This is a genomic window from Streptomyces sp. NPDC001222 (assembly GCF_042896945.1).
Classification (GTDB): Bacteria; Actinomycetota; Actinomycetes; order Streptomycetales; family Streptomycetaceae; genus Streptomyces; species Streptomyces gibsoniae.
Genome location: NZ_JBIAXT010000024.1, coordinates 56,529 through 150,175, shown reverse-complemented (window position 1 = coordinate 150,175; position 93,647 = coordinate 56,529). Strand labels below are relative to the sequence as shown.

At 72.1% G+C, this 93,647-nt stretch carries 80 protein-coding genes and 3 pseudogenes (1 of these 83 only partly in view); 40 read left to right on the top strand and 43 right to left on the bottom strand.

Annotated elements, in window-relative coordinates:
- Positions 1–156: 156 nt before the first annotated feature.
- Both ACFY2Z_RS28410 and ACFY2Z_RS28405 read right to left on the bottom strand, forming a co-directional pair.
- Positions 157–1,179, bottom strand: coding sequence for a phosphatase PAP2 family protein (locus tag ACFY2Z_RS28410; RefSeq protein ID WP_390746929.1), 1,023 nt, complete (start codon positions 1,177–1,179; stop codon positions 157–159).
- A 239-nt stretch (positions 1,180–1,418) separates the two neighbouring features.
- The gene (locus ACFY2Z_RS28405) at positions 1,419–2,585 is read right to left on the bottom strand and encodes a hypothetical protein (protein ID WP_390746928.1); all 1,167 of its coding nucleotides are present in this window, start codon (positions 2,583–2,585) and stop codon (positions 1,419–1,421) included.
- Positions 2,586–2,841: 256 nt separating this feature from the next.
- Here ACFY2Z_RS28405 and ACFY2Z_RS28400 point away from each other — a divergent pair, with 256 nt between their 5' ends.
- Both ACFY2Z_RS28400 and ACFY2Z_RS28395 read left to right on the top strand, forming a co-directional pair.
- Positions 2,842–4,455 (top strand): MFS transporter, encoded by a 1,614-nt coding sequence (locus ACFY2Z_RS28400; protein WP_390746927.1) that lies wholly within the window; start codon positions 2,842–2,844, stop codon positions 4,453–4,455.
- 178 nt (positions 4,456–4,633) lie between these two features.
- Positions 4,634–5,824: an acyl-CoA dehydrogenase family protein gene (locus ACFY2Z_RS28395; RefSeq protein ID WP_390746926.1), complete on the top strand. Its 1,191-nt coding sequence runs from the start codon at positions 4,634–4,636 to the stop codon at positions 5,822–5,824.
- A 39-nt stretch (positions 5,825–5,863) separates the two neighbouring features.
- Here ACFY2Z_RS28395 and ACFY2Z_RS28390 read toward each other — a convergent pair whose 3' ends face one another.
- Positions 5,864–6,301, bottom strand: a complete 438-nt coding sequence (locus ACFY2Z_RS28390; protein ID WP_311696706.1) for a cell division protein SepF — start codon at positions 6,299–6,301, stop codon at positions 5,864–5,866.
- A gap of 291 nt (positions 6,302–6,592) precedes the next feature.
- Here ACFY2Z_RS28390 and ACFY2Z_RS28385 point away from each other — a divergent pair, with 291 nt between their 5' ends.
- From ACFY2Z_RS28385 to ACFY2Z_RS28350, 8 genes are all read left to right on the top strand, one after another.
- Entirely contained in the window at positions 6,593–7,765 is a 1,173-nt protein-coding gene (locus tag ACFY2Z_RS28385; protein WP_390746925.1) for a DUF5685 family protein, read from the top strand.
- 162 nt (positions 7,766–7,927) lie between these two features.
- Complete coding sequence (locus ACFY2Z_RS28380) at positions 7,928–9,166, top strand: nitrate- and nitrite sensing domain-containing protein (protein ID WP_390746924.1); 1,239 nt, start codon at positions 7,928–7,930, stop codon at positions 9,164–9,166.
- Between the two features lie 1,009 nt (positions 9,167–10,175).
- A complete protein-coding gene (locus ACFY2Z_RS28375) occupies positions 10,176–11,060 on the top strand; it encodes an amino acid ABC transporter permease (RefSeq protein WP_390746923.1) in 885 nt (294 codons plus the stop codon).
- Positions 11,057–12,820, top strand: coding sequence for an FAD/NAD(P)-binding protein (locus tag ACFY2Z_RS28370; protein ID WP_390746922.1), 1,764 nt, complete (start codon positions 11,057–11,059; stop codon positions 12,818–12,820). The genes ACFY2Z_RS28375 and ACFY2Z_RS28370 overlap by 4 nt, the downstream gene beginning before the upstream one ends.
- A 72-nt stretch (positions 12,821–12,892) precedes the next feature.
- On the top strand, positions 12,893–13,915 hold the full coding sequence (locus tag ACFY2Z_RS28365; protein ID WP_390746921.1) for an FMNH2-dependent monooxygenase: 1,023 nt from the start codon (positions 12,893–12,895) through the stop codon (positions 13,913–13,915).
- A gap of 123 nt (positions 13,916–14,038) precedes the next feature.
- Entirely contained in the window at positions 14,039–14,821 is a 783-nt protein-coding gene (locus ACFY2Z_RS28360) for a DUF1684 domain-containing protein (RefSeq protein ID WP_390746920.1), read from the top strand.
- Positions 14,822–15,069: 248 nt separating this feature from the next.
- Positions 15,070–15,975, top strand: a complete 906-nt coding sequence (locus ACFY2Z_RS28355; RefSeq protein ID WP_390746919.1) for a S1 family peptidase — start codon at positions 15,070–15,072, stop codon at positions 15,973–15,975.
- Between the two features lie 461 nt (positions 15,976–16,436).
- A complete protein-coding gene (locus ACFY2Z_RS28350) occupies positions 16,437–17,516 on the top strand; it encodes a S1 family peptidase (protein ID WP_390746918.1) in 1,080 nt (359 codons plus the stop codon).
- Positions 17,517–17,607: 91 nt separating this feature from the next.
- Here the strand turns inward: ACFY2Z_RS28350 and ACFY2Z_RS28345 are convergent, their stop codons facing one another.
- Entirely contained in the window at positions 17,608–19,989 is a 2,382-nt protein-coding gene (locus ACFY2Z_RS28345; RefSeq protein ID WP_390746917.1) for an ATP-binding cassette domain-containing protein, read from the bottom strand.
- 331 nt (positions 19,990–20,320) lie between these two features.
- Here ACFY2Z_RS28345 and ACFY2Z_RS28340 point away from each other — a divergent pair, with 331 nt between their 5' ends.
- Entirely contained in the window at positions 20,321–23,839 is a 3,519-nt protein-coding gene (locus ACFY2Z_RS28340) for a DNA polymerase III subunit alpha (RefSeq protein ID WP_390746916.1), read from the top strand.
- Positions 23,836–24,810, top strand: a complete 975-nt coding sequence (locus ACFY2Z_RS28335; protein WP_390746915.1) for a hypothetical protein — start codon at positions 23,836–23,838, stop codon at positions 24,808–24,810. The genes ACFY2Z_RS28340 and ACFY2Z_RS28335 overlap by 4 nt, the downstream gene beginning before the upstream one ends.
- 2 nt (positions 24,811–24,812) lie before the next feature.
- Here ACFY2Z_RS28335 and ACFY2Z_RS28330 read toward each other — a convergent pair whose 3' ends face one another.
- On the bottom strand, positions 24,813–25,187 hold the full coding sequence (locus tag ACFY2Z_RS28330) for a cupin domain-containing protein (protein ID WP_390746914.1): 375 nt from the start codon (positions 25,185–25,187) through the stop codon (positions 24,813–24,815).
- Between the two features lie 94 nt (positions 25,188–25,281).
- Between ACFY2Z_RS28330 and ACFY2Z_RS28325 the strand changes: the two genes are divergently transcribed.
- From ACFY2Z_RS28325 to ACFY2Z_RS28315, 3 genes are all read left to right on the top strand, one after another.
- A complete protein-coding gene (locus ACFY2Z_RS28325; protein WP_390746913.1) occupies positions 25,282–25,728 on the top strand; it encodes a MarR family winged helix-turn-helix transcriptional regulator in 447 nt (148 codons plus the stop codon).
- 191 nt (positions 25,729–25,919) lie between these two features.
- A complete protein-coding gene (locus ACFY2Z_RS28320; protein WP_390746912.1) occupies positions 25,920–26,786 on the top strand; it encodes an esterase/lipase family protein in 867 nt (288 codons plus the stop codon).
- A 277-nt stretch (positions 26,787–27,063) separates the two neighbouring features.
- A complete protein-coding gene (locus ACFY2Z_RS28315; RefSeq protein ID WP_390746911.1) occupies positions 27,064–27,537 on the top strand; it encodes a GNAT family N-acetyltransferase in 474 nt (157 codons plus the stop codon).
- 37 nt (positions 27,538–27,574) lie between these two features.
- Here the strand turns inward: ACFY2Z_RS28315 and ACFY2Z_RS28310 are convergent, their stop codons facing one another.
- Positions 27,575–27,709 carry a hypothetical protein gene (locus ACFY2Z_RS28310; RefSeq protein WP_311696723.1) on the bottom strand — a complete coding sequence of 45 codons (135 nt, stop codon included), beginning with the start codon at positions 27,707–27,709 and terminating at the stop codon, positions 27,575–27,577.
- A gap of 160 nt (positions 27,710–27,869) precedes the next feature.
- On the opposite strand from ACFY2Z_RS28310, the gene ACFY2Z_RS28305 reads away from it, so the two are divergent.
- Positions 27,870–28,496 carry a class I SAM-dependent methyltransferase gene (locus tag ACFY2Z_RS28305; protein ID WP_390746934.1) on the top strand — a complete coding sequence of 209 codons (627 nt, stop codon included), beginning with the start codon at positions 27,870–27,872 and terminating at the stop codon, positions 28,494–28,496.
- A 26-nt stretch (positions 28,497–28,522) separates the two neighbouring features.
- On the opposite strand, the gene ACFY2Z_RS28300 is transcribed toward ACFY2Z_RS28305, so the two are convergent.
- The gene (locus tag ACFY2Z_RS28300) at positions 28,523–29,023 is read right to left on the bottom strand and encodes a DUF402 domain-containing protein (protein ID WP_390746933.1); all 501 of its coding nucleotides are present in this window, start codon (positions 29,021–29,023) and stop codon (positions 28,523–28,525) included.
- A 77-nt stretch (positions 29,024–29,100) separates the two neighbouring features.
- On the opposite strand from ACFY2Z_RS28300, the gene ACFY2Z_RS28295 reads away from it, so the two are divergent.
- Positions 29,101–29,469: a GntR family transcriptional regulator gene (locus ACFY2Z_RS28295; RefSeq protein ID WP_390746910.1), complete on the top strand. Its 369-nt coding sequence runs from the start codon at positions 29,101–29,103 to the stop codon at positions 29,467–29,469.
- A 50-nt stretch (positions 29,470–29,519) separates the two neighbouring features.
- Here the strand turns inward: ACFY2Z_RS28295 and ACFY2Z_RS28290 are convergent, their stop codons facing one another.
- Together ACFY2Z_RS28290 and ACFY2Z_RS28285 are read right to left on the bottom strand one after the other, a co-directional pair.
- Positions 29,520–30,314 carry a DUF72 domain-containing protein gene (locus ACFY2Z_RS28290; protein WP_390746909.1) on the bottom strand — a complete coding sequence of 265 codons (795 nt, stop codon included), beginning with the start codon at positions 30,312–30,314 and terminating at the stop codon, positions 29,520–29,522.
- Positions 30,315–30,360: 46 nt separating this feature from the next.
- The gene (locus tag ACFY2Z_RS28285) at positions 30,361–31,455 is read right to left on the bottom strand and encodes a DUF5925 domain-containing protein (RefSeq protein WP_390746908.1); all 1,095 of its coding nucleotides are present in this window, start codon (positions 31,453–31,455) and stop codon (positions 30,361–30,363) included.
- Positions 31,456–31,620: 165 nt separating this feature from the next.
- Here ACFY2Z_RS28285 and ACFY2Z_RS28280 point away from each other — a divergent pair, with 165 nt between their 5' ends.
- Complete coding sequence (locus ACFY2Z_RS28280; RefSeq protein ID WP_390746932.1) at positions 31,621–33,042, top strand: xylan 1,4-beta-xylosidase; 1,422 nt, start codon at positions 31,621–31,623, stop codon at positions 33,040–33,042.
- Positions 33,043–33,092: 50 nt separating this feature from the next.
- Here the strand turns inward: ACFY2Z_RS28280 and ACFY2Z_RS28275 are convergent, their stop codons facing one another.
- The 6 genes from ACFY2Z_RS28275 to ACFY2Z_RS28250 all read right to left on the bottom strand — a co-directional run bounded on the left by ACFY2Z_RS28275 (position 33,093) and on the right by ACFY2Z_RS28250 (position 41,355).
- Positions 33,093–36,944 carry a lipopolysaccharide biosynthesis protein gene (locus ACFY2Z_RS28275; protein WP_390746907.1) on the bottom strand — a complete coding sequence of 1,284 codons (3,852 nt, stop codon included), beginning with the start codon at positions 36,942–36,944 and terminating at the stop codon, positions 33,093–33,095.
- On the bottom strand, positions 36,937–37,737 hold the full coding sequence (locus ACFY2Z_RS28270; RefSeq protein WP_390746906.1) for a polysaccharide deacetylase family protein: 801 nt from the start codon (positions 37,735–37,737) through the stop codon (positions 36,937–36,939). Before ACFY2Z_RS28270 ends, ACFY2Z_RS28275 begins: the two co-directional genes overlap by 8 nt.
- On the bottom strand, positions 37,734–38,738 hold the full coding sequence (locus ACFY2Z_RS28265; protein WP_390746905.1) for a glycosyltransferase: 1,005 nt from the start codon (positions 38,736–38,738) through the stop codon (positions 37,734–37,736). Before ACFY2Z_RS28265 ends, ACFY2Z_RS28270 begins: the two co-directional genes overlap by 4 nt.
- Positions 38,735–39,553 carry a glycosyltransferase family 2 protein gene (locus ACFY2Z_RS28260; RefSeq protein ID WP_390746904.1) on the bottom strand — a complete coding sequence of 273 codons (819 nt, stop codon included), beginning with the start codon at positions 39,551–39,553 and terminating at the stop codon, positions 38,735–38,737. Before ACFY2Z_RS28260 ends, ACFY2Z_RS28265 begins: the two co-directional genes overlap by 4 nt.
- Positions 39,554–39,920: 367 nt before the next feature.
- Complete coding sequence (locus ACFY2Z_RS28255; protein WP_390746903.1) at positions 39,921–41,015, bottom strand: GNAT family N-acetyltransferase; 1,095 nt, start codon at positions 41,013–41,015, stop codon at positions 39,921–39,923.
- Positions 41,016–41,019: 4 nt separating this feature from the next.
- Positions 41,020–41,355 (bottom strand): hypothetical protein, encoded by a 336-nt coding sequence (locus tag ACFY2Z_RS28250; protein ID WP_390746902.1) that lies wholly within the window; start codon positions 41,353–41,355, stop codon positions 41,020–41,022.
- 389 nt (positions 41,356–41,744) lie between these two features.
- On the opposite strand from ACFY2Z_RS28250, the gene ACFY2Z_RS28245 reads away from it, so the two are divergent.
- The gene (locus ACFY2Z_RS28245) at positions 41,745–42,551 is read left to right on the top strand and encodes an SGNH/GDSL hydrolase family protein (RefSeq protein ID WP_390746901.1); all 807 of its coding nucleotides are present in this window, start codon (positions 41,745–41,747) and stop codon (positions 42,549–42,551) included.
- 3 nt (positions 42,552–42,554) lie between these two features.
- On the opposite strand, the gene ACFY2Z_RS28240 is transcribed toward ACFY2Z_RS28245, so the two are convergent.
- The 4 genes from ACFY2Z_RS28240 to ACFY2Z_RS28225 all read right to left on the bottom strand — a co-directional run bounded on the left by ACFY2Z_RS28240 (position 42,555) and on the right by ACFY2Z_RS28225 (position 49,603).
- Positions 42,555–44,159 carry a serine/threonine-protein kinase gene (locus tag ACFY2Z_RS28240; RefSeq protein WP_390746900.1) on the bottom strand — a complete coding sequence of 535 codons (1,605 nt, stop codon included), beginning with the start codon at positions 44,157–44,159 and terminating at the stop codon, positions 42,555–42,557.
- Between the two features lie 63 nt (positions 44,160–44,222).
- Positions 44,223–46,061, bottom strand: coding sequence for a nickel transporter (locus tag ACFY2Z_RS28235; protein ID WP_390746899.1), 1,839 nt, complete (start codon positions 46,059–46,061; stop codon positions 44,223–44,225).
- The gene (locus ACFY2Z_RS28230) at positions 46,058–47,935 is read right to left on the bottom strand and encodes a tetratricopeptide repeat protein (protein ID WP_390746898.1); all 1,878 of its coding nucleotides are present in this window, start codon (positions 47,933–47,935) and stop codon (positions 46,058–46,060) included. Before ACFY2Z_RS28230 ends, ACFY2Z_RS28235 begins: the two co-directional genes overlap by 4 nt.
- Positions 47,936–48,076: 141 nt before the next feature.
- Positions 48,077–49,603: a DUF4331 domain-containing protein gene (locus tag ACFY2Z_RS28225; RefSeq protein ID WP_390746897.1), complete on the bottom strand. Its 1,527-nt coding sequence runs from the start codon at positions 49,601–49,603 to the stop codon at positions 48,077–48,079.
- A 92-nt stretch (positions 49,604–49,695) separates the two neighbouring features.
- Between ACFY2Z_RS28225 and ACFY2Z_RS28220 the strand changes: the two genes are divergently transcribed.
- From ACFY2Z_RS28220 to ACFY2Z_RS28210, 3 genes are all read left to right on the top strand, one after another.
- Positions 49,696–50,352 carry a sigma-70 family RNA polymerase sigma factor gene (locus ACFY2Z_RS28220; RefSeq protein WP_390746931.1) on the top strand — a complete coding sequence of 219 codons (657 nt, stop codon included), beginning with the start codon at positions 49,696–49,698 and terminating at the stop codon, positions 50,350–50,352.
- Positions 50,349–51,179, top strand: a complete 831-nt coding sequence (locus ACFY2Z_RS28215) for an anti-sigma factor domain-containing protein (protein WP_390746896.1) — start codon at positions 50,349–50,351, stop codon at positions 51,177–51,179. Before ACFY2Z_RS28220 ends, ACFY2Z_RS28215 begins: the two co-directional genes overlap by 4 nt.
- Positions 51,180–51,294: 115 nt before the next feature.
- The gene (locus tag ACFY2Z_RS28210) at positions 51,295–51,564 is read left to right on the top strand and encodes a hypothetical protein (protein ID WP_311696739.1); all 270 of its coding nucleotides are present in this window, start codon (positions 51,295–51,297) and stop codon (positions 51,562–51,564) included.
- A 55-nt stretch (positions 51,565–51,619) separates the two neighbouring features.
- Here the strand turns inward: ACFY2Z_RS28210 and ACFY2Z_RS28205 are convergent, their stop codons facing one another.
- The 4 genes from ACFY2Z_RS28205 to hmgA all read right to left on the bottom strand — a co-directional run bounded on the left by ACFY2Z_RS28205 (position 51,620) and on the right by hmgA (position 56,229).
- Complete coding sequence (locus tag ACFY2Z_RS28205; RefSeq protein ID WP_390746895.1) at positions 51,620–52,816, bottom strand: CaiB/BaiF CoA transferase family protein; 1,197 nt, start codon at positions 52,814–52,816, stop codon at positions 51,620–51,622.
- Positions 52,817–52,942: 126 nt separating this feature from the next.
- On the bottom strand, positions 52,943–54,112 hold the full coding sequence (locus ACFY2Z_RS28200) for a type ISP restriction/modification enzyme (RefSeq protein ID WP_390746894.1): 1,170 nt from the start codon (positions 54,110–54,112) through the stop codon (positions 52,943–52,945).
- Positions 54,113–54,124: 12 nt separating this feature from the next.
- On the bottom strand, positions 54,125–54,874 hold the full coding sequence (locus ACFY2Z_RS28195) for a GntR family transcriptional regulator (protein WP_390746893.1): 750 nt from the start codon (positions 54,872–54,874) through the stop codon (positions 54,125–54,127).
- A gap of 26 nt (positions 54,875–54,900) precedes the next feature.
- Entirely contained in the window at positions 54,901–56,229 is a 1,329-nt protein-coding gene (gene hmgA, locus ACFY2Z_RS28190) for a homogentisate 1,2-dioxygenase (protein WP_390746892.1), read from the bottom strand.
- A 163-nt stretch (positions 56,230–56,392) separates the two neighbouring features.
- Between hmgA and ACFY2Z_RS28185 the strand changes: the two genes are divergently transcribed.
- Positions 56,393–56,917 carry a hypothetical protein gene (locus ACFY2Z_RS28185; protein ID WP_390746891.1) on the top strand — a complete coding sequence of 175 codons (525 nt, stop codon included), beginning with the start codon at positions 56,393–56,395 and terminating at the stop codon, positions 56,915–56,917.
- 75 nt (positions 56,918–56,992) lie between these two features.
- Here the strand turns inward: ACFY2Z_RS28185 and ACFY2Z_RS28180 are convergent, their stop codons facing one another.
- The gene (locus ACFY2Z_RS28180) at positions 56,993–57,424 is read right to left on the bottom strand and encodes a nuclear transport factor 2 family protein (RefSeq protein ID WP_390746930.1); all 432 of its coding nucleotides are present in this window, start codon (positions 57,422–57,424) and stop codon (positions 56,993–56,995) included.
- Between the two features lie 102 nt (positions 57,425–57,526).
- On the opposite strand from ACFY2Z_RS28180, the gene ACFY2Z_RS28175 reads away from it, so the two are divergent.
- The 5 genes from ACFY2Z_RS28175 (at position 57,527) to ACFY2Z_RS28155 (ending at position 63,763) form a co-directional block, all read left to right on the top strand.
- Positions 57,527–58,078 carry a PadR family transcriptional regulator gene (locus tag ACFY2Z_RS28175; RefSeq protein WP_390746890.1) on the top strand — a complete coding sequence of 184 codons (552 nt, stop codon included), beginning with the start codon at positions 57,527–57,529 and terminating at the stop codon, positions 58,076–58,078.
- Positions 58,079–58,177: 99 nt separating this feature from the next.
- A complete protein-coding gene (locus ACFY2Z_RS28170) occupies positions 58,178–58,798 on the top strand; it encodes a TetR family transcriptional regulator (protein ID WP_390746889.1) in 621 nt (206 codons plus the stop codon).
- A 153-nt stretch (positions 58,799–58,951) separates the two neighbouring features.
- The gene (locus ACFY2Z_RS28165; protein WP_390746888.1) at positions 58,952–61,231 is read left to right on the top strand and encodes a molybdopterin oxidoreductase family protein; all 2,280 of its coding nucleotides are present in this window, start codon (positions 58,952–58,954) and stop codon (positions 61,229–61,231) included.
- Positions 61,232–61,277: 46 nt separating this feature from the next.
- Entirely contained in the window at positions 61,278–62,675 is a 1,398-nt protein-coding gene (locus tag ACFY2Z_RS28160; protein WP_390746887.1) for an aldehyde dehydrogenase family protein, read from the top strand.
- Positions 62,676–62,680: 5 nt separating this feature from the next.
- Positions 62,681–63,763, top strand: a complete 1,083-nt coding sequence (locus tag ACFY2Z_RS28155) for a Zn-dependent alcohol dehydrogenase (protein WP_390746886.1) — start codon at positions 62,681–62,683, stop codon at positions 63,761–63,763.
- 59 nt (positions 63,764–63,822) lie between these two features.
- Here the strand turns inward: ACFY2Z_RS28155 and ACFY2Z_RS28150 are convergent.
- The 3 genes and pseudogenes from ACFY2Z_RS28150 to ACFY2Z_RS28140 form a co-directional block, all read right to left on the bottom strand.
- Positions 63,823–64,819 (bottom strand): annotated as a pseudogene (locus tag ACFY2Z_RS28150) (DMT family transporter).
- 154 nt (positions 64,820–64,973) lie between these two features.
- On the bottom strand, positions 64,974–65,690 hold the full coding sequence (locus tag ACFY2Z_RS28145; RefSeq protein WP_390746885.1) for an ArsR/SmtB family transcription factor: 717 nt from the start codon (positions 65,688–65,690) through the stop codon (positions 64,974–64,976).
- 79 nt (positions 65,691–65,769) lie between these two features.
- Positions 65,770–66,411 carry a TetR/AcrR family transcriptional regulator gene (locus ACFY2Z_RS28140; protein WP_390746884.1) on the bottom strand — a complete coding sequence of 214 codons (642 nt, stop codon included), beginning with the start codon at positions 66,409–66,411 and terminating at the stop codon, positions 65,770–65,772.
- 118 nt (positions 66,412–66,529) lie between these two features.
- Between ACFY2Z_RS28140 and ACFY2Z_RS28135 the strand changes: the two genes are divergently transcribed.
- The 3 genes and pseudogenes from ACFY2Z_RS28135 (at position 66,530) to ACFY2Z_RS28125 (ending at position 68,713) form a co-directional block, all read left to right on the top strand.
- A complete protein-coding gene (locus ACFY2Z_RS28135) occupies positions 66,530–67,681 on the top strand; it encodes an acyl-CoA dehydrogenase family protein (RefSeq protein WP_390746883.1) in 1,152 nt (383 codons plus the stop codon).
- A gap of 84 nt (positions 67,682–67,765) precedes the next feature.
- Positions 67,766–67,982: pseudogene (locus ACFY2Z_RS28130) on the top strand (YiaA/YiaB family inner membrane protein).
- Positions 67,983–68,086: 104 nt separating this feature from the next.
- Positions 68,087–68,713, top strand: coding sequence for a TetR/AcrR family transcriptional regulator (locus ACFY2Z_RS28125; RefSeq protein ID WP_390746882.1), 627 nt, complete (start codon positions 68,087–68,089; stop codon positions 68,711–68,713).
- Positions 68,714–68,726: 13 nt separating this feature from the next.
- Here ACFY2Z_RS28125 and ACFY2Z_RS28120 read toward each other — a convergent pair whose 3' ends face one another.
- Positions 68,727–69,188, bottom strand: a complete 462-nt coding sequence (locus ACFY2Z_RS28120) for a MaoC family dehydratase (RefSeq protein ID WP_355908894.1) — start codon at positions 69,186–69,188, stop codon at positions 68,727–68,729.
- A gap of 114 nt (positions 69,189–69,302) precedes the next feature.
- Here ACFY2Z_RS28120 and soxR point away from each other — a divergent pair, with 114 nt between their 5' ends.
- Entirely contained in the window at positions 69,303–69,821 is a 519-nt protein-coding gene (soxR, locus tag ACFY2Z_RS28115; protein WP_390746881.1) for a redox-sensitive transcriptional activator SoxR, read from the top strand.
- Positions 69,822–69,840: 19 nt separating this feature from the next.
- Here the strand turns inward: soxR and ACFY2Z_RS28110 are convergent.
- Positions 69,841–70,620 (bottom strand): annotated as a pseudogene (locus ACFY2Z_RS28110) (RNA ligase (ATP)); the annotation flags it as partial.
- A 67-nt stretch (positions 70,621–70,687) separates the two neighbouring features.
- Complete coding sequence (locus ACFY2Z_RS28105; RefSeq protein WP_390746880.1) at positions 70,688–71,290, bottom strand: hypothetical protein; 603 nt, start codon at positions 71,288–71,290, stop codon at positions 70,688–70,690.
- 262 nt (positions 71,291–71,552) lie between these two features.
- On the opposite strand from ACFY2Z_RS28105, the gene ACFY2Z_RS28100 reads away from it, so the two are divergent.
- Positions 71,553–74,354 (top strand): penicillin acylase family protein, encoded by a 2,802-nt coding sequence (locus ACFY2Z_RS28100; RefSeq protein WP_390746879.1) that lies wholly within the window; start codon positions 71,553–71,555, stop codon positions 74,352–74,354.
- Between the two features lie 18 nt (positions 74,355–74,372).
- Here the strand turns inward: ACFY2Z_RS28100 and ACFY2Z_RS28095 are convergent, their stop codons facing one another.
- On the bottom strand, positions 74,373–75,716 hold the full coding sequence (locus ACFY2Z_RS28095; RefSeq protein WP_390746878.1) for a serine-threonine protein kinase: 1,344 nt from the start codon (positions 75,714–75,716) through the stop codon (positions 74,373–74,375).
- A gap of 82 nt (positions 75,717–75,798) precedes the next feature.
- Positions 75,799–77,073 carry an exo-beta-N-acetylmuramidase NamZ domain-containing protein gene (locus ACFY2Z_RS28090; RefSeq protein WP_390746877.1) on the bottom strand — a complete coding sequence of 425 codons (1,275 nt, stop codon included), beginning with the start codon at positions 77,071–77,073 and terminating at the stop codon, positions 75,799–75,801.
- 146 nt (positions 77,074–77,219) lie between these two features.
- On the opposite strand from ACFY2Z_RS28090, the gene ACFY2Z_RS28085 reads away from it, so the two are divergent.
- The 3 genes from ACFY2Z_RS28085 to ACFY2Z_RS28075 are packed head-to-tail and all read left to right on the top strand — an operon-like array spanning position 77,220 to position 80,270.
- Positions 77,220–77,984, top strand: coding sequence for an SDR family oxidoreductase (locus ACFY2Z_RS28085; protein WP_390746876.1), 765 nt, complete (start codon positions 77,220–77,222; stop codon positions 77,982–77,984).
- Positions 77,981–79,639, top strand: a complete 1,659-nt coding sequence (locus tag ACFY2Z_RS28080; RefSeq protein ID WP_390746875.1) for a class I adenylate-forming enzyme family protein — start codon at positions 77,981–77,983, stop codon at positions 79,637–79,639. Before ACFY2Z_RS28085 ends, ACFY2Z_RS28080 begins: the two co-directional genes overlap by 4 nt.
- A 37-nt stretch (positions 79,640–79,676) precedes the next feature.
- Positions 79,677–80,270 carry a TetR/AcrR family transcriptional regulator gene (locus ACFY2Z_RS28075; RefSeq protein WP_390746874.1) on the top strand — a complete coding sequence of 198 codons (594 nt, stop codon included), beginning with the start codon at positions 79,677–79,679 and terminating at the stop codon, positions 80,268–80,270.
- Between the two features lie 55 nt (positions 80,271–80,325).
- On the opposite strand, the gene ACFY2Z_RS28070 is transcribed toward ACFY2Z_RS28075, so the two are convergent.
- The 7 genes from ACFY2Z_RS28070 to ACFY2Z_RS28040 form a co-directional block, all read right to left on the bottom strand.
- The gene (locus tag ACFY2Z_RS28070; protein ID WP_390746873.1) at positions 80,326–81,540 is read right to left on the bottom strand and encodes an acyl-CoA dehydrogenase family protein; all 1,215 of its coding nucleotides are present in this window, start codon (positions 81,538–81,540) and stop codon (positions 80,326–80,328) included.
- A gap of 6 nt (positions 81,541–81,546) precedes the next feature.
- Positions 81,547–82,569: a phosphotransferase family protein gene (locus tag ACFY2Z_RS28065; RefSeq protein ID WP_390746872.1), complete on the bottom strand. Its 1,023-nt coding sequence runs from the start codon at positions 82,567–82,569 to the stop codon at positions 81,547–81,549.
- A gap of 155 nt (positions 82,570–82,724) precedes the next feature.
- Entirely contained in the window at positions 82,725–83,636 is a 912-nt protein-coding gene (locus ACFY2Z_RS28060) for an MBL fold metallo-hydrolase (RefSeq protein ID WP_390746871.1), read from the bottom strand.
- A gap of 120 nt (positions 83,637–83,756) precedes the next feature.
- Positions 83,757–84,080: a DUF202 domain-containing protein gene (locus tag ACFY2Z_RS28055; RefSeq protein ID WP_390746870.1), complete on the bottom strand. Its 324-nt coding sequence runs from the start codon at positions 84,078–84,080 to the stop codon at positions 83,757–83,759.
- A complete protein-coding gene (locus ACFY2Z_RS28050) occupies positions 84,077–84,469 on the bottom strand; it encodes a YidH family protein (protein ID WP_390746869.1) in 393 nt (130 codons plus the stop codon). Before ACFY2Z_RS28050 ends, ACFY2Z_RS28055 begins: the two co-directional genes overlap by 4 nt.
- Before the next feature lie 99 nt (positions 84,470–84,568).
- Positions 84,569–85,087 (bottom strand): NUDIX hydrolase, encoded by a 519-nt coding sequence (locus ACFY2Z_RS28045; RefSeq protein ID WP_390746868.1) that lies wholly within the window; start codon positions 85,085–85,087, stop codon positions 84,569–84,571.
- A 100-nt stretch (positions 85,088–85,187) separates the two neighbouring features.
- A complete protein-coding gene (locus ACFY2Z_RS28040) occupies positions 85,188–86,081 on the bottom strand; it encodes a DMT family transporter (RefSeq protein ID WP_390746867.1) in 894 nt (297 codons plus the stop codon).
- Between the two features lie 251 nt (positions 86,082–86,332).
- Between ACFY2Z_RS28040 and ACFY2Z_RS28035 the strand changes: the two genes are divergently transcribed.
- The 3 genes from ACFY2Z_RS28035 to ACFY2Z_RS28025 all read left to right on the top strand — a co-directional run bounded on the left by ACFY2Z_RS28035 (position 86,333) and on the right by ACFY2Z_RS28025 (position 89,506).
- Positions 86,333–87,988, top strand: coding sequence for an FAD-binding dehydrogenase (locus ACFY2Z_RS28035; protein ID WP_390746866.1), 1,656 nt, complete (start codon positions 86,333–86,335; stop codon positions 87,986–87,988).
- 122 nt (positions 87,989–88,110) lie between these two features.
- Positions 88,111–88,884, top strand: a complete 774-nt coding sequence (locus tag ACFY2Z_RS28030) for a molybdopterin-dependent oxidoreductase (RefSeq protein WP_390746865.1) — start codon at positions 88,111–88,113, stop codon at positions 88,882–88,884.
- Complete coding sequence (locus ACFY2Z_RS28025) at positions 88,868–89,506, top strand: cytochrome b/b6 domain-containing protein (RefSeq protein ID WP_390746864.1); 639 nt, start codon at positions 88,868–88,870, stop codon at positions 89,504–89,506. The genes ACFY2Z_RS28030 and ACFY2Z_RS28025 overlap by 17 nt, the downstream gene beginning before the upstream one ends.
- Before the next feature lie 26 nt (positions 89,507–89,532).
- Here ACFY2Z_RS28025 and ACFY2Z_RS28020 read toward each other — a convergent pair whose 3' ends face one another.
- From ACFY2Z_RS28020 to ACFY2Z_RS28005, 4 genes are all read right to left on the bottom strand, one after another.
- Positions 89,533–90,558: an L-idonate 5-dehydrogenase gene (locus tag ACFY2Z_RS28020; protein ID WP_390746863.1), complete on the bottom strand. Its 1,026-nt coding sequence runs from the start codon at positions 90,556–90,558 to the stop codon at positions 89,533–89,535.
- A 27-nt stretch (positions 90,559–90,585) separates the two neighbouring features.
- Entirely contained in the window at positions 90,586–91,347 is a 762-nt protein-coding gene (locus tag ACFY2Z_RS28015) for an SDR family oxidoreductase (RefSeq protein ID WP_390746862.1), read from the bottom strand.
- A gap of 10 nt (positions 91,348–91,357) precedes the next feature.
- Positions 91,358–92,755 (bottom strand): gluconate:H+ symporter, encoded by a 1,398-nt coding sequence (locus tag ACFY2Z_RS28010; protein ID WP_390746861.1) that lies wholly within the window; start codon positions 92,753–92,755, stop codon positions 91,358–91,360.
- Positions 92,756–92,858: 103 nt separating this feature from the next.
- Positions 92,859–93,398, bottom strand: a complete 540-nt coding sequence (locus tag ACFY2Z_RS28005; protein WP_390746860.1) for a gluconokinase — start codon at positions 93,396–93,398, stop codon at positions 92,859–92,861.
- 130 nt (positions 93,399–93,528) lie between these two features.
- Here ACFY2Z_RS28005 and ACFY2Z_RS28000 point away from each other — a divergent pair, with 130 nt between their 5' ends.
- Positions 93,529–93,647 carry the beginning of a FadR/GntR family transcriptional regulator gene (locus tag ACFY2Z_RS28000; protein ID WP_390746859.1) on the top strand. 583 nt of this gene lie beyond the right edge of the window, so only the first 119 of its 702 coding nucleotides appear in the window; it begins with the start codon at positions 93,529–93,531; its stop codon lies beyond the right edge, outside the window.

The window sequence follows — 93,647 nt, the reverse complement described above, 5'->3', positions numbered from 1 at the left end:
AACGCTCGGCTGGGAAACCCCAGCCGAGCGCCTGCATAAACTGCTCGCGGCCTGATCAACACGACCACGTGTTGCGACGACCCCTAGAAAGCACCTTGTGAGCCGGGGCCTTCGGTGTGCGGGGAGGTGGTGCGTACCGGTCCCCGCCGGGTGTGCTCAGCCGCCCGCGAGCGGGCGGGCCGGGGCGGTGCCGCGCGGCACCCGCTCCGGTTGCGGCGGGCGGCGGCTGCCGGCCGGGGTGACCGGGGTGCGCTCCCCGCGGGTGCTGTGCGGACCGGGGGCCAGATAGACCGGCGGCCGGGCCGCACGGGCGGCGGGCACCGGCTCCCGTACCGTGGCCTCGCCGGCCACCGGCGCCTTGCGGGGAGTGGACGCCCGCGGGGACGCGGCCACGGGGGCCGGGACGGGCGCCGGGAGGGCGCGGCCGGCGCGCCGACGGTCCCGCAGGTCGAGGATGGCCGTCTCGGTGCGGGCGATCAGCGGCTCGAACCAGGGCAGGGCCAGCAGGATCAGCAGCCCCGCGGCCCAACCGAGGAGCACGTCGCTCAGCCAGTGCGTACCGAGGTAGACCGTGGTCAGACCGACGCCCAGGGAGGTCACCGCGGAGACCGCGGACAGCCAGCGCCTGGCCCGCGGCGTCGAGGCCAGATAGGCCAGGATGCCCCAGGTCACCACCGCGTTCGCGGTGTGGCCCGAAGGGAATATATCGCCGCCCCGCCACATCTCGTTGGACCCGATGACGGTCGCGTAGTGCGGACCGAGGCGGCCCATTCCGTACTTGGCGGCGCCCACCGTGATGTTGAGCAGGAGCAGCGCGGCGCCCAGCGAGAGCAGCGGACGCAGGGTGTGCTGCCGCCATGAACGCCAGCCCAGCCAGGACGCGACCATCACCGCGGTGGGGCCGCGCTGGCCCAGCACCACGTAGTAGTCGAGGAACGCGTGGATCTGCGGCCACTGCTGGTACGGCCGGAAGAACATGACCTGCCAGTCGAGCCGGACCAGCCAGGAGGAGACGACGACGGCCCACACGATTGCCGTGTAGAAGGCCAGGGTCGCCGAGAAGAGAACCACTCGGTGCCGGCTCATCCGGGGCACGTCAATGTCGGCCGGTCGTTCAGGCTCGCGGTCCAACCGGGCGAAGACCCGGTCCAGACGGCTCAGCTTTCGTTCGGTACGCACTCAATCGACGTTACAGCGAGTGAGCTGTGGGCCCGGCCGAATCACCGGGTTTGTGATGACGATGTGATGTGGGATTCCTCTCAACAGGGGGTTTATTTCTACGGATTCTGTTATCGGTGTGCCGCTCGTCCTTCAATTCCATTGATCGCCAAGGGTCTTGGTTATGCGCCCCTTATCTATTCGTTCACCGAATGCTGGTGCGGAATTACCCGGCCGCTCACCGTGCGGAACGGAGTGGATCATGGCGGACCGGAGCCGTTCAGCCAGAACGCTCCGTACGCCGCCGACGCCAGGGCGACACCGCAGAGCATCACCGCGGACCTGGCTGGACGCACCCGGGCCAGCGCCCGGGCGAGGGGCAGCAAAAGGGGGAAAGCGGGCAGCAGCAGACGTGGTTTCGAGCCGAAGTAGCTTGACGCGCACAGGGCGAGCGCGGTGACCACACCCGTGTACACGAGCAACGGCAGCGGCTGGCGCTGCCGGACGCAGACCACGTACAGCCAGACGATCGCCGCCACCCCGACGATCAGTCCCACGCCGGCCAGGGCGCCGGGGAAGGAGGTGAACTTGCCCGCGATGAAACGGGCGAAGGCGTAACCGCCGTCGAATCCGTTGCGCCACCCCGCCTGGACGCCGAGATATCCGAGCGGACCACGGCCCGTGCGGTGTCCGACCCACAGAACGTAACCGGCGGCCCCGAGCGGGGCGATCAGCATGCCGAGCGCCCGGCGCATCCACGGGACGCCGTCCGCCCGGGGCGTGCGCCGGTCGTCCACGAACGAGGTGACCGCCGCCACCCACACCGCCGCGACCACGGCCGCGCCCACCGGCCGGGTCAGACCGGCGAGCGAGGCGAGCACCCCCGCCGTCACCCAGCGGCCGGTCAGGACCGCGTAGAGCGACCAGGCGGCCAGCGCGGTGAAGAGGGACTCGCTGTACGCCATCGACTGCACGATCCCGACCGGCAGCACCGCCCACACCAGCACCAGGCAGACGCCCGTCCGGCGGTCGTGCACATGCTCCGCGACGGCGAAGATCCCCCAGGCCGCGGCGAGCGAGGCCAGCGTGGCGACGGCGAGCCCCGCGTCGGCGTACGACAGCGGGGTCACCGCCGCGCCGAGCCGCTCCAGCCAGGGCAGCAGCGGGAAGAACGCCAGGTTCGAGTGCACGTCGCCGTTCGGGAGGCGGACCTCGTAGCCGTAGCCGAGGGCGGCGACCCTGGTGTACCAGAGCGAGTCCCAGCGCGCGGCGAGCAATGTGTGCGGGCTGGTGCCCCGCGCCGCGCTCCACAGGGCGAGCACGACGAGGCCCACGGCACGGACGGCCGCGTACCCCAGGAGGGCGGGGGCGGCCCGGCGCAGGGCGCCGGCGGGGGGCGGCGTCGTACGCCGGGCAAGATCGTTCATCCGCCCGATTATCGAGGGCGACGGGAACCGGAGCCGCTCCCAGCACGCGGGGAAGCGTGGGCGAGGTGGCGTACGCCACACGTTCTCCGGGAGAACGTGAGAGGTCCGCCACGCGACCCTTCGGGGAACTCGCGTACGCTGGCGGCTCGCTCGCTTCGTTTGTGTCCCCACCGGGAACCGCTCTCCCGGTACGGTCGCGGGGCCGTCCCCACCCCGTGGATCCGCCGGAGCGAGGGATCACCTTGGAGGTACCTCTATGTCCGGGACGACCACGGCCGCCGCCATGTCGCGGCGCCGGGCGGCCGGGGCGGGTGCGAGCCGATGGGTCGTCCTCGTCGTCCTCTGCGTGAGCCTGCTGCTCGTCGCCGTCGACGCCACCGTGCTGCACGTCGCGATGCCCGCCGTCACCGGGGATCTCAAGCCCGGTGCGACGGAACTGCTCTGGATCGTCGACATCTACCCGCTCGTCTGCGCCTCGCTGCTGATCCTCTTCGGCACGCTGGGCGACCGCGTCGGCCGCAGGCGCGTCCTGCTGCTCGGCTACGGCCTGTTCGGCATCGCCTCCGGAGCGGCGGTCCTCGCCCACGACGCACAGGTGCTGATCGGGGCACGGGCGCTGCTCGGTGTGGGCGGCGCGATGATCATGCCCGCGACCCTGTCCATCCTGCGCCAGGTCTTCCCCGACCGGCGCGAGCGGGCGGTGGCGATCGGCATCTGGAGCGCGGTGGCCGCGGTGGGCGCGGCGATCGGGCCGCTGCTCGGCGGATTCCTCCTCGAACACTTCTGGTGGGGCTCGGTCTTCCTGATCAACATCCCGCTGATGCTGGTCAGCCTGCCGGTCGGGCGGCTGCTGCTGCCGGAGTCGAAGGGCGCAGGCGAGGGCCCCTGGGACGTGCTCGGCGCACTCATGGCGGCGGGCGGCCTCTTCGCCCTGGTGTTCGCCGTGAAGCGGCTCGGCGCCGGGCAGCCGCCGCTCAGCCCCTTCACCCTGCTCCCGCTGCTGGCGGGTGCCGCGCTGCTGATCGCCTTCGTCCGGCGGCAGCGACGCCGCACCCACCCCCTGGTCGATCTGCGGATGTTCGGCCGCCCGGCGTTCGGCACCTCGGTCGGCTGCATCGTGCTGGCGATGCTGGCCCTGGTCGGCCTCGAACTGATCGCGGCCCAGTATCTGCAGCTGGTGCTGCGCCTGTCGCCGTTGCAGACGGGGCTGCGGCTGCTGCCGCTGACGTTCGCGGCGATGGCGGCCGGCCTGGCCGGGTCGCAGCTGCTGCAGCGCCTCGGCCCCCGCCGGATGGTGGCGTCCGGCTTCTGTCTGACGACCGTCGCCGTGCTCACGCTGGCCCTGATGGGCGGCGACGACAATCCCGGGCTGCTTCTGTTCGGTTTCGTCCTGCTCGGCTTCGGGCTGGAGACGACCCTGTTCGGCGCGTACGAGTCGATGCTGAGCGAGGCTCCGCAGGCGCAGTCCGGCGGGGCCGCGGCCATCGGCGAGACCTCGTACCAACTGGGCGCCGGCATCGGGATAGCGCTGCTGGGCAGCGTGATGAACGCCGCGTACACGCCCGGCCTGTCCTCGGTGCCGGGGGTTCCCGCGTCGGCGAGCCGCGCCGCCGGTCATTCGCTCGGCGAGGCCTACGAGGTGGCGGGCCACCTCGGCGGCGCGCGGGGCAGCGCGCTGCGTCACGCGGCGCGCGACTCCTTCGTCCACGGCCTGCATGTGACGCTCCTGGTCAGTGCCGGGCTGCTGATGCTGGGCGCGGTGCTGGCGCTGCGGCTTCCGCGCGTCATGCACTGCGAGCCGACGGTCACGGAGGGCGAGCCCGCCGTGCCGTCACCGCGCAAGGCCGAGGACGTCCGCGTCTCGGTGTGACCGAGGCGTGCGCGGGGCCGCCGCCGGGTCCGTCACGGCGGGCCGCCCGGGCCCGGTACGGCCCCCGGCGGACCGCTGCGGGGCGACCGGTACTGGACGCGCGGCCCGGCGCGTCGTACCGTCGGCCCGTCCAGTCCTGGCTAGCGCTGCTAGTTTTCAGTGTCACGGAGGCTGCCCCATGACCCCGTCCCCGACGTTGCCGCCCTTCGACCCCGCCGATCCGCTGGGGATCGACGACCTGCTGGACGCCGAGGACCTGGCCATCCGCGACACCGTGCGCACCTGGGCGGCGGAGCGCGTGCTGCCGCACATCGCCGAGTGGTACGAACAGGGGGAGCTGCCGGGGATCCGGGAACTCGCCCGGGAGCTCGGCTCGCTGGGCGCGCTCGGCATGTCGCTCAGCGGCTACGGCTGCGCGGGGGCCGGCGCGGTGCAGTACGGCCTGGCCTGCCTGGAACTGGAGGCCGCCGACTCCGGGATCCGGTCCCTCGTCTCCGTCCAGGGCTCCCTCGCCATGTACGCCGTCCACCGGTTCGGCAGCGAGGAGCAGAAGCAGCAGTGGCTGCCCCGCATGGCCGCCGGCGAGATCATCGGCTGCTTCGGGCTCACCGAGCCCGACCATGGCTCCGACCCCGCCTCGATGCGCACCTACGCCAAGCGCGACGGCTCCGACTGGGTCCTCAACGGCCGCAAGATGTGGATCACCAACGGCTCGGTCGCCGGGGTCGCCGTCGTGTGGGCGCACACCGACGAGGGGATCCGCGGGTTCCTCGTCCCGGCCGGCACCCCCGGCTTCTCCGCCCCCGAGATCAAGCACAAGTGGTCCCTGCGGGCCTCGGTCACCAGCGAACTCGTCCTCGACGACGTGCGTCTGCCCGCCGAGGCCGTACTGCCCGGCGTGGTCGGCCTCAAGGGACCGCTCGGCTGTCTCTCCCACGCCCGGTACGGCATCGTGTGGGGCGCGATGGGCGCGGCCCGCTCGTGCTTCGAGACGGCCGTCGAGTACGCGAGGAGCAGGGAACAGTTCGGCCGGCCCATCGGCGGGTTCCAGCTCACCCAGGCCAAACTCGCCGACATGGCGGTCGAACTGCACAAGGGGATCCTGCTCGCCCACCATCTGGGGCGGCGGATGGACGCGGGACGACTGCGTCCCGAGCAGATCAGCTTCGGCAAGCTCAACAACGTGCGCGAGGCGATCGAGATCTGCCGGACCGCGCGGACGATCCTCGGCGCCAACGGGATCTCCCTGGAGTACCCCGTGATGCGGCACGCCACGAATCTGGAGTCGGTGCTCACCTACGAGGGGACCGTCGAGATGCACCAGCTCGTGCTGGGCAAGGCGCTCACCGGGCTCGACGCCTTCCGGTGAGCAGGCCCGAAGCGGGCAGGGCCGGTGACCGGCCCTGCCTCAGCTCTGGTTGAAGAACCCGCCCTGCTGCCGGCTCGCGGCCTCGCCGCTGACGATCTCCGTGTCCGCCGGGGTCAGCAGGAAGACCCGGCTGGAGACCCGGTCGATGGAGCCGCGCAGGCCGAAGATCAGACCGGCCGCGAAGTCCACGACGCGCTTGGCGTCGCCGGGCTCCATGTTGGTGAGGTTCATGATGACCGGGACGCCGTCCCGGAACAGTTCGCCGATGGCCCGGGCGTCCCGGAAGCTGTCCGGGGTCACCGTGCCGATCCGGCGGCCCTTCTCCTCGGCCGTGTCGGACGCGACCTGGACACGAGGGTCCGTCACCCAGGCATCGCCCTGGTCCTGACCCTCGGCGTAGTCGTCGTCGTAGTAACGCTCGTCATCGTTGTCGTCGACGAGGCCCAGCCAGGCACTCGCCTTGCGTACCGATCCCATGGACGCCTCCTTCCCAAGCGGTCCTTCAAGCCTTCCGCAACTCCATGGTCGTCCATGATGCGGATGTGGCGCCAAGGGGATAGACGCCGCACGGGGGTTTCGTGACGGTACTGGTGCACAGCCCGTACGTCGAGAGCCCGCGTGTCCCAAGGGCCGTCGGCCAAACCACTGCTGACTGAGAGTGAAATATTATTTGCGGCGGCGTACGGGTGACGAGTCGTGCGTACGGGTGAACGAAGTGGCAGATAAGCTGCCGCAGCTCAACGTCGTACCAGGCACGGGGGGAGTGTCGTGTTCGGAATCGTCCGGCCCTGCCGACATCGGCTCGGGGAGAGTCTCGGAACCCAATGGATGGCGCATCTGTGCGGGCTGTGTCTCGCCCTGCGCGCGGACCACGGGCAGTTCGCCCGGGTCGTCACGAACTACGACGGGCTCCTCGTCTCGGTTCTGACGGAGGCTCAGGCCGAGCGGGCCGACATCGGGCGGCGCACCGCCGGGCCCTGTCCGCTGCGCGGCATGCGCACCGCCTCCGTGGCCCGGGGCGAGGGCGCGCGCCTCGCCGCCGCCGTCTCGCTGGTCCTCGCGTCCACCAAGATGCGCGACCACATGGCCGACGGGGACGGCCTGTTGGCGCGTCGGCCGATGGCGTTCGCCGCGCGCCGGGTCGCGGAGGGCTGGGGCAGGGCGGGCGCCCGCAGCGGCTCCGCCGTCGGGTTCGACACCGCCCTGCTCGTGGAGGCCGTGAGCCGGCAGACCGGCATCGAGGCGCTCGCCGGGCCCGGCACCCCGGTGCTGGTCGTCACCGAACCGACCGAGACCGCCACCGCCGCCGCCTTCGCGCACACGGCGGTGCTGGCCGGGCGCCCCGGCAACGCCGAGCCGCTGGCCGAGGCGGGCCGGCTCTTCGGGCGGCTCGCCCATCTGCTGGACGCCGTGGAGGACCGGGAGGCCGACGCCGCGTCGGGCGCCTGGAACGTGCTGACGGCCACCGGCACCTCCCTGGAGGAGGCCCGCCGACTCGCCGACGACGCGCTGCACGGGATACGGCTCGCCCTGCGCGACGTGGAGTTCACGGACGGGCGGCTCGCGCACGTCCTGCTCGCCCACGAGCTGCGCACCTCCGTCGACCGCGCCTTCGGCACCACCTCCTGCTCACACACGCCCGGGCTGTACGGCCCGGCGCCCTCCGGTCCGTACGCACCCGGCGGCCCGGCCGGACCGCCGCCCCCGGAACCGCCGCGCCGCCGCGGGCTGATGGCGGGCTGTGCCGTGTGGCTGGGGCTCGCCTGCACCTGCCGGCTGTGCTGCGGCAGTTACGAGGATCCGTGGACCCGGGAGCGCAAGAACGCGGCGTGCCAGGACTGCGGCGACTGCTGCGACGGGTGCGAGTGCTGCGGCGACTGCTGCAGCGGGTGCGACGGTTGCGATTGCTGCTGCGACGGGTGCGACTGCGGCTGCAACTGAGGTCGCCGGAGAAAGCGAGGCGGCCGGGGAAGCCGATGCGACGGGGAATCCGAGGCAGGGGGAATCCGGGGCGGCGGGGGAAACTCCGGAAATACTGTTTCCGCTCCGTAAAACAAGCACATGATGTGGTGACCGGTGCGCCGCAGGTTCGTTGGTCACTCCGTGCACGTCCCCATCCGTGCCAGGCTGCTGAGGATCCTCGTGCTCGCCCTGGCCGTGCTGCTCGCCCTGCTGGGTGCGGCCGCCGCGGAGCAGTTCGCGGCGTACCGCGACGCGGCCGTCACCGCCGCGAACGCCCGGCTCTCCGGCACGCTCCAGGGGCTTGTCCACTCCCTGCAGACGGAGCGCGGGCTGACCGTCGGACACCGCGGCGGCGTACGGCAGTTCCGCGACGGGCTCCCCGCCCGGCGCAGGGCCACGGACACCGCCCGCGCGCGGCTGGAGGCGGCGCTCAGAGGCCGCGACGACGCGGTCGCCGCCGCCGTGCGCGCCTCGCTGCGGCGGCTCGACGCACTCGTCGCGATCCGCCGCCACGCCGACGACGGCACCGCGACGCTCAACGAGACCTTCGACGGCTTCTCCGCCGCCATCACCGTCCTCGACCGGCCCGGGCTCGGTCTCGACGACGCGCGCGACGGCCGACTGCGCGCCGCCTGCCAGGCGCTGCGAATCCTCGGCAGCGCCAAGGAGTTCGCCGGCGAGGAGCACGCCCTGCTGCTCGGATCGGTGCCCGCCGGACGGCTCCGAGCCGACGACTACCTCCGCTTCCTCCAGCTCCGTGCGGGCAGGCTCGCGGCTCTGGACAGCTTCGGGCGCTCGGCCACCACGGCCCAGCGGCGGCGGCTCGACGCAGCGCTCGGCACACCGGACGCCGTACGCGCGCTCGCCTACGAGGGCGCCGCGGTGCGCGGCGGCGGCCGGCTCGACGCGCGCACCGTCCCGCCCGTGACCCGGTGGGAGTCGATGACCTCCACCCTCGACGGCCTGCGCGCGGTACAGCTCTCGCTCGGCCGGGACGTCGAGGTCCGCGCCGCCGAGCTGGAGGGGACGGCCCGCCGCGATCTGGTGCTGTGCGCGCTGTTCGCCCTCGGGACGGTCGCCGCACTCGGCCATCTCGCCCTCGACTGCGTACGTTCCGTCTCCACACCGCTCGGCGCCCTCGCCGCGCAGGCGCGCGAGGTGTCCGGCATCCGGCTGCCGCGGACGCTCGCCGCCGTGCGGCACGGCGGGCCGGGCCGGACGCCGCCGCCCGCGCCGCTCGCCGTGCCCGACCGGGCCGCACCGGAAGTGGTCCAGCTGGCCGAGGCGTTCGAACGGGTGCAGCGCCTCGCCTACGACCTCGCGGTCGAGCAGGCGGTGCTGCGCCGCGACGCCGCCGCCGACCCGGCCGCCCTGGCATGACCCCCGCGCTCTGCTCGCCTCGAAGCTCGCGGGCTCGACCTTCAGCGTGAGGCCCAGCGCCTCGGCGACGGCGTTCGAGAAGTCGATGTCCTGGCCGACCAGGCTCGTGCCGCCGTCCAGGTGACTGGTCCCGGGCAACTGGCCGGACACGGCGACACCGACGGTGAGGCGGTGCACGCCCGGGGGCAGCAGTCTGGCCGCGGCCGGGTCCGGCTTGATCGCCGAGACGACGTCCGTGGCCGGGACCCCGTCGTTCTTCCCCGCCGCCCGGGCCTCGCCCCCGCCGGAGCCGCCCGTGCCGCCGGAGCCGCAGGCGGCGAGCGACAGGGCCGCGGAGACGACGTGGGCGAGAGGCGCGAGAAGTCGGTTACGGGTGCGGGTGGACGTACGCATCGTGTGCGGTCTTCTGACGGCGGAAGCGAAGGAACGCGAGAGGGCACGAGGACGAGCGGGGACGCGTGAGGACGTACGAGAAAGGCGCTACGACGTACGAGAAAGGCGCTACGACGTACGAGAAAGCCCTACGACGTGCGAGAAGCCCTACGACGTACGAGAAGCCGCGAGGGCGCACCGCAGTCGCGCGAGGACTTACGACGAAAACGCGGGAAGCGCAGGGGAGTTCAAGGAGAGGGAAGTGCGCCGAGAGGTGCGGAGGGGAGGGGAGACGCGTGTGAAGGCGTGTGAACGGCGCGGGAAGAACGCGTGGCATGCCCGGGATCAGGGCGTGCAGCGGGGTCGGCTCAACAGGAGGAGGACCACACACGACCGAAGTCGATGTGGGAGCGGGTGACCAGCCGCTGCTGTGGGCGCATGTGCCAAGTGGAACAGGCATCCGATTCCGCGTCAACCGACTCGAGACGCATGGCTCACAGTACGGACAGCCTTGACAGTGAGGGGAAACGCCCCCGTACTCTCGGGGAACGGCCCTGCTGAGGGGCTCGGCCGTACGGCACCACCCCTGTGTGAAGGCGTCACCCGTGTTCGATCCGACGTATCACGGAGCCTTCACATGTCTTCCGACACCCTCGCCGAACCGGCCGCGGCCGCCGAAGAGGCCGCACTCCCGCACATCGTCCCGCGCCGCCGTCCGGGCCAGTGGGCCGCGGCGCTCGCCGTCCTCGTCCTGCTCGGACTCGCCGTCGTCTCCGTCGTCCGCAACCAGGCGTTCCAATGGGACGTCGTCGGCGACTACTTCACCTCGACCGCCGTGCTGCGCGGCCTCTGGCTCACCCTCCGGCTGACGGCGGTCGTCATGACGCTCGGCTTCGCCCTGGGCACCCTGCTCGCCGCCGCCCGGCTCTCCGTCAACACCGTGCTGAGAGGCGTCAGCTGGGGATACGTCTGGCTGTTCCGCTCGGTGCCGATCCTGGTGCAGCTGCTGTTCTGGTTCAACATCGGCGCCCTGTATCCGCACATCCTGGGGGTGCGGACGGTGAACCTGTTCGCACCGGTCACGGTCGCCGTCGTCGGGCTCACCCTGCACGAGGCCGCGTACGCCGCCGAGGATGGGGGTCCCCCCGCTCGAGCGAAGTCGAGAGTGGGGGAGCGCGGTGGCATCCTCTCCGTGGACGGCGGCCAGTTCGAGGCCGCACAGGCGCTCGGGCTGAGCCGATGGCTGCGCTGGCGGCGGATCGTGCTGCCGCAGGCGATGCGGGCCATCGTGCCGGCCGCCGCCAACATGCTGATCGGCACCCTCAAGGGCACGTCCATCGTCAGCGTCATCGCCGTCCAGGACCTGCTCCACTCGGCGCAGCTCGTTCACCACCGCACCTACCAGGTGATCCCGCTCCTGATGGTGGCCACCCTCTGGTACGTGCTCGTCACCTCGGTGCTCAGCGTCGGCCGGCACTATGTGGAGAAGCACTACGCCCGCGGTGCGGAGCGTGCCCGATGAGCACCGCACGCCGTTCGCTGGTGATCGTGGGTGCCGGACCGAGGGGGACCGGCCTGCTGGAGCGGATCGCCGCCAACGCGCCCGAGCTGTACGCCGGTGGGGAGCTGGACGTGCACCTGGTGGACCCGCATCCGCCCGGCGCCGGACGGATCTGGCGCGTCGCGCAGTCCCCCCTGCTGTGGATGAACTCGCACGCCGAGGACGTGACCATGTTCACCGACGAGACGGTGGCCATGGCGGGCCCGGTGCGCACGGGCCCGACCCTGCACGAGTGGGCCGGCATCGACGGACGGGTCTTCGCCGGCCGCCGGCGGCAGGGCGCCTATCTGCGCTGGGTGTACGAGCAGGCGGTCGCCGCCCTGCCGCCGGGCATCCGCGTCCACCACCACCCCCAACTCGCCGTCCGGGTCGACGGTCCCCGCGACGGCCGCCAGCGGGTCTGGCTCCAGGGGCGCACCGAGCCGCTCCGTGCCGATCTCGTCGTCCTCACGCTCGGCCACCTCGACGCCGAACTCGACGCCGAGCAGCTCGCACTGGCCTCGTACGCCCGCACCCACGGACTGGTCCATCTGCCGCCCGACTTCACGGCCGACAGCGATCTGTCCCCGCTGAAGGCCGGTGAACCCGTCCTCGTCCGCGGCTTCGGACTCGCCTTCGTCGACCTCATGGTGCTGCTGACCGAGGGCCGCGGCGGCCGCTACGAGGGAGACGTCTACGTTCCGTCCGGACGGGAGCCGGTCCTGTACGTGGGGTCCCGGCGCGGTGTCCCGTACCACTCCAAGATCGGCTACGACTGGACGGGCGAACGGCCGCCGCTGCCCCGGTTCTTCGGGCCCGCCGAGGTCGACGCGCTGCTCGCGCGCCCGGACGGCTTCGACTTCCGGCGGGACGTGTGGCCGCTGATCGAGAAGGAGCTGGGCTTCGCCCACTACCACCGGCTGTTCGCCGCCCACCGCGAGCGCACCGCGGTCGCCTGGGCGGACTTCGAGGAGAAGTACGCCGTCGCCGATCCGGTGTCGTTGCCCGCGCTGGTGGCCGCCGCCGTTCCCGACCCGGCCGACCGGCTCGACCTCGGCGCGCTCGACCGGCCGCTGGACGGAGTGCGGTATCCGACGCCCGCCGCGTTCCAGGACGGGCTGCGCACCCGTGTCGAGGCGGACCTGGCCCGGCGTCACGATCCCGCGCACAGCGCCGACCTGGCGGTCTTCCTCGGACTGCTGTCGGTCTACGGGCAGCTGGTGCGGCTCGGCGACATCGGGTCCTGGTGGCACGGCTTCTTCAGCTTTCTGGCGTCCGGGCCGCCCGGGCCGCGGCTGCGGCAGATGCTCGCGCTGTCCCGTGCGGGAGTCCTCCACTTCCTGGGCGCCGACATGGCCGTCAACGCCGAGGACGGGGTCTTCCGGGCGACGAGCGCGACCGTGCCCGGCTCGGTGGTCGAGGCCCGTGCCCTCGTCGAGGCGAGGCTGCCGCACCCCACGCTCCGGCGCACCCGCGACCGGCTGCTGAGGGAGCTCTACGCGGACGGCGCCGTCGCCACCGACGAGGGGCTGCTCGCCGTGGACCCCGCGGACGGGCGCCTCCTGGACCGCTCGGGCCTGCCGCACCCGCGCCGCTTCGCGCTCGGCCCGCACACCGACGGCCGGGGCGCCGGCGCGTTCACCAGGCCCCGCACGGGCGGCCCGGCGTTCCGGCAGAACGACGCCGCCGCGCGGGCAGCACTGACCTTCCTGCGTGAGCAGTCCGGTAGCGCCGCGGTCTGACACGGCCCTGTTCCTCCGACTCCGAGGCGGTGCCCGTGTGCGCCGGGCCCGCCCCGAGAAAGGTTTCCTCCGATGACCTCATCGCACGGCCGGGGGTTGTTGCACCTGGCCGCCGCCGTCGACCGGCGGTCGGCTCATGACGCCGACGCCCCCGTGGAGCTGACCCGGCTCGCGGAACGTGGCGTTCTCGACTTCGTGACGCTCGGCGAGGGCTCCGCGGGGCCCGGTCCCGGCACGCCCGGCGCGGACGGCCCCGATGCGCCCGGCGCCGCGGGGACCGCCCGCGACGCCCTCGCCGTACTGGCCCGCGCCGCACCCGTCACCAGCCGTATCGGTCTGGTGCCGACGGTGGCCGCGGGCCACGCCGATCCGTTCCGCGTACCGGCGGGCGTCGCGGCCCTCGACCGGGCCAGCCACGGCCGGGCCGGCTGGCAGTGGCGGGCGGCGGGCGGATCCGCCGAGGGGTCCCCCGGTCTCCCGGCCGCCCGGCAAGGACCCCCGGCCCGGCTCCGGAAGCGCCGTGCGGACGACCCCCCGCAGGGGTACCCCGTCCGTGTCGTCGACGCCACCGATCCCCACATCCGCGGGGCCGCCGGCCGTCACGCCGACGTGGTGCTGGTCCGTGCGGGAAGCCTCGCACAGGCCGCCACCGCACGCACCGAACTCCGGGACGCGGCACGGGAGTCGGGCCGGGACGCCGGGAGCCTGTGCGTCCTCGCGGCGCTGACCGTCGACCTGGGCGACGGCGAGTACGCGGCCGAGCCGAGGTGGGGAACTCCTCGGTTCGGGCACGTCCGTGACCTCGGGGGAGCCGGGAGCGGGTCCCGGCGGAGCGGGGACGGGCCGCTGTACCGCGGGGGGCCCGTCGATCTGGCCGAACTGATCGCCGCCTGGCACGAGACGGGCGCCGTCGACGGCTTCCACCTCACACCCGTCGAGCCATGCCGTGACCTGGAGCGGCTCGTCAACGGCACGGTCGCGTTGCTCCAGCACCGCGGCCGGTTCCGGACCTTCTACCCGGGCAGCACGCTCCGGGAGCATCTGGGCCTCTCCCGGCCCACCACCCGGTACACCGTGACAGGGGGAGCGTCATGAGCCGGGGACCAGTCGGGCGCCGCCCCGACGCTCCCGGGGCCGTCGGCGCGGACGGACGGGTTCGTCCTGACGGACGCGGTCGGCACCCCGGACCTGTGGAACCGCTGTGGAAGGGTTGATCGCATGACGACGGACGCATCCGACGAGTGGAAGCAGTGGCACGAGCACCGCACCGAGCAGGTGGCGGCGCCCTACGGGCCGCTCGCACTGACCGGCACCTACTGGCTGGAGGACTATCCAGACGAACCGATTCCGGCCATCCCGGGGAGCTGGAGGGCCGACGAGGAGGGGGTGGTGCTGACGGCCGGAGCGGACGACGGACTGACCGTCGACGGCGAGCCCTTCACCGGGGAGATCCGGCTCGGCGCCGATCCCGGCCCCGCCGCCGAGTCCCGTGTCGCGGTGGGCCGGCGCCGGCTGGTCGTCCTCGTCCGTGAAGGCGCCCGGGGCCTGCGCGACTACGACCCCGACGCCCCCGCACGCCGGGCCTTCCAGGGTATCGAAGCCACACCCCACGATCCGCGCTGGTCGGTCGAGGGGCACTTCACCCCGTACGGAGAGCACCGCACCGTACGTGTCGAGAACGCCGACGGGGAGTACCGCGGTCTCGCGCTCGGCGGTGTCCTCGCCTTCACCCTCGACGGACAGGACCTCACCCTGCAGGTCTCGGTCGAGGACGACGGCTCGCTGTGGGCCGTCTTCGCGGACGCCACCAGCGGGGACAGCAGCTACCGCTTCCGGTTCCTGCGGCCGCCGGCGCCCGACGCCGAGGGGCGTACGACGGTGGACTTCAACCGCTCCCTGCTGCCGCCGTGCGCCTTCGCGGACCACTTCCTCTGCCCCTTCCCGCCACCGGGCAACACGCTGGGCGTCGCGATCGAGGCGGGGGAGCGCACCCTGCTGTAGAGAGAGTCTCCGCAGAACACCCGTCACCCTCCAGGATTTCCGGGGAAGTCGAAGGGACTCCCGGGGGCAGTTGAAGCCTGTACGGCCGAAAGGCGCCCTTGCGCCGATCGGCCACGCGGCCGAATACTCCCCCTCAGCGCTTGTCAGGAGCACGGCATATTCGGAATCCGGACGAGCCGGCTCCCGGCTGCGCCTCACGGGCCCCATCCCCCACGTGGGCCCCCGACTTCCCATGGAGGGAACGACAAGTGAGGATCAAGCGCACCAACCCCACAAGCGGTATCGCGAGACGGACCCGGCTGATCGCCGTGGCCGCCGGACTCGTGGCCGCCGCCGCGTTCACCGTCCCCAGCGCGAACGCGAGCGACGCACACACCTTCAGTGCGAACCAACTCGGCAGGGCGAGCGACTCGGTGCTCAAGGCCGATGTCCCCGGCACCGCCTGGGCCGTCGACGCCGCGACCAACCGCGTCGTCGTCACCGTCGACAGCACGGTCTCCCAGGCGGAGATCGCGAAGATCAAGAACGAGGCGGCCGGCAACGCGGGTGCCCTCACCATCAAGCACACCGCGGGCCGGTTCAACAAGCTGATCTCCGGCGGCGACGCCATCTATGCGAGTAGCTGGCGCTGCTCGCTCGGCTTCAACGTCCAGGACTCCAGCGGGAACTACTACTTCCTGACCGCCGGGCACTGCACCGACGGCGCGGGCACGTGGTGGACGAACTCGTCCCACTCGACCACGCTCGGCACCACGGCCGGCTCCAGCTTCCCCGGCAACGACTACGGCATCGTGCGTTACACCAACAGCTCGGTGACCAAGTCGGGCACCGTGGGCAGCGTGGACATCACCAGCGCCGCCACGCCCTCCGTCGGCACCACCGTCTACCGCCGCGGCTCCACGACGGGCATCCACAGCGGCCGCGTCACGGCCCTCAACGCGACGGTCAACTACGGCAACGGCGAGATCGTCAACGGCCTCATCCAGACCACGGTCTGCGCCGAGCCCGGTGACTCCGGCGGCCCGCTGTACTCCAACGGCGGTGTGGCCTACGGCCTCACGTCCGGCGGCAGCGGCGACTGCACCTCCGGCGGTACGACCTTCTTCCAGCCGGTGACCGAGGCCCTCAGCGCCTACGGGGTCCACGTCTACTGATCCCGCTCCACCGGCATTCCCGTACGCCCCGATCCGCAGCCGGCAGCAGGGGAGCCCCCGCACCCAAGAGCCTCTTGGGAGCGGGGGCTCCCTTGTGTGTGCAATCGGTGCGGGAGCAACTCTCGCCTTTCCCCTCGGTTCTGGAACCCGAGTTTGAACCATCGATATTCGGACAGGACTAGACCTCGAAGGCCGCACAGGGATTACCCTCGTACGGCATTTGCAGTGGGAACCAGGACGGGAGACACAAGGGAACGGTCAGCGGGCAGGGGGCGCACGGCTGTTGGTGTGCGCGCGTCCTGAAGTCGACCTTGTGTGCTCCCTGTGAGCCTCGGGATAGTGGGCCGCACGGTGGGTACGGACGTGGCTTCTGCGCTACGCCGCCTCCGTGCCCCAACGCCTTCCGGTCGCGGTGTGACCCCCACAGTCCCCGCGACCGACCCCCCACAGGAGGACGTGAGTTGAAGCATCGACGCATAACCCGGCGGCGAGCAGCCCTGGCCGGCGCGGGCGCCGCCGCGCTGATCGCCGCGGGCGTCACCTTCCAGAATGCGAACGCGAGCGAGACCCCGACGGCCGGAGCGCCCCACACGCTCTCGGCCGTCGCGGCCGGAAAGCTCGCCTCGACGCTCGGTGCGGACCTGGGCGCCGACGCGGCCGGAACGTATTACGACGCGAAGACGGAGCAACTCGTCGTCAACGTGCTGAACGAGACGGCCGCGAAGACCGTCCAGGCGGCCGGCGCCAGGGCGAGAGTCGTCCAGAACTCCCTGACCGAACTCGCGGGCGCCCGCACCACGCTCCAGAAGGACGCGACGCTCCCGGGCACCTCCTGGGCGACCGACCCCAGGAACAACAAGGTCGTCGTCACGGCCGACCGGACCGTGTCCAAGGCGGCGTGGGCGCGGCTCACCCAGGTGGTCGACGGGCTGGGCGGCAAGGCCGAACTCAGGCGTTCGCAGGGCACGTTCAAGCCCTTCGTCGCGGGCGGCGACGCCATCACCGGCTCGGGCGGGCGCTGCTCGCTCGGTTTCAACGTGGTCAAGGACGGCCAGCCGTACTTCCTGACCGCGGGACACTGCACCCAGGCGATCTCCAGCTGGTCGGACTCCAGCGGCAAGACGATCGGCCAGAACGCGCAGTCCAACTTCCCGGGCCATGACTTCGGCCTGGTCAAGTACACCGCGGACGTCGACCACCCGAGCGCCGTCGACCTCTACAACGGCTCCACGCAGGCGATCACCAAGGCGGCCGACGCGACCGTGGGCGAGAAGGTGAGCCGCAGCGGCTCGACGACCCACGTCCACTCCGGCACGGTCACCGGTCTGGACGCCACCGTGAACTACTCGGAGGGCACGGTCAGCGGTCTCATCCAGACCGACGTCTGCGCCGAGCCCGGTGACAGCGGCGGCGCGCTCTTCGACGGCGACAGCGCGGTCGGTCTCACCTCCGGCGGCAGCGGCGACTGCACCTCGGGGGGCCAGACCTTCTTCCAGCCCGTCACCGAGGCGCTCTCGGCGACGGGTTCCAAGATCGGCTGATCGGCTGGCAGCCCCGGTTCCCACAGTCCCGCCCCGTGCGTTCGGGGGCGGGACTGTCCGGCATGAGCGGGCCGTACCGCGAGCGCCTCGCTCAGGCGCCGACGTAGGCGGCGAGGTGCTCGCCGGTGAGGGTGGAGCGGGCGGCCACGAGGTCGGCGGGGGTGCCCTCGAAGACGATCCGGCCGCCGTCGTGGCCGGCCCCGGGACCGAGGTCGATGATCCAGTCGGCGTGCGCCATGACCGCCTGGTGATGCTCGACGACGATGACCGACTTGCCGGAGTCGACGAGCCGGTCCAGCAGACCGAGCAGCTGCTCGACATCGGCGAGGTGGAGACCGGCGGTCGGCTCGTCGAGGATGTACACGCCGCCCTTCTCCGCCATGTGCGTGGCCAGCTTGAGCCGCTGCCGCTCGCCGCCGGACAGCGTGGTGAGCGGCTGGCCGATGCTGAGGTAGCCGAGCCCGACGTCGACGAGCCGTTCGAGGATGCGGTGCGCGGCCGGTGTGCGCGCCTCGCCGGCGCCGAAGAACTCCTCGGCCTCGGTCACCGACATCGCCAGCACCTCGCTGATGTCGCGGCCGCCGAGGTGGTACTCGAGGACCGATGCCTCGAACCGCTTCCCCTCGCAGTCCTCACAGGTGGTGGCGACGCCGGCCATCATCGCCAGGTCGGTGTAGATGACGCCGGCGCCGTTGCAGGTGGGGCAGGCGCCCTCGGAGTTGGCGCTGAACAGCGCCGGCTTCACGCCGTTGACCTTGGCGAACGCCTTGCGGATCGGGTCGAGGAGCCCGGTGTAGGTCGCCGGGTTGCTCCGCCTGGAGCCGCGGATCGCGCTCTGGTCGACCGAGATCACGCCCGTGTCGGCGGGGACCGACCCATGGACCAGCGAGCTCTTGCCGGAACCGGCGACGCCGGTGATCACGGTCAGCACCCCGAGCGGGATGTCGACGTCGACGTCCCGCAGGTTGTGCGTCGTGGCGCCGCGGATCTCCAGCACGCCGGTGGGCTTGCGCACCGACTCCTTGACGGAGGCCCGGTCGTCGAGATGGCGGCCGGTGATGGTGCCGCCGGCCCGCAGCCCCTCGACGGTGCCCTCGAAGCAGATGGTGCCGCCCGCCGTCCCCGCGCCGGGGCCGAGGTCGACGACATGGTCGGCGATCGCGATGACCTCCGGCTTGTGCTCCACGACGAGCACCGTGTTGCCCTTGTCCCGCAGCCGCAGCAGCAGGCCGTTCATCCGCTGGATGTCATGGGGGTGCAGGCCCGTGGTGGGCTCGTCGAAGACGTAGGTGACATCGGTGAGCGAGGAGCCGAGATGGCGGATCATCTTGGTGCGCTGCGCCTCACCGCCCGACAGCGTGCCCGACGGCCGGTCGAGCGCGAGATAGCCGAGCCCGATCTCAGTGAACGAGTCGAGGGTGTGCTGCAGCTTGACGAGCAGCGGTGCCACCGAGGGCTCGTCGAGACCGCGGACCCAGTCGGCCAAATCGCTGATCTGCATCGCGCAGGCGTCGGCGATGCTGATCCCCTTGATCTTCGACACCCGGGCCCCCTCGCTGAGCCGGGTCCCGTCGCACTCGGGGCAGACGGTGAAGGTGACCGCCCGGTCCACGAACTCCCGGATGTGCGGCTGCATCGCCTCCCGGTCCTTGGAGAGCATCGACTTCTGTATGCGGGGGATCAGTCCCTCGTAGGTCATGTTGATCCCCGCGATCTTCATCCTGGTCGGCTCGCGGTGGAGGAAGTCGTGCAGTTCCCTCTTGGTGTAGTCGCGGATCGGCTTGTCCGGGTCGTAGAAACCCGACTCGCTGTAGAGCCGGTAGTTCCAGCCGCCCGCCTTGTAGCCGGGGACGGTGATGGCGCCCTCGGTGAGCGACATGGAGTCGTCGTAGAGCTGGGTGAGGTCCAGGTCGGAGACGGCGCCCCGGCCCTCGCAGCGCGGACACATGCCGCCGGTGCGGGTGAAGGTCGCCTTCACCGCCTTCTGGGTACCGCGCTCGACGGTGATCGCGCCGCTCGCCCGGACCGAGGGGACGTTGAAGGCGTACGCGCTGGGCGGGCCGATGTGAGGCTCGCCGAGCCGGCTGAAGAGGATGCGCAGCATGGCGTTGGCGTCGGTGGCGGTGCCCACCGTGGAGCGGGGGTCGGCGCCCATCCGCTGCTGGTCGACGATGATCGCCGTGGTCAGCCCGTCGAGGACGTCGACCTCGGGCCGCGCCAGGGTCGGCATGAAGCCCTGGACGAAGGCGCTGTAGGTCTCGTTGATCAGCCGCTGCGACTCCGCGGCGATCGTGTCGAAGACCAGTGAGCTCTTGCCCGAGCCGGAGACACCGGTGAACACCGTCAGCCGGCGCTTCGGGATCTCGATGCTGACGTCCTTGAGGTTGTTCTCGCGTGCGCCGTGCACGCGGATCAGATCGTGACTGTCGGCGACGTGCGGCGCGGGCGACTGTGAGTCCGTCCTCTTGGCCATGTCTGTCGTGTCTCCCTTTGTCTGTCTCGCGGGGCCGTCTGACCCTTCCGCCGCCCCTCCCGGTCCGGACAGGCCCGAAGCCTAGTGCCCCGGCAGATGACGTTCGCCCGTGAGGGAGCCGAGCGTGGGGGAGCGTGCGGACGTCGCGACGGGGCGGACGTTGCCTGCCGGGGCACTGGCTGCCCGGACCCGTATCTGCCGTTTGTGCAGGTGAGACAGGGGCGTAGAGATGTCGCACGCCAGTTCGAAAATTGGTCTATGGTGGAGGTGGGGGAGATGGGAACTTACGTTCGAGAGCCGCCTTACGGGCTCACTGCTACGGGAGGTGCGGGTGCCGGGCTTCACGCATCTGCACACCGTCTCCGGGTTCTCCCTGCGCTACGGCGCATCGCACCCGGAGCGGCTGGCCGAGCGCGCCGGTGAGCTGGGCATGGACGCCCTCGCGCTCACCGACCGGGACACCCTCGCGGGCGCGGTCCGGTTCGCCCGGGCCTGCGCGGCGGCGGGCGTACGGCCGTTGTTCGGCGCGGAGCTGGCGGTGGCGGCACCCGAGCCCGTAGGACGGGGCGGGGTCTCCCTCGGTCATGGCGGCCCCTCCGATCCGGCCGGGGCGAGAGCGTGGGAGAGGCGCCGTACTCCCGTGCGCGGGGGTGCCTTCATCGACGAGTCGACACCCCGCGCGGTCTTCCTCGCCCGGGACGGCGCCCGCGGCTGGGCCGATCTGTGCCGGCTGGTCAGCGCCGCCCACTCCGCGTCCGCGGGCACCCCACTGCTGTCCTGGGCCGACAACCACGCCGACGGGCTGACCGTCCTGCTCGGCCCCGAGTCCGATGTGGGCCGGGCCCTCGCCGCGGGGCGTCCGGACCATGCGGCCAGGCTCCTCACGCCCTGGCGGGAGGTCTACGGCGACGCCCTGCGCCTGGAGGCCGTCTGGCACGGCCGCGGCGGCACCGGCCCCGGCTCCCTGCGCCTGGCCGCCCGCACCGTCGGCTTCGCCGCCGAACAGGGGGTGCGCCCCGTGCTCAGCAACGCCGTCCGGTACGCCGACCCCGGCCTCGGCCCGGTCGCGGACGTCCTGGACGCCGCCCGCCGGCTCGTTCCCATCGACCCCACCAAGGAACTGGACTCCGGGGAGGCCTGGCTCAAGGACGAGCGGACCATGCTGACGGTCGCCGAGCGGGTCGTCGAGGCCGCCGGCTACCGCCGCGACACCGCCCACCGCCTGCTGGAGCAGACCCGGACGACGGCCGCCGAGTGCCGGGTGGACCCCGAGGACGATCTCGGCGTCGGCACGGTCCACTTCCCCGAGCCGCACCTCGTCGGCGCCGGCTACCGCACCGCCCAGCGCGCGCTCGCCTCCCGGGCGGCGGCGGGCATGGTGCTGCGCGGCTACGACACCCGGCGCGCCTACTGGCAGCGGATGCACGACGAACTGGACATCATCGCCCACCACGGCTTCGCGTCCTACTTCCTCACGGTCGCCCAGGTCGTGGACGACGTCCGGAAGATGGGCATCCGGGTCGCCGCGCGCGGCTCCGGTGCGGGCTCCCTCGTCAACCATCTGCTCGGCATCGCACACGCCGACCCGGTCGAGCACGGACTGCTGATGGAGCGCTTCCTGTCCAAGCGCCGTACGGCCCTGCCCGACATCGACATCGACGTGGAGTCCGCCCGCCGGCTGGAGGTCTACCGCGCGATCATCGACCGGTTCGGCACCGAGCGGGTCGCGACGGTCGCGATGCCGGAGACGTACCGTGTCCGCCACGCGATCCGTGACGTGGGCGCGGCCCTGTCCATGGATCCGGCCGACATCGACCGCATCGCCAAGTCCTTCCCGCACATCCGTGCCCGTGACGCCCGCGCGGCGCTGGAGGAACTGCCCGAGCTCAGGCGGCTGGCGGGGGAGGTGCAGCGGGAGGGGGAGAAGTTCGGCCGGCTGTGGGAGCTGGTCGAGGCCCTGGACGCCCTGCCGCGCGGAGTCGCCATGCACCCGTGCGGGGTCCTGCTCTCCGACGCCTCCCTCCTCGCCCGTACGCCGGTCATGCCGACCAGCGGCGAGGGCTTCCCCATGTCCCAGTTCGACAAGGACGACGTCGAGGAACTGGGGCTGCTCAAGCTCGATGTGCTCGGGGTGCGGATGCAGTCCGCCATGGCGCACGCGGTCGCGGAGGTGGAACGGGCCTCCGGGGAGCGGATCGACCTGGACGCCGTGGCGCCGGGCGATCCGGCGACGTACCGGCTCATCCGTTCCACCGAGACCCTGGGCTGCTTCCAGATCGAGTCGCCGGGCCAGCGGGACCTGGTCGGGAGGCTGCAGCCGGCCGCGTTCCACGACCTGGTCGTCGACATCTCGCTGTTCCGGCCCGGTCCGGTCGCGGCCGACATGGTGCGGCCGTTCATCGAGGCGCGCCACGGGCGGGCGCCCGTCCGCTATCCGCACCCCGATCTGGAGGAGCCGCTGAAGGAGACGTACGGCGTCGTCGTCTTCCACGAGCAGATCATCCACATCCTCGACATCATGACCGGCTGCGGGCGCGACGAGGCGGACCGGGTGCGGCGCGGGCTGTCCGACGCGGAGTCGCAGGGGCGGATCCGGGTCTGGTTCGCCCAGCAGGCGGCGGCGAACGGATACGACGCGGAAACGATCCAGCGCACCTGGGAGATCGTCGAGGCGTTCGGCTCGTACGGCTTCTGCAAGGCGCACGCGGTCGCCTTCGCCGTACCGACGTACCAGTCCGCGTGGCTGAAGGCCCATCACCCGGCCGCCTTCTACGCGGGTCTGCTCACCCACGACCCCGGGATGTACCCGAAGCGGCTGCTGCTGGCGGACGCGCGGCGGCGCGGGGTGCCGATCCTGCCGCTGGACGTGAACAGCTCGGGAGCCGCTCACCGTATCGAACTGGCGTCCGAGGGAAGGGGTTCCGCCGGGCGGTGGGGGCTCCGGCTCGCCCTCCGCGACGTGCACGGCATCAGCGAGGCCGAGGCGCAGCGGATCGAGACCGGGCAGCCGTACTCCTCCCTGCTCGACTTCTGGGAGCGCGCCCGGCCGAGCCGCCCCGTCGCCCAGCGGCTCGCCCAGGTCGGCGGGCTGGACGCGTTCGGCGCCAACCGCCGCGATCTGCAACTGCACCTGACCGAGCTGCACCGGGGCGCCCGGGGCGCGGGCGGCGGCCAGCTGCCCCTGGCGGGCGGGCGCAGGACGGCCTCAGCCGGGCTGCCCGACCTCTCCCCGGAGGAACGGCTCAGCGCCGAGCTGGGCGTGCTCTCCATGGACGCCTCGCGCAATCTGATGGACGACCACCGCGCCTTCCTCGACGAGCTGGGCGTGGTGTCGGCCCGTCGGCTGCGCACGGCACGGCACGGTGAGACGGTGCTGGTCGCGGGCGCCAAGGCGGCCACCCAGACCCCGCCGATCCGCTCCGGCAAGCGGATCATCTTCAGCACGCTCGACGACGGTACGGGCCTGGTCGACCTCGCCTTCTTCGACGACTCCCACGACGCCTGCGCCCACACCGTCTTCCACTCCTGGCTGCTGCTGGTGCGCGGGGTGGTGCAGCGACGGGGGCCGCGCAGCCTCAGCGTGGTGGGCTCCGCCGCCTGGAACCTCGCCGAACTGGCCGAACTGCGCGCCGAGGGCGGCCTCGACGTGGTGGCGGCGCGGCTGGCGGAGCCCGCACCGCGGCAGCCGGACGACGGTGGCGGCGACGACGGCGACGATGCGGCGAAGGGCCGCCGCATCCGGATGTCCACGGGGTACGAGATGAACCCCTGGGCCGATCTGCGTCCCGCGGGCGAAGGCCCGGCGGGCGGAAAGAAGTTGTGGCACCAGAGTCCGGGGAGTGCGGGATGACCATCCTCTGCGTACGTTTCCAGCTGCCTCCGATGTACGAGGCGGCCCTGCCGGGGCTGCTCGGACTTCTGGAGGAGTTCACCCCCGTCGTCGAGGCGCTGCCGCCCGACGGGGCGCTCGCCGATCTACGCGGCGCCGAGCGGTACTTCGGGCGGGACGCCGCCGAACTGGCCGCGCTGATCCGCGTACGGGCCCTCGCCCACCACGGAGTGGACTGCGCGATCGGGGCCGGGCCCGGACCCATGCTGGCCCGCATGGCTCTGCGGGAGGCGGCGCCCGGCGCGGTCCATGTGGTGCCCGAAGAGCCCGGCGCCGTGCGGGAGTTCCTCGACGGACTGCCGGTCAGGGCACTGCCCGGGGTCGGCGGCGTCACCGCCCGCACCCTGTGCGAGTACGGGCTCGACACCGTCGGCAAGGTCGCCGCCGCGCCCCTGTCGACGGTGCAGCGGCTGGTCGGGGCCCGGGCGGGCCGTGAACTGCACGAGAGGGCGAACGGCGTCGACCGTGGCCGGGTCGTACCGAACGCCGTCTCCGCCTCCCTGGCCGCCGAACGCCCCTTCACCCGCGACGAACTGGACCCGGCTCGGCACCGCCGCGCCCTGCTGTCGGCCGCCGAGGAACTGGGCTCCCGGCTGCGCAACCTGGAGCGGGTGTCCCGCACCCTCACCCTCACCGTGCGCTACGCCGACCGCTCCTCGACGATCCGCAGCCGCACCCTCGCCGAGCCGACCGCGCACTCGGCGGCGCTCACCGCGGAGGCGTACCGCATGTACGAGGCGCTCGGGTTGCAGCGTGCCCGGGTTCGTGCGATCGCCCTGCGTGCCGAGGGGCTGACCCCCGCCGAACAGGCCCCCCACCAGCTGACCTTCGACCCCGTGGACGAGAAGGTCCGGCGCCTGGAGGAGGTCGCGGACCGCGCGCGAGCCAGGTTCGGACCGCGCGCGGTGATGCCGGGGACGCTGGCCGCGTAGCGTCAGCCGGCCCACGGGGGAGCGATACGGGTGCCGTCGGCCAGTTCGGCCTCCAGCCCGACGGAGGTGGTGACCCAGAAGACGGCGACCTCGTCCGTGGGGTTCTGCACGCCGAGGGCCGTACCGGAGTTGACGATCACCGTGTCCCCCGCGGTGATCCGCTCGGTGCGGCCGTCGAGCGTGACCAGCAGCTCGCCGCCGAGCAGATGGAGGATCTCCTCCCGGGTGACGGTGTGGACGGGCCCCTCGGTGCCCGCGGGGATCTCCGTGCGCCAGGCGCACAGCTCCTTGCTGCCGGTCCTCGGAGCGGCGTACGAGACGAAACGAGCGCCGTGCATCTCATGGGTGACGGCTTCGGACGAGCGGACGACGGGCATGGGTGTCTCCTCGGCTCAAGGTGGTCAAGCTGCTTGACTATATGGAATATGGTCAAGCTGGTTGACCATCCCGTCAAGGTGTTTCAATGCCTCCGTGCAGAACCCCGAGGCCCTGGCCCTCTCCGCCGCCCTGCTCTCCGTCGCGGGAGAGCTGACGCGGCGCATCCATGACGGCGTGGTCGCGCGCGGCTTCGAGGGGCTGCGTCCCGCGCACGGGTTCGCGTTCGCCCGGCTCTCCTGGGGTGGTGCGACCGTGACCGAACTCGCCGCCCACCTCGGGGTGACCAAGCAGGCGGCGAGTCAGCTCGTCGACGAGATCGTGCGCAAGGGCTACGCCGAACGGCAGCCGCATCCCGAGGACGCGCGCGCCCGGCTGATCGTGCTGACCGGGCGGGGCCGGGCCTGTACCCGGGCCGCCGAGGAGGCCGCGGCGGAGGCCGTGCGGCCGTGGGCGGAGCTGCTCGGCGAGGCCGAAATCCGCCTGCTCCAGAGTCAATTGCTCCGTATCGCGCCTTCCGGGCCCATCAAACCCGTCTGGTGATGAGTCCTCACATCCGTTCGAGGCATTACCAGGAAACGCGGGAGTCGTCCTTTGACGCTGAAATTTTTTACCGACGCGTAACTTCACACGTCCACTACTCGTCCGTAACTTGACGAGTGAACAGCATCCCGTGATCCGGATCACAGGGCTGAGGCCGTCGCACCTCCCTTGAGCCGCAAGGAGACCACCCGATGCTGCCCTGGAAACGAGCGCTCAGACCGCTGGCCGCGCTGCTGCTGGCCACCGCGTTCGCCGTCGTTCCCGCCGCCACCGCAACCGCCGACGCAGCCGCCGCGCCGAGCAGCGGCTGGAACGACTACTCCTGCAAGCCCTCCGCCGCCCACCCCCGCCCCGTCGTCCTCGCCCACGGGACCTTCGCGAACTCCGTCGACAACTGGCTGGCCCTCGCGCCCTATCTGGAGAGCCGCGGCTACTGCGTCTTCTCCCTCGACTACGGCCAGCTGCCGGGCGTCCCCCTCTTCTACGGACTCGGGTCCATCGCCACGTCCGCCGGCCAGCTCCAGACCTTCGTCGACAAGGTGCTCGCCGCGACCGGCGCCGCCAAGGCCGACATCGTCGGGCACTCGCAGGGCGGCATGATGCCCCGCTACTACCTCAAGTTCCTCGGCGGGGCCGCCAAGGTGAACGCCCTCGTCGGCATCGCGCCCGACAACCACGGCACCACCCTGGACGGGCTCGCCAACCTGCTGCCCTACTTCCCCGGCGCCGAGGACCTGCTCTCCCGGTCCACGCCCGGACTCGCCGACCAGATCGCCGGCTCCGCGTTCCTGACCAAGCTCAACGCGGGCGGAGACACCGTGCCCGGCGTCCACTACACGGTGATCGCCTCCAAGTACGACGAGGTGGTCACCCCCTACAGCTCCCAGTACCTGAGCGGGTCCGACGTCCACAACGTTCTGCTGCAGAACCTGTGCGTGCTCGACCTCTCCGAGCATGTGCTGATCGGGCTGACCGACCGGATCGCCTTCCACGAGGTGGCGAACGCCCTCGACCCGGCGCACGCCACCCCCACCACCTGCGCCTCGGCGCTCAGCTGACCCCGACCACCATCACGAGACGTCCGTAGCCGTCCCCAGCCGCTGCGGCCGTCCCCGGGGCCTGTCCGACCTGAGCCGCCGGACAGGCCCCGGAACATTGGGTCCGGGACGGGCTGACCCGTGGGGGGCGATCAGCAAACTAGCCCCAGGAACCCGCGAAATCGCCTGCCTGGGGCGGGTGGAGGAGATCCTTATGGTCGCGTTAAGGCGGGGCTAACGGGCCGATCAGGAACAGCGGTCGAGAGCGTTCGTCCCGCGCCTCGGTAGCCTGGCGTTCATGACGGATGGCAGCGAGGATCGCCGGACGCGCGAGGGGATCAGGCCGGCCGGGGTAGCGGATGTGGCGGCGGTGCGGGCCGTGACCGACGCCGCATATCGCCACTACATCGCGCGCATCGGAGTGGTGCCGATGCCCATGGAGGCGGACCACGCGGCGAACGTGGCCGCGGGGCGGGTGTTCGTGACGGGAGAGCCCCTAACCGGCCTCGTCGTGGTGGAGGCCCGCGGGGACCATCTCTTCCTCGACAGCATCGCCGTGCACCCCGACGCCCAGGGAACAGGGGTCGGACGGCGGCTGCTCGCCTTCGTCGACGCGCACGCGCGGGCACTCGGACTGCCCGAGGTCAGGCTCTACACGAACGCGCTGATGTGGGAGAACCAGGAGCTCTACCCGAGGCACGGGTACGAGATCCTGGAGCGCCGTGTCGAGGGGCCGTACGACCGGGTGCACTATCGCAAGCGGCTGGACTGAGTGTTCCGTGCCGTGCCAGGGGCGACGGGCGCGCGGTTCAGGCGTCCGGCCACCACAGGCGGGCGATGTCCTTGCGGATCTCCGGGCGCTCGGCGGGGCGCTCGTCGTTCTCCTCCCGCACCCGGCGGGAGTCGGTCCTCTTCAGGGGCTTGTGCACGGTCACTCGGCGCATGGCTGCCTCCTTGTGTCCACCGGGTTCCGCGCGGGGGCGGAGGTGGACGTTTCCGGCGAGGGTTCCTCATCGATCGCGGTCTGTCTGTGGTGGCTGTCACCATTCGACTGTCAGTGGGGGCTGTCACCCTGGCCTCATGACCAGGGATGTGACCAGGAACATGGCCCGGAACCGGGCACCCGAAACATCGACGGCCCCAGGAGCCGACGTCGACTGGGACCGGGCGGCCGCCGGATTCGACGACGAGCCGGACCACGGGCTGCGCGATCCCGTCGTGCGCGAGGCCTGGGCGGCCCGGCTGGGGGAGTGGCTGCCGGCCCGGCCCGGTGACCTCCTGGACCTCGGGTGCGGCACGGGGAGCCTGTCACTCCTGGCGGCCGAGCGGGGGCACCGGGTGACGGGCGTGGACCTCTCGCCGGCCATGCTCGCCCTCGCGCGGGCGAAACTGGCGGGTCATGACGCGGTGTTCCTTGTCGGCGACGCGGCGTCCCCGCCGGTCGGGGAGCGGCTCTTCGACGCCGTCCTCGTACGCCATGTGCTCTGGGCGCTGCCCGACCCCGGCCGTGCCCTGCGGCACTGGCGGCAACTGCTGCGGCCCGGGGGACGGCTGGTGCTGGTCGAGGGGGTGTGGGGGACCGTCAGCCCGGTCGGGATACCCGCCGAGCGGCTGACCGCGCTCCTCTCCCCACTCGCCGGTGACCTACGCGTCGAGCGGCTGTCGGAGGACTCCCGGCTGTGGGGCAAGGAGGTGGACGACGAGCGGTACGCGGTCGTGGCGGTGCCCTGACCGCCCCCGCCCACCGGACGTCGCGCTCAGGCCAGCAGCGCCTCGAAGCCGCCGCCGCGTGCGAGAAGTTCGAGGGTGTCCAGGGCCTGAACGGCGGCCGCGGCCGCCGCGGGGTCCGTCCGTGTGAGGCCGCTCGCCGCGAACTCGTCCTCGTCGAGGCGGAGCACGCTCGTACCGTCGGCGGAGCGCCACAGGTCCAGGTCGAGGTCCTCGACGACCAGTTCGCCGCCGGAGCGCACCGCCGGGCGGGTGATGTCGCAGTACCAGCCCTTCAGGGCGCCCCGCCCGTCGCGTACCTCCTTCACCGCGTACCACCGGTCGCGCCAGTAGTACTCGGTGAAGACGTCACCGGGCTCGAAGCGCACGAAGCCGAAGTCACGGACGCCGTCGCCGGCCCACGGGGCCCGTACTGCGATCCGGGTGCCGTCGTCGTGGAGCAGCCCGGCCGGGTAACGGATCTTCGTACGACCCGCCTTGACCAGGACGACCTCCATCTGGGCCGAGGCTCCGGCCGAGTTCACGCTCACTGTCACGAACCCGCACGGTACGCGGGTCGGACATGGGGGTGCCTCTCGTTTTCCCGCGGGTGCGGGAGAATCGGCGGGTGACCTTGAAGATCAGGATTGGCGGGAGCGCACCGCCGTACGAGCAGGTGCGGGCGCAGATCTCCGAGCAGGCCCGGTCGGGGGTGCTGCCGGTGGGCTACCGGCTGCCGACCGTACGGGGGCTCGCCGAGGCCCTCGGCCTCGCGGCGAACACGGTCGCCAAGGCGTACCGGACGCTGGAGGCCGACGGGGTGATCGAGACACGGGGGCGCAACGGAACGTTCGTGGCCGCCGCCGGTTCGGCCGCGGAGCGGGAGGCGGCGGCCGCCGCGTCCGCGTACGCGGAGCGGGTACGGCGGCTGGGGCTGGGCGAGGAGGACGCGCTGGCCGCGGTGCGGGACGCCCTGCGGGCGGCCTACGAGGACTGAGAACTCCGAACACGAAGGGGCGCCCGCCGGTTGGCGGTTCAGGTGCCGGGCTACGGGGCCTGGCCCGCTGCCGCCGTCGGTGCCGGGAGACTTCGCGGTGTACGTGTCACCCGTAGGCCCGCCGCCGTCGCCACGCGGGCGAAGGCCGTCGCGTCCAGGACCGCCGCCGCGCCCGGGTCGTTGTTGAAGTAGACGTAGATGTCCCGGTCGTCGGGCCAGGCCTCGGCGATACGGCGGACCCAGGACGTCAGCGACCGGCGGCCGTAGTGCGGCCACGGCCGGGCGCGGCCCGCGTGGAAGCGGACGTAGCCCCAGCCGGTGGTCCGCCACAGCGGGGTGACCGGGCGGGAGAGCACATCGGCCCAGCACAGCGCCGCGCCCCGGGCCGTGAGCACCTCGCGCACCCGAGGCGTCCACCAGGAGTCGTGCCGGGGCTCGACCGCGACCCGGGTGCCCGCCGGGAAGCAGCCGAGGCAGTCGTCGAGGAGGACCGGATCGGCGCGCAGGGTCGGCGGAAGCTGGAGCAGGACCGGGCCGAGACGGTCGCCGAGACCGGCCGCGTGGTCCATCAGCCGGTGCACCGGCTCCTCGGGGTCGCGCAGCCGTTTGATATGGGTGAGATAGCGGCTCGCCTTCACCGCGACCACGAACTCCGGCGGCACCCGCTCCCGCCAGCTCTCGAAGGTCTCACGGGACGGCAGCCGGTAGAACGCGTTGTTGATCTCGACCGTGGCGAACCGTGTCGCGTACTCCTCCAGCCACAGCCGCATGGGCAGGCCGGCCGGGTACAGGACGTCGCGCCAGTCCCGGTACTGCCACCCCGACGTACCGACGAACAGGGTCATACGTCCATCAAAGCACCGGCTCCCGCCGTCCACAGGCGGGGCGGGACTACAGGTACAGCCCCGAGTCCGCCCCCGCCCGCGGATCGGGCACCGACGCCGGTGACGTCCCTCGGCGCAGCGCGTACAGCTCCGCGAGGGTCGCTCCGTCGCGGCCCACGCCGTCCTCCCGGCCGAGCCAGCTCACCGCCTCCGCACGGGTCAGCGCGCCGACCTCGATACGGGCCAGACAGCGGCCGGGGCGTACGACGGCCGGATGGAGGCGCTCCAGGTCCTCGTTGGTCGTGACGCCCACCAGGACGTTTCTGCCCTGCCCGAGCAGTCCGTCCGTCAGGTTCAGCAGACGGGACAGCGCCTGGCCTGCCGTGTGCTTCGCCTCGCCGCGGATCAGTTCGTCGCAGTCCTCCAGGAGGAGCAGCCGCCAGCGGCCCTTGCCTGCCGCGTCCTCCTCGCCGATCGCGATGTCCATCAGATAGCCGACGTCGGAGAAGAGGCGTTCGGGGTCCAGGACGCAGTCCACCTGGCACCAGTCCCGCCAGGAGCGGGCGAGCGTCCGCAGCGCGGAGGTCTTGCCCGTGCCCGGCGGCCCGTGGAGCAGCAGCAGCCGGCCCGCGATGTCCTCGGGTGTCGTCTTCATCAGGCGGTCCATGGCGTCCGCCACCGGTGCCGTGTAGTTCGCGCGGACCTCCTCCCAGGTGCCCGCCGAGATCTGCCGTGTCGTCCGGTGCGGGCCGCGTCTCGGGGACACGTACCAAAAGCCCATCGTCACGTTCTCCGGCTGCGGTTCCGGCTCGTCCGCCGCGCCGTCCGTGGCCTGGTCGAGCACCTGTTCGGCCAGCTCGGCGCTGGTGGCCGTCACCGTGACGTCCGCGCCGCGGTTCCAGCGGGAGACGAGCAGGGTCCAGCCGTCGCCCTCGGCGAGGGTCGCGCTGCGGTCGTCGTCGCGGGCGATGCGCAGCACCCGGGCGTCCGGCGGCAGCAGCGTGGCCCCCGAGCGTACGCGGTCGATGTTCGCCGCATGGGAGTACGGCTGCTCGCCCGTCGCGAAGCGGCCGAGGAACAGCGCATCGACGACGTCGGACGGCGAGTCGCTGTCATCGACGTTGAGCCGGATCGGCAGAGCATCGTGTGGGTTCGCGGACATGTCGCCATGATCCGTCACGGCACCCTCCCGCGCACCCGGTTTCCGAGGTGCGCCGGGTGTGTCGGATCTGCTCCGTGCTCCCGGTGCATCCGGTACGTCCTGTTACCTGACCGTCGAACACAAAACCTGTCCCCGGTCCGATTGCGGCCGTTACTGTGGCCCATGATGGGACGTCATGAGTGGTATTCGGGGGCACGGCGGTGGCGCCTCACCGCTCTGCTCGGCGTGGGGGCGGTCGCTCTGGTCCTGGTGGCGACCCTGATCGGCACGCTGTCCGGCAACGGAGTGAGCACCAGAGGCACCACACGTGACGGCGACAAGGTGTACGGCACGCCCGGCACCCCGCCCGCGGACACGGGACCTGACGTCGGCTGGGGCTTCACCCACACCCAGTACAGCGCCGACGAGGGCAGCGGTGCCGCGACCGCGCGGGTCGAGGGGCTGCTCTCCGGGACGGACCTGCCGCAGGACCAGGCCATCATGGGCTGGGGCGCGGGCAATCCCGAGCCGGTGAAGGGCCGTTACGACTTCGAGGAGATGGACCGCCGCATCGACTTCGTCCGCAAGAGCGGCGGCACCCCGGTCATCACCCTGTGCTGCGCCCCGGACTGGATGAAGGGCGGCAGGGCGGGCGTCGGCGCCACCGACTGGAGTCAGGCCGCCCTGGAGACCGCGCCGACCCCCGACCACTACAAGGACTTCGCGGCCCTCGCCGCGACCGTGGCCAAGCGCTATCCGGACGTGCGCCACTTCATCGTGTGGAACGAGTTCAAGGGCTTCTGGAACGACTCCAAGGGCCGCTGGGACTACGAGGGCTACACCACGCTGTACAACCTGGTCTACAAGGCGCTCAAGCAGGTCGACGACAAGATCATGGTGGGCGGCCCGTATCTCGTCATGGACAGTGTCGACCCCCGGCAGCCGCAGTACGCGTCCACGGCCCTGCGGGGCCCCTGGGGCGCCATGGACCAGCGCGTCCTGGACGCCTTCAGCTACTGGAACCAGCACAGGGCGGGCGCCGACTTCGTCGTCGTGGACGGCTCCAGCTACACCAAGGACGACGATCTGCTGCCGAACGAGTTCGCCGCGACCGACAAGCTCACCGCCGTCGGCGCCTGGGTACGGAAGCAGACCCACGGTCTGCCCCTGTGGTGGGCCGAGTACTACGTCGAGCCCGCCGACGGCAATGACAACCGGGACGGCTGGACCGAGGACCATCGCGTCGCCGTCCAGGCCACCGGGATGATCGCCCTGGTCAAGGGCGGTGCCTCCTCGGGCTTCTACTGGAACCCGGAGGAGCGGAAGGGCACCGGCTGCCCGGGCTGTCTGTGGACGCCGACCGACACCGCCGGCGGCGGCCGGGCACTGCCCATGTACGACCTGGTCTCCCGGTTCGGCAAGGAGTTCCCGCCGGGCACGCGGTACCGGACGGTGCAGGTCGCCCCGGACGACGTCCCCAATGTCCGCGTGCTCGCCACCGACAAGGTCGTCCTCGTCGTGAACACCCTCGACCGCGCGATCAGCGCCCAGGTCGACGGCAAGCGGTTCGACATGAAGGCGTACGAGGTGAAGTGGCTCTCGCGATGAGCCGCTCCACCTCGTACGCCCGCTGATTCCTCGGACTTCCCGCCCGCCGCTCAGCCCTTGCCCATGGTCAGGAAGCGCTGCACCAGCGAGGCCAGGAACACGGCGAGCAGGGGCAGGGAGAACCAGAAACTGCTCTGCAGCAGCCGCAGTTGCCGCACGCCCGGGGGCATCGCCACCCGGACGACCTCACGCGCCATCAGCATCAGGACCAGCGCCACGGCTGCGAGCCCCCCGACCACCGACCACGGTGTCCAGGTCACCCGCGGGCCGATCGGGCCCGGGTGCGGCTTGGCGACCGGGCCCGCGGGCTGCCGGCGCAGCGCGTACATGGTCACGTCGCCGTTGGCGAGGACCTTCTTCAGCTCCGGACGGCCGTCCAGGTTCCTGATGAGCCGGGACTCCCAGGTCGCCGAGTAGCCCACGTCCATCCGGAGGTAGGTCACCTGACTCTCGTTGATCATGAGATACGAGTTCGGGCCCGCGTCCTTGAGCGACTTGACCAGGCCCGACACCAGGACCGGATCGACGGGCGCCAGGGTCGGCACGTACTGCACCTTCTCCATGTCCTTGGCGCCCCACGGCATCGCGGGTGTCACGTTGTTGACGGTGTCGTTGCTCAGCCACAACAGCCGCACGGTCGGGTTGTCATGGGCGTAGACGTAGTCCATCGCCGTGACCTCGCCCGGGCGGATGCGCTCGAAAGTCTCGTTGCCCCAGCGGGCCACCAGGAAGCCGCCCATCAGCAGCAGACCCGCCAGAAGGGCGGCGAGCGGGGCGAGGCTCGACCGGTCCCTGGCCCGTTCCCCGGCCGTGACGCCGGTGCGCGGGAAGAGGGCCAGCCCGGCCAGCAGGGCCGCGCCCGGTACGGCGAACATGAAGACGCGCAGCGCCATCTCGCCGCCGTAGGACTGCATGCCGAAGCCCAGGAACGGCACGAAGGTCAGCACGAGCAGCGACCGGTCGCGGTACCTGTTCCCGCGCCGCCGCCACCAGCCCCAGCAGGCGAACGCCATGACCGCACCGGCGAGCAGGACGCGGGTGTACAGCACGAGCTTGTGGGTGGCGTCGCCGCCCTGGATGCGCCCGGAGACGGAGGTCGACACATTGCTGCCGACGCCGCCGACCCCGCCGAACAGCTCGTTGAAATGGCCGGACCAGTACGGCTCGGCCATGAAGCCGACCCAGAACGCCACCAGCACCGCGAACAGGATCGGCAGCCCGCGCAGCTCCGAGCGGCCGGCCAGGACGAGCGCCGCGAGCACGCCCAGCATCACGAACGGGGTGAGCTGGTGGGCCGGGACGCTCGCCGCGTACAGGCCGATCAGCACCATGAGCAGCACACCGCGCTGCCCGCGCGTGGTCGGCTCGACCTCCACCTCGCCGGGGCGGGCCTTGGTCCAGATCACGCGCGGTGCGCGGAACCACACCAGCAGGATCGCCACGAAGGCCAGGTAGAGCAGGAAGGTGAAGCCCTGCGGGGAGAAGTAGTCCTGGCCGACCCAGCCGCTGAGCACGAAGATCCAGATGCCGGTCCACTTGGCGCGCCAGCTCGCCCGAAGCGCGCGCACCAGCAGGAACATCGGTGCCAGATAGAGCAGTTGGACGGCCAGCGGCCACCAGCGGATGACCTCGGTGAGGTCGGTGACCCCGCACGCCCTGGAGACGAACGCGGCCGCCGCGAAGAAGCCCGGCCAGCTCCAGCGCGCGTCCAGATCCGGTACGGCCGAACCGGTGCGGTCGATGTAGTCGAGGAACCCGAGGTGCTGCCAGGCCGTCGCGAAGCGCGGCTCGCTCTCGATCACGGCGGGCAGCGCGTGCAGGGACACGACGGTGGCGAGCAGGGTGGCCAGCAGCAGGCCCTTGTGCTCACGGCCGCGCCACAGCAGCCCGGCGAAGATCACGACCAGCAGCGCGGCTCCGGCCAGGGTCGGCAGCGGCAGGACCGATATCAGCCCCAGGCCGCCCATCCGTTCGAGGGAGCCGTCGTTCATGGTCAGCGCGGGCAGCCAGTACAGCAGCAGCGCGAAGACGAGCAGAGAGCCGAGAAGGGCAGCGGGCGGGCCGGGCCGCGGCCGGTCCTCGGTGCCCGGATCGTCCGTGGCCCCCCGCGCGTTCGCGGCGGAGGCGCTCTCTTCGGCGCCCTTCGGCCCGGACGGGGCCCGAGAGGGCTCGGCACTGCCGGACGGCGCGTCCACCTCCGGTGTCCCGGCGGGCTCCGGCGAGGCCTCCGGGTCCGCTTCACCCGCCCGGTCCCGGCTCCGCCCGACGGAAGGGAACTCCTTCACCGGCAGGCCCGCCGGAGAGTCCGGCGGCAGCCGCAGATCCCAGGTCGACCGGTCGTGGTCCGCGGGCACCACGGGAGTCCCGGTGGGCGGGGTCCCCGGGCCGGGGCGCACGTCCGGCCTGCGTTCCACATGGTCGAAGTCGACGTGTATGCCGAGCGCGAGCGTGTCGGCGTCGAGCTTCTTCGCCCAGGACGGCCCGGTCCTCGGCGCGGGGGCCTCGCGCGCCCCCAGGTCGGCGAGGTCGCCGTCCGGTGCCGTGTCCTCGGGCTCGGCACCGGACGGCGCGGAGCGCAGGATCCGGTAGAGCCTCGGCGCGGCGATCGCCACGATCACCGTGAGGCTGGAGATCTCCGCGACGCCGGCGCCGGTGAGCCCCATACGGGGCAGCAGCAGCACGGTCAGTCCGAGCACCAGGACGCACAGCAGGCCCTGGAGCCAGGCGAGTCCCAGGGTGCGGCTCTGCGCGCGCAGCACCGCGAAATACGTCTCCATGACGACCCGCAGCAGCGCCCCGACCGCGAACCAGCGCAGCAGCGGGGTCGCCGCATGGGCGTAGCCCTCGCCGAAGACATGCAGGATGAAGGGCGCGCCGAGGAACAGCAGTCCGGTGACCGGCAGCATGATCCGGGCCATGCGCTTGAGCGCCGCCCGGGTGTTGGCGGCGAGCCGTGCCGGGTCGTGCGAGCCCTCGACGGTGAGCGAGGCACCCATGTTGATGGCGAGCAGATTGGTCGTGCCGCCGATGGTGGTGGTGATGTAGAAGTACGCGTTGTCCGCGGCGCTGACCTGCGAGGCCACGATCACCGGCACCAGGTAGACCACTGCGAGCGAGAACAGCGAGCCGGTGTAGTCGCCCGCGAGGAACCGGCCGATCTCCCTCAGCGACGGCGGACTGGCGTGATCCTCGGTCGCCTTGACATGCCGGGGCACCAGTCGCCGGAACACCAGCCAGCCGAGCGGTACCACGGAGGTGGCGATGGCGGCGACCCAGGAGACGAAGACGCCCATCATGGGGATGGCGGCCGCGAGCCCGACGAGCAGCACCAGTTTCACCGCGGAGAAGACGGTGTTGCCCACCGGCACCCACAGCGCGCTGCGCAGACCGGTCAGCACACCGTCCTGGAGGGTGAGCAGGTTCCAGGCGACGACCGCCACGACGAACACGAGCGCGGGACCCGGGCCGTGCAGGAACCGGTACGACTGCCCCCACACGTTCAGCGTCAGCAGGAAGATCCCCGCGGCGAGCGCCACGACGACCGAACTGCCCGCGTAGGTACGGAGGATGAGACGCCCGGTGGCGCGCCCCGAGATCGGGATGAAGCGGGCCAGGGCACCGGTCAGCGTCACCGCGGTGAGCCCGGCGAGGAGCTTCATCGCGGCGATCGCGGCCGAGCCCTGACCCACCGCGGCATCGGAGTAGTAGCGGGCCGCGACCAGCCAGTAGCCGAGGCCGAGCACCGCCGAGATACCGGTGTTGAGCATCAGCGCGTAGGCGTTGCGGAACAGCTGGCTGCCGCCGCCCCCGCCGCTTCCGGGCAGGCGCAGGCGGCGGCCGGACCGTTCGGGCGGTGCGGTCGGGGCCTCGGGGTTCTGGGCTGTGGTCGTCGTGTCAGACACGGGAACGGATGGCCTTCCGGCAAGCCTGTCGTGCTCTTCGGACCACGGCGTACCCCTTGGTCAGGGCGCGGTCCCTGGCGAAGTTGCGGGCGATCGCACGGCCCTGGACGAGCCGCTCGAACTCCTCGGCGCCCGTGTTGCGGCGCACGGTGACCCGTTGCAGCGCGTACGGGCCCTGGTGGCGGCGTGCGAGAGCGTTGCCGACGGCGAGCGACTGGCGGTAGCCCGTCTCGCGCACCGCGTGCCGCACCCGCCGGCTGGAGTAGCCGTACGGGTAGGCGAACGAGTCCGGGCGGTTGCCCAGCTCGTCGGCGACGATCTCCCCGCAGTGCACCAGCTCGAACCGGAGCGCCTCGTCGGCGAGCTGGTCGAGCTGCGGGTGGGTGTGGCTGTGGCCGCCGATCTCGACCCCCGCGCCCGCGAGGTCGCGGACCTGGCCCCAGTCGAGCATGGTGTCCAGGCCGCCGCCGGTGTCATGGGCGCCCCTGATCCACCCGGTCGAGACGAACAGGGTGGACGCGAAGCCGTGTCCGGCGAGCACGGGGAGGGCGTGCCGGTGCACGCCCTCGTAGCCGTCGTCGAAGGTGATGAGGACGGGCCGCTCGGGCAGCGGGCCGCCGTCCCGCCACCTTCTCGCGAGCTCGGCCGTGGTCACCGGGGTGAACTTCAGGTCCGCGAGCAGGGCCATCTGTTCCGCGAACGCCTCGGGCGCCACCGACAGTTCACGGGTCGCCTCGTTGGGCGCCGTGGCGACCGAGTGGTACATGAGGATGGGTACGGCCTGGTCGTTCATGCGGCCTCCCCTGTACCGTCCGGGATCTCCACGATCGAGAACACGGCGCCGCCCCGGCGTGCCCGGACGCTGCCGAGCACATACCCGCCCGCCGCCGAGAAGACTCCGGCGACGATCGCGCCCGCGCGGCCCGCCCCGCCGGGACGGGCCAGCAGGGCGTCGCGCAGTCCGCGGACCACCCCGGCCGGCAGCACCCGGGTGGTGTAGCGGCGCTCCGACTCCAGGCCCTTGTCGGAGCCGACGCTGCGGGCGACGAGTGCCTTGGAGAGGCCCTCGGCGTAGGTGCGGGTGCGGAAGTAGGCGAAGTGCTCGCGCGGTGCGGGCACCCTGTGGTGGATGACGGCCCGGTCGTCGATCAGCAGCACCGCGTCGGGCCGGGCCCGGGTGAGACGGATGCACAGTTCCGTCTCCTCGCCGCCCAGCGGGCGCTTGTCGCCGTCGCGCCCGATGCCCGTGGCGAAGCCGCCCGCCGCCTCGAAGGCCGAACGGCGGAAGGAGGCGTTGCCGCCGAGGACGTTGCGCACCCGGACCCGGCCGGGCGGCAGTCCCTTGTAGGTGCAGCCCACCACCCAGTCGAACTCCTCCGGGAACCAGGCCGGGCGGCGGCCCGACGCCCACACGGGCATCGTACGGCCGCCGACGGCCATCACCCTCGGGTCCTCGTACCCGGAGGCGAAGTGCTTCAGCCAGTCGCGCTCGGCCACGGCGTCGTCGTCGAGGAAGGCGATGATCTCCCCGTGCGAGGCGGCGATACCGGTGTTGCGGCCGGCGGACAGGCCGCGGGGGCCCGCGTTGGCGAGCACCCGGACCGATCCGTCCTCCGCGGCCCCCTTGTACTCCCGGCCGAGCCGGTCCAGCAGGGCCTCGTTGTGGTCCACGACCAGCAGCGTCTCGCGCGCCGGCAGTGACTGCGCCCGCACCGAGGCGACCGCCGCGAGGATGTCCTCCCAGCGGTCCTCGGTGTAGACGCAGATCACCACGGAGATGTCCGGGTCTTTCAAGTCATCTCTCCCTGACCCGAGTTGAGCGCCACCGCGTGCGGGCGCCGACGCAGCGCACGCCGGTTGGAGCGCTCCTTGAGGATCACCTTCAGCACCCGGAAGCCGTCGCGCACCGCGCGCAGATTGCTGTCGCCGTGGATGCGGAGGTACTCGTGGCTCGGTATCTCCTGCACCTTCAGGCCGGCCTTGACCACCCGGATGTTCATCAGGGTCTCGACCTCGAAGCCGGTGCAGTCGAGGTCGATCTCGTCGAGGCAGTGCCGCCAGAACGCGTTGTACCCGTAGCACAGGTCGGTGTAGCGGGCGCCGAACTTGGCGTTGACGATGGCGCACAGCACCCGGTTGCCGAGCTTGCGGATCGGCGTCATGTCCGAGGTGCCGCCGCCGTTCGCGAACCGCGAGCCCTTCGCGAAGTCGGCGCCGGACACCAGGGCGGAGACATAGCTGACGATCTCCTGGCCGTCGGCCGAGCCGTCCGCGTCGACCATCACGATGATGTCGCCGGTGCAGGCCTCGAACCCGGTGATCAGCGCGTCGCCCTTGCCCTTGCCCTGCTGCCCGACGACCTTGACCTCCGGCCACAGATCGCGCGCGACCTGCACCGTGTCGTCGGTGGAATTGCCGTCCACAAGAACCACTTCGTGAATCCACTCGGGAAGGGTCTTGAAGACGTAGGGGAGATTCTCCGCCTCATTCATGGCGGGAATCACCACGCTCACCGGCGGCGCGATGGCCAGGTGAGAGGAGATGGGCCGGTACCTCCCCGGCATTAACGGATCTTGGCCCGAAATGGCCGGGCGCAGTACAGAACTCATGAGTCTGGTCCCTCTCGTCCGGTGGACCGTCCGCCCCTGGACGGTCCGGCTTTGTGTCCGGTTCGAAAGGGGGGTTCTCACTTACGGCATGACGGCATGGATCTCCGTACATGCCGGGTGAGCTGGCAAAGCTGACCGTCTGCCGGAAGAACGGCAGCCGGTCGCGCGGCACGGCTCGTACGACTGTGGTCGCCGAGCACGGCACCCCCCTACCGCGCCCCGCGTCGGAACCATCGCGGTACCTGAGCCCTCCCCTGGATCCGCTTGATGATGGACCGATGCGGGTTGATGTATGACGGTATTGACGATTGCGACTTTATGGCAATACCTGGGTCGTGTCCCTCGTTTTCGCCGATATGGTCGTCATTCAACCCCTAGAACGGATTTTCCCCATCCGCTTCAGGATCCGGTCGGCCGGCTCGAAGAGCTCCGGCCGCGACAGCACCGCATTGCGCAGTGCCCGGACCGGAGCGCGGCGCGCCCTGTGTCCGAGTGCGACGGGGTGACGGCGCGTCACCCACCCTTCGGACACGCGGAGTTCCCGTGTCTTCAGGGAGTCCTTGTATTCCTTCTGGCCCCGCCCGAGATCCAGATAGGCGATGCCGTCGGCCGCGGCGGCCTCGGCCATCCGCAGATGCAGGATCAGCCCGGGCGAGTACTTCGCGAACTCCGGGTCGTAGGCCGGGAACCAGCAGGCCAGCACCCGCTCGGTGTGCAGTCCGAAGTGCGCCGCGACCGGGCGGTCGGCCACATAGAGCACGGAGAGGATCCCGGCGAACGGCTCGGAGCGGGTGTGGAAGAGCTGCTGCACCAGCTGGTTGATCCAAGGGTGCGCGAAGCGGTCGCTGCGCCCGGTCCTGCGGTACTGCGCGGACTTCCAGGCCGTCAGCGTCCGCAGGACCGCCGGGTCGCGCTCGTCGTGGACGTAGCGGACCTGGCCGGCGTCCCGCCCCAGCTTGCGTTCCTTGGCGAGCGTCGTGCGGGTGAACTTCGGCGACTGCGCGCGCAGTCGGCTCAGATAGGCCTCGTATCCCTGGTCGATGTCCATGACCGGGGACGGGAAGGTGCCGGAGGCCTCCGCCTCGAACGGCTGCTGGCCCTCCGCCAGGTGGTCGAACTCCCAGACGGCGAGCCCGCACGCCCGTAGCAGCTCGTGCGAGTTCCAGACGAACCCGGGCCGGTGCACCAGGCCCTGGCAGTCCGAGACGCCGAGGCCGACGGCCCGTCCGACGCCCGTGGCGGTTCTCTGGAACGGGAAGAACGCGGCCGGTTCGCCGTCCTCGTACACCACGGCGATGCGGACGCCGCGTCTCGTGCGGCCCACCGCGAGCGTGAACTCCGGTGACAGGAACGGGTTCGCCAGCTCGGGCGAGCCGTTCAGATGGGCCTTCGACTGCAAAGCCGTCCATGCCGCCCGGTTGGCGGCGCTCAGCTCGCCGGGGCGGTACACGTTGATGTCCACGTCGTCAGGCCCGTCTTCTCGCCGTACGGCGGCGCTGCCGTCGTACCTCTACCAGCAGGAGAACGAGGGAGCTGAGCACGGTCACCGCGAGGATCCCGCCGGTGACCGACCATCGGTGCACCGCCAGCATGCCCTGGGCGACCAGCAGGTCGATCGTGATCGCTCCCGCCATGGACACCACGGTGCGGGGCCAGGGTTGCAGCCCCCGCAGGGCGGTGCCGACGGCCGTTGCCGGCGCGGCGAGCAGGAAGAACAGCGTGAACGGGCCGCGCAGCGGTGAGCCCGAGTCGGTCAGCGCGAGGATCGCGCCGACGCCCGCGACGGCTACCGCCACCCCCATGAGCAGCGGGAACAGGTCCCTCCCCGGATCCTGTCCCGGCCCCCCGTCCTCGTCTGACGAAGGTGGCTTGATGCGTAAGGTCTGCATTGGCGACTTTGCCCCCCGAAGCGCCGGATGCCGGGCTTCAATGTCGCGCAGCGAAGAGGGGGCCGTCAAGATGCGGAAGCGGGGCGCACAGGTTCTTGGCCTGCTCTAAACATGTGTTCCCTTCCGGATGTGGCGGCCTCCGGAGGTTTCTGTCATGCGCTTGTCATGCGGATCCGCGGGACGAGGGTGAACGCCTGGGACGGGTTGGATGAATAGCGAAACAGTTTTGGCATGGACACTTCCAGTCAACTCGCGTAGCTGCTACCACGGTTGAGGCAGAGATCCTGCTAAAGGGAGGTTCCATGAGACGTTCCCGAATTGCGGCGTATGTGACTTCGCTCCTCCTTGCGGTCGGCCTCGTCCTCACCGGGGCTGCCGCGGCGCAGGCGTCATCACTCGCCGCGGCCGGCGGCTACGTCGCCCTCGGCGACTCCTATGCGTCCGGCGTCGGTGCCGGCAGCTACATCAGTTCAAGCGGCAGTTGCGACCGCAGCACGAACGCCGCCCCGTATCTGTGGCAGGCGGCCCACGCGCCCGCCTCGTTCAGCTTCCTCGCCTGCTCGGGCGCCAAGACCACCGATGTCCTCAGCAACCAGCTCGGCACCCTGAGCTCCGCCACGAGCCTCGTGTCCATCACCATCGGCGGCAACGACGCCGGCTTCTCCGACGTCATGACGACCTGTGTGCTCCAGTCCGACAGCTCCTGCCTCTCGCGCATAGCCACCGCGAAGGCCTACGTCGACTCGACCCTGCCCGGCCAACTGGACGCCGTGTACTCGGCGATCAGCTCCAGGGCCCCGTCCGCCCATGTGGTCGTGCTGGGTTACCCGCGCTTCTACAAGCTCGGCACCACCTGCGTCGGGCTGTCCGAAACCAAGCGCTCCGCGATCAACGGCGCCGCCGACTACATCGACGCCGCGATCGCCAAGCGCGCCGCCGACCACGGCTTCACCTTCGGCGACGTGCGCACCACCTTCAGCGGCCACGAGATCTGCTCCAGCGACTCCTGGCTGCACAGCGTCGACTGGCTGAACATCGGCCAGTCCTACCACCCCACCGCGGCCGGCCAGTCCGGCGGCTATCTGCCGGTGCTCACCAACGCGGCCTGACGGTCACGAACTCGAGGGGGAGGCCCCGCCCGTCGGGGTCTCCGTCTCACAGGTCACCGTGAACGGCACGGTGCCGGACGTGACCTGCACCGGAGAGCGCACCTCCACACCGATCGCGTTGCGCACCGAACCCGCCGGGTCGTACGTCGTGACGACGACCTGCCGCTGCTTGGTCCTTCTGCCGCCCGCCGGGAAGGACAGCGTCTTCCAGCCCGGGTCCGACACCTGTCCCGAGGTCGTGACCCAGCGGTACGACACCTCCGCCGGGAGGCTCCCCACCGTGAACGTCGCCGTGAACGTGGGTGCCTCGGTGTCCGGCGGCGGACAGGTCCCGGAGTAGTCGGTGTGCGTCCCCGTGACCGTCACGTGTACCGACTGGGCGGGCGGACTCGTCGTATGTCCGCTCCCGCCGCCGGCCGAGGAGGCGCCGGTGGGCCCCGGGCCCGCTCCCGTGCTCCGCCCCGGACTGCTCGTGCTCCCGCCGCCCGCGGTGTCGCTGTGCGGGGCACCACTGCCCGTCGTGGAGCCGCCGCCGCTGCCGTCGTTGCGGTGCACCAGCCCGTACGTCAGTCCCGCCAGGGCGAGCGCGAGCACGGCCAGACCCGCCACCAGGACCACGGCGGCGCGACGGTCGCGCGGCGGCGGCGCGTACTGCGCCGGGCGGGCGGGAGCGGTCGCACCGACGGGGGCGGGCGTGGGCAGCGGGGGAGTCGGGGACCCGCCCGGGAACGCCGCGACCGTCGGCGCGTAGGAGGAGGCGGGGGCGCCCGTGCGCGGGGTGCCGCCCGCGCCGATGATCCGCAGGTCCCGCTCGGCCTGCTCCGCCGGGATGCGCTCGCCCGGGTCCTTGCGCAGCAGCCCCTCGATCACCGGTGTCAGCGGACCGGCCCGGCGCGGCGGCGGCAGCTCCTCGTCGACGACCGCCCGCAGCGTGCTCAGCGGCGTGTTCTGGCGGAACGGGGAGTTGCCCTCGACGGCCGCGTACAGCAGCACGCCCAGCGACCACAGATCGGACTCCGGGCCCGGTGTCCGCCCGAGCGCCCGCTCCGGGGCGAGGAACTCGGGCGAGCCGATGACCTCGCCGGTCATGGTCAGCGCCGAACTGCCCTCGACGGTGGCGATGCCGAAGTCGGTCAGGACCACCCGGTCGTCGTTCGACAGCAGCACGTTGGCCGGTTTGACGTCACGGTGCAGCACCCCGGCCGCGTGCGCGGCCCGCAGGGCGGAGAGCACCTCGGCGCCGATGTACGCCGCCCGCTGCGGGGACACCGGCCCCTCCGCGTCCAGCAGGTCCGACAGCGCGATGCCGCGGATCAGCTCCATCACGATCCACGGGCGTCCGTCCTGATGGGCCACGTCGTAGATCGTCACCACATTGCGGTTCGCCACCCGGGCCGCCGCCCAGGCCTCGCGCTCCAGCCGGGTGTACATGCGCTCCACCTCGGCCGCCGGAAGCCCGGCGGGGGCGCGCACCTCCTTGACGGCGACCTCGCGGTGCAGCACCTCGTCGTGGGCCCGCCACACCGTTCCCATCCCGCCCTCGCCGAGGGGGGAGAGCAGCCGATAGCGACCCGCGATCACACGTTCACGGCCCGGTTCTTCGGACACGGGCGTCCCCCATTCGCATCCGAGCGTCGTATCCACTCCGCGTGATTTCTCCCCAAAAGTAGCTCAACCGAGTGCGGATGCCGCCCCCTTGAACACCAGTCCGGCCCCGAGGACCACGACCACGAACGCGGACCCCAGGGGCGCGGTCCTGCGCACCAGCGCCGCCGTCGGGCCGCGGGTCCAGCCGGGCCGCCGGTCCAGCACCCGGCTCACCCCGCTGCCCAGCTTGACCACCGCGAACCCCGCCGCGGTCAGCGTCAGGGCGAGTCCGACGCCGTAGGCGACGACGAGCAGCAGACCGAACCAGGCCTGGCCGAGTGCCGCGGCGCCGACCAGCACCACGACGGCCGAGGGACTGGGCACGAGCCCGCCGGCGAAGCCGAGCAGGATCGTGCCGCGCAGGGTGGGGGCGACGGGGTGGGTGTGGGTGCTGCCGCCGTGGGTGTGGGGGATGCCGTGGGCGTGGTCGTGCGCGTGGTCGTGGTCGTGGTCGTGCACGTGGCCGTACTCGTGCGGGTGTGCGTGATCGGGGTGCGCGTGGTCATGCGCTCGGCCCGTCCGTGTGCCGACGTGCGCGCCCGCGTGCGCGTGTACGCGCTGACGGGCGTGCTCGTGGTCATGGTCGTGGCCGTGCGCGTGGTCGTGGTCGTGGTCGTGCGCGTGGTCGTGCGCGTGGCCGTACTCGTGCGGGTGTGCGTGATCGGTGTGCGCGTGGTCGTGCGCTCGGCCCGTCCGTGTGCCGACGTGCGTGCCCGCGTGCGCGTGTACGCGCTGACGGGCGTGCTCGTGGTCATGGTCGTGGCGGTGACCGTGGCCGTGCTCGTGCCGGTGGTCCTGACCATGGCCGTGACTGTGACCGTGCACAGGGACCCGGTTGCGCCATGCCCTGCGGACGAGTTGCGCGCCGGCCACGGTGACCAGGACGCCGCTGGCCAGACCCAGCCAGGCGATCACCGAGGGCGCCGCCGCCGAGCCCGCCGTGACCAGCAGGCCCAGCGCGACCACCCCGAGGGTGTGGGTGACCGTCACGGAGGCGGCCAGCGGCATGACGTCCCGGAGCCTCGCCCGGCCGCCGCGGGCCGCCGCGCTGGCGGCCATCAGGGTCTTGCCGTGGCCGGGCGCCAGCGCGTGCATCGCCCCCAGGCCGATCGCGATGACCAGGGCGAGCGCGGCGAAGCCGACGGTGAGATGGTGCTGCGCGACAAGGTTGTTCAGCGCCTCGGTCCACCGGTCGGCACCACGCGGCAGTACGGCGGCGGCAGGCGCGTCCCGCCGGTCGTCGACGAGGGCGGCACCGCCCGGACGCACCCGCAGGGAGGCCCTGACGGTGTCGGCCGGCGAGGAGAGCAGATCCTTGGGGTAGCTGGTCAGTTGGTGGGACACGGACGTCTTGGGCACGTCGGTGCCGGTGAGCGTCATACGGTCGCCGCGCGCGGTGATCTCCCGCCAGCTGGGCCCGGTGGTCGCGCCCGCGCTGTGGAAGGCGAGGGCCACGGTCCTGCCCTCGGGCAGCGGCGCCTTGAGGGCGCACTCGACCCGCAGGGTGCGCAGCCCCGCCTGACCGGGCCGCAGTTGTGCCCGGCTCGGGCCGACGGTCAGCGGCACCGTGTGTCCGTCGACGCTCAGGGCGCTGCCCTCCGCGGCCTTGGCGCACCTGCGCCGCGCCCACTCGGACAGACCGAGTTTGTCCAGGTCCGGCCGGGCCTGGGTGGCCGGGATCTCCGCGAGGTCCTCGACATGGTCGATCCGCAGCTGCCCGGGGGCGGCGACCAGGCCGTCGTACCGGTTGACGGTGAAGTTGCCGAGCGGGTGGGCGCTCGCGGCGCCCGCGGGCACCAGGACGAGCGCGCAGGCGGCCGTGAGGGCGGCGGCGCCCGCGGCGGCGACACGACGCAGATTCACTTCATCGCCTCCAGCGCCTTGCGGGCCTCACGCGCACCCAGCGGGGAGAACCCCGGGTTGAGGCGCAGGGCCTTGGTGAGCGAGGCGCGGGCCTGGTCCGTCCGGCCGACGGCGCGCTCGATCATGCCGCGGTGGTAGATGAAGACCGCGTTGTGGTAGCCGGTGGCCGTGGCCTGCTGGGCGTAGGGGAGGGCCTCCCGGTCGCGGCCGTTCACATGCAGGGCCCAGGCGAGGGCGTCCGCGGTGTGCACGGTGTGGCGGCGCGCCCACTCGGCCCGGGCGGCCTTGAGCGCGGCCGCGTGGTCGCCGTGGTCGGCGGCGGCGAGCGCGGTGTCGAGGTCGGCGTTGACGCCGTTGGCGCGGGCGAGTGAGACCCAGGCGTCGACGAGGGCGTACTGGTCGCGGGCCTTGGCGCGGTCGTCCTCCTTGCCGCGTGCCTCGTACAGCTCGCCCAGCTCCACCAGCGGCTGGGGCAGCGGATAGCGGTCCACGACCAGCTCCATGCCCCGGATCGCGTCGGCGGTGTCGCCCTGGGCCGCCTGGGCGCGGGCCCGGCCCTCCAGCGCGGGGAGGTAGTTCTCGTCGGCGGCCAGAGCGCGCGCGTAGCGGTCGAGGGCGGTTTTGTAGTCGCCCTGGTTCCAGGCGAGCTGGCCGAGCGCGCCGGCCACGTACGCGATGTCGCCGCGGCTCGTGGCCGTGCTCAGGGCCTGTTCCAGGACGCGGCGGGCGGTCCCCACGTCGCCGCGCAGTTCGTGCACATAGGCGTAGCGGGTGAAGACGGGGACGCCCGGGCGGCGCGAGTCCGCCAGGTCGGCGGCTTTCGAGGCGTCGGCGTAGCGGCCGAGTTCGACGAGCGCGTCGATCCGGGAGGACAGGGCGCGCTCGCTGTACGGGTTCTGCTTCAGGGCGAGATCGGCGTACTTCAGGGCGCCGGTGAAGTCATGGCGGGCCGCGGCGAGGGCGGCGCGGCCCGCGAGCGCCGGGTCGTTGTCCGGCCGGATCGCCAGTGAACGGTCCAGAGCGCGTTCCGCCTGCGGGTAGCGGGAGGGGTCGCCCTTGGTGCGCGCCTGTTCGACGTAGGCCAGTCCGAGCGTCGCCCAGCTGCCGTAGTCCCGAGGCTGGGCGCGAAGTTGGGCCTGCAGGGACCGGATGCTCGCGTCGAGGTCGCCGTCGGCGAGGAGCGCGGGGGAGACCGCGCCGGGCATGGACGCCACCGGGGCGGTACGGCCGCTGTCCCGTACGGCACTGACGACGACGGCGCCCGCGGTGAGCGCGACGGCCAACGACGCGGCACAGAGCCCGAGCTGCACGGCCCGCCAGCGCCGTCCGGCCGCGGAGAACCGCCGCAGGGCACGCACGCGCTCATCGCCGTCGACGGCTTCGGAGGCGGCGATGTCCACCGCGTCCACCGCGGCGGGATCGGCCGGTTCCGGGGACGGCGCGGAGGCACCGTGGGGCGCGCCGTCCGCGGCCGGGCCGTCGGTCGTCTCCGCAGCCTCGGTCGTACCGGAGGAAGCGGCCGGGCCGGTCGCGGGAGCGGAGAGCGCGGCTGCGTCATCCGACGGTTCCGCGGCGGCCGGTCCGGCATGGGGGCCCGGGCCGACCGCCTCGTCGTCGCTCTCCGTCCGCTCCGCCGCCGGCCCGGTGTCCCGCGCCGGGCCGGCGGCCGCAGGGCCGTCTCCGTCCGGCGGAACCGGCGAGGCGCTCAGCGCCTTCGTGCCGGACGCCTCGGCGTGCGCGCCGCGCGGTCCGGCGCTCGGGGCGCCCTCCTCGGGCGTGGTCTCCGCCGCGCGGAGCGTCGGTGACGTCGGCTCGGCCTCAGGCCGGCCGCCGCGCCCGCTCTCCGGCGCGCTCTGGTTCTTACGCGGGGACATGCCCTCTCCTCAATCTCCTGGGCGGAAACGGTCGTTGTCGGACGGGGAGCGGCGCGGCCCGCGCCGTGGGGGATGGACGGGGTACGGGCCGCGCCGGTCAGGGGGACGGCACCGGGGAACCGGTCCCGTCGGTGGGGCGGGTCAGTACCCCCGGTACTGGGACCGGCGGCGCCACCACAGCAGCCCGGTGCCGACCAGCAGGACGCCTCCCGCGCCCGCGGCCGCGGAGGTCGCGATCAGTGTGCTGTCCGGGCCGTTGGAACCGGTCGCCATCAGACCGTCACCCAGCTGGTTGCGCACGCTGTTGCCGGTGCCCTTGGCCACGGGACCGCGCGAGCCCGAGGTCGGGTCGGCGAGGTACGGGAAGGAGTGCCCGAACTTCTGGTCGTTGGCGTTCACCGAGTCGCCCAGGTCGTTCTTGGAGCCGACCAGCTCGCCCTCCATCACCTGGAGCGCCTCGTCGATCACGTCGTCGGTGAGCCGACGCCCGTTGGGGAAGCCCGCGTTGTCACCGTCCAGCACACCCAGCCGCTTCGGGTAGGCGGTCGGCTTGATCGAGGTGTTGAGCCGCAGCTCCTCCGCCGGCTTGACGTACGGCGGCTGGTTGAGGCCCTTCACGCCCTTCAGGAACACGTCCACCAGGTCGTTGCGCGGCTCCTTCGGCGCCTTGATCTTGTAGATCGCCTCGATGAGCTTCGGCAGCTCCGGATCGGTCACGTTCTTCAGGAACTGGGCGTCGTACGCGGGCGAGGACGCGTTGAACTTGTCCTTGTCCTTCTGCGGGTTGACGACCTCGTTCACCAGCGGGTTGCCCAGACGCGAGACCTGCGACCAGTAGCCCCGGGCGTCCTTGCGCTGGACCGTCGACCAGATGCCGACGACCGGCTGGTGCGCCGACTGGCGGATGTAGTCGTTCGGCACCTGGATCGCGAGGGAGTTGACGTTGTAGCCCTTGAGGGTGTCGTTGCCGACCTCGGAGAGGTTGCCGCCGTACAGCAGGTCGAAGACGCGCAGGTCCGCGAAGAAGGGGTCGTCCGCCTGGCCGGCGAACGACGTGGCGTCACCCGTGAGCTTGTAGACGGCCTGGTTGCGGAGCTTGTCGTAGTTCGGCATCGACGCCTTGCCGACGTTCGACGGGGCGACCGGCACGTTGTCCGCGATCCTCGTCTTCGAGACGAGCTTCTCCTTGTGCAGCTTGATCAGGTCGATGTCGTACGTCTGCGTGACGTTGAGGTCGGGGTCGTCGAGGCTGTCGACCTGACCCGTGTTGTAGAGGAACGTGTTCTTGTTCTTGACGTGCGTCCTGAACGTGTAGCGGAAGATCAGGTCGCTCTGCGCGTCACCGTCGTTGTCGACGTGGATGTCGTACTGCGCGTCGTCCGCGAACGTGTAGAAGTTCGGGCCGCCCGCCGGCTCCTCGAACGGGATGAAGTTCGCGATGACCGTCGTCGTGTCCGGCTTGTCGGGGCTCACGAACGCGTACAGGTCGGTGTTGTCGTACTGCGGCTGCCCCGAGATGAGCGGAGCCTCCCGGTGGGAGGAGGCGGAGGCCGCCCCCGGTTCCAGTGCGGCCACACCGGCGGCCGCGAGCCCGCCGGCGGCCAGCGCACCGGAGATGAGGGTCGCGATGCTCCTGCGCCCCGCGCCGTTCCTGGAGATAGGTGTCATGCCGTCCGTCCTCAGTGCCAACTTGCCTGACGCACCGGGATTCGGAGCGCCCTCCGAGGCGGATTGGTGGATCTCGAAAAATCTTTTTCTGCCTGCTCGACCCGCGTTTTCGGCCCGCTGATCCGTATCTCTTCCGAAGGGGTGGACGCAGCGCGTGCCACAGTCGTGCGAGCAGGCCGTACGCGGCGGCGGAGAGGGCGGTACGAGTGGAGGCGGACGAGCTTCTGGTCCTCGTGGCCGGAGGTGACCAGAAGGCCTTCGAGGAGCTGTACGGGCTGGTGTCCGGGCCGGTGTTCGGGCTGGTCCGCAGGGTCGTACGGGACCCGGCGCAGTCGGAGGAGGTGTCCCAGGAGGTGCTGCTCGAACTGTGGCGCTCCGCCCCTCGGTTCGACCCCGGCCGCGGCAGCGCCCTGTCGTGGATCCTCACCCTGGCCCACCGCCGTGCCGTCGACCGGGTGCGCAGCGTCCGCGCCGCGGGCGAACGCGAGCAGCGCGAGGCCCGGCGCGCCCACCCCCCCGCCTTCGACCATGTCGCCGAGGAGGTGGAGGCCGGCCTGGAGCGGGAGTGGGTGCGCCGCTGTCTGGACCGTCTCACCGCTCTGCAGCGACAGTCCGTCACACTCGCCTACTACGACGGTTACACGTACCGTGAGGTCGCCGAGCGGCTCTCGCTGCCGCTCGGCACGGTCAAGACGCGGATGCGCGACGGACTCACCCGGCTGCGCGAATGCCTGGGAGGAGTCGCATGAGTTTCCTCGACCGCCTGTTGCGCCGCGAGGACCTGCACTCCCTGGCGGCTCCCTACGCCCTCGACGCGCTGGAGCCCGCGGAACGCGTGCGCTTCGAGAAGCACCTCGCGGGCTGTGAGCGCTGCGCCGCCGAGGTGCGGGCCCTGTCCGAGGACGCCGTGCGCCTCGCCTGGTCCACGAACGCGCTGGCCCCGCCCGGCCTGCGCGGCCGGGTGCTGACCGCCGTGCGCAACATCCCTCAGGACCCCGCGCCCGCGCCCGCGTACGACGGGATCGGGTCCCGCTCCCGGCATCTGCCACCGCATGTCTGGGGAGCCGCCCCGCCGCCCGAGCGCGCCCGTGCGCCCCGGATGCGCCCTCTGTTCGCCCCGTTCGCCACCGCCACGGCCGCGGCGGCCCTCGTCGTCGCCGCGCTGTTCGCGGTGCAGGCGACGCAGACGCAGCACACCCTCGACGCCGAGCGTGCACAGGCGCGTGAGATCGCCCACGTTCTCGCCGCGCCCGACGCGCGCTCGACCAACGACCGGGACGCCAGGGGCCGAGGAATCGGAGTAATCGCGTCCGCATCCGAGGGGCGCGCCGTCATCACCCTGAGCGGACTCGATGCGCCACCGAGCGGGCGTGTGCATCAGCTCTGGCTCATGCGCCCCAACGTGCAACCACGCTCCCTCGGGCTGTTCCATGGCGACACGCCCCTGGTCGCTCGCGGTCTGAGCAAGTCGGCGACGTCACTCGCCGTGACGGTGGAGCCCGACGGGGGCTCACCGCAGCCCACCAGCCAGCCAGTTGTCCAACTCGCCCTGCAATCCGTCGGATTCGGAGAGTAGCTGTCAACCCCCTTGCAGAGAAGGTGAATCCTGCGCCCGTGATACACGCGTGCCCCGAGGGGGCGATAGGGTTAGCCTGCCCGGGCCGGGTGGACTCGTACGGGTGGGGAGTGACATGGAACAGATAACAGTGCGCAGCAGGGCGAGGGTCCCTGCGATCACGTGCGGGAGCAGTGCGACCAGCGCGCGCCTCGACCGCCATCTCTCGGTGCTGGCAGGCCCTGCCGTGCCGCAGCGTGAGACGGCCGAGGCGACGTCCCTGATGCGCGAGCTGACCGCACGTGGCCCCGCGCACGAGCGCAGCGGAAGGGGTGCGCGCGTGAGCAAGGTCTCGCTCTTCGCGCCGCTGCGCCGCCTGCGTCGTACGCTGTTCGGCGGGCGCTGAGCGCCACCGGCGTTCCTCATGGCGCCCGCGCCGCGGGCGCTCGCAAGGCCCGCGCTCAGGCCGCCACACCGTCCCGGCGCAACGCTGCGATCTCGTCGTCCGTCATCCCCACGGCACGCAGCAGCGCCACGGTGTGCTCCCCGAGCGCGGGCACGTCCCCCATCTGTGCCTCGTTCCCGCCCGGCAGCGTGATCGGTGGCAGCAGCGCCCTGAGTGTCCCCACCTCAGTCCCGACCTCCCGCCAGCGCTCCCTGGCCGCCAGCTGCGGATGCGCGGCCAGCTCTCGCAGATCTCTCAGCCGTGCGCACGCGATGCCCGCCCGCTCCAGCCGGGCCATCGCCTCGTCGGCGTCCAGTGCGCCCAGCGCCTTCGCGACGAGCGAGTCCGTGCGTTCCCGGTGGGCCACCCGCGCCGCGTTCGTGGCATACGCCGGGTCGTCCCCCAGCTCCGGCTGCCCGAGCACCTGCCCGGCGAGGCGCCGCCACTCCCGGTCGTTCTGCACGGACAGCAGCACCCGGCCGCCGTCCGCCGTCGGATAGGCGTCGTAGGGGGCGATGACGGCGTGCGCCAGACCCGTGCGCGCCGGTGGCGTGCCGTCATGCATCGTGTGGTGCAGCGGGTGGCCCATCCACTCGGCCAGCGCCTCCAGCATGGAGATCTCCACCGGGCCGCCGCGCCCGGTCGTGCCCCGCCGGACGAGTGCCGCGAGCACCCCGGAGAACGCGTACATGGCCGCCGCGATGTCGGCCGCCGGAATACCGGCCTTGACGGGCTGCCCGGGCGTCCCGGTCACGGACACCAGCCCCGCCTCGCACTGCACGAGCATGTCGTACGCCCGCTTGTCCGCGTACGGCCCGGACGCCCCGTAGCCCGAGATGTCCACGGCCACCAGCCGCGGATGCGCCGAGCACAGGGTGGCCGCGTCCAGGCCGAGGCGGGCCGCGGCCCCCTGCGCCAGGTTCTGCACGAACACGTCCGCGTCCGCGATCAGCCGCCGTACGACGTCCAGGCCCCGTGGATCCTTCAGATCCAGGGCGATCGACTGCTTGCCGCGGTTGCACCACACGAAGTGCGAGGCCAGACCTCGGGCGGCGGTGTCGTAGCCGCGCGCGAAGTCACCGCCGTCGACCCGCTCGACCTTGATCACCCGGGCGCCGAGATCGGCGAGCTGACGGGTGGCGAAGGGGGCCGAGACGGCCTGCTCGACGGCGACGACGGTGAGGCCCTCCAGGGGCAGCGGAAGACGGTCCATGAGCGGGATCATGACCCGCGGAGGGCGGCGTTGTCAGCAGGCCGGCGCCGAGGTCACGCGTCTCGTCGACGGGCGGGCCGGAGAGCCGGGGGTCCGCCCCGGCCGCGCACGCAGCCTGCCGGGGCACTACAGCAGCACGAACTGCCCCTCCGGGCCCTCCTCGTGGTGGTCGAGCACGGAGGCGGGGAGCCGGACCGCGTCCGGGACCGGCAGCACGCCCGCCGCGCGCAGATCCCCGGCCGTGATCGGTTCACCGGGCGTCAATTCCTCCCGCGCCGGGTCCAGTTCCGCGAGCAGCGCCAGCACCGTGATCAGTTCCAGCAGCTCCGAGGTCCAGGTCTGCGGCCAGGTCGCGGGGCGGATCGCCGTCAGTGTGCCGGGCCCGCCCTGCGCGGTGCGGGCCGCGAACCACTGCTCCAGGACCCGGACCCCGCCCGCCTCGAACTCCCAGGCCTGCCGCGGCACCGGGGAGATGCGGCCCTCGTCGAGATGGAGGGTCTCCTCGTCGGGGTCGTAGTGCAGGGTCAATGGCCGGGAGGGCAGCGGGGCGCGGACGTAGGGGCGGCGGCCGCCCGGCAGCTTGGGGCGCTCGCCGTCGCGTCGCATCAGCCACAGCAGGCGCCGGCCCAGCTCCACACCACGGGAGAAGTGCTCCGGGCTCTGGGTGAGGGGCACGGCGAGCCCGGCCGGGCCGGGGCGCGCCATCGCCGTGATCCAGGCGAGGACGTCCACCGGGGCGGGCCTCGTGCCCAGGCGGTCGTGCAGATGCTCCAGGAGGCCGGGCGCCAGATTGGGTTCCGTGCCGCCGGGGCGGCGGTACAGCGGGCGGATGCGGCCCGGGCGCAGCAGTGGCAGCAGGGACGTCGCGAGCAGGGCGGGGCCGCCCGAGTCCGCCGCCGTCTCCACCACGAACACCTGGTGCTCGTCCGCGACCCGCCACAGCTCGGGCCGGGCCACGTCGATGAGGCGGTGGTCGGGGATGAGCCACTGCTCGTCGAAGGGCGCCGACAGCACACGCACCGGCTCCGGGCAGGGACCGGCGGCCCGCGCCAGCTTCTCCGTGCCGCTGGACTGGCCCGGCAGCTGTCCGACCGCCGAGTGCAGCGTGCGGGAGCGCGTCGGCTCGAACAGCGCCTCACGGTCGGGCCCCTCGGCCTTCACCAGGGCGTCCCACCGCGCCCTCAGGCAGGCCGCGTCGGGCGCCGACGGCCAGGCACGGCCCGGCCGCACGGGTGCGACGGACCACGGCATGAGGTCCGCGAGCAGCGGAGCGTCGTCGTGCGTCACGCCCGGCATCGTACGACGTGCTCAGGTGGCCTCGAGGGTGACCGTGAAGGAGAAGCGGTCCCCCCGGTAGTGGATCACCGCCACGTCCAGGGCCCGCCCGCAGGTGTCGTAGGTGACACCCGTGTAGTGCAGGATCGGGCTGAGCAGCGGGACGTCGAGCAACTGTGCCGTCTCCGGGTCCGCGAGCCGCGCCTCGACCGTGTCCGTGATGCGGCTGATGTCCGCGCCGACCACGTCCCGCAGCACCTTGGTCATCGGCCAGCGCAGCAGATCCTCGCGGTCGATGCGGTCCGCCAGCTCCGGACGGACGTAGTTGCGGGCGTGGTTGGTGGGTTCGCCGGTCTTCTCGTCGCTGCGCAGCCGGTGATACGTCGCCACCTCGCGCAGATCCGGGAAGTGCTCGGCCAGTTCGGCCGGCACCGGCCCCGCGCCCCGGTCCAGCAGCTCGGTCGTCATACCGGACTGCTGGGCCACGATCGCGTCCACCGAGCCCAGCAGCCGCACCGGGGTGGCTCTCCTGGCACTGGGCTCGATGAACGTGCCGCGCCGGCGGTGGCGGCTGATCAGGCCCTCGTCCTCCAGCTCCTTCAGCGCCTGCCGCATGGTCAGCACGCTCACCCCGTAGTGCCCGGCCAACTGCTCCTCGGTGGGCAGGCGCAGCGGGTCCTGGGGCGAGCGGCCGAGTATCGAGGCGCGCAGTGACTGCGACACCTGGTACCAGAGCGGCAGCTTGCGGTTCAGGACGATCGAGTCGGGGGCAAAGGAGGTCACGGCCTATCCGTACCGGTCGACGGCGCTCAGTGCAACGGGCGGTAGTGACGTTCGAGGCCTCGCCACACATCGTCGTACCCGTGTTGCAGGTGCTCGGCGCGGGCCGCGTGCGGTGTCAGGGTCACCGGCCAGCGGGTCTCGAACATGAACGCCAGTCCGTCGTCGATCTTGTGCGGCCGCAGCTCGGCGGCGCTCGCCCTCTCGAACGTCTCCCGGTCCGGACCGTGCGCCGACATCATGTTGTGCAGCGAGCCCCCGCCCGGTACGAAGCCCTCCGCCTTGGCGTCGTAGGCGCCCTCGACGAGCCCCATGTACTCGCTCATCACGTTCCGGTGGAAGTACGGCGGCCGGAAGGTGTTCTCACCCACCAGCCAGCGCGGCGCGAAGACCACGAAGTCGACGCCCGCCAGTCCGGGGGTGTCGCTCGGCGAGGTCAGCACCGTGAAGATGGACGGGTCGGGGTGGTCGTAGCTGATGCTGCCGATCACATTGAAGCGGCGCAGGTCGTAGACGTAGGGCACATGGTTTCCGTGCCAGGCGACGACATCGAGCGGCGAGTGGTCGTAGACGGCCGACCAGAGGTTGCCGCAGAACTTGTTCACCACCTCGACCGGCCCCTCGACGTCCTCGTACGCCGCGACCGGCGCCCGGAAGTCACGGGCGTTCGCCAGGCCGTTGGCGCCGATCGGGCCGAGGTCGGGCAGGCGGAAGGGGGCGCCGTAGTTCTCGCAGACATAGCCACGGGCCGTCGGGCCCTCGCCACCGTCGAGCAGTTCCACACGGAAGCGGACGCCGCGCGGGATGAGCGCCACCTCGGCGGGCTCCACGTGCAGCATTCCGAACTCGGTGTGCAGCAGCAGCCCACCGCGCTCCGGCACGATCAGGAGCTCGCCGTCCGCGTCGCTGAAGACCCGGTCCATGGAGGCGTCGGCGTGATACAGGTGCACAGCCATGCCGGTGCGCTGGGTGGCGTCGCCGTTGCCGCCCAGGGTCCACAGCCCGGCGAGGAAGTCCGTGCCTGCTGCCGGCTCGGGCAAGGGGTTCCAGCGCAGTCGGTTGGGGTCGGGCACCGCCTCCGTGAAGGGTGCCGAGCGCAGCGTGCCGTTGTCGGTGCGGGTGAACGCCGGGTGGGCCGCCGAGGGGTGGATGCGATACAGCCACGAACGCCGGTTGTGCGCCCTCGGCTCGGTGAACGCCGTCCCGCTCAACTGCTCCGCGTACAGCCCGAGCGGGGCGCGCTGCGGGGAGTTGCGGCCCTCGGGCAGCGCGCCCGGCACCGCCTCCGAGCTGTGCTCGTTGCCGAATCCGGAGAGATACGACAGCCCCTCCGCGGTCTTCCTCGCGTCCCCGTTCATCACCGCTCCCTGGTCGCTGATTCCTATGCATCACCGTAGGATTCGGGGGTCGGGTACGCAAGGGGGAGCGGGACGCGAGAGGGTCGCGCGGCACTTCCGGACGGCGCCGGAACCAGCCTCCAGGGGGATCCGGCCGCCACGGGACCGCCCTACGCTCGCCGGCATGGCGTTCAGGCGCGGACTGCTCGCCGCGCTCGCGGTGGGCGCCCTGATCGGCGGCCTTGCCGGCTGCGGCGCGGACGACGTCCACGAGGGGAAGGGCGGGGCGACGGCCTCGCCGGTGGGCACGGTGCTGCACGACACGGACGGGCAAGGGCGGCACTACCGTGATGTCGACCCGAAGGGCGCGCCCCGGGTGGCGGTCGAGGTCCGGCCGGACTCCGCGGACGGCTGGGACATACGGCTGACGGTCCGCCACTTCCGTTTCTCGGCCGCCGGGGTGAGCCCGGTGGCCGTCGCGGGTCGCGGAGTCGCCCGGCTCTCGCTGGACGGCCGCTCCCTGACCTGGCTGCGGGTCACCGCCTACCGGCTCCCCGCCGCCCTGGTCCCGCGCGGCACACATCACGTCACGGCCCGGCTCTATGCGGACGACCGGACCCTCTGGGCGGTGCACGGCAAGCCGGTGGAGAGCACGGCCGCCGTCACGTCCTCGGGGTCGGAGCGGGCGCCGGGGCCCGGGCGCCGGTAGGTCCGAAGGGTGTCGCGGCTTCCCGGAGTCGGCCGAGCCCCCTCTCGGGCCCCCGGCGACGGGCAGGGTGTGCGTCTACCGACCGGACGGCGCCGGCGCGAGGCCGTCCTCGACCAGGCCGGCAAGGACCGCCTCGCCGAGGGCGTGCACGGCGGACTGGGGGCGGACCATGACGGTGAACTCCTTGATCCGGCCGTCGTCGTCGAAGTGCAGCAGATCTATTCCGTGGATCTCCCTGCCACCCGCCGTGGCGCGGAAGAGCAGCACCTCCGACGGGGCGGACGTGCCGTCGGTGCTGGTCTGCGCGGCGCCGGTGTACCGGCCGACGTAACGGAAGTCCTTGAACGTGCGCAGCAGGACCCGGAAGAGGCCCAGCACCATCGGCTTGCCCTCGAAGGGGCCGAACTTGACGGGGCTGTAGAAGCGGATGTCCTCGGTGAACAGGTCGTCGAGGGCCGCGAGGTCCCGGTGGTCGATGGCGGCACGGAATCGGTCGGCGGCGTTCATGGCGCGCTCACCCTCCATAGTCATGGATGTGATTAGTCATTTTCATGACTATCATGGGTCGGCGTCCGGCGACAGAGGTGTGAGGGTGAGGGAGGCGATCCGATGGCGCTACGGCACGCCGTGCTGGCGGCGCTGCTCGACGGGGAGCTCAGCGGATACCAGCTGACCAAGGCGTTCGACCTCGGTGTGGCGAACTTCTGGCACGCCCAGCCGCAGCAGCTCTACGCCGAGCTGACCCGCCTGGAGAGGGACGGGCTCATCGCGGGCCGGGCGGTGGTCCAGGAGACCCGTCCCACCAAGCGGCTGTTCCAGGTGACCGCTGCGGGGCTCGCGGAGCTGGAGGAGTTCACGGCCGCATCCGCGAAGCCCTCCTTCGTCCGGGACGACCTGCTCGTCAAGGTCCAGGCCGCCGACCACGTCGACACCGAGACCCTGATCGCCCGGCTCACCGAGCGTGCCGCCTTCGCCCGGGCCAAGATCGACCTCTTCGGCAAGCTGCTCCGCAGTATGCGCGGTGAGAGCACGGAGGAGGAGTTCCTGCGCCACGGTCACCGCATCGGCCCCTACCTGACGTGCCTGCGCGGCCTGGCCTTCGAACAGGGCAACCGCGACTGGTGCGAGCGCATCATCACGGTCCTGCGGGAGAGGCGGTAGGTCCGGCCCGCCAAGGCCTTCCCGGCGTCCGATGAGTGCTGGTGCCATCCAACTCCGTACTCACGGGCGAGGTTCACCGGACCCCGGCGGAGAGGCATCATGAAGCCCGTGCCCCACGCGACATCGCTGCGCCGCGCGCCCGTTCAGCGCCGTAGCGCGGAACGACTGACCAGAATCCTCGACGCATGCGCCGACCTGCTCGACGAGGTCGGCTACGACGCCCTGAGCACCCGGGCCGTGGCCCTGCGCGCAGGCGTGCCCATCGGCTCCGTGTACCGCTTCTTCGGCAACAAGCGGGCGATGGTCGACGCCCTCGCCGAACGCAACCTGGAGCGCTACACCGAGCGCGTCACCCGCCGCCTCGCGGAGGTGGAGGGCGGCGGGGGCTGGCGCGCGGCCATGGACGCGGTGCTCGACGAGTACCTGGACATGAAACGCACGGCACCCGGCTTCTCCCTCGTCGACTTCGGCAACCAGATCCCGGTCGGCGCCCGCTACGCCGAGCCCAACCACCGGGTCGCCGACCGTCTTTCGGACCTGCTGTCGGCGTACATCGACCGCGAACCGGACGAGGACCTGCGGCGGATGTTCCTGGTCGCGGTGGAGACGGCCGACACTCTGGTCCATCTCGCCTTCCGGATGGACCCCGCGGGCGACGAGCGGATCATCGCCGAGGCGCGCACGCTCCTGCGGGCCTATCTGGAGCGGGCCCTCGACTGAGGAGCGGTACGACGGCCGGACAGGGCCACGCATGCCGATGAGTTCCGGGGACGTGCCGGAAGGGACGTGCACCGCGCCCCCTCCCCTCCGTCCATACCGGTCGGTATGCTCGGCCCGTCCGTGTGCCACCGCCGCCGCCCTCCGGGAGGACCCGTGCCCCGCACCGCTCTGCGTATCTGCCCCCTCTGCGAGGCCACCTGCGGGCTGACGCTCACCCTCGACGGCACCCGGGTCACCGGTGCCCGCGGCGACCGGGACGACGTGTTCAGCAAGGGCTTCATCTGCCCGAAAGGCGCCTCCTTCGGGGCCGCCGACGCCGATCCGGACCGGCTGCGTACGCCGCTCGTGCGCCGGGACGGCGTACTGCGCGAGGCCACCTGGGAGGAGGCGTTCGACGCCGTCGCCGCCGGGCTGCGGCCCGTCGTCGAGCAGTACGGGCCGCACGCCGTCGGCGTCGTCCTCGGCAACCCCAATGTGCACACCGTGGCCGGCGGCCTCTATCCGCCCCTGCTGCTCGCGGGTCTGCGCACCCACAGCTTCTTCTCGGCCTCCACCCTCGACCAGATGCCCAAGCACGTCTCCAGCGGACTGCTGTACGGCGACGCCGGCGCCATCCCCGTGCCCGACCTCGACCGCACCGAGCATCTGCTGCTCATCGGCGCCAACCCCCTGGAGTCCAACGGCAGTCTGTGCACCGCCCCCGACTTCCCCGGCCGGCTCAGGGCGCTCAAGGCCCGCGGCGGCACCCTCACCGTGATCGACCCGCGCCGCACCCGCACCGCCCGGCTCGCCGACCGCCATGTCGCCGTACGTCCGGGCACCGACGCCCTGCTGCTCGCGGCGATGACCCAGGTCCTCTTCGAGGAGGACCTCGTCGACCTCGGGCATCTCGCCCCGCATGTCCAGGGTGTCGAGGACGTGGCCGCCGCCGTCCGGGACTTCACACCCGAGGCCGTCGCAGCGGCGTGCGACGTCGAGGCCGACGTCGTCCGGGCCCTCGCCCGGGAACTGGCCGCCGCGCCCACCGCCGCCGTCTACGGCCGCATCGGCAGCTGCACCGTGCCGCACGGCACCCTCGCCAGCTGGCTGGTCGACGTGCTCAACATCCTCACGGGCAACCTGGACCGGCCGGGCGGCGCGCTCTTCCCGCTCTCGGCCACCGACAAGACCCCCCGCCCCGCCGGCCCCGGACGCGGCTTCGCGCTCGGCCGCTGGCACTCACGGGTGAGCGGGCACCCCGAGGCCAAGGGGGAACTGCCCATCTCCGCGCTGGCGGAGGAGATCGACACCGCCACCGACGAGGGCAGCCCGATCCGCGCCGTCATCGCCGTCGCGGCCAACCCCGTGCTCTCCGCACCGGACGGCGACCGCCTCGACAAGGCGCTCGGCACGCTCGACTTCATGGTCAGCGTCGATCCGTACCTCAACGAGACCTCGCGCCACGCGCATGTCGTGCTGCCGCCGCCCCCGCCCTCCCAGGCGCCGCACTTCGACTTCGCCTTCAACGCCCTCGCCGTACGCAACCAGGTCCGCTACACCCCCGCCGCCGTCCCCCCGGAGCCCGGCCGGATGCCGGAGACCGAGATCCTCGCCCGGCTGGTCCTCGCCGCCACGGGTATGCATGGTGCGGACCCCGCCGCCGTCGACACCATGGTCATCGACCAGACCCTCGGCAAGGCGGTCACCGAGGCCCACTCGCCCGTCCACGGCCGCGACCCGCGCGAACTGGCCGGGCAGCTCACCGGGGACAACGGCCCCGAGCGGCGACTGGACATGATGCTGCGCCTCGGCCCGTACGGCGACGGGTTCGGCGCCCGGCCCGACGGGCTCACCCTGGGGAAGCTGCTCGCCCGTCCGCACGGCATCGACCTCGGCCCGCTGACGTCCCGTCTACCGCAGCCGCTGAAGACCGTGAGCGGCAAGGTCGAACTGCTGCCGGGGCCGATCGCGGGCGACCTGCCGCGGCTGAGGCGGGCCCTGGGCGAGCGAGCCGCCGGGCTCGTGCTCGTCGGGCGGCGCCATCTGCGGTCCAACAACAGCTGGCTGCACAACGTGCCCGCGCTGACGGGCGGTTCCAACCGCTGCACCCTGCATGTCCACCCCGAGGACGCCGAGCGGCTCGGGCTCGTCGACGGTGCGCCGGTACGGGTCAGGGGCGCCGGGGGAGCGGTGACCGCGCCCGTCGAGATCACCGACACCGTCCGGCGCGGGGTCGTGAGCCTCCCGCACGGCTGGGGCCATGACCGGCCCGGCACCAGGATGAGCCACGCCGCCCTGGACCCGGGCGTCAACGTCAACCAGCTCCTCGACGGCAGCCTGCTCGACCCGCTGTCGGGCAACGCGGTGCTCAACGGCGTGCCCGTCGACCTCCTGCCGCTCGACAGGCCGGACCGATCGGCCACGTCGGCGAGGGACCTGGCGCCGCAAAACTAACATCGCTAGTTTAGGTGGTGTTCACGGCCCGCCCGGAAGGACGACGATGAAGGCACATGACGGCATGTACATCGACGGCGCCTGGCGCCCCGCCTTCGGCCGGGACACCATCGACGTCGTGAACCCGGCGGACGAGCAGGTCATCGGCCGGGTCCCGGCGGGCACCGCCGAGGACGTCGACGCCGCCGTACAGGCCGCGCGGGCCGCCCTCCCGGCGTGGGCCGCCACCCCGCCCGCCCGGCGGGCCGAGCGGCTCGGCGCCCTCCGGGACGTGCTCGCCGCCCGCCGGGAGGAGATCGCCGAGACCGTCACGGCGGAACTGGGGTCGCCCCCGGAGTTCTCCCGGAACGTCCAGGCGGGCCTGCCGATCGCGGTGGCGGGCACGTACGCCGAACTCGCCGCCGGCCATGCCTTCGAGGAGAAGGTCGGCAACTCCGTCGTGTACCACGAGCCGGTCGGTGTCGTGGGCGCCATCACCCCCTGGAACTACCCGCTCCACCAGATCGTCGCCAAGGTCGCCCCGGCGCTCGCCGCGGGCTGCACCGTCGTCCTCAAGCCCGCCGAGGACACCCCGCTGACCGCCCAGCTCTTCGCGGAGGCGGTGCACGAGGCGGGCGTACCGGCCGGGGTGTTCCAGCTCGTCACCGGGCTCGGCCCGGTCGCGGGCCAGGCGCTCGCCGGGCACGAGGGCGTCGACCTGGTCTCGTTCACCGGATCCACCGCGGTGGGCCGGCAGATCGGCGCGACCGCCGGCGCGGCCGTCAAGAAGGTCGCCCTGGAGCTGGGCGGCAAGTCGGCGAACGTCATCCTGCCGAGCGCGGACCTCGCCCGGGCGGTGAACGTCGGCGTCGCGAACGTGATGGCCAACTCCGGTCAGACGTGCAGCGCCTGGACCCGGATGCTGGTGCACCGGGACCGGTACGAGGAGGCGGTCTCACTGGCCGCCGCGGCCGCGGACAAGTACGGCGACCGCATCGGCCCCCTGGTCAGCGCCCGCCAGCAGGCTCGGGTGCGCGGTCACATCGACCAGGGCGTGGCCCAGGGCGCCCGGCTGGTGGCGGGCGGCCCGGACGCCCCGCGCGAACGCGGCTACTACGTCCGGCCCACCGTCTTCGCCGACGTCACCCCGGAGATGACGATCGCCCAGGAGGAGATCTTCGGCCCGGTGCTGTCGATCCTGCGTTACGAGGACGAGGCGGACGCGCTGCGGATCGCCAACGGCACGGTCTACGGACTCGCCGGCGCCGTCTGGGCGGGTGACGACGCGGAGGCGGCCGCGTTCGCACGCGGGCTGGAGACCGGTCAGGTCGACATCAACGGCGGCCGCTTCAACCCCCGGGCCCCCTTCGGCGGTTACAAGCAGTCGGGGGTGGGCCGTGAGCTGGGTGTGCACGGACTCGCCGAGTATCTCCAGACCAAGTCACTGCAGTTCAAGGAAGGCTGAGCGAGATGGTCCGTGCCGCTGTCCTGCCCGCCGTCGGCGCCCCGCTGGAGGTCACCGGCATCGAGCTGCCGGAACCGGGCCCCGGCCGGGTCCGCGTCCGGCTGGCCGCCGCCGGGGTGTGCCACTCCGACCTGTCCCTGGCCAACGGCACCATGCGGGTGCCGGTGCCCGCGGTCCTCGGCCATGAGGGCGCGGGGACGGTGGTGTCCGTGGGAGAGGGCGTCACCCATGTCGCGCCGGGCGACGGGGTCGTCCTCAACTGGGCGCCATCCTGCGGCGGTTGCCACGCCTGCGCGCGTGGCGAGGTGTGGCTGTGCGCGAACGCGCTGAACGGCTCGGGGGACGTCCATGCCCGGCGCGCGGACGACGGGAGCGATCTGTACCCCGGCCTCAACGTGGCCGCGTTCGCCGAGGAGACGGTGGTGGCGGCCTCCTGTGTGCTGCCGGCGCCGGACGGGGTGCCGCTCACCGACGCGGCCCTGCTCGGCTGCGCCGTCCTCACCGGCTACGGCGCCGTGCACCATGCGGCCCGGGTGCGGCCGGGGGAGACGGTGGCCGTGTTCGGCGTCGGCGGGGTGGGCCTCGCGGCCGTGCAGGCGGCCCGGATCGCGGGCGCCGAGCGGATCGTCGCGGTCGACGTGTCCCCCGCCAAGGAGGAGCTGGCCCGGATCGCGGGCGCCACCGACTATCTGCTCGCCTCCGACACGACCCCGCGTGAGATCCGCGGGCTCACGGACAAGCAGGGCGTCGACGTGGCGGTGGAGTGTGTGGGCCGCGCGGCCACCATCCGCGCGGCCTGGGACGCCACGCGCCGCGGCGGCCGTACGACGGTCGTGGGTATCGGTGGCAAGGACCAGCAGGTCACCTTCAACGCCCTGGAGATCTTCCACTGGGGCCGCACCCTGGCGGGCTGCGTCTACGGCGACTCGAACCCGGCCGAGGACCTGCCGGTCCTGGCGGGGCATGTGCTCGCGGGCCGCCTCGACCTGGGGGCGCTGGTGACGGAACGCATCGCTCTGGAGGGGATCCCGGGCGCGTTCGAGAACATGCTGGCGGGCAGGGGAGGCCGGGCGCTGGTGGTGTTCTAGGGCCCGTCGTCAAACGCGCGTCGCCGCGCGGAGGGCGGCCCTGCGTCGTCAGGTGCGTCCTAGGACTCGGCGGCCGGCAACCGGTCGGGCGTGGCGTGCGGATCGTCCGGCATGGGGTGCGGACTGCCGGGCACGGTGCGCGGACCCTCGGGCGCGGGGCTCGGGTTTGGGATCGGGGCCGGACGACGGGGGCGCGACCGGGACACCGCCACGCCCGCCAGACAGAGCACGCCGCCCCCGAGCGTCAGCACGCCCGGCACCTCGCCGAGGATCAGCCAGGACATCAGGACGACCAGCGCGGGCACCGCGTAGGTCGTCGCGCCCATGCGGCTGGCCGTCGTACGGGCCAGGGCGTACGCCCAGGTCGTGAAGGCCAGCGCGGTCGGGAAGACGCCCAGGTACACCACGTTGAGCGTCGCGGACAGGGGCGCGTCGGCCGCGTCGTGGACCAGTTGCCCGGCGAACGGCAGACACCCGATCGCGCCGACGAGACAGCCGAACGTCGTCACCTGAAGCGGACTGGCCGACCCCAGCGCCGGCTTCTGCGCGACGACCCCGGCGGCGTACGCCACCGCGGCGAGCAGACAGAGCACCACCCCGAGCACCGAGGAACCGCCGTCCCTCGACATCGACAGCCCCACGGTCACGGCACCGGCGAAGGACACCGCCATCCCCGCGAGCAGCCGCGGCGGCATCGGATCATCGAGCAGCCGTGCGCCGAGCAGGGCGATCAGCAGGGGGCCGACGTTGACCACCAGGGCCGCCGTGCCCGCGTCGACCTGCTGCTCGCCCCAGTTGAGGGCGACCATGTAGAAGCCGAACCACAGCACCCCGGACAGCGCGATCCCGCGCCACGCGGCCCGCGGCGGGGGGGCCCTCCCGGCGTATCAGACAGAGCACCCCGAGCGTCAGGGCGCCGGCCAGCAGCCGCCCGAGCGCCAGCGCACCCGGTGCGTACGCGGCACCCGCACTGCGGACGGAGACGAAGGCGGAGGCCCACAGCAGCACGGTGACCGTGGCCGCGCCCGCGGCCAGCCGGGAGGGGGAGATGCTCATCATGCTCCAGAGGCTAGGAGGGGCGGAGAGGGGAACGCTCGCGGTTTTCGGACAGGACGTCCGCGCTCACCGCGACGCCGGGGACATGGACGCTCACCGCGACGCCGGGGACATGGACGCTCACCGCGGTGCCGGGGACGCGGATGTGGATGGCTCACCGCAGCGCCGCCGCCTCGATGCCCAGCAGTGCGGACAGCGCCTGTTCGCCCTTCGCCGTGACCCTGACGGCTCGCTCGGAGCCGATGCGCACGCACCAGCCCGCGTCCAGGGCGTGCCGGCACAGGGCCGCGCCCGCCACCCCCGCGAGATGGGGGCGGCGCTCGGTCCGGTCGAGACAGGCGCGGACCAGCGGACGGCGGCCCGTGCGGTCGAGGCCGATGCCGGCGGTGTCGAACCACCTCAGCCCCGCGCCCGTGAGCGCGAACCCCGTGTCCTGGCACAGCAGCCCGCGCGCGGTGAACGCGTCGGCGACCGCGATGGCGAGCCGGCCGGCCGGATGGTCGTAGCAGGTGCGGCCACGGGCCATCGCGGCTGCGGCGCCCGACGCGCGCAGGGTGCGCGGGCGCGCGGCCCGGACAGTCGGCTCGACGTGCGCGGCCAGCTCCTCGACCAACTGGGCGACCCGCGGTCCGGCCAGCCGCACATACCGGTGCCGCCCCTGCCGCTCCTCGGTCAGCAGCCCGCCCGCGACGAGCCTGCCGAGGTGTTCGCTCAGCGTGGACGCCGCGACGCCCGCGTGCCGTGCCAGCTCCGAGGCGGTCCAGGCCCGCCCGTCGAGCAGGGCCAGCAGGCAGGCGGCCCGTGTCTCGTCGGCGATGAGCCCGGCGAGCGCCGCGAGCCCGGCCGCTCCCGCATCCTTTCGGCCCGTCATGTGCCCAGCATGCGGTACGAACACTTCGGCGCCCGCCGAAGTGTGCCGGGCGCCCCTTCCCTCCGAGGGCCGGGCTCTCCTACGCGGTCCGTCGGATCTGCCGGTATTGCTGCTCCAGCCCGTCCAGCAGGGCCGTGAGCCCGGTCTCGAAGGCCCTCTCGTCGATCTTCTCCTGTTGCTCGGCGAGACGGTGGGCCTGGCCGAGGTGCGGGTAGTCGGCCGGGTCGTAGGCCGTCGCGTCGTCCACGAAGCCGCCCGCGAACGAGCCGAGCGCCGAGCCCATCACGAAGTAGCGCATCAGCGCACCGATGGACGTGGCCTGCGCGGGCGGCCAGCCCGCGTCCACCATCGCGCCGTAGACGGCGTCCGCGAGGCGCAGTGCGGCCGGGCGGCGGCCGGGGCCGCGCGCCAGGACCGGCACGATGTTCGGGTGGGCGCGCAGGGCCGCCCGGTAGGAGACCGCCCAGTCGTGCAGTGCCCTCCGCCAGGGCCGCCCGTCCTCGAACATCGACAGGTCGACCTGTGCGCTCACCGAGTCCGCCACCGCCTCCAGGATCTGGTCCTTGGTGCGGAAGTGGTTGTAGAGGGAGGGGCCGCTCACCCCGAGTTCCGCGGCGAGACGGCGCGTGGAGACGGCAGCGAGACCCTCCGCGTCCACCAGCGCCCGCGCCGTGTCGACGATGCGGTCGGTGCTCAGGAGGGGCTTGCGCGGTCGGGCCATGGCGCACATAGTAGGGCTGTGCCCGAAAACTAGCAGTGCTAATTTAAAGGTGCGGATCGCAAAGACCATCCGGGATCTCCTCCCGCCCTTCCCGGACCTTCCCTTGGGGTGACGCGTCGTGAATCTGGAGCTGAGCGAGGAGCAGACCGCCGTGCGGCGGCTGGCCGAGGACTTCGTGGCCCGTGAGGTCGCCCCGCATGTCATCGCCTGGGACCGGGCCGAGGAGGTCGACCGGGGCATCGTCAAGAAGCTGGGCGAGGTCGGCTTCCTCGGGCTCACCGTCGACGAGGAGTACGGCGGCTCGGGCGGCGACCACCTCGCGTACTGCCTGGTGACCGAGGAACTGGGCCGGGGCGACTCCTCCGTGCGCGGGATCGTCTCGGTTTCCCTCGGGCTGGTCGCCAAGACCATCGCCGCCTGGGGAAGCGAGGAGCAGAAGCGGCGCTGGCTGCCGGGACTCACCTCCGGCGCGTACGTCGGCTGCTTCGGCCTCACCGAGCCGGGCACCGGCTCCGACGCGGGCAACCTCACCACGAGGGCGGTCCGCGACGGCGGGGACTACGTCGTCAACGGCACCAAGATGTTCATCACCAACGGCACCTGGGCCGATGTGGTGCTGCTCTTCGCCCGCTCCACGGACGCCCCGGGACACCGCGGTGTCTCCGCCTTCCTGGTGCCGACCGACACCCCCGGCCTCACCCGCCGCACGGTCCACGGCAAGCTCGGCCTGCGCGGCCAGGCCACCGCCGAGCTGGTCTTCGAGGACGTTCGGGTGCCGGCCTCCGCGCTGCTGGGACCCGAGGGCAAGGGCTTCACCATCGCCATGTCCGCGCTCGCCAAGGGGCGTATGTCGGTCGCCGCGGGCTGTGTCGGCATCGCCAGGGCCGCCCTGGACGCGGCCGTCCGGTACGCGGGCGAGCGTGAGCAGTTCGGCCGCTCCATAGCCCACCACCAGCTGGTCCAGGAACTCCTCAGCGACATCGCCGTCGACGTGGACGCGGCACGGCTGCTGACCTGGCGGGTCGCCGATCTGATCGACCGCGGGCTGCCCTTCGCGGTCGAGTCGTCCAAGGCCAAGCTCTTCGCCTCCGAGGCGGCCGTGCGGGCCGCGAACAACGCCCTCCAGGTCTTCGGCGGCTACGGCTACATCGACGAGTACCCGGCGGGCAAACTCCTGCGCGACGCCCGGGTGATGACCCTCTACGAAGGCACGAGCCAGATCCAGAAGCTGGTCATCGGGCGCGCGCTGACGGGGGTCTCGGCGTTCTGACGCAGGCCGGGGACGGCGTTCTGAGTACCTCTTTGAGTACGTGTGCGCAGATGGCCGGAGCCGTGTCGCCCGAGCCTGGCGCCCATGAGTGAGAACCCGGTCGGACAGCAGAGCACGGCCGCCTTCCACGTCCAGGCCGTCGCGTCCTTCGCCGTGGCCCTGGTGGGCCACGGCCGTGGGGATCGTCCGGTTGCAGGCCGACGCCCGGGTCCGCGCCTTTCTCGGGATCGCCGTCCTCTACCTCGTGACCTCCGCCTTCACCCTGGCCAAGGTGATCAGGGACCGGCAGGACGCCGGATAAGCCCCGTCGCGGCTCGTTCCCCCGCCGCTGAGCGGGCAGGCTAAGCGCTCGCTCACCTTCGGCGGTATGGTGAGGGTCCGGTCGGCGAGAGGGGCGAGAGAGCGATGGCTACGGCGGAGGAGACAGGCGGCGCCGAGGCGCAGCCGTGGGCCGAGGTCACCCCGGACGCGGCCCGGCGGCTGCTCATGGCCGCCGTGGAGGCCTTCGCCGAGCGCGGCTACCACGCGACCACGACCCGCGACATCGCGGGCCGCGCCGGCATGAGCCCGGCCGCGCTCTACATCCACTACAAGACCAAGGAAGAGCTCCTCCACCGCATCAGCCGGATCGGGCACGAGAAGGCCCTGGAGATCCTGCGGACGGCGGCCCGGCGCGAGGGCACCGCGACCGAGCGGCTCGCCGACGCCGTCAGCTCCTTCGTCCGCTGGCACGCCGGGGGGCGCACCGTCGCCCGGGTCGTGCAGTACGAGCTGGACTCGCTCGGCCCGGACGCCCGCGCCGAGATCATCGCCCTGCGCCGCAAGGTCGACGCGGAGGTGCGCGGGATCATCGAGGACGGGGTGGCCACCGGCGAGTTCGAGGTGCCGGACGTGCGCGGCACGACGCTGGCCGTACTGTCCCTGTGCATCGACGTGGCCCGCTGGTTCAGCCTCGACGGCCCCCGCACCCCCGACGAGGTCGGCGCGCTCTACGCCGACCTCGTCCTGCGGATGGTCGGGGCGGGGAAGTGACCGCCCCGACCGCTCAGAGGTAGTACCGCGAGACCGACTCGGCCACGCACACCGGCTTGTCGCCGCCCTCGCGCTCCACGGTGAAGGCGACGGCCACCTGCACGCCGCCCGGCACGTCCTCCACGCCGGTGATCGTCGCGGTGGCGCGCAGCCGGGAACCGACCGGTACGGGCGCGGGGAAACGGACCTTGTTCGTCCCGTAGTTGACGCCCATCCGCACGCCCTCGACCGCGATCAGCTGCGGCCCGAACAGGGGGAGCAGCGACAGCGTGAGATAGCCGTGGGCGATGGTCGTGCCGAAGGGGCCCGAGGCCGCCTTCTCGGGGTCGACATGGATCCACTGGTGGTCGCCCGTGGCCTCCGCAAACAGATCGATCCGCTTCTGGTCGATCTCCAGCCAGTCGGTGTGTCCCAGCTGCTCGCCCACCGCCGCCTTCAGTGCGTCGGCGGACGTGAAGGTCCTCGGCTCTGCCATGTTCCCGGCCTCTCGCGTGATGACGTCAGCATGTCTAAGCAACTGCTTAGTCTGACCATGTGCGGGGCCCCTGTCAACGGACCCGGCCCGGGAGCGACGAGTAGGCTCTGACGGGTGCCCCAGATACCGGAGAAGATCCATGAGCTGACCGTCGGTCAACTGTCCGCCCGCAGCGGCGCCGCCGTCTCCGCCCTGCACTTCTACGAGTCCAAGGGCCTGATCAGCAGCCGCCGCACCCCAGGGAACCAGCGCCGCTATCACCGCGACACCCTGCGCCGCGTCGCCTTCGTACGCGCCGCACAGCGTGTCGGCATCCCGCTCGCCACCATCGGCGAGGCGCTCTCCGCCCTGCCCGAGCAGCGCACCCCGACCCGGCAGGACTGGGCCCGGCTGTCCGAGGCGTGGCGCTCCGAGCTCGACGAGCGCATCAGCCAGCTCGGCCGGCTGCGCGACCACCTCACGGACTGCATCGGCTGTGGCTGTCTGTCGCTGGAGACCTGTGTGCTGTCCAATCCGGACGACGTCCTCGGCGAACGGCGGTCGGGCTCGCGGCTGATGGTGGAACCCGGGTCCGGAGCACGCGCGCGGACCCGGGCACCGGAGCAGCGGGAGCCGGCCGGGGACTGCTGCTGAGCGGCCCCCGGCCCGCCCCTCACTCGTACTCCGTGCCGCCCTTGCGTGTCAGATAGGCCGGGCTGACCGCCTTCGCGATCGCCCGTCCCCCGGTCGCCGGGCTGTACCGCTCGGCGACCGGCCGGATCACCACGCCCTCCCGCGGATGCAGCTCCCGCCCTGAGACGGACTCCCGTCCCGTGGCGTACTCCAGCACCCGAGCGATGTCGTTCGGTCCCTCGAACAGCCGTGGTACCAGAGGGAGTTCGCCGTCGAGCGGCTCCGCGGCGTCCAGCCAGCGCCGGGTCCCGTCGATCTCCGCGGACACGTCGAACACGGCGTACCCGAGGGTGTCGCGGCGGGCGTCGGCGCCGTACGTCAGATCCTGCACGCCCGCGCCGTACACCTCGCCGAAGATCCCCACCCGGCGCGCGCCGAGCCGTTCGGCGAGCCGGGCGGCGGCCTCGGGGACACCGTGGCCGCGCACCGCCCGCCAGTACAGGTTGCGCGGGTCCTCCCGCAGCGCCAGGGACTTGGCGCCGAAGCCCTTCGAGGAGACGTACACCCGGTCCTCGTCCACGGCGTACGTCAGCAGGCACGCCGAACCGTGCAGCTTCTCCGTCAGGACGACGGGCTCCCCGGGCTCGAAGACGTCCGGATATCGCTGGATGTTCTCGATGTCGACCCAGGGCAGCAGGTCGGGCGCGGACTCCACCTCACCGCTCATGGTGGGCGGGATCGGCGGCACCCACTTGGTGATGCCCAGCACCTCCGCGAAGTCCGTGCCCTCCGCCGCGGCCCGCGCGAGGTCGACTTCTACGGCCGCTGCGTGTCGCGACAGGGGGTGCGGCATCCCCGGCGCACCCCCGCGCCCTCGGGCGCTGTTGTCACGCCGTCACCAGCAGCCGGGTGCGCCGGGCCCCCGCCAGCGCCGCCGGCGTCAGCACGGGTGACGGGACCACGATGCCGCAGTCCGTGCAGACCGGACCCGAGGACGGCTCGTGGGCCAGGTCGTAGCGCCATATCAGGCGCTCTCCGGCGCACACCGGGCAGGACGCGCCCGGCTCGCGCTCCAGTGCGGCGATGAGCCGGCGCAGCACCTCGGCCAGCGGTTCACGGGGGTGGATCCGCGGGTCGTCGCACCAGGCCACGCCGAAACCGCCCCAGGTCAGCCGGTGCCAGTCGTCGACACTGCCCGGACGGCGCAGTCCGTCGTGCTTCTCCTTCCTGCGGCGCTCGGTGAACTCGGCCTCGTAGGCGAGCCAGACGGAACGGGCCTCCTCCAGCTCCTCCAGTGCGGCCACGAGCCGCGCCGGGTCGGGGGAGCGGTCCTCGGGACCGAACCCGGCCCGGGAGCACAGGTGGTCCCAGGTCGCCCGATGCCCGTAAGGGGCGAACTTCTCCAGGCACTTGCGCAGCGAGTAGCGCCGTAGCGCCAGATCACACCTCGGATCTCGTGCCTGTCTCGCCAGACTCCGGAAACCGGCCATCGCCCTGCACCTCCGTCACACCTGCAGCTGTACTTCGGTCACCTCGGCGTCGTCGTACGGACGTCGCCGAATAGACGTATCGACAAGCGATTCGGCTCCATCCTTTTTCGATGACCTCCCCAAGCCGACTCCCGAACGGTTGAAAGTTGACGCGTGTTCATCTTCAATCGCGGGGATACCGGCGGTAACGTCCGGCCGCCCCCAATCCCGAGCTCTCGGCTCCGCCGGAGCGAAGGGACCCCCACCGTTGGGAGGAGCTGCTATGCCACAGCGCGCCCCACGCAACGTCCTCGACAGACTGAGAACTCCCCGCAGATTCCCGAAGTTCCTCAGAGCCGCCGCGATATGCATCGTCGTAGGCGGTCTTTTGTCGCCAATCTCCGCGACCGCGGCCTCCGGCACCGCGACCGCCGCGGACGCCACGGCCGCCAACGACTACTGCGGCGGCCAGTGTTCGGACATCCTTCCGCCGGGCGAGAACGGCAACGCCACCCTCGCCCAGATCCTGCTCAACCAGGCCTTCGGCACTCAGCCCAGCCACGCCGAGGACCAGCTCGGCCCGTACGCCAACCTGGCCAAGGGCTACTCCGGGCTCACCGACGCCAAGATCAACACCTTCTTCAACGACGCGTCGTTCGGCGTGCCGTCCGATCAAGTCGCCTCCACCGAGAAGCCCGCGGGCCGCGGCGACGTGACGATCGTCCGCGACAAGAAGACGGGCGTCCCGCACATCACCGGTACCACTCGATACGGCACCGAGTTCGGAGCCGGGTATGCGGCGGCCGAGGACCGGCTGTGGCTCATGGACGTCTTCCGGCACGTCGGACGCGGCCAGCTGACCTCCTTCGCGGGCGGTGCGGCCTCCAACCAGGGCCTTGAACAGCAGTTCTGGCGCAACGCGCCCTACAGCGAGGCCGACCTCCAGGGCCAGATCGACCGCGCGGTGGCAGCCGCCGGTGACCGCGGCAAGCAGGCTCTCGACGACGTCAACGCCTACCTCGCCGGGATCAACTCCTACATCGACGCCTCCGACAGCGGCCGCTACTTCCCCGGCGAGTACGTCCTGACCGGCCACAAGGACTCCATCACCAACGCCGGCACCATAGAGCACTTCAAGGTGACCGACCTGGTCGCGCTGGCCTCCGTCATCGGCGCGCTGTTCGGCTCCGGCGGCGGCGGCGAGGTCGACAACGCCGTCTCCCTGCTCGCCGCCCAGTCCAAGTACGGGGTGGCGGAGGGCACCAAGGTCTGGGAGTCCTTCCGCGAGCGCAACGACCCCGAGGCAGTCCTCACCGTCCACGACGGTGAGAGCTTCCCCTACGCCACCAAGCCCGACAACCCGCAGGGCGAGGCGCTGCCCGACGCCGGTTCGGTGACCCAGGAGCCCCTCGTCTACGACCGCACCGGCAGCGCGGCCACCTCGAGCGCCACCCGCGTCTCGAAGACCGCGGCGGCCACGGCTCTGACCTCCGCCCGGCGCGGCATGTCCAACGCCCTGGTGGTCAGCGGCAAGTACACCGCGAGCGGCCACCCCGTCGCCGTCTTCGGGCCGCAGACCGGCTACTTCGCGCCCCAGCTGCTGATGCTCCAGGAGATCCAGGGGCCGGGCATCAGCGCCCGCGGCGCCTCCTTCGCGGGCCTGAGCATGTACGTCGAACTGGGCCGCGGCCAGGACTACTCGTGGAGCGCCACGACCTCCGGCCAGGACATCATCGACACCTACGCCGTCGAACTGTGCCAGGACGACCACCACTACCTGTACCACGGCACCTGCACCGCCATGGACGAGATCGAGCAGAAGAACGCCTGGAACCCGACCGTCGCCGACGGAACCGCGGCCGGCTCCTACACCATGCGGGTCTGGCGGACGAAGTACGGTCCCGTCCAGTACCGCGCGACCGTCGGCGGCAAGAAGGTCGCCTACACCACCCTGCGCTCGTCCTATCTGCACGAGGCCGACTCGATCGTCGGCTTCCAGATGCTGAACGACCCGGACTTCGTCAAGGGCCCGCAGGACTTCCAGAAGGCCGTGCAGCACATCAACTACACGTTCAACTGGTTCTACGCCGACTCCCAGCACACCGCGTACTACAACAGCGGTGACAACCCGGTGCGCGCGAGCGGCGTCGACGCCGAGTTCCCGACCTGGGCGCAGGCGGCCTACGAGTGGCGGGGCTGGGACCCGGCGACGAACACGGCGGACTACACACCGCCCTCCCAGCACCCCAACTCCGTCGACCAGGACTACTACGTCTCCTGGAACAACAAGCAGGCCGCTGACTACACGGCCGCTCCCTGGGGCGAGGGATCGGTCCACCGCGGCAATCTGCTCGAGGACCGGGTGAAGAAGCTGGTGGCGGCCGGCGGGGTGACCCGCTCCTCGCTGACCAAGGCGATGGCGGACGCGGCGCTCGCCGATCTGCGGGCCGAGGACGTGCTGCCGAAGCTGCTGAAGGTCGTCGACAGCTCGACGGTGACCGACTCCACGGCCGCAGCCGCGGTGCACACCCTGCAGACCTGGGTGTCGGCCGGCGCCAAGCGCACGGAGACCTCTGCGGGTTCGAAGACCTACGCCAACGCCGACGCGATCCGCATCCTGGACGCCTGGTGGCCGCTGCTGGTGAAGGCCGAGTTCGAGCCGGGTCTGGGCAGCGACCTGTACGCCGCGTTCGGTGCCGACCTGCCGATCGACGAGTCCCCGTCGGCCGCGCACGGCCCGACCGGCGCGCACGCCGGAAGCTCCTTCCAGTACGGCTGGTGGAGCTATGTCGACAAGGACATCCGGACGGTGCTGGGGGAGCAGGTCCAGGGCCCGCTGGCGCGGACGTACTGCGGCGGCGGCAGCCTGAGCGCCTGCCGGGACATCCTGATCGGCAGCCTCAAGCAGGCCGCCGGCATGACAGCGTCCCAGGTGTACCCCGGCGACGACCAGTGCTCGGCGGGTGACCAGTGGTGTGCCGACTCGATCGTCCAGCGCACCCTGGGCGGCATCAAGCACGGCAAGATCAGCTGGCAGAACCGGCCGACGTACCAGCAGGTGGTGGAGTACACCTCGCACCGGTAGGCCGTGAGCGGCGGCGGGTCAGACCACCCGGCCCGCCGCCAGCACCACCTGAGCCAGTTCCCGGTGCACGATGTCGCTGTGCGCGCCGGAGGGCGGTCCGCCGTGGCAGACCACGGCGGACGCGTCCACGTTCACGCAGCCCGTCGACGGCAGCCCCCGCAGCGCGTCGGCGAGCGCCAGGGCCCGGGTGCCGTCCACCGCCTGCATCCCGTCGTGGCCCATCGCGCCCCATCTCGGCCCCAGAAGGCGTCCGATGTCGAAGTCCGCCGTGACTCCGTCGGCCAGCGAGCGATCCTCCCCGGCCATCCGTGACGCCAGCGGATAGAGCGTGCCGAGCGCGGTGTCGAAGCGGGACCAGCAGCACACCAGGGGCCCGTCCACCCGGTCGCGGCAGTCGTGCAGCGCGCCGCCGGACGCCGGATCGTCCGGCAGCCGGGCCGCGAACGCGTAGTGGGAGAAGGCCCCTTGGAGCAGCGTCAGGGACTTCACCGTGCGCACGCCGTCCGGCAGCCCGCGCAGCGCGAACGACACCAGCCGTCCGCCGAAGCTGTGCCCGACGAGATGCACCCGCACCCCCGGGGCCGACCGCGCCAGCCGTCCGATCACCGGCCCGAGCCCCCGCTCCCCGACCGTGCCCGCGCGCCGCTTCATCGCGTAGTACGTGGCCTGCCGCAGCACCTCGAGCGCCCCGTCCCACAGCCCCTTCGGCGTGAACGAGAACGCCTCCGCGCCCGGTGCCGCCGCCTCCACCCGCTCCAGCGCCCGCGCGAAGTCCTGGCACGCCTGCCGGACGTCGCCCCACAGCATCTCGGGGCCGCTCCCGGGCGCCCCCTCGGGTGCCGTGTCAGCGGGGCACGCGGCCTGCGGACCCTGCGGTTCCACCGCCACCAGCAGCCGCAGCAGCCGGCCGAACTCCGCCATCGAGGCGTCGTCGTCCGGGCGCAGGTCCAGCAGCCGGGAGAGCCCGTCGACCACCGGCGCCCGGTCGGGGAAGACCTTCAGCAGTGCCTGCCGGGTGTGCTCGTCCAGCCCGGGCCGCGCGGCCGGGGGAGTCTCGGCCACGGCCGACGCCGGGAAGTCGGGGACCGGTTCGTCCGCGAACATCATCGACGGCCAGATCACCCCCGCGTAGCCCAGGCGGGCCTTCGGCGCCAGCGCGGGCACCGGCGCGAAGAAGCGCTCGTAGAGCCGGGTCGCCCCGGAGCGCTCGTTGTTCCAGCCGTGCGCGAAGACCAGCAGGTCCCGCACTCCGTGCCGGGACACCTCGGCGAGCAGCCGGTCCCGCTCGGGGGCGTCCACGTCCCCGTCCGCGTCGAAGGTCAGCTCCCAGTAAGGATCCACACCGATCGCCGGTACCGCCATGACGGACCCCCTTCGCCCCGGGCCGATCGCAGTCTGTCCGCATCGTCCTGCCGACCGGGGGAAGTTGGCCATACGTCATGACTCATCCGTACACGAGATACTCCTCGCGGACCCGCCGGAAGCCGCTCAGCTCGTCCTGCCACGCGGCCACGACCTCGTCGGCCGCCGCCCCCGCGTCGATCATCGTGCGCACCCGCGCGGAGCCGGTGAGCTTGTCGATCCAGTTGTCGGGGCGCCAGGCGAAGCCGCTCCACACCTTCCTGGCGGTCACGAGCAGCGCGATCCCGGTGCGCACGGGGTCGTAGGCGGCCCGGTCGTGCACATGGATCTGCACACCCCCCACGGTCCTGCCCCGGAACTTGTCGAACGTGGGCACGAAGTACGCCTCCCTGAAGTGCACCCCGGGCAGCCCCAGTCGCTCCGCCGCGGCGGCCCACCGCCCGTCGATGCCCTCGGCGCCGAGCAGTTCGAAGGGGTGGGTGGTGCCGCGTCCCTCCGAGAGGTTCGTGCCCTCGAACAGACAGGTTCCCGAGTAGACCAGCGCGGTGTCGGGCGTCGGCATGTTCGGGCTCGGCGGCACCCAGGGCAGGCCGGAGGCGTCGTAGAGGTCCGGCCGACGCCAGCCCTTCATCAGGACGGTCTCCAGGGCGACCGGCGTGCTCAGGAACTCGCCGTTGAACAGCCGCGCCAGCTCCGCCACCGTCATCCCGTGCGCCTGGGAGACCGGCTGCCGTCCCACGAAGCTCGCGAACTCCTTGTGCAGGACGGGCCCCTGGGCGGACCGGCCGGTCACGGGATTGGGCCGGTCCAGCACCATGAACCGCTTGCCCGCCAGCCGCGCCGCCTCCATGCAGTCGTACATCGTCCAGATGTAGGTGTAGAAGCGGGCGCCCACGTCCTGGATGTCGAAGACGACCGTGTCCACGCCGGACGCCGTGAAGACGTCCGCGAGCGGCTGTCCGCTCTTTCCGTAGGTGTCGTACACGGGCAGTCCGGTCGCCGGATCGTCGTGGCGGCCCTCCGAGCCGCCCGCCTGGGCGGTGCCGCGGAAGCCGTGCTCGGGGCCGAAGACCGCGACCAGGTCCACCCGGTGGTCCGCGTGCATCACGTCGACGATGTGGCGCAGCTCCCGGGTCACACCGGTCGGATTGGTGACCACCCCGACCCGCCGGCCGTGCAGGAGCGCATAGCCGTCCGCGGCCAGCCGCTCGAATCCGGTGCGCACGCGTGGGCCGCGCCCGCCGGCGGACGCGGTGGGCTCCGCGGGCGTCGCGGGCGCGGTGGACGCGGTGGCTGCGGAGACCGACACGGCCGTCGCCGTGGTCGCGGTGAGCAGCTCCCGTCTGGACAGACTCATGCGGTGACCTCCGTGATCGACGGAACTGTCATGCGCACGCGCCATCGGAGCAGCCTCTTCCCTCGTTACATACCGACTGGTTAGTCTGGTGATCGCAGCAGAGCCGACTGCGGCAGAGCCCAGTCGCGTCGCGTCGAAGGAGACCGATGGTGGAAGCCGTGCAGGATGCCGGAGTGGTCGTCACCGGGGCGGGCGGCGGGATCGGGGCCGCCCTGGCCCGCCGCTTCGCCGCCGAGGGAGCCCGGGTCGTCGTCAACGACCTGGACGCCGGACGGGCGAAGGCCGTGGCCGACGAGATCGGCGGTGTCGCGGTTCCGGGCGACGCCTCCGCGATCGTGGCCGAGGCACAGGACGCCCTCGGCGGCACGGTCGACATCTACTGCGCCAACGCGGGCCTCGGCTCCGGCGGCACCGAGGCCGCCGACGAGGAGGTCTGGGCGCAGGCCTGGGACGTCAACGTCATGGCGCACGTCCGCGCCGCCCGGGCCCTGCTGCCCGCCTGGCTGGAGCGCGGCGAGGGCCGCTTCGTCTCCACCGTCTCGGCCGCCGGACTGCTCACCATGATCGGCGCTGCGCCGTACAGCGTCACCAAGCACGGGGCCTATGCCTTCGCCGAGTGGCTCTCGCTGACCTATCGCCACCGCGGCGTCAAGGTCCACGCGATCTGTCCCCAGGGCGTACGCACCGACATGCTGACCGCCTCGGGAAGCGCCGGTGAACTGGTGCTCGTCCCGACCGCGATCGAACCGGCGGACGTCGCCGACGCGCTCATGAAGGGCATCGCGGAGGACCGGTTCCTGATTCTGCCGCACCCCGAGGTCGCCGCGTACTACCAGGCGCGCGCCACCGAGCCGGACCACTGGCTGACGAACATGAACCACCTCCAGCAGAAGTGGGAGTCCGCCCAGTGAGCACGTCCCGTTACGCCCTCAAGCCCTGGCTCGCCCTGCTCGACGACGCCCAGCGCGCCCCCATCAGCCCCGCCGACTCCCTGGTGCACGCCCTGCGCACGATCCCCGGGGACCGCACCGCCCTCGCCTACTTCGACGGCCGGATCACCTACGCGGAGCTGGACGAGCTCACCGACTCGGTCGCCGGGCACCTCGCCGCCCGCGGCCTCGGGCCCGGCGACCGGGTCGCGATCATGCTGCAGAACTCCCCGCACTTCGTGATCGCGCTGCTGGGGGCCTGGAAGGCGGGCGCGACCGTCGTGCCCGTCAACCCGATGTACAAGTCGGGCGAGGTCACCCACGTCCTGAAGGACGCCGAGGTGAGCGCCCTGGTGTGCACCGACCGCGCCTGGGAGGCCTATCTGCGCGACACCGCCGAGGGCTCGTCGGTCCGCATCGTGCTCACCGCCTGCGAGCTGGACCTGCAGACCCGGGGCGACGCGCGCGTGCTGACCTTCGAGCGGGCGGAACCGGCCGCCGACGCGGACGACCTCGTGGCCGTCGCCCGGCAGGGCCACCCGGCGCCCGAGGGCCGCGACCCGGCGCCCGCCGGCATCGCGCTGATCAGCTACACCTCCGGCACCAGCGGCACCCCCAAGGGCGCCACCAACACGCACGGCAACATCATGTACAACGCCGAGCGGCAGCGCACCGGACTGGGACTGCCCGAGGCGCCGGTCTACTTCGCGCTGGCACCCCTGTTCCACATCACCGGCATGGTGGCGGAACTGGCGGCCTGCCTCGTCAGCGGAGGCGTGCTCGTCCTCGCCTACCGCTTCGACCCGGGCGTCGTCCTCGACGCGTTCGCCGAGCACCGGCCGCACTACACCGTGGGCCCCTCGACGGCCTTCATGGCGCTGGCCGCCCACCCGTCCGTCACCCCGGACCACTTCTCCTCCTTCCACGGCATCTCCTCCGGCGGAGCCCCGCTGCCGCCCGCCCTGGTGGAGAAGTTCCGGGCCGGTTTCGGGCCGTACATCCGCAACGGCTACGGCCTCACCGAGTGCACCGCCCCCTGTGCCTCCGTGCCGCCCGGCCGGGAGGCCCCCGTGGACCCCGTCTCCGGGACGCTGGCCGTCGGCGTGCCGGGTCCCGACACGGTCGTCCGTATCGTCGACGACCAGGGGGCGGAGGTGCCGTTCGGCGAACAGGGCGAGATCGTCGTGCGGGGCCCGCAGGTCGTGCCCGGCTACTGGGGACGGCCCGACGCCACCGCCGAGACCTTCCCGGACGGGGAACTGCGCACCGGCGACATCGGGTTCATGGACGAACAGGGCTGGCTGTACGTCGTCGACCGCAAGAAGGACATGATCAACGCGTCCGGCTTCAAGGTGTGGCCGCGCGAGGTCGAGGACGTCCTCTACACCCATCCGGCAGTGCGCGAGGCGGCCGTCGTCGGCGTGCCGGACGGCTACCGGGGGGAGACGGTCAAGGCGTTCATCAGCCTCCGGCCGGGCGCCGAGAGCGACCCGGACGCGCTCGCCGCGTACTGCAAGGAGAGACTGGCCGCGTACAAATACCCGCGCCAGGTGGAGATCCTGCCCGACCTGCCGAAGACGGCGAGTGGGAAGATCCTCCGGCGGGAACTGCGTTCCCGATCGCAGACGATCCGGTAGACATCGGGTGGACATCGAGGAAAGGCAGGTGGCGGCAGTGCCCAGAACGACGGACGGGGACGGTACGCCCGTCCCGCAGCGGCTGCTGGCCGCCGCCACCCGGCTCTTCGCCGACCAGGGTTACGACCGCACCTCCGTGCAGGAGATCGTCGAGGCGGCCGGCGTCACCAAGGGGGCGCTGTACCACTACTTCGGCTCCAAGGACGATCTGCTGCACGAGGTGTACGCGCGCGTGCTGCGCGTCCAGCAGGAGCGCCTCGACGCCTTCGCGGACGCCGACGAGCCGATCGAGAAGCGGCTGCGGGGCGCCGCCGCGGACGTCGTCGTCACCACGATCGAGAACCTCGACGACGCGATGATCTTCTTCCGGTCGATGCACCATCTCAGCCCGGAGAAGTACAAGCAGGTCCGCGCCGAGCGGCGCCGCTACCACGAGCGGTTCCGCGCGCTGATCGAAGAGGGCCAGAAGGAAGGCGTGTTCTCCACCGCCACGCCCGCCGACCTCGTGGTCGACTACCACTTCGGCTCGGTGCACCATCTGTCGACCTGGTACCGCCCCGACGGACCGCTCACCCCCCAGCAGGTCGCCGACCATCTGGCGGATCTGCTGCTGCGGGCCCTGCGGCCCTGAGCCTGCGCGCACGCGTGAGGGGCGGCCGTCTCCACGGCCGCCCCTCACGCGTGTCTCACACGTACTTCCTCAGCTCCCGGCGCGCCAGCGACCGCTGGTGCACCTCGTCCGGGCCGTCCGCGAGCCGCAGCGTCCGGGCCGCCGCCCACAGCTCGGCCAGCGGGAAGTCCTGGCTCACCCCGCCCGCGCCGTGCAGCTGGACCGCCTGGTCGATGATGTCGACGACCGTGCGCGGGGTGGCGATCTTGATGGCCTGGATCTCGGTGTGGGCGCCGCGGTTGCCGACCGTGTCCATCATCCACGCGGTCTTCAGAACCAGCAGCCGCAGCTGCTCCACGGCCACGCGCGCGTCGGCGATCCAGTTGTGCACGACGCCCTGCTGGGCCAGCGCCTTGCCGAACGCGGTGCGCGAGACGGCCCGTCGGCACATCAGCTCGATCGCCCGCTCGGCCATGCCGATCAGCCGCATGCAGTGGTGGATCCGGCCCGGACCGAGCCGCGCCTGCGCGATGGCGAAGCCGCCGCCCTCCTCGCCGATCAGGTTGGACACCGGCACGCGCGCGTGGTCGAAGACCACCTCGGCGTGACCGCCGTGGGAGTGGTCCTCGTAGCCGTAGACCTGCATCGCGCGCTTGACGTGCACACCAGGGGTGTCGCGCGGGACCAGCACCATCGACTGCTGACGGCGGATGTCGGGCCCGTCCGGGTCCGTCTTGCCCATCACGATGAAGATCTTGCAGTCCGGGTTCATCGCCCCGGAGATGTACCACTTGCGACCGGTGATCACGTAGTCGTCGCCGTCGCGCTGGATGTGCGTGGTGATGTTGGTGGCGTCCGAGGAGGCCACCTCCGGCTCGGTCATCGCGAACGCCGACCGGATCTCCCCGGCGAGCAGCGGCTCCAGCCACTGCTTCCGCTGCCGCTCGTCGCCGAACTGGGCCAGCACCTCCATGTTGCCCGTGTCGGGCGCGGCGCAGTTCAGCGCGGTGGGCGCGAGGTGCGGGGAGCGGCCCGTGATCTCGGCGAGCGGGGCGTACTGGAGGTTGGTGAGCCCGGCGCCGTACTCGGCGTCCGGCAGGAACAGGTTCCACAGACCCTGCCGGCGGGCCTCGGCCTTGAGTTCCCCGACGATCGCGGGGGTGTCCCAGGGCGAGGCGAGCTGTGCGCGCTGCTCCTCGGCGACGGCCTCCGCCGGGTAGACGTGCTCGTCCATGAAGGCGAGCAGCTTGGCGCGGAGTTCCTCGGTGCGCGCGTCGAATGCGAAGTCCATGGCGGATCAGCCTTCCTGGAGGGTGGTCAGGCCGTGCTCGATGAAGAGGGGCACCAGCTCGCCGATGCGGTCGAAGCCCCGTCCGACGGTCTGGCCGAGGGTGTAGCGGTAGTGGATGCCCTCGAGGATCACGGCGAGCTTGAACCAGGCGAACGCCGTGTACCAGGAGACGGCGGTGAGGTCGCGTCCCGAGCGGGCGGCGTAGCGCTCGATCAGCTCGGCCGGGTCGGGGTGTCCCGCGGCGGTGGCGGTGGTGGAGATGGGGGAGTCCTCGAGCCGCAGGGGCACGCTGTACATCACCAGCAGGCCGACGTCGGTGAGCGGGTCGCCGAGCGTGGACATCTCCCAGTCGAGGATGGCGGCTATCCGGTCGTCGTCGCCCAGCAGCACGTTGTCCAGGCGGTAGTCGCCGTGGATCACGGTGGGCGCGGGCGAGACGGGCAGCGAGCGGCCGAGGGCCGCGTGCAGCTCGTCGATGCCGGGCAGCTCGCGGTTGCGGGAGGCGTCCAGCTGCTTGCCCCAGCGGCGCAGCTGCCGGTCCAGGAAGCCCTCGGGGCGGCCGAAGTCGGCGAGCCCCACCTCGGCAGGGTCGACCGCGTGCAGCTCGACCAGGGTGTCCACCAGACCGAGGAGCGCGTTCCGGGTCCGCTCGGGGCCGAGCAGGGCCAGTTGCTCGGCGGTGCGGTAGGGCGTGCCCTCGACGAAGTCCATCACATAGAAGGGAGCACCCAGGACCGAGTCGTCCTCGCACAGCAGTACCGTCCGCGGCACCGGGACCGCCGTCGGGTACAGCGCGCTGATCACCCGGTGCTCGCGCTTCATGTCGTGGGCGGTGGCCAGGACATGTCCGAGCGGCGGGCGGCGTACGACCCACCGGGCGGTGCCGTCCGTGACGGCGTAGGTGAGGTTCGACCGCCCGCCCTCGATCAGCCGGCCGGTCAGCGGGCCGTCGACCAGGCCGGGCCGTTCGGCGTCGAGCAGGCCGCGCAGCCGGTCGAGATCGAGACCTGGCGGGTGGTCTGGGCTCATCATTGCTCCTACGGACGACGAAACGGGACCTGCATCATGATGCCGACCGGTCGGTATGTAGTCCAGTATGCAGTGCGAACGTGATCGGCGCCACGAACGCGTCGTGGCGCCGAGGGGCCGGGAGGCCGTCACGGCGGCGCTGTGCCGCCGTGCTCTCACGCGTGGCAGGCCACCATCTCTCCGCCGTTCAGGACGGCCATGTCCTGGAAGGCGGACAGCAGATCCAGGGGAGTGCCCTCAGGACGTCCGTCCAGTTCGGCGTAGGCGCGGTGCAGATTGGCCACCAGCCGCTCGCTCTCCCGCCACTGCGCGAACTCCCCGAGATCCGTGGCCAGCGCGGCCTCGAGCGGCGTACGCCCCGCCGCGTGGTGCTTCTGCGCCACCTCCGCCACGAACCGCAGATAGCGCTCGGTGCGGTCGAACTCCGACGGGTCGGTGATCCCGCCGTGGCCCGGCACCACCGTCTCGGCGCCGAGGCCGCGCAGCACGTCGAGGGCGCGCAGTGAGCCGCTCAGCGACCCCATCAGGACGAACGGCGTACCGCCCTCGAAGACGAGGTCGCCTGCGAACAGCACCCGCCGGTGCGGCAGCCACACCACGGAGTCCCCGACGGTATGGGCGACACCGGGATGGATGATCTCCGCGTCGATCCCGCCGACGTGCACCGTAGTGCGGTCGGTGTACGTCAGGTCGGCGCCCTGGATGCGGATGTCCCCATAGTCGACCTCCGGCCACACGAGCTCCAGGTTGTGCCCGCTCGCCAGCGCCTCCCGTCGGCAGTCGACGTGCGAGACGATCGTCGCGGACGACGCGAAGAGGCCGTTGCCGTAGGTGTGGTCGCCGTGGTGGTGGGTGTTGACGACGAACCGCGGCGCGGGCGCCCCGGTGGCCGCGACCGCGGCGGCCAGCGCGCGGGCCCGCCGTTCGGTCGCCGCGGTGTCGACGAGCAGGGTCGTGGACCCGTCCCCCACGAACCCGGCGTTGTTCAGACACCATCCGCCGTCCGGCTGGATGTAGGCGTGCACGTCGTCGGCGAGTGCGAACGTGTACGGCTCCGCTGCGGTCATGGGACCCCCTGAGTCGTCGTCAACGGGTGATCAAGCCTGCCAGTCGGCAACGGCACCGCGATGGCCGGGGTGTCGTGTCCGGTTCCGGGACCTCGCACGCCGGGCGTTCAGGGCGCGCGCTCAGAACACCAGCGCGACCGCGCACAACGCGAGAGCGGCCGTGCAGAGGGTCGCGGCGGCGGCATGCCGGGGCCGCAGGCGCGGCGGACGCCCGGCCTCCGCGGTGGCCAGCGCGCGGATACGGCCATGGGCGACGGCCAGGAAGCCCAGCCAGAGCAGGCCGCACAGGGTGACCACGACCAGGCCGGCCCCGGTCCCGCCGTGCAGCGCCGCCTTCGCGGCCAGCACCGCGGCCACCGTGCACGACAGGGTGGTACGACGCCAGGCGAGCCGGGTGCGTTCGGGCTGGAGTCCCGGATCGCGCTCCGGGGCCGGGACGCTCATCCCGCCCAGCCGAAGAGAACGATCACGACCATCGCGACGGCCACCACGGCGACGGCGATGCTCAGCAGCGCCGGGAACCGGGACGCGGGAAGGTCCTCGCCGCGCCGCATCGCCCGTTCGCAGCGCACCCAGTGGTTGATGGCGCGCAGCGCGCACAGCACTCCGGCGGTGAGCAGCCCCAGGGCGAGCCCGGCCCGCCAGGCCCAGCGCAGACCCGGCAGGAACTGGTCCACCGCGAAGCCCCCGCCGATCAGCGCCAGCGCGGTCCGCAGCCAGGCCAGAAAGGTGCGCTCGTTGGCCAGCGAGAAGCGGTAGTCGGGCGTACGGCCTTCCTGCCGGATCTCCTGCGGCGCGAACCACAGCCGGACGTTCCGCACGAATTCGCTCACGAACAGGACCCTACCGGTCCGCCCCCAGGGGCTTCGGCGGGGCTTCGGCGGGCGCGGCCGGAGCGGGCCGGCGAAGCCCCGTCGGCGCGGGCGAGGAGGTCAGGCCGTCGGCCGGCGGTGCTCCTTGAGCCGTTCGTACGCGGCCAGACCGTCCGGGACCCACTCCCACTCGGGCAGCCGGCGCTCCACCTCCTCCTCCGGCAGGAAGGCGTGCCAGGCGACCTCCTCGACCTGAGGGCTGACGGGCAGTTCACAGCGGACCTGGTACACCGCGGACCACCAGGAGCGGCCGGCGCCGTCGTCGTACAGGAACCTGAACAGCGGCTCGGGCCGGGGCAGCCCGCTGACGCCGAGTTCCTCCTCCGCCTCCCGCAGGGCGGCGTCGTCGTAGGCCTCGCCCGCGCCGACCACCCCGCCGACGAACATGTCGTACAGCGAGGGGAAGACCAGCTTGGTGGGGGTGCGGCGATGGACGAAGAGCCGCCCCTGCCCGTCCCGCGCCTGGATGAACACACACCGGTGGCGCAGCCCGCGCGCATACGCCTCACCGCGCGGCGACTGGCCGATGACCCTGTCGTTCTCGTCCACGATGTCGAGGAGTTCGTCAGCGGCACTCATGGACTCATCCAAGCAGCAGCGACCGGCGGTCGCCCGGCCGGGCCCGGCCCCTTCCCGGGCGCGAGGCCCGGGCTCCGCCCGTGCGCGGAGGAACCGTGCCTCATCCGGGCTGGAGATCCCTCTCCCGTTCCGGTTCCGCCGTCCCCCGGGGCATGGCCGGGTGCAGACCGAGCAGCACGATGCCGAGGACGATCCCCGCGAGCCCCGCCGCCTCCCAGGCCAGCGCGCCGGTGTCGGTGCGCAGCCGGTCCCCGAGGAAGCCCACCCCGCACACGATCCCGGCCAGCGGCTGGGCGGCGGTCAGCGCGGGCAGGGACATCCGCAGCGGTGCCGTCTCGAACGCGCTCTGCACCAGGATCAGCCCCGTCACCCCGAGCACCAGCACACCGTAGGGCTGCCAGCCGGTGACGAACTCCGCCCAGCCGCCCGCCGAGAGCCGCTGTCCGCTCACCCGGGTCAGCGCGTCCTGCACCCCGTACAGCAGCCCCGCCGCGAGGCCCAGCAGCACCGGCCCGATGATCAGCCGCGACTTCTTCGCGTACGTCGTCAGCAGCAGTGCGAGCCCGACCATGACGCCGATGATCAGCCAGTGCCGCAGGGGATCCGTGACCGCGACGCCCGCTCTGGGCCGGCCCGCCACGATGAACGCCGTGACGCCACCGGCGAGCAGCCCGAGCCCCGCCCAGCCCTGACGGCCCAGCGGCTGCTTGGTCTGCCGGCGGGACTCCGCCAGCGCGAACAGCAGGTTCGTGGCGACGAGCGGCTCGACCAGGGAGATCTCGCCACGGGCCAGCGCGACGGCGCCGAGCGCCATGCCCACCACCATCAGGCCGATGCCGCCGAGCCAGCGGGGCACCTTCATCAGGTCCAGCAGCAGCCGTGGCGAGAGGAAGTCGCTGAGCGGCGCCTGCTGCGCGGCGTTCTGCTGCAGCACGAATCCGGTGCCCAGGCAGAAGGCCGCGCTCACGGCGAGGGCGAGAACCAGTACCGACACGCTGTACCTCGATGATTCAGCGGGGTCACGGGATGCGTATCACGCCGACTGTAACGCCCCGGCCGGGCGCCCGCCCGGGGTTGACCGCTTCCGGTCGGGCTCCGCCCGCCCCTGACGGCCCGCGCGCGAAAGTGCGGACGGCGCCGGGTTCCCGGAAGCAGGCGGTTGACGCCGTCACTCTTCCTGCCGAAGGATCTGACCCGTCGGTAACCCCCGAACCGACTGGTCGTCACGGCGAGAGGAACCGGCCCATGGCCTACGACGTTGATGTCATCGTGATCGGGGCGGGCCTCGCCGGGCTCGCCGCGACCGCGGAACTGGTCGACGCGGGCCGGAAGGTGATCCTGCTGGACCAGGAGCCCGAACAGTCGATGGGCGGCCAGGCGTTCTGGTCCTTCGGCGGCCTCTTCCTCGTCGACTCGCCGGAGCAGCGCCGGATGCGGATCCGGGACAGCCACGCCCTGGCCATGCAGGACTGGATGGGCACCGCCGCGTTCGACCGCCCCGAGGACCACTGGCCGCGGAAATGGGCGGAGGCGTACGTCGACTTCGCGGCCGGGGAGAAGCGGGCCTGGCTGCACCGGCAGGGCGTCCGTTTCTTCCCGGTGGTCGGCTGGGCCGAACGTGGCGGCTACGACGCCACCGGCCACGGCAACTCCGTCCCCCGTTTCCACATCACCTGGGGGACCGGTCCCGGGGTGATCGCACCGTTCGTACGGCGGGTGCGGGCCGGGGTCGCGCGCGGTCTCGTCCAGCTGAGGTTCCGTCACCGGGTCACCGGTCTCTCGCGCAGCGCGGGCACCGTCGACACCGTCACCGGCGAGGTCCTGGAGCCCTCGGACGTGGCGCGGGGCAGGGCCAGCAGCCGCACGGTCACCGGGGCCTTCGAGCTCAGGGCGCAGGCGGTGATCGTCACCTCGGGCGGCATCGGTGGCAACCACGACCTGGTTCGCGCCCACTGGCCCGAGCGCCTCGGCAGTCCGCCGGAGCGGATGGTCTCCGGCGTGCCCGCGCACGTCGACGGAAAGATGCTGGGCATCGCCGAGAGGGCGGGCGCCCGGCTGATCAACCGCGACCGCATGTGGCACTACACCGAGGGGCTCAACAACTGGGACCCCATCTGGGAGAACCACGGCATCCGCATCCTGCCGGGCCCCTCCTCGCTCTGGTTCGACGCCCGCGGCCGGCGCCTGCCCGTCCCGCTCTTCCCCGGCTTCGACACCCTCGGCACCCTCGAACACATCATGGGGACCGGGTACGACCACACCTGGTTCGTGCTCGACCAGAAGATCATCGGCAAGGAGTTCGCGCTCTCGGGCTCCGAGCAGAACCCCGACCTGACCGGCAAGTCGGTCCGGGAGGTGCTCGGACGGGCCCGCGCGGATGTGCCGGGGCCGGTCAGGGCGTTCATGGACCACGGCGTCGACTTCGTGGTCGAGAAGGACCTGGGGGCGCTCGTCCGCGGCATGAACGCGCTCACCGAGGAGCCGCTCATCGACGAGGCCGAACTGCGCCGTGAGATCGTCGCGCGCGACCGGGAGATCCTCAACCCGTTCACCAAGGACCTCCAGGTGACCTCGATCCGCGGGGCCCGCCGCTTCCTCGGCGACCGCCTGGTCCGCACGGCCGCCCCGCACCGCATCCTCGACCCCAAGGCGGGCCCCCTGATCGCGGTGCGGCTGAACATCCTCACCCGCAAGACGCTCGGCGGCCTGGAGACCGATCTCTCCGCACGGGTGCTGACCGAGGGCGGCGACCCGCTCTCGGGCGTGTACGCGGCCGGCGAGGCGGCGGGCTTCGGCGGCGGCGGGGTGCACGGCTACCGCTCCCTGGAGGGCACATTCCTGGGCGGCTGCCTGTTCTCGGGACGCACGGCCGGACGCGCGGCGGCGCGGGCGATCGGATAGCGGGTGGAGAGCGCTCTGGGAAGGGCCCGCTTCCTGAGAACGAGGTGTGAAGTTATGACGGATTCCTGACGTGCACCCGTCCCCCCTGGCCCCGAGGGGGTGCCGGGTGCTCGAATCGGTCTGTGAACTCTGAACGACCCGAACAGCGGGACGCACCGGAGCCCGCGGACCGGGAGACACCCGAGCCCCCCGCGACCGGCACCCCGATCGGCCGCCGGCTCCTGCTGGGGACCCTGGGACTCGGCGCGCTCGGTGTCGTCGCCGCTCCCACGCTCCAGCGCGGCCTGGAGGGCTTCCTCGGCAGCGTCTCCGGCAAGGACCCGACGGGCCTGACCGGACTGCTGCCCAACGGCGGCGGCTTCCGCTACTACTCCGTGACGGCGTCCGTGCCGAACCGGGGCGAGACCGACTACCGCCTCACCGTGGACGGCCTGGTCGACCACCCGAAGACCTACACGCTCGCCGACCTGAGGGCCCTGCCCCAGACCCGGCTGGTGCACGACGTCCAGTGCGTCACGGGCTGGCGGGTGCCGAAGACACCCTTCGAAGGAGTACGGCTGGCCGCGCTGCTCGACGCCGCGGGGGTCCGCTCCTCCGCCGGCGCCGTCCGCTTCACCTGCTTCGACGGGGCGTACACCGAGAGCCTCACCCTCGAACAGGCGCGCCGCGACGACGTCCTGGTCGCCCTCCGGATGAAGGACAAGCCGGTCACCCACGACCACGGCGGCCCGGTGCGGCTGTATGTGGCGCCCATGTACTTCTACAAGTCCGCCAAATGGCTCTCCGGCATCACGGTCACCCGGGACGTGCGTCCCGGGTACTGGGAGGACCGGGGATACGACGTCGACGCCTGGGTCGGCCGGTCGAACGGACGGGACGATGCCCCCACGAGTTGACGCCGCGCACCCCGTCTCCGCCGCCGCCCCCGCCCGGGTACGGCGCTTCACCCGCGCGGAGCGCTGGGTGCACCGGGCGACGGCCGCGCTGATGGGCGTGTGCGTGGCCACCGCCGCCTGTCTCTACATCCCGGAGTTCGCGGAGCTGGTGGGCCGCCGGGAACTGGTCGTTCGGGTCCACGAGTGGGCCGGGCTGCTGCTCCCGGTCCCCGTCCTGGCGGGTCTGGCCTCCCGTGCCTTCCGCGCGGACCTCGGCCGTCTCAACCGCTGGGATCCGCACGACCGGGTGTGGCTGCGCGCGGCCCTGCGCCGCGACCGGCGCCGCGCGTCCCGTCCCGCGGGCAAGTTCAACGCGGGCCAGAAGACGTACGCGGCCTGGATCGCGGGCGCCACGCTGGTGATGCTGGGCACGGGGCTGCTGATGTGGTTCACCCACCTCGCCCCCCTGGTGTGGCGCACGTCGGCGACGTTCGTCCACGACTGGCTCGCCCTGACGATCGGGGTGGTCCTCGCCGGCCACGTCGGCATGGCCCTCGGGGACCCGGAGGCCCGGCACGGGCTGCGGACGGGACTGGTCAGCCGTGGTTGGGCGGAGCGGGAACATCCGCTGTGGCGGCCGTAGCCGCCGGGCGGGGCGGCCGCCCACCGTCAATCCCCGAAGTCCAGCAGCACCTTGCAGGACCGGCTGCGATCCGCGGCCAGGGTGAACGCCGACTCGGCAGCCCGCACCGGCACCACCGTGCTGATCAGCGCGTCGAACGCCGGCTCGGCCGCGAGCAGCCGGAGCGCGTCGTCGAACTCGGTGTCGAAGCGGAATGCCCCGCGCAGCTCGATCTCCCGGCTGACCACCAGGTTCCCCGCGAAGGGACTGTGCCCCGGCGGCAGCATGCCGAGCTGGACCACGACTCCGCCCCGCCGCACCAGCCGCAGACAGGTGTCGAGCCCGGCGGCGGTCCCGGAGGCCTCGATCGCCGCCTCGACGTCCACGGGCCATCCGGCGTCGTCCGGGTCGTCCGCCCGTACGAGGGTGTCGGCGCCCGCCGCCGCGGCGAACTCCAGCGCCCGGGGCTGCGGATCCGTGACCGTCACCGAGGCCGCGCCCGCCGCCTTCGCGGCCGCCACCACCAGAGCGCCGATCGGCCCGGCCCCGGTGACCAGCACCCGCCGTCCGGCCACGGCACCGGCCCGCCGCACCGAGTGCATCGCCACCGCCAGCGGTTCGGCGAGTGCCGCGCGGCGCGGTGCGAGACCGGCCGGGAGCGGCCGCAGCTGTCCGGCCGGGACGGTCACACGGGCCGCGAAGGCGCCCTGGACGTGCGGGTGGCGGGCCGCACTGCCCAGATAGCGGGTGTCCCGGCACACGTTCGGCCGGCCGTCCGCGCACTCCGGGCAGAGGCCGCACGGAGTGGCCGGGTGCACGGCGACCGGGGTGCCCGCCGCGGGACCTGACGCCCCTTCGCCGTAGGAGACGACCGTGCCGACCACCTCGTGGCCGAGCACCAGCGGCTCCCGCAGCCGGAAGTCGCCGACCCCGCCGTGCCGCCAGTAGTGCAGGTCCGAGCCGCACACACCGCCGTAGCGGACGGCGACCAGCGCCTCGCCGGGGCCGGGCACCGGGACGGGCAGTTCGTCCACGCGCAGGTCGCCCTGTCCGTGGATCACACAACCGAGCATCGAAGCCCCTTCCGCCTCACGCACCGTTCACAGCACGCTCGTCATGCCGCCGTCGACGTACAGCACCTGCCCGCCGACGAAGTCCGCCGCGGGGGAGGCGAGGAACAGCACCCCGCCGACCAGATCCTCCGTGCGCCCCCAGCGGCCGGCCGGGGTGCGTCGCCGCACCCAGGCGCTGAACTCCTCGTCCTCGACGAGGGGCCGGGTCAGCTCGGTCTCGATGTAGCCGGGCCCGAGCCCGTTGACCTGCACCCCGTGGGGGCCCCAGTCCGCACACATGCCCTTGGTGAGCATCTTCAGCGCGCCCTTGGTGGCCGCGTAGGGCGCGATACCCGGGCGGACCACCTCGCTCTGCAGCGAGCAGATGTTGATGATCTTCCCGTGACCGCGCTCGGTCATCCGCCGGGCCGCCTCCCGGCCCACCAGGAACGCGCTGGTGAGATTGGTGTCCAGGATCCGGTGCCAGTCGGCGTCGGAGAACTCCAGGAGCGGGGCGCGCAGTTGCACGCCCGCGTTGTTGACCAGGATGTCGAGCGGCCCGACCCGCTCCTCGACATCCGCGATGCCCGCGGCCACCGAGGGACCGTCGGTCACGTCGAACGCGGCCGTGTGCACGTCCCCGGGCAGCCGTGCCGCGGACTGCGCCAGCCGGTCCGGATCGCGTCCGTTGAGGACCACCGTGCAGCCGGCCTCCAGCAGACCGCGGGCGAGGGCGAGCCCGATGCCGCGACTGGAGCCGGTCACCAGCGCCCGGCGGCCGGTGATGTCGAAGAGCGGGTGAGCCGTCATCGCCGTACTCCTAGACGACCAGGGACAGCAGGAGCACCAGGGCGCCGGCGACCACCGAGATGATGGTCTCCATGACGGACCAGGTCTTGACGGTCTCTCCGACGCTCAGCCCGAAGTACTCCTTCACCAGCCAGAAGCCGGCGTCGTTGACATGGCTGAAGAACAGCGAGCCGGCGCCGATGGCCAGGACCAGCAGGGCGGTGTGGGTGGTCGACATGTCGGCCGCGAGCGGCGCGACCAGACCGGCCGCCGAGACGGTCGCCACGGTCGCCGAACCCGTCGCGAGCCGGATCGCCACCGCGATCAGCCAGGCGAGCAGCAGGGCCGGGATCGACCAGTGCTTCGATATGTCCAGGACCATCTGGCCCACGCCGCAGTCGATCAGCGTCTGCTTGAAGCCGCCGCCCGCGCCCACGATGAGCAGGATGCCGGCGATGGGGCCGAGCCCCTTCTCGACGGTTCCCGCGATCCGCTCCTTGCTGAACCCGGCCGGGCGGCCCAGCGTGAAGATGCCGACGATCACGGCGGCGAGCAGGGCGATCAGCGGGGAGCCGATCACGTCGAAGACGCGCTGCACCATCTTGGCGGGGTCGTCCACGACGATGTCGACCAGCGCCTTGGACAGCATCAGGACGACCGGGAGCAGCATGGTGGCCAGCGTGACGCCGAAGCCGGGACGGTTCTCGAGTTCCTCGGAGGCGCGCGGCGGGAGCATGCGCTCCGGCACCGGCGCGTCCACCCACCGGCCCGCGACCTTCGAGAACAGCGGACCTGCGATGATCACCGACGGGATCGCCACCAGCACACCGAGCGCCAGCGTCACACCGAGATTGGCCTTGACGGCGTCGATCGCGACCAGCGGCCCGGGGTGCGGCGGGATCAGACCGTGCATCACGGACAGACCCGCGAGGGCCGGGATGCCGATCCGCATCAGGGAGTAGTTGCCCCGCTTGGCGACCATGAGCACGACGGGGATCAGCAGCACGATGCCGACCTCGAAGAACAGCGGCAGACCGATCACCGAGGCGATCAGCACCATCGCCCACGGCATCGCACGGCCCTTCGCCCTGGCGAGGATCGTGTCGACGATCTGGTCCGCGCCGCCGGAGTCGGCGAGCAGCTTGCCGAGAATGGCGCCCAGGGCGATCAGGACGCCCACACCGGCGACGGTCGAGCCGAGCCCGGTGGTGAAGCTGGTGATGGCCTTGTCGAGCGGTGCCCCGGCGAACGCGCCCAGCGCGAGCGAGCCGACGGTCAGTGCCAGGAAGGCGTGAAGCTTGAACTTGGTGATGAGCAGGACGATGACGGCGATGCCCGCCACCGCCGCGATGCCGAGTTGAGCGTGGCCCGCCGATGTGATCGGCTCGACGGTGTCCGCTGCCAGCATCTCGACGCTGAGTCTGGTCACGGGGGTCCCTTGGGTGAGGTGGGGAGAGGAACTCTCGGTTTCTGGTGGGGAGGACCGGCCTCGGGAGTCGCGCCCTTGCACAGGCGGCGCCCGGGGCCGGGTGTTACTGCGAGGGCTGCGCGGAGGACTCTTCGAGGTCGCGCAGCGCGTCCACGGCGCGGGCGGTGATCTCCTCGGGACTGCCCGAGACGTCCACCGCCACTCCCGTCTCGTCCGGCTCCAGCGGCTGGAGCGTGGCGAACTGGGAGTCAAGCAGCGCGGTGGGCATGAAGTGCCCCTGGCGATGCGCCATGCGGTCCTCGATGAGCTTCCGGTCGCCCGTGAGGTGCACGAAGACGACCCCGGGAGCAGCGGCTCGCAGCCGGTCGCGGTACGCCCGCTTCAGCGCCGAGCTGCTGACCACCCCGCCGAGCCCCGCCCGCCCGTGCGCCCAGGCGCCGATGGCGTCCAGCCAGGGCCACCGGTCCTCGTCGGCGAGCGGAACACCGGCCGACATCTTGGCGATGTTGGCCGGGGGGTGGAAGTCGTCGCCCTCGGCGTAGGGAACGCCGAGCCGGGCCGCGAGCAGGGGACCGATCGTGGTCTTGCCCGTGCCCGCGACGCCCATGACCACGACGACATGGGGGGTGCGCACTTGGTGCATCGTGCTCTCGCTGTCTTCGTCGACATCTGATGTCGACGTCACTGAAACCGATTAGGTACGACGAATTCAAGCCCCTGTGACAAATAAGTCTGACTTTTTCATTCCGTGACCCGCCTCGTACGCTGAGCACATGACCACTCCGGGCCGGGGACTGCACGGCCGTGTACTCGACACCCTCGGCCCCGCGATCACCGCGGGCGAGTACCCGCCGGGCAGCGTGCTGCGCACCGACGAACTCGCCCAGCACTT

Excerpts from the sequence above, each read along its gene's own strand:
- ACFY2Z_RS28405 (WP_390746928.1), bottom strand. The coding sequence starts at position 2,585 with ATGAACGATCTTGCCCGGCGTACGACGCCGCCCCCCGCCGGCGCCCTG.
- ACFY2Z_RS28400 (WP_390746927.1), top strand. The coding sequence starts at position 2,842 with ATGTCCGGGACGACCACGGCCGCCGCCATGTCGCGGCGCCGGGCGGCC.
- ACFY2Z_RS28395 (WP_390746926.1), top strand. The coding sequence starts at position 4,634 with ATGACCCCGTCCCCGACGTTGCCGCCCTTCGACCCCGCCGATCCGCTG.
- ACFY2Z_RS28390 (WP_311696706.1), bottom strand. The coding sequence starts at position 6,301 with ATGGGATCGGTACGCAAGGCGAGTGCCTGGCTGGGCCTCGTCGACGAC.
- ACFY2Z_RS28375 (WP_390746923.1), top strand. The coding sequence starts at position 10,176 with ATGTCTTCCGACACCCTCGCCGAACCGGCCGCGGCCGCCGAAGAGGCC.
- ACFY2Z_RS28370 (WP_390746922.1), top strand. The coding sequence starts at position 11,057 with ATGAGCACCGCACGCCGTTCGCTGGTGATCGTGGGTGCCGGACCGAGG.
- ACFY2Z_RS28365 (WP_390746921.1), top strand. The coding sequence starts at position 12,893 with ATGACCTCATCGCACGGCCGGGGGTTGTTGCACCTGGCCGCCGCCGTC.
- ACFY2Z_RS28360 (WP_390746920.1), top strand. The coding sequence starts at position 14,039 with ATGACGACGGACGCATCCGACGAGTGGAAGCAGTGGCACGAGCACCGC.
- ACFY2Z_RS28345 (WP_390746917.1), bottom strand. The coding sequence starts at position 19,989 with ATGGCCAAGAGGACGGACTCACAGTCGCCCGCGCCGCACGTCGCCGAC.
- ACFY2Z_RS28335 (WP_390746915.1), top strand. The coding sequence starts at position 23,836 with ATGACCATCCTCTGCGTACGTTTCCAGCTGCCTCCGATGTACGAGGCG.
- ACFY2Z_RS28330 (WP_390746914.1), bottom strand. The coding sequence starts at position 25,187 with ATGCCCGTCGTCCGCTCGTCCGAAGCCGTCACCCATGAGATGCACGGC.
- ACFY2Z_RS28320 (WP_390746912.1), top strand. The coding sequence starts at position 25,920 with ATGCTGCCCTGGAAACGAGCGCTCAGACCGCTGGCCGCGCTGCTGCTG.
- ACFY2Z_RS28315 (WP_390746911.1), top strand. The coding sequence starts at position 27,064 with ATGACGGATGGCAGCGAGGATCGCCGGACGCGCGAGGGGATCAGGCCG.
- ACFY2Z_RS28310 (WP_311696723.1), bottom strand. The coding sequence starts at position 27,709 with ATGCGCCGAGTGACCGTGCACAAGCCCCTGAAGAGGACCGACTCCCGC.
- ACFY2Z_RS28305 (WP_390746934.1), top strand. The coding sequence starts at position 27,870 with ATGGCCCGGAACCGGGCACCCGAAACATCGACGGCCCCAGGAGCCGAC.
- ACFY2Z_RS28290 (WP_390746909.1), bottom strand. The coding sequence starts at position 30,314 with ATGACCCTGTTCGTCGGTACGTCGGGGTGGCAGTACCGGGACTGGCGC.
- ACFY2Z_RS28285 (WP_390746908.1), bottom strand. The coding sequence starts at position 31,455 with ATGTCCGCGAACCCACACGATGCTCTGCCGATCCGGCTCAACGTCGAT.
- ACFY2Z_RS28280 (WP_390746932.1), top strand. The coding sequence starts at position 31,621 with ATGGGACGTCATGAGTGGTATTCGGGGGCACGGCGGTGGCGCCTCACC.
- ACFY2Z_RS28270 (WP_390746906.1), bottom strand. The coding sequence starts at position 37,737 with ATGAACGACCAGGCCGTACCCATCCTCATGTACCACTCGGTCGCCACG.
- ACFY2Z_RS28260 (WP_390746904.1), bottom strand. The coding sequence starts at position 39,553 with ATGAGTTCTGTACTGCGCCCGGCCATTTCGGGCCAAGATCCGTTAATG.
- ACFY2Z_RS28250 (WP_390746902.1), bottom strand. The coding sequence starts at position 41,355 with ATGGGGGTGGCGGTAGCCGTCGCGGGCGTCGGCGCGATCCTCGCGCTG.
- ACFY2Z_RS28245 (WP_390746901.1), top strand. The coding sequence starts at position 41,745 with ATGAGACGTTCCCGAATTGCGGCGTATGTGACTTCGCTCCTCCTTGCG.
- ACFY2Z_RS28230 (WP_390746898.1), bottom strand. The coding sequence starts at position 47,935 with ATGTCCCCGCGTAAGAACCAGAGCGCGCCGGAGAGCGGGCGCGGCGGC.
- ACFY2Z_RS28225 (WP_390746897.1), bottom strand. The coding sequence starts at position 49,603 with ATGACACCTATCTCCAGGAACGGCGCGGGGCGCAGGAGCATCGCGACC.
- ACFY2Z_RS28215 (WP_390746896.1), top strand. The coding sequence starts at position 50,349 with ATGAGTTTCCTCGACCGCCTGTTGCGCCGCGAGGACCTGCACTCCCTG.
- ACFY2Z_RS28210 (WP_311696739.1), top strand. The coding sequence starts at position 51,295 with ATGGAACAGATAACAGTGCGCAGCAGGGCGAGGGTCCCTGCGATCACG.
- ACFY2Z_RS28205 (WP_390746895.1), bottom strand. The coding sequence starts at position 52,816 with ATGGACCGTCTTCCGCTGCCCCTGGAGGGCCTCACCGTCGTCGCCGTC.
- ACFY2Z_RS28200 (WP_390746894.1), bottom strand. The coding sequence starts at position 54,112 with ATGCCGGGCGTGACGCACGACGACGCTCCGCTGCTCGCGGACCTCATG.
- hmgA (WP_390746892.1), bottom strand. The coding sequence starts at position 56,229 with ATGAACGGGGACGCGAGGAAGACCGCGGAGGGGCTGTCGTATCTCTCC.
- ACFY2Z_RS28185 (WP_390746891.1), top strand. The coding sequence starts at position 56,393 with ATGGCGTTCAGGCGCGGACTGCTCGCCGCGCTCGCGGTGGGCGCCCTG.
- ACFY2Z_RS28180 (WP_390746930.1), bottom strand. The coding sequence starts at position 57,424 with ATGAACGCCGCCGACCGATTCCGTGCCGCCATCGACCACCGGGACCTC.
- ACFY2Z_RS28175 (WP_390746890.1), top strand. The coding sequence starts at position 57,527 with ATGGCGCTACGGCACGCCGTGCTGGCGGCGCTGCTCGACGGGGAGCTC.
- ACFY2Z_RS28170 (WP_390746889.1), top strand. The coding sequence starts at position 58,178 with ATGAAGCCCGTGCCCCACGCGACATCGCTGCGCCGCGCGCCCGTTCAG.
- ACFY2Z_RS28160 (WP_390746887.1), top strand. The coding sequence starts at position 61,278 with ATGAAGGCACATGACGGCATGTACATCGACGGCGCCTGGCGCCCCGCC.
- ACFY2Z_RS28155 (WP_390746886.1), top strand. The coding sequence starts at position 62,681 with ATGGTCCGTGCCGCTGTCCTGCCCGCCGTCGGCGCCCCGCTGGAGGTC.
- ACFY2Z_RS28145 (WP_390746885.1), bottom strand. The coding sequence starts at position 65,690 with ATGACGGGCCGAAAGGATGCGGGAGCGGCCGGGCTCGCGGCGCTCGCC.
- ACFY2Z_RS28140 (WP_390746884.1), bottom strand. The coding sequence starts at position 66,411 with ATGGCCCGACCGCGCAAGCCCCTCCTGAGCACCGACCGCATCGTCGAC.
- ACFY2Z_RS28125 (WP_390746882.1), top strand. The coding sequence starts at position 68,087 with ATGGCTACGGCGGAGGAGACAGGCGGCGCCGAGGCGCAGCCGTGGGCC.
- ACFY2Z_RS28120 (WP_355908894.1), bottom strand. The coding sequence starts at position 69,188 with ATGGCAGAGCCGAGGACCTTCACGTCCGCCGACGCACTGAAGGCGGCG.
- ACFY2Z_RS28105 (WP_390746880.1), bottom strand. The coding sequence starts at position 71,290 with ATGGCCGGTTTCCGGAGTCTGGCGAGACAGGCACGAGATCCGAGGTGT.
- ACFY2Z_RS28100 (WP_390746879.1), top strand. The coding sequence starts at position 71,553 with ATGCCACAGCGCGCCCCACGCAACGTCCTCGACAGACTGAGAACTCCC.
- ACFY2Z_RS28095 (WP_390746878.1), bottom strand. The coding sequence starts at position 75,716 with ATGGCGGTACCGGCGATCGGTGTGGATCCTTACTGGGAGCTGACCTTC.
- ACFY2Z_RS28090 (WP_390746877.1), bottom strand. The coding sequence starts at position 77,073 with ATGAGTCTGTCCAGACGGGAGCTGCTCACCGCGACCACGGCGACGGCC.
- ACFY2Z_RS28085 (WP_390746876.1), top strand. The coding sequence starts at position 77,220 with ATGGTGGAAGCCGTGCAGGATGCCGGAGTGGTCGTCACCGGGGCGGGC.
- ACFY2Z_RS28070 (WP_390746873.1), bottom strand. The coding sequence starts at position 81,540 with ATGGACTTCGCATTCGACGCGCGCACCGAGGAACTCCGCGCCAAGCTG.
- ACFY2Z_RS28065 (WP_390746872.1), bottom strand. The coding sequence starts at position 82,569 with ATGAGCCCAGACCACCCGCCAGGTCTCGATCTCGACCGGCTGCGCGGC.
- ACFY2Z_RS28060 (WP_390746871.1), bottom strand. The coding sequence starts at position 83,636 with ATGACCGCAGCGGAGCCGTACACGTTCGCACTCGCCGACGACGTGCAC.
- ACFY2Z_RS28055 (WP_390746870.1), bottom strand. The coding sequence starts at position 84,080 with ATGAGCGTCCCGGCCCCGGAGCGCGATCCGGGACTCCAGCCCGAACGC.
- ACFY2Z_RS28045 (WP_390746868.1), bottom strand. The coding sequence starts at position 85,087 with ATGAGTGCCGCTGACGAACTCCTCGACATCGTGGACGAGAACGACAGG.
- ACFY2Z_RS28035 (WP_390746866.1), top strand. The coding sequence starts at position 86,333 with ATGGCCTACGACGTTGATGTCATCGTGATCGGGGCGGGCCTCGCCGGG.
- ACFY2Z_RS28025 (WP_390746864.1), top strand. The coding sequence starts at position 88,868 with ATGCCCCCACGAGTTGACGCCGCGCACCCCGTCTCCGCCGCCGCCCCC.
- ACFY2Z_RS28020 (WP_390746863.1), bottom strand. The coding sequence starts at position 90,558 with ATGCTCGGTTGTGTGATCCACGGACAGGGCGACCTGCGCGTGGACGAA.
- ACFY2Z_RS28015 (WP_390746862.1), bottom strand. The coding sequence starts at position 91,347 with ATGACGGCTCACCCGCTCTTCGACATCACCGGCCGCCGGGCGCTGGTG.
- ACFY2Z_RS28005 (WP_390746860.1), bottom strand. The coding sequence starts at position 93,398 with ATGCACCAAGTGCGCACCCCCCATGTCGTCGTGGTCATGGGCGTCGCG.